This is a genomic window from Bacteroides sp. AM23-12 (assembly GCF_003434395.1).
GTDB classification, from domain to species: domain Bacteria; phylum Bacteroidota; class Bacteroidia; order Bacteroidales; family Bacteroidaceae; genus Bacteroides; species Bacteroides thetaiotaomicron.
In genome coordinates this window covers 1-115,343 of sequence record NZ_QTLF01000013.1, presented here as the reverse complement: position 1 = coordinate 115,343, position 115,343 = coordinate 1, and the positions used below count along the sequence as shown (strand labels likewise).

The window sequence follows — 115,343 nt, the reverse complement described above, 5'->3', positions numbered from 1 at the left end:
AAGCCATCGGCATACCCGATAGGAATTGCCGCAATGCGGGAAGGACGCGTCAGATGTCCCATCCGGCTATAGCCTACCGTATCTTCTCCGGGCACGTCCCGAATCTGAAGAATCGTAGTCTTAAGCGTGCTTACATTATTGATAATCGAATTGTCGATCGGGCTTACCCCATAGAGTCCTATCCCCAGACGCACCATATCAAACTGCGCACCGGGAAAACGTTCGATACCGGCTGTATTGCAGATATGACGCAGAATCTTGTGTGAGAAGGCTTCCTGCAATTCCTGCGAACCTTTCTCGAACAATTCAATCTGCTGACGGGTGAAGAAGTCGAATTGCGCCGAATCACTTCCCACAAAATGAGAGAATACCGACCGGGGAATAACCGCATTCTGACTTTTCAGACGACGGATCAACAACGGAATTTCATCGACGGAAAAACCAAGACGGTGCATACCCGTATCCAGTTTGACATGAATCGGGAAGTTGGTGATTCCTTCTTTCTCGGCCGCCTTAATCAGTGCATCGAGCAAATGGAAGTTGTACACTTCCGGTTCGAGTTTATAATCGAACATCGTTTTGAACGATGTCAGTTCGGGGTCCATGATGATAATGGAGGAGGTGATGCCTGCTTTACGCAGTTCGGAGCCTTCGTCGGCAACGGCTACAGCAAGGTAATCTACATGATGCTCCTGCAATGTTTTGGCAATCTCGTATGATCCGGCTCCGTAGGCAGCAGCCTTCACCATACAGATCATTTTCGTCTCCGGATGGCGGAGCATGGAGCGATAGTGATTCAGATTGGCAACCATCGCACCCAAGTTCACTTCCAGAATCGTTTCATGCACTTTCAGTTCCAGTTCTTCCGATACCAGATCAAAGTTGAATACGCGGGAACCTTTTATCAGAATGACTTCCGAATGAAGGGTTTTGAAAATGCCCGATCTTAGCAAGGCGTCTGTATCGGGGAAGAAGTATCGTTCCGGCGTACCTTCGAAGCGAGCGGCACACGAAGAAATCTCCGCTCCTACACCGATCAGCTTGTTGATGCCCCGGCTCTTTATCAGTTGTGCTACCCGACGGTAAAGCGTAGCCGTACTCTGCCCTGTCTCCAAAATATCCGATAAGATAAGTGTCCGTTTCAGTCCTTTCTTTTCCGAACGGCGTACCAGGAAATCCAGTGCTATATCCAGAGAAGCCAAGTCCGAATTGTAGCTATCGTTGATGAGTATACAATTATTCTTGCCTTCTTTTACTTCCAGGCGCATGGCGATCGGTTCGAGCCGTGCCATCCGTTCGGTAATCTGATCGGCAGGAGTCATCAGATAAAGACAGGCTGCCAGGCAGTTCAACGCATTTTCGATGGAAGCATCGTCTATAAAAGGAATACAGAAGATATTATCCATATCCAGATAGCGGTAAGCAATCACAGTATGGTCTTCTTTCTTTGTCACCTTGCTGATATAAAGAGGGCGCTCGATATCCTTGCAGCTCCATGCAATCTCACGGGCTGTCAGCATCGACTTTGCCACACAATTACTGATCAGCTCGTTATCTCCATTATAGATCACCACATCGCAATCTTTAAAGAGTGTCAGCTTCTCCATACATTTCTCCTGCAATGAGAAGAAATTCTCCTGATGGGCACCGCCTATATTAGTCAGAATACCGATAGTCGGTTTAATCATGCGCTTCAAGGCCCCCATCTCCCCCATTTCGGAGATACCGGCTTCGAAAATACCCAATTCGGCTTCTTCATTCAGTTGCCAGACGGACAAGGGAACGCCGATCTGAGAATTATAACTGCGGGGCGAACGGACAATGCAGCGGTCCGGACTCAATAATTGATGCAACCACTCTTTCACAATGGTCTTTCCATTACTGCCCGTGATACCGATTACCGGAATCTTGAAATTCTCCCGATGAGCCTCGGCCAGCTTCTGCAAAGCCTTCAAAGGATTCGCCACGATCAAGAAATTGGAGAAATCGAGAATGGAGAGTCGAGAGTTGGGAGTAGGCTGCGCACCATCCTGCTGCATAGCATTCTCCATTTTCCATTCTCCATTCTCCATTCTCTTAAAGTCTTCTTCCGTAACCACGAAGTTGCGCACTCCCCGATCATATAGTTCGGAGATATAGCGTGCACCATTATTACGTTTGGTGGGCAAAGCAAAGAAAAGGGTTTCTTCCGGAAAGCTCAAAGAGCGGCTATCTGTAAGTAGCCAATCAATCGTCGCTTCATGCTCTCCGACACGGCGTGCACCGATATATTCGGCTATGGATTCAATCGTATATGACATAGTTCTGTTTCTTTTTGAAAGTCTAAGTACGGATATTTTCCGTTAAGTCGTTCGATTTTTAACACTATTTGTCCTAAAAAGCGTTGATACGCTTCCGACTCCGGATGAAAAGGCTTGTGTGACAAGTCTTTAGTAATATCTTCGATGGCAGTGATCACCTGCTTCGTTTCGGCAGAAAAGAAGGCCTCCGAAAAGCGTTCCCACAAATAACGGACAGCCAACGGAGACGGATGAAGCATGTCATCGGCATAATAGCGATAATCACGCAGTTCATCCAAAACGATCTCATAAGAAGGAAAGTAGAACACATGATCCGGAAAGAGCTGTTGCAGGCGGTCGATGGCAAGCAATAAGGTCGATTTACTCAACTGGTTGGCATGCATCCCGTCACGTATATGCCGGATAGGGCTGACCGTGAACAAGACCTTCAAGTGAGAATTGCGCGCCACCATACTGGTTATCAACGAAGTATATTCGTTCACAATCTCATCTACCGAAAGAATCCGGCGGTTGAAGCAGCTCTCCGGCAGTTTATGACAATTGGAGACTACCTGCCTTGTTTCTTTCTGTTCATATACATAGGCAGTGCCGAAAGTCAGCATCAGCCAGTCAAGTTCGTGGACCGAACGGTGAGCCTGCGACAAGCGAGTGTTTATCTTTTCAAGTACTTCCTCCGGCGATGACGCAGAGAACAAACCATGATGCATCGGACTATGCCAGCACTCCTTATATAGGAATAAGTCTTTCTCCTGATACACCTTCCCCTTCAATATCTCCACCAAAGCCGTAGAGACCGACAGCGGATTATAGAGAATCCCGAAAGGATTCATGTCAACGCGAAATTTATTTTCTGCCAGCAACCTGCCCATGTTCTCTGCAAAACAAGACCCCATCAAAAGAATCCGTTCCGCATGACTGACAGGCGGCAAGCCCGCCGGTAGTTCTACCTTTGTTTGAAAATCCATATATTCTCCTTCTTTCGATTGTTTCTCTCTTGCAAAAGTACGACAAAGATACGATATTCCGCTTTATTTTAATCACAAATCTATTCAAGGCTTGACAAATGGCTTTTTATGTTGTATATTTGTAGACCGAAAACAGAAAATCAATGAATAACGGATATAAAAGAATAGAAAACATGGATAAAATACAGTATCATATTACAACAAATACAGCTTATTCCTTCTCATTTTACTAAGGAATAAGACGATTGATATAGCCCAAAGGCTGCAAGCTCTATGAAGTTTGCAGCCTTTTTTGTTGCATTAATTCAATCTATTTCCTACAAAATCTCATTTTAGAGTTTCTAATAAACGGAAGACACGTCTATAATAAACGATCATCAAATTTATTAATAACGATACGAACGTTTCTGCAAGTTCATGTTCTCTTTTTTCATGCAACTTTTATTTCCCTAATAGAGATTTCATTTGATTAGTAATATTAATCCACATTTCACATAATAAAAAGAAAGTTACAGTTCTTCCGGGAACCCGACGGCACATACTTCAATATACCAACGACCGAATGCCATTCCACCCTCGTACTTCGCTTTAACAATAAGAATTTAGGTAAAAAGAAAGGGCTTCCGCTTTCTTTTTCGTATTTTTGCACCAAATTTTCTCGAATCATGAAGAATGAACCGATATATAACTTGCTAAACTCAATCAACAGCCCCGATGATCTGCGCCGTCTGGAAGTAGACCAACTGCCGGAAGTATGCGATGAATTAAGGCAAGACATTATTAAAGAACTCTCCTGCAATCCGGGGCACTTCGCTGCCAGCCTCGGAACAGTGGAACTGACCGTAGCCCTGCACTACGTCTACAATACACCTTATGACCGTATTGTATGGGACGTGGGACATCAGGCGTACGGCCACAAAATCCTCACAGGACGGCGTGAAGCATTCTCCACCAACCGGAAACTGGGAGGTATTCGCCCCTTCCCTTCTCCCGAAGAGAGCGAATACGATACATTTACCTGCGGACACGCTTCCAATTCGATCTCCGCAGCCCTCGGCATGGCTGTCGCCGCCGCCAAGAAGGGAGACGACCAACGTCATGTGATAGCCATCATCGGAGACGGTTCGATGAGCGGAGGACTGGCTTTTGAAGGATTGAACAATTCTTCTACCACCCCGAACAACCTGCTTATTATCCTGAATGATAACGACATGGCTATCGACCGCAGTGTCGGCGGTATGAAACAATACCTGTTCAACCTGACAACCTCGAACCGCTACAACCAACTGCGTTTCAAGGCTTCCCGCCTGTTGTTCAAGCTCGGCATCCTGAACGATGAACGTCGCAAGGCACTGATCCGCTTCGGCAACAGTCTGAAGTCAATGGCCGCCCAGCAACAGAATATATTCGAAGGAATGAACATCCGCTACTTCGGTCCTATCGATGGCCATGACATAAAGAACCTTTCAAGGGTATTGCGTGACATTAAAGACCTCAAAGGTCCCAAAATACTGCATCTCCACACGATCAAAGGAAAAGGCTTCGCCCCTGCCGAGAAACACGCCACCGAATGGCACGCTCCCGGCAAGTTCGATCCCGTCACCGGAGAGCGTTTCGTAGCCAATACGGAAGGAATGCCTCCCCTGTTCCAAGACGTTTTCGGAAATACACTGGTGGAACTGGCGGAAGCCAATCCAAGGATCGTAGGTGTGACTCCCGCCATGCCTTCCGGCTGTTCGATGAACATCCTCATGTCCAAAATGCCCAAGCGGGCTTTCGATGTGGGTATTGCCGAAGGCCACGCCGTCACCTTCTCCGGAGGAATGGCAAAAGATGGCTTGCAGCCTTTCTGCAACATCTATTCATCGTTCATGCAACGGGCTTATGACAATATTATCCATGATGTGGCTATTCAGAATCTTCCCGTAGTTCTCTGTCTCGACCGTGCCGGACTGGTAGGCGAAGACGGTCCGACACATCACGGTGCGTTCGACATGGCTTATCTGCGTCCGATACCTAATCTGACCATCGCCTCCCCTATGAATGAGCATGAGCTGCGACGACTGATGTACACGGCACAACTGCCGGATAAAGGTCCGTTCGTACTCCGCTATCCGCGTGGCCGTGGCGTATTGGTGGACTGGAAATGCCCGCTTGAAGAAATTCCTGTAGGCAAAGGACGGAAATTGAAGGACGGAAAAGATATAGCTGTCATCAGCATAGGACCTATCGGAAATAAAGCAAGGAGTGCCATCGCCCGTGCCGAGTCCGAATCGGGAAGAAGCATCGCCCACTATGATCTGAGATTCCTCAAACCGCTGGACGAAGAACTGCTGCACGAAGTGGGCCGCACATTCCGCCACATCGTCACCATAGAAGACGGAACGATTCAGGGAGGAATGGGAAGTGCCGTACTTGAATTCATGGCCGACCATGAATATACCCCGACAGTCAAACGCATCGGAATTCCGGATAAATTCGTGCAACACGGCACGGTAGCCGAGTTATATCAGCTCTGCGGAATGGATGAAGACAGCCTGACAAAAGAATTGCTGAAGCAATGTGAACTTCTGCCCGACATGAGCAAAATAAAAGAATTAACTAACTGAAGATGAAGATAATTATCGCAGGTGCCGGAAACGTAGGCACCCACCTGGCTAAATTATTGTCCCGGGAAAAACAGGACATTATCCTGATGGACGATGACGAAGAAAAACTAAGTGCCCTCAGCGCCAACTTCGATTTGTTGACTGTCACGGCTTCTCCTTCTTCCATCTCGGGACTGAAAGAGGTAGGCGTGAAAGAAGCGGACTTGTTCATCGCAGTCACCCCCGACGAAAGCCGGAATATGACTGCCTGTATGCTAGCCACCAATCTGGGTGCCAAAAAGACTGTCGCCCGCATCGACAACTACGAATATCTTCTGCCCAAAAACAAGGAATTCTTCCGGAAACTGGGTGTAGACTCATTGATCTATCCGGAAATGCTTGCTGCCAAAGAAATCGTATCTTCCATGCGTATGAGCTGGGTACGTCAATGGTGGGAATTCTGCGGAGGCGCCTTGATACTGATCGGTACCAAGATGCGCGAAAAAGCGGAAATACTGAATATTCCCCTCCATCAACTGGGTGCACCGGACATCCCTTACCACGTGGTAGCCATCAAACGCGGAACGGAAACCATCATTCCGCGCGGAGACGATGTTATCAAACTGCACGATATTGTTTATTTCACCACTACACGCAAATATATTCCTTATATCCGGAAAATAGCCGGCAAGGAGGATTATGCCGATGTACGCAACGTCATGATCATGGGCGGAAGCCGTATCGCCGTCCGTACCGCTCAGTACGTGCCGGATTATATGCAGGTAAAAATTGTAGATAACGACATCAACCGTTGCAACCGGCTGACTGAATTATTGGACGACAAAACCATGATCATCAACGGCGATGGTCGTGATATGGACCTGCTCATCGAAGAAGGTTTAAAGAATACCGAAGCATTTGTCGCCTTGACGGACAATTCGGAAACGAACATCCTCGCCTGTCTCGCCGCCAAACGTATGGGAGTGGAAAAGACGGTGGCGGAAGTAGAGAATATCGACTATATCGGCATGGCGGAAAGTCTTGATATCGGCACGGTCATCAATAAGAAAATGATTGCCGCCAGCCACATTTATCAGATGATGCTGGATGCCGATGTATCCAATGTCAAATGCCTGACGTTTGCCAACGCCGATGTGGCTGAATTTACCGTACCCGCCGGAGCAAAGATTACTAAAAATTTAATCAAGGATCTGGGATTGCCCAAAGGAACAACCATCGGAGGTATGATTCGCAATGGCGAAGGAGTGCTCGTAACCGGAGATACGCTGATTCGTCCCGGAGACCATGTCGTTGTATTCTGCCTGAGTATGATGATCAAGAAGATTGAGAAGTTCTTTAATTAAGTAATAGGTATTAGGTAATAAGTAATAAGTATTAGGTAATAGGTAATAACCGTAGCTGCTTGTACTTGACATTATATCTGATACTTGGCGCATAATACTTAATACCTATTACTTATTACTTAATACCTATTACTTAATACCTATTACTTAAAAAATGATTAATTCGAGGATGATATATCGCATCATGGGGTTTCTGTTACTGATAGAAACGGCTATGTTAATGTGTTGCGGTGGTGTTTCACTATTTTACAAGGAAGATGATTTAAACAGTTTTCTGCTTTCATCAGCTATCACGGCCTTTGTAGGTGTGATTATGCTTGCTATTGGAAGAGGGGCCGAAAAGTCACTCAACCGCCGCGATGGATATGTGATTGTCAGTGTAGCCTGGATTGCTTTCTCCTTTTTTGGAATGTTGCCCTATTATATAGGCGGGTATATTCCAAGTGTCACCGATGCCTTCTTCGAGACAATGTCCGGCTTCAGCAGTACCGGTGCCACCATCATGAATAATATAGAATCGATGCCTCACGGAATCCTTTTCTGGCGGGCAATGACTCAGTGGATCGGCGGTCTGGGAATTGTATTCTTTACGATTGCCGTTCTTCCGATTTTCGGTATGGGAGGTATTCAGGTATTTGCCGCCGAAGCCAGCGGGCCGACTCATGACAAAGTACATCCCCGTATTGGTGTTACCGCCAAATGGATCTGGGGCATCTATGCCGGTATGACGGGGACATTGATTATATTACTGGTATTCGGGGGCATGGGACTTTTCGACAGTATCTGCCATGCTTTCACCACGACCAGTACAGGTGGGTTCTCCACCAAGCAGACAAGTATCGAATATTACCACTCGCCTTACATAGACTATGTAATATCTGTTTTCATGTTCCTCTCGGGAGTCAACTTCACGCTATTATTGCTGATGTTCAATGGGAAAATAAAGAAGTTTATCCATGATGCCGAGCTGAAGTTTTATTTTATGTCTGTTGCCTTTTTCACGGTTTTCATAGCAGTCTGGCTTTATCAGACCAGTTCGATGGGAGCAGAAGAAGCATTCCGGAAATCTCTGTTCCAAGTAATCTCCTTACAGACTTCAACCGGTTTTGCCACTGCCGACTATATGCTCTGGCCTTCCATTCTCTGGGGCTGTCTTCTTATCGTAATGATAATGGGTGCTTGCGCAGGCAGTACGACAGGTGGTATCAAATGTATCCGCATGGTTATCCTCTTCAAAGTTGCCAAAAATGAATTTAAACATATTCTGCATCCCAATGCAGTATTGCCCGTACGGGTGAATAAACAGGTGATCTCCCCCTCTATCCAGTCTACCGTACTGGCATTTACATTTTTGTATGCAATCATCGCCATTATCAGCATTCTTGTCATGATGGGCTTCGGAGTGGGATTTCTCGAATCTATCGGAACGGTCATATCAAGTATAGGAAACATGGGACCGGGACTCGGCACGTGTGGCCCTGCCTTCTCGTGGAGTGAATTGCCTGATACAGCCAAATGGTTGCTCTCCTTTTTGATGCTTCTCGGACGTCTGGAGTTGTTTACGGTATTGCTGCTGTTCAGTTCCGATTTCTGGAAAAGAAATTAAATCAAATATCATACATAAAAAAGGTGCCGACTATTAGCCGGCACCACCATACACCAATTCAAACCTTTCTTATCTAAAGAAATATTATATTTTTCTCAGAACAATCTTTCTTACTACTGGCTTGTTGATTTCGTAGATCTTGGAAATCAGAACATCCATCTCTTGTTCACGTGCGTCGCGAATTTCTTTAAACATCATCTTTGAATAAAGATCCCGACGTCCTTTCAACCACATGTTCTTCTCTACATTTTCATCCATCACTTCAATAGCCTTTCTGTCATTAGCAAACAATAAGCCTTTTTGTTGAAAGAAACCAAACTGGCACCACGCATATTCTCTAAATGTTCTTTCAAGTTCCCAACGATACTCATTGAGGTGCATGATAGTTAATGCCTGCTGGTATTGTGGAGTTTTAGATTCTGCAGCTAAATTTATACCCTTTGCCAAATCAGCAGCATCCCAGGTTCCTATTTCCTGATCGTCAATCAACAGTTTATATTGCCCCTTCAAACCGGTAACTTTCAGCAATTCAGTATTCATCTCTTCCATAAAAGGAACTTCTTTTATAACTTCTGCCTGACTCTTCTTAGAACCCCAGCCTCGTGCAATAGTATCCAAAGGATATGGTAACGCCTCTGCCAGATAATCAAAACTAATATCTTTACCTATTTTCTTAATATTTGAGATGGTACAACCTTCTGCCTTCACTGCTTGCTTCTTATTTGCATTGATTTCCATGTTGGCCACATCTTTACCAGCAAAACCTTGTGCTTTCAAGAAAAGATAAGCCATCACCATATGACCGTCATTGTCCGGATGGATACGATCGTTACCACAAAGAGTAAAACTAGGATCTTTTTGTTGAAGTTCCTGATTTATAGCTACCATAGGCGCATTCCAATCTGTAAATTCCCAACCATTTCTTGCAGCAGATTCTCTTTGATATTCTATAATTCTCTTAATAGTCTCATTTTTTTTCTTAAAGACCGTATTATCCTTTATTTGCGCAGTTTCATCATAAGGAGAGGTTCCCGTCATTACGATACGAGTATGTGGCAATTCCTTGAAACGTTTTTCCATCTGCTGGAAGTTCTTGATGCTTTCCTGATACTTCTGTTCACCAAATTCTTTCGCATTATCACCATTATATTCATAATAACCGGAATCATTCATACCGAAAGTCACCATCAATACAGTAGGATTTTTGCTAAAAATGTCACCATCCAAACGTTTATTCATATCATACGCTGTATCACCACCAATACCTCCATTGAATACACGAATAGGCATATTCGGGAAGCGGGTCATGTAATACAACCAGATAAATGAATGGTAACGACCACCATCCGTAATACTATTTCCTAAAAACACAGCTCTATCACCTTCCTTAAAAGGTTTCACGGTCTGAGCAAACGCAGTAGTATATGCCATGCAAACTGCTGCAACTAATACTAAAAACTTTTTCATGTTATCAATCTATATTTTACAAATACTGTTAATCTACTATGAGGGATAATTTAATAGTATAAACTAAAAATTTTATCACCATCTACTTTCTTTTTATTTTAAATTCTTCATTTTAAAATAAGAAAACTCTGCCGGTACATCCTTATCTCCATAATGTAGTAATCCCGGACGCTGCACTCTATCCCAACGAATCAAGGATTTACCCTTGAAAGGGGTATTCTGCACAGATTGCCATGTTTTTCCATCCAGACTTTTATAAAAGTGGAATATACACCCCTGTTCAACTTCCAATTTCAAATATATCTCTTTACTTGCAAAAGCTGAATCATAAAGTACTGACTCAATATCGTCTTTCACCACTTTCAAAATAAGTTTATCTCCTTCAATTCCCCAAGCAATCAGGTTTTTATCATCGCCATACAAGGTCAATCCTTTCAGTCCTTTGCCTGTGTTTATTACTTTCGTCTCACAGCTATACTGTGGAGATTGAGGACGTAAACATAATGCTGTACCATATTTATTGTTATTCTTTGGAGTACCGGATAAAAATAACTTTCCTTTCTTTAGCACAGCGTGTATATCTGAATAAGGATAATTCCACGTCCAATCAACTTTCAATTGATTCCCCTTAAAATTATCTTCAAAATCCGAAAGAGGCTCTTGCTTTGTACCGACAAAAGGTATAGGCTGTTCAGCTATAGCCAAATTCCCAGTCTTGAAACGCACCCAATGATCATCCGTCATTTCCATTTCTTGCAAAATCGGTTGACGCCCGATAAAGAAACCATCTCCCTTCAAATAAGCGTGACACATATAAAACATACGACCATCAGATGTTCTCACCACAGTACCATGACCACATGATTTATAATCTCCTTCTCCGCCATGAAGAATGGGGTTTCCAGAATATTTTTCATAAGGTCCACCATAATTCCTTGCACGTGCTACATACACATCATAGTCACTAGAAGGACCACAACATCCATGGGCAGCGTATACTATATAATAGTAGTCGCCTTCTTTAAAATGGTACTGTCCTTCCATACCAATTCCCTTTTCATCTACTAAAAGAGTAAAAGGTTCACCATCCAAATGCAAACCATCAGCGGACAGTTTACATCCTAACAATTCTATCGGACGCGTATCCAAACCATAAGCTTTCCAACTGATATACAACTGCCCGTTATCATCATAAATAAATGCATCGATAGCTTCCTTTCCATACTCTACAATCGGACCATGATCGGTAAATTCATGTAAAGGAGAATCAGACGTAGCTACTCCGATATATGATATCCCGGTACTTTTTTGGCGGGCAGTATAATAACAGTAAACTTTATTATTATGATAAAACAATTCTGGTGCCCAAAATGAATTAGAAGTCCAGGACGGTTGCTTGGTAAAAACATGCCCTACCTGTTTCCAGTTTACCAGATCCTTCGAGGTAAACATTGGATAAAAAGGCGCCCATTCCGAAGAGGTACCCGTAGCATAATATGTATCTTCAATCCGAATGACAGAAGGATCGGGTACATCTCCCCGAATAACAGGATTTGTGAAGTAGTTTTGTTCTTGTGCCACCATTTGCAATGCAAAACAAATACCAAACAAAAAGAGTCCTATCTTTTTCATTGCATTTTATTTCTTAAAAGGATCATACACAGCAACTGCTACACGTGAATCTGCACAACCATAATATAAGTACCATTTCTGATTATGGAATACTAAACCTTCTATAAATACTGTTCCCGCGGGATATTGTCCGCTCTTCTCAAAATCTGATTCCGGAATATAGAATGGTTTATCCAATCGGTCAATCAATTTAGTCGGATCTTTAGCATCGAATAATGCTTGCCCGGCACAATAAGAATTAGCAGTATACAATGTATCACCCTCTGCACCTGACTTATTCTTACCATTATAAAGTAATAAAATACCTTTATCAGTCATAATTGCAGGTGGACCACACTCGGTCAGGTCACTATCAAATTTACCTTCACGAGGAGTAATTACTTTTAGAAAGTCTCCTTTTTCATCAAGCATCGGTTCCCAATTAATCAAATCCGTGGAAGTAGCTACGTTCACAAACTTTTCTCCCCAATACATCCAATATTTTCCATCAATTTTAGCAATCACTTGTTTGCCATCTACCAATTTTGTGACAATAGAAGCAGATTTGGAAAATTCATCAAAAAAACGTCCGCCATATGCTTTTGCAAAAGCCGGACCATATTTTTCCCATATCTGAAGATCACGAGAAGTAGCTACGGCAAGACGGGCCTGCTTACGATTCCATTGTGTATAAAGCATTACATAAAGGCCATCATCTGTCACAGCAACTCGCGGATCTTCACATCCCCCTGGCCATTCCAATTCTTTCTGGTTATCATCTGCCGGATAAAATACAGGAACAGTCATCCGGTTAAAATGCAAACCATCATCAGAATAAGCATACCCTAAGCGAGAAGTGCGTGAACCAATTCCTACCGCCGAATTATCTTCTGCCCGGTAAAGCACAACCACTTTACCATCATAAATTGTAGCAGCCGGATTAAAAGTATCACTAGATTCCCATGCTACCGAATCCTGCCTCATTGGGCAATAAAAAACAGTAGTGGTATCAGGAGAGACAATTGGGTTAATACCTTCCGGACGTTGAAAATCCGCCCATGCCCAATCGGGGAATTCGGATGTTTGCTTCTTCTCTCCACAGGAAGTAAGCACTGCTGCAACCATCAGTAAATAAGCTATATGTTGAAATTTTCTTTTCATGATTGTTCTTTATAATAATTCATTAATTAAGGAAAAGATGGTGGAACGACCTTTGCTCCCCACTTCATGTCCGGTTTACCCGAAGTACTGTATTCGATAGTAGCTCCGCTATTGAGCTGGTCCCAGTCTATCCATGTACTTTCATATGATTTTCCGTTTAGTTTCATGGATTTGATATAGATGTCCTTTTCTGAACCTCCCTTTATCACAATATCACCTTTTTTCAAATGCACCTTGACAGATGAAAAGATTGGAGTATTTACCGTAAATCCCCCCACACCCGGAATTTCCGGATAAAGCCCGATACAGGCAAACACATACCAAGCACCCATTGTACCCAGATCGTCATTTCCTGGGAGACCATCTATCTTACTTGAATATTGCTCATTCAACACACGATTAATGATTTCTTGTGTTTTGTATGGACGACCAATCCAATTATATATCCAAGGTATGTGGAAACTCGGCTCATTACCGGAAGCAAACCATGCATCGTTATATCCGGCATCCAGGCGTGTAAAGAATTCATCCAACCGTTTCTCGGCTTTTTCCTTACCACCTATTATTTCTACCAGACCGGCAATATCATAAGGCACCATCCAAAAATAATTCTTATAAGTAGATTCACGGAAGTCTTCACCAAGAGATTTCCACGATCCGTCCGGATTACGTGATTGTAGCCAACCTGTGTCCGGATTATACAAGTTCTTCCATGAACGGGCAAAATGGAAATAACGCCAACTGGCAAATTCATCTCCCACCGCATGCAATGCAAACTGTCCGATAGCAAAATCTGCTGAGGTATACTCCAATTGGATAGATGCATTATAATAGCCCTTATCCAAATATTGCTTCAATCCCGGGCGAGTTTCCACACCTTGCGACTTAGAACCCGGTTCCTCCGCTCCTTTTCTCATAATCTTAAAGATAGGTTTCGGATCATAATTACGAGCTCCGAAAGCATAGGCATTAGCAATCAAAATAGGAGTCGGATCTCCCTGCATTACCCCTGTTTCAATATTAGCCATCACCCAACGAGGAAAAGAGCCACCGGACTGTTCTGCAAACAATTGATGGGAAATAACAATATCGGAAGCTACCTCCGGATCAAGCATGGATAATAATTGAATTTGTGTACGATACGTATCCCAATTACTAAAAGAAGTATAGTGTTTAGAACGTGACTTATGCACTCTGAAATCCGCTCCCATATATTCCCCATTCACATCGCTACAAACATTCGGGTGAATGAAAGAACGATATAAATGTGTATAGAATTGGATCGTACGATCGGGATTGGTACCCTCCACTTCAATCATACCCAAATAATGATTCCATTTTGCCTCCGCTTGATTCTGTATCTTTTGGAAATCCCATCCTGCATTTTCGGCTTTCAAATTTTCACGTGCATTCTCTACTGAAACATAAGAAACTCCAATCTTATATTGAATATTCTTCTTTTTGTTTACATCAAAAGTAAAATATACACCAGAATATTCGCCTTCTGCAAAAGTTGTATTTGGCATCAATTCTTCTCTCTTCCATGTGCCGGTTTCTAAAGCATCGGTATCAAACTCTGCTACAAAATAGACTTTATACGGAGTGCGGAGTCCACAGAAATTTCCTCCTTCTGCATAACCTTCACACTTATTCGGAGCAGTAATAACAATTGCAGCTTGTTCAATAGGAGTTGCAGAAATACCTCCACCAATGATTATTGTACCATACTGTTGATCTGCCGGATATTCATAACTAGCCATACCCGTTCGCTCGGTCACTGTCAGTTTTGCCTTGATATCCTCTTGCACCATAGCCTCATAATAACCGGCATGTCCTTTTTCTTCAGATACACTTATACGATAGTTGAGGATGTTATCAGGTGACATTTTCAGTTTTCCTTTCACAGGGAAAGTGGGGAAATTTCCCATATGTTCACAACCACCACCGCTCAACTGATTGATAACGAATCCCGACCTTTTGGAAAAATAAGATGGAGTAAATTGTACCATCCCATAAGGATAAGTTGCTCCCGGATAAAGATATCCGGAAGTCAGTCCGGTACCTTTTGTTCCAATCAACGTATTGACTTGATGGACATAGTCACCAGCCACAGCTTGTGTTGCAACCATTCCTTCTAAAACAAGAGAGAATAATAAAATAAATAAGAATTTATGTTTCATTCCGGATGTTCTTTTAGTAGAGTCTGTTTCGAATAAGAAACAGGAATACCACTAATAGTACCCTGTTTCGTTATTCGGATAAAATCGATCGTATTATTGAACTTTATTCTTTGATTCTTTATTCTTTAGACAAAGAGAAAGGTGCAGCATACTTCGAAGTACATCTTTCTTTATTAGGCTGGCTTCCCATTTCAAATTTCAAGACTCCTCCTTCTGCTATATCATCATAATGGATATAGTTTTTATCTAAAAGTCTGCCATTCAAAGTAGCTGATTGTATATACAAATTTTCTTTGCTATTTTCCGGTGCTTCAATCACAAACTTATTGCCATTTTCCATAGTTATGGTAGCCTTCTTAAATAATGGGCTGCCAATCACATATTCATCTGTACCCGGGCAAACAGCATATATACCCAATGAGCTCAGAATATACCATGAAGACATACCGCCTTGGTCTTCATCACCCGGATAACCTTTTTCTGTTGAATTATATAATCTCTCAACAATCTGACGTACCCAATATTGAGTTTTCCACGGCTGACCTGCATAGCAATACAAATAAGGCATGTGTTGAATCGGTTGATTTCCGTGTGCATATTGTCCCATATTAGCCAACTCCATTTCTTTCATTTCATGAATAACTCCACCATAAGTGCCCGGTTTAATTATGTTAGGAATAGTAAATACAGAATCTATTTTAGTAGTAAACTTTTCATCACTTCCAAACAAGTCAATCAAGCCTTGTACATCATGGAACACTGACCATGTATAATGCCATGCATTTCCTTCACAGAAAGGCCCCCCCCATTCCAGTGGATCGAATGGTTCCTGCCATTTACCATCAACACCCTTTCCACGCATAAATCCGATAGACTTATCAAAGACATTTTTATAGTTGTACATCTGACGGGCAAATACTTCTTGGTAATGTTTATTTCCAACCATTTTAGCAAGTTGATATCCGCAGAAATCATCATATGCATATTCCATAGTTTGTGCACTAGAACCCATTGATTCAGGATAAGGAACATATCCTAACTGGAAATATTCTTTCCAGAATCCACGTCCGTTAGCACCCCCCCAAGGACCTTTATTCATTGCTTCATGCGCATAAGCCTTCAGTGCTTTTTCAGGATCAAAATCACGAATTCCTTTTGCCCATGCATCTGCCAGCAATGAAATAGAATGATTACCTAACATTCCTCCTGTTTCACCCGGGGAAGACCATGAAGGCAACCAGCCGCATTGCTCCTGGGCTGCCAGAAGAGCATTCATATAACGTCCCTGCATTGTTGGATGCAAAATGTTTGTTAAAGGGAATTGTGAACGGAATGTATCCCAAAATCCATTATCAGTATACATGTAACCATCATAAATCTTACCATTATATGGGCTATAATAATACGGTTCACCATTTTCTTTGCGTTCGTAGAATTTGCGAGAGAATAAGTTAGCACGGAAAAGACAAGAGTAGAAAGTCTTCATCTGTTCGTCCGTACATCCTTCAACTACAATTCTATTCAGCACTTCATTCCAAGTCTTCTGACCGCGTGCTTTCGTTACTTCCAGATTCTTATCCTTACCAAGTTCTTTATTTAAAGTTATCAGAGCCTGCTCTGCACTTATATATGAGGAAGCTGCTTTAGCCTGAACTTTCGAGCCTTTTTTAAATTTAATAAATGCACCATATCCTTTACCTGCTCCATCTAATTTCTGTGGAAACACTTCATCCTTTTGATTTTCCCATACACCGTAATCTTCGAAAGGTTTATCAAATTGAACAACAAAATAGTTACGGAATGATTTTGAATCGTTCACAAAACGTTGGTTATTGACCCAACCGGAGATTTGTCTTTTAGCCGGATCAATTTTGATTTCACTCATATCCGTATATCCATCTAGTACCAGATAGGCATCTCCTGTAGTAGGATAGGAAAAACGTAAATGTACACCACGAGTAGTTGGAGCCATTTCAGTAGTGATGTCATTATCGAATGTTACTTTATAATAATGAGGTTTAGCTATCTCATTATCGTGGCTAAACTTGGTAGCACGGGCATCTTGATTTACAACCAACTCACCTACCATTGGCATGAAAGAATATACAGCATAATCACTCACCCAAGGACTACATTGATGTGATTGGCTAAAAGAACGAATCTTATCAACAGCATACATATACTTAAATCCATCCCCATTTTTACCTGTTTGCGCAGACCACATATGCATACCATAAGGCATACCTGTAGTAGGATAAGTATTACCGTAGCTCAAGCCAAAATTAGAATCGGTACCTTGTAGCGTATTCACATACTGTACCAGATCTTTTAGCTGAGCATTCATCACAGTCGGATACAAAAAGAAGATAATTAAATAAACTAGTTTCTTCATGGTTTATTATTGAATATATTAATTAAATAAAGACTTACTATTTATTGACATAAGTAATACCTTTCCAATCATCAGTACGGAAAGGAGACATTGGCAGATCCGCACCGTTATACATATTGCATATCGGATAATCAGCCCATGCATAACGTACTGCAACTGGGAGGGTAACTTCAGGTGAGGAAACAACAACCGTATTTCCTTCGATCACAGCATCTGCCCAATGAAATTTATGGTCTACACCAGCAATGGTAAATCCTTTCGGCATCTCGCCATTCGCCGTCTTCAGACCACCATCAATATGATCAAAGAAGATACGAATTTTATTTCCTTCAATCTTATAAGATTTATATATTGGACCGGAATAAGGAATCTTCTCGCCATAAGTCTGCGCCCGGGCCGCTAATGCCAAGCGTCTACCCACTTCTTGCTTGTTCTTCGGATGAATATCAAACTCCTCACCTATATCAATAGCCACAGCCATACCTGTATTTTGCAAATGTAAAGTCCGAGTTTGAGCTTCTCTCAATTCCGCCCAAGTAGATTCAACAGGAGCTGTTTGTTTCGCTGTAAAACTAGCTAACTGCACCATATAGAAAGGGAAATCATATCCCCAGCGATTTCTCCAATCAGTAATCATCAACGGCATTAAATCACGATACTGAAAAGCCTCTCCCGCATTTGATTCTCCCTGATACCAGATGGCTCCTTTGATAGCATAGGGAATCAGTGGATAAAGCATAGCATTAAATAAGAAAGTAGGAGAATTCGGATTCCATGACATATCAATAGGCATTGGCGCAACCTCTCTCATATCTAAAGAAACCTGATATTTCCAATTACCAGCCAACTGGATAGCTTCTGTATTGGAAAGATGAAGTGAAATACTTTCAGGACTTCCATTGATACCACCCGTACCACCAGTATCCATTACACGTACAGCAATCACCGCTTTTCCCTTCTTCACAAGTTCTTTCGGAATCTTATAGCTTCTAGGTGCCATCCATCCTTCTGTATGTCCTATCTGTATACCATTGAAATAAGTAAAATCATTATCATCAATAACACCTAAATTCAAGATCAAATCTTTTCCTGCCCAACCAGCCGGAATATCAATTGTTTTCCTAAACCAAACAAGTCCACTAAATCCTGGTAAATCTTGTTCTTGCATCAAACCTGGAACTTTCATAGATTTCCATGCCGCATCGTTAAAATCAGGAGCTGCCCATATAGCCTCCCCATTAACACACCCCTTGTCAATTCTTTCAACTTCAGCTTTCCAAGTCTCACCATCTTCTTCAAACTTTTTCTTGCGTCCTTCCTGAGATGCAGGCAAACCGACCAATGCTTCGAGTCTTTTCTTCATACTCGGTATAGTGGATAGTGCCTCGTTACTGGTCCATGTTTCTATAATTGTTCCTCCCCAAGATGTATCAATCAATCCTATTGGCACATTACGGTATTTATTCAAATCACGTCCAAAGAAGTAACCTGCTGCAGAAAAGTCCGCTACACTCTTTGATGTGCACACTTGCCAACCATTCTCTTTTGCTGTAATATTCTCAACAGGTGTAGGACTCATCGCATTTTCTACCAGTAAGAAACGAATATTAGGATAATTATTTGCCTCTTCTTTCTCCTGTTCATAGTTCTTCACCTTGCCCCAACCTTCTACCTGCATTTCCATGTTGGATTGTCCGGAACATATCCAGACTTCACCAATCATTACATTAGAAAGCTTCACCTTTTTACCATCAGAAATTGTAATATTATAAGGGCCACCCGCTACTGGGGTAGCAACTTTCGTACTCCACTTCCCTTGTGCATCAGCCTGAATAGTATATTTTTTCTGATCCCATGAGGTCGTAATTTCTACTTTCTTATTAGGCTTAGACTCGCCCCATATAGGGGCTTGCGTTTGTTGCTGTAACACCATATTATCCGAAAATATCGGAAGCAATTTCACTTGTGCAGAGAGTGTAGCACTCCCTAATAGAAAGAATAGAGAGATTACAAAATTCTTATTCATATTAACTACTTTTTTATAGTATACAATTTTTCAATTTACTTTATGACGAACAAATATACAATAACCACTAAACTAACTTCTTAAAAAAGTAAAAGAGAATAATGTTTTTATAGCAAACATTATTCTCTTTTTATCTAAACCCTACTTATTTACTAGAAGCCCAACTGAACTCCAAAGTTTATAACACGCTGATTCATATAAGCATCACCAGCTGTATTGGTCTTAATTTCAGGGTCTTGCTGATATTTATCATAACCGGTAAAAGTCAGTAAGTTATAAGCATTTACATAAAAACGGACATTGTCTAAGAACTTAGGTAATGCTGTCTTGGGAAGTTGATAGCCCAAGTCAACAGTCTTCAAACGAATATACCATGCATTAATCAGCCAAAAATCCGAATTATAAGCAGAAGCACTATTTATTGTACCATCTTGCATTGTCAAACGTGGGAACTCAATACTTTCTCCATTCTCATAACGTTCCTGTGTCCAACGCTTTTGGTGAAGTGGCTGGAACTGACTCTTACCAGACTCAATCCCTGTTCCATTGATAGCAAAACTATAATCAAACGATCCTTGGAATAAAACACTGATACTAAATCCTTTCCAACTTCCTCCAATCGTCCATCCTAATGTTGTAGTAGGCAAGTTCGGTTTGCCAATAGCACGTTTATCAAAATCATTGATAGTACCATCACCATTCAAATCTGCATACTTTAAGTCGCCTGCCTGCACAGCAATATCAGGTTTAGCCGGAGCGTCCGCAGCACCAGAATTAATCTTTTCAATATCTTCCGGTGTATAATAGCCAATCCAATGATAACCAAAAGGCTGCCCAATCTGTCTACCCGTTTCTCTCAACCATTCATATTTCTGTTGAGCCTCAGCTTTATAATCGACTCGATTTTTAGCATAACCAAATACAAAATTGGTATTAAAGTTGAAGTTACCAAAACGGTCTTGATAACCAATCTGTCCATCAAAACCTTTATTGGTAGTTTCTGCTACATTTTCAGGAGACAAGCCAATACCTAATATATCCGGAATATCATTTCTGGTAACTAGCTGATCATAACGTTTATCTATAAACCAGTCGAAAGTCAAGGAGAATTTATCAAACAAATTCATATCTACACCAACATTAAACTTTCTCGCTTTCTCCCACGTTACATTTAAATTTCCTAAATCACCTTCTTTGATACCACTGACACCAAAGTTGTTACCTTCACCAAAAGTATAAGAATCACCTGTTTTATATACTTGCCGATACAGATAACGATCGCCGCTTGCTACATCTGACCCTACAAGACCATAAGAAGTTCTAAACTTCAATAACTGCACATTCCTTCCCAACCAGTCTACATTCTTGAAAAAGTCTTCTTGAGAGATAGCATAACCTATAGCCAATGCTGGAAAGAATCCGAAATTGTTATCTTTACCAAAACGATCGGTCCCATTATATGCCATGTTCAAATCTACCAAATATTTATTTTTATATTTATAACCTAGCTGCATCGTATAACCTTCGAAATTATTGGGAACAGCTGCATCCTTTTCATTTGTTGTACTCTGACGATTGTACAAAAACATAACATTTACATCATGTGCATTATTGAAAACATGAGCATATTTCAAAGATGCTTTGATATTCAAATCTTTGATAGCTTTATCTGTACTGTTATATACAAAATACTGCTCATAATCATAGACTCCATTCGGATTGATATTATACAAACCTGTTGTAGAATCGTAATGATAAGTCGGATATCGTGTACGCATCACTGCACGATAATTTTCATCACTACTGGAATATGCCAATTGAAAATCAGCTGCAAGCCCTGGCGTTAAGAAGTCCATCTTCCATGTTGCACCATACAAAATATTATTATCATTACGTCTAGTACGTTTATATCCTTCATTTGCCAACCGTGCGTTCAATGTCGGTTTTCTATCTTGCGTATCATATAAATAAGCAAATGAACCATCCGGATTCAAAAGTGGAGCCGAATAAGGGTGCATCTTAGAGAAATCATAAAGCTCACCTGTTACATTCATATTGTACGGTTCATTGATATCCATGAAGCGTGAAGAAACGTCCAAACGCATATTGAAGTTATCAGTCACATCAAAATCAAGATTAGTGCGATAATTGAAACGACGATAAGAATAATTAGGATTCACACCATCACCAGAACTACCCCCAAAGTCTTTTACCAAGCCATTCTGAGTAAAATATCCCGCAGAAACAAAATATCTCAATTTCTTAGAACCACCTGAGACATCAACATTTATGTTCTCCTGAAATGCCATTTTCTTAAAAATCTCATCATACCAATTGACATCAGGATGCCCATAAGGATCAGTATGATCTCTGAAAGCGATCATATCGTCTTCAGTATACGGGAAATCAGACAAAGTACCATCATTCGTATGTGCTTCCTTTACTAATTGTAAAGATTCGTAAGCGTTCAGAAATTTAGGCGTACGAACTGGGGTTTGCATACCAGTTTCCAAACGTACATTAATTTTCGGTTTACCTTGCTCCCCACGACGAGTCTTTACTACTAATACACCATTAGCACCTTTGATACCATAGATGGCCGTAGTAGAAGCATCCTTCAATATTGATATACTTTCAATTTCGTTGACATTAATTTGAGACAACTGTTCATAAGTATACTGCATGTCATCCACCATAATCAACGGTTTATTACCATCATTATTCAAAGAACTGACACCGCGGATAAAGAAGTCGGAAGCATCTTTACCAGGTTGCCCAGACTGTTGCTGACTAAAAAAACCCGGCAGCTTTCCTGTCAAAGCATTCTGTACACTACTAGTTGGAACATTACGAATCTCACGTGCCTGTATTCCACTAACTGCACCTGTCAACGTTATACGCTTAGCCTTACCATAACCAACGACAACGACTTCATCCAAATTTGTTTGATCAAGAGCCAATTCTACATTCAGCATTTGCTGACTATTTACTTTAATGCTTTGTTTCTTAAAACCGATATAAGAAAACTCCAATACAGCACCTTTGTTTACATTTAATTGGAAATTACCATCAATATCGGTAATTGTACCCACTGTTGTACCTTGTATTTTTACATTTACCCCCGGCAACAACTCACCGTCGGCTGAAGAGACAATCCCCTTCAAAACGAACGACTGACCGAACACCGAGATAAAAAGGCTTATACATACTAATATTAATAATAGTCTTTTCATAATATTACCACTTCGGATTTTGAATCATGTTATCATTCTTAACTACCTCATTATATGGGATCGGATATAAATAGCGTTTCACATCAAACGTCGTACTTAGGACATCCACTTCATTGAAACTCGTAGTATTTCCTTTTACCCTAATCTCCAAACCTTCCAAAGGATTCTTAAATATCTCTTCAGCAATTCTCCATCTGCGAATATCCCAATATCGTTGTTCTTCAAATGCCATTTCAATACGCCGTTCGTTTTGAATCACTTCACGCATCTCTGCCTGTGTCATATTTTTCTTAAGCCCATAAGGAGATTCATCATTACCAGCTTCAATACCAGCACGTGCCCGTAATGCAATGATAGCATCGTACACATCCTGAGAAGGAGAAGAAAGATACTCATTCATTGCCTCTGCATAATTCAACAACATCTCTGCATAACGAAACATAACCCAAAGATGTATTTTATTCCCATATTGAGACTCTTCACCGAATTTACCCATAAATTTACACATATAATAACCCGTCTTAGAATATTCAGCAGAGTTAGATGGATTATTAACTCCTCCGATTGAAATATCAAGCGTATTATTCAACCAAGATGACCCATGATGCAGTATTGTATAATCCAAACGCGGATCACGGTTTTCATATGGATTACTCTGATTAAGAGTATATTTACTACCTTGTCCAGCAAACATGCCGTCCTTCATAGGGAAAGCGTCTACCAAATTTTGAGTTGGAAGCGTACGTCCTTTACCTAAATTGTCACCAGAAAATCCTAAAGGCCCATTATTGCTTTCTATAGACTTATCTTCCCCCCCCGGACGATAAAAAATGACTTCAGGATTATTAGTTTTATTATAAAAACCTAAAAAGACGTCACGAAAATCCCGATTATCGCCATCAGATATAGACTGTGTTAAACCATATGCCCCATTACCATTCGGACCGTACTCATCAATAAATGTCTTGGCAGCTTTAGCCGCATCATTCCAACGCTCTCTATCATAAGAAGCATAGCCTATCAATTCATTACCAATCTCAATAGGACGTTCATTAAATAAAGGACTCGCTGCATATAATAGTACTCGAGACTTTAAAGCTAGACAAGCCTCACGAGTAGGAGTATGTGCATATTGTTCAAAATCAGGCATTGGATTGGTACGCAAATCATCTTTAATATCATCTAATTCATCACAAATATACTGTACACATTGCTCAAAAGTATTTCTTGGGATCTCCATATCATCACCCAATATATGTACATCATCCCCCATCAAAGGAACACCACCATAGCGTTTCACTAATTCGAAATAGAAATAAGCTCTCAAGAAACGCGCTTCTGCTTTCATTGTAACATTCAATGGTTTTGTTTCTCCCTTTGCGTTCTTATAAGTCAGCATAAAAGGGACAACATCAATATGATTAATCAGAATGTTTGCCTTACGGATTCCTGAATAATACTCTTTCCATCGCATATCCGATTCAACACGTGTACTCGCAGTATACCGTCCCATTGCCAACTTATAAACATCCGGGTCAGAAACATTTATAGATATAGCATCATCAGATGCAGCATCTAAATAATCACTTCCTACACGATTGTGCCCGTTTTGCAACGTGGCATAAATATTATTCATAAACTTTACCGCATTCGTACCAAGAGAATCGGTTTTTGAAAATACAAAATCAATTGATACCAGTTCAACTGGCTCTGGTTCATACCCATCGGTACAGGATACAGCTGTAAACAACAATCCAACTCCGATTAGCGTCAAATATTTATTTCGTATCATAGATATCATAGTATATTAGAATTTAACATTAATACCTGTGCTGATGCAACGTTGTAGCGGATAGTTACCGAAGCTAACTTCGGGATCAACGAGTTCATTAGCAGCTTTTGTGAATAAGTTTTGTCCACTTACGAAAACTTTCACACGTGCTCCACCTAAATAATTACGACAGAATGAATCAGGTAAGTTATATCCTAAACTAACATTTTTCAACCGAATATAATTACCGGAACGTAACCAAAAAGAAGAGCCCCAGCCATTGCCTTGATTATACTTATTACCACCAGCACTCAACCTCGGGAAAGTTGCAGTAGCAGCAGTTTCTGGAGTCCATCGATCCAGCATATTCTCATATGCCTGTCCATAAACTTGTCCTTGAGTTTGAAAACCTTCCAATAAATTCCAATCACTCATTAAAACATCTTTATTGTACACTCCTTGCCAAAACATTGAGAATTCTAATCCACGCCATTCGAAACCTAAATCAATACCAAAATAAGAGAGTGGTTTATCGCCACCAATCATTACCTTATCAAAGTCATTGATAACTCCATCGTTATTCTGATCTTTGTACTTGATATCACCAGGCTGAATATTGTTAAATCCTTCAATTACAGGACTCTTTGTAATTTCGTCTTGAGAAGTGAAAAAACCTTCTGCTACCAAACCGAAGATTGCCCCTTTGGGTTTACCTGTAGTACGCAGATATTCATAAGGCACTTTTTGTTCATCTTTATATAACACTTTACTTTGCTCACAACTCCAGTTAGCAGATGCATAATAATTAAAATCGCCAACGTGATCTTGATAGGTAATTGAGAATTCGCCTCCATACCAACGTTCTTTAGCAATATTTTCATCTGGATAATTCTGGCCAATTAGTTCGATACTTTTTCCACGAGCCTGCAACAAGTCATAATATTTATCATTAAAATAATCAGCAGTTACCTGTAATTTGTTGTTAAACAAAGCTATATCTACACCAATATTCAGTTTATTGCCTTTTTCCCACGTTTGATATAAATTTGCCAGTTTATCTTTTTCTGTAAAACTTCCTGAACTTTGTCCTAAATTAGTCCCCAACCGATAATCATCACCTCCTGAGGAATAAGTCTGATAATACGTATAATACCCAGCATTATTCATACCATTACCTGTCTTACCATACACACCGCGTATCTTTAGTTGATTCAGCCACTCACAGTTTTCCATAAAATTCTCTTTGCTGATATCCCATCCTAAACCGAAAGCGTAAAAGGTTCCCCACCTTCTGCCTGGAGCATAACGATTGTAATAACTTTCACTTAATGCTACCTGTGCAAAATATCGCTCCGCATAATCATAAGAGACATCACCTATAATATTTGATGGATATTCAGGAAGATCCCAGTTAGTAAGAGTATTTCGCGTATCTCCTAGAACACTGGCCTTAAATTTGTGCTTACCAAATTGACGTTCATAATCAACAGCAAGCTGACCATACATCTGCCGATAGGTAGACACAGAACTAAATGAATTTGATTGCGTTTTCTTTTCTCCATACCGAGTATAAACGTCATTGCCATCCTTATCAATAGTATAATCAAAAACTTCGGAAGTTTTTGTTCGTTTCGTAGTCGAACGATTCTGAGAAGTTACACTACCTACCATACGAACAGACAAGCCTTTAACTAACTTACCAAAATCATAGCGCAAATTAATAGCTCCCAATACATCCCGAGCCCCATCTGTTATATAACCAGAGTTAATAGTCTGCGATAACAAATTATTATTGAACGACTGACTACCTCCCCATGATCCATCTGGATTTGTCACAGGATATGCATTACTTGGAGTAGAATAAATTGAACTGAGAATATCATCATACCCATTTCCAGTCCCTCCTGGTTGGGTACCTTCTTCTATACGTCCCATCAAAGTAACTTTTGCAGTCAAATCATCAGTAATATTGATGTTCACTTTAGAAGAAATCATATAACGATCAAATGTCATATTTGTATCGTGAGCATCTCCACCTGGATTTTTAAATAATCCATTTTCACCTACATAGCCTACACTAATAAAATATTGTGCGTACTTGTTACCGCCTGTAGCATTCAAATTATAAGACTGAGTAGTCGAATTTTTGTTCATCAGTTCATCACACCAGTTCACACTTGGATGTGTATACGGACTGGAATGATCACGAAACTTAATAAAGTCATCATAAGAATAAAAGGGATTTTTACCATCATTCAGCAACGCCTCATTCAATAAATAAGCATATTGAGAAGTAGACAGCGGATTTAGTTTTTTCACTGAACTCTGCACACCAAACCGTCCAATAAATGATAACTGAAATCCCTGTTTGATAGGATCTTTAGTAGTAATTACTAATGCACCACGGGAACTGCGCATCCCCAAAAACATAGATGACAAAGCATCCTTCTGAATTGATACCGATTCAATAGCATCAGGATCGATAGAATATAATTCTCTTTGCACACCATCCACTACCACCACCGGTGCATTGTGGCGTGATAGAACATTAAATTCCGTATTATCACTATATGCCTCTTTACCCAATGTAGGGCTATTAAAGTTAAAGATGGTTCCAGAAGAACTGGATTCAATTTGACTCTTACGTGCACCACGAGTACGTACAATATCTAGTCCTGGTAAACGCCCTTGTAATGAAGGAAGAATAGTAGTTCCCATCAATGAACTAACCTGATCTGTATAAACCGTAGCAGCTGAACCTAAATAGCTTGCTTTATCTTTCGTATCATAAGGTCCATTTATTACATCTGGAAATTTCACGAACTCTTCTGTCAACGTTACTTTAAAAATACGTTCCTGATTTCTTAGCTTGTTCACCTTAATTTCCTTATGTAAAAAACCTGGATGAGAAAAACGAAGCATATCGCCCTTCTTATACTGAAATTCAAAAGTACCATCATCACCTGTCACAGTCTTAAAATCAGTATTCTTCATCGTGATTACAACACCCGAGACAGGATTGCCATATTGATCGATTACCTTACCTGTAATATTAGCCGTTCCTCCTGCTTCTTGAGCCACCGCATTCAAATGTCCCAAGCCAAGTAGTAGCCACATTACAAAACATGTGAAACAGTACCGACTATTTCTTTTATTCAAAATATTACGCATATAATCTTTTTTTAAGGTTAAACTCTATTCACATTGAAATTCGAATACGAAAGGCTCTTTTATTCCTTCTTCTACCTCTTCTCCTTCATTATCTCTACTGTCATCTGACTGGGAAATAGATACTGTTCCATCTTCATTTGTGAAAATATACTCTATACGAGAAATTGTTTCACCGTCCGGAATGTTAAAAAATCCACCAGGCCAAAGAGTTACATTATATCTTGGCAATTTCGTTTCTCTTTTCATTAGTGTTTTCGCACTCTTTTCATTGACTGTATATATCTTTCCTTCTATCGTATAAGCAGTAGCTTCTATATACACATTCTCAGCTTTTATCAATTCATTGGTATTAATATCCCCTTGAAAAGTGAATGTTACATAATCATCTTGTAAAGCAGACAAAGGTTCAATTTGATAATAGTGCGTAGAACAAAAATCAATCACAGTACCTGATCCTTCTACCACTTCAAAGCAATCATCAGCATCCTTAACAGAATAATGAGCCTCGTCTCCTCCAATCCCATCACTAGAGTGATTGATAAAAAAACTTGGTCGGAATTTTAAGTTGCTTTTTCCTGAATTACACTTAATTGTTACTGTATAATGTATTGTTCCATTTACACTAGGATAGTTATCCGATTTAAATGCAATCCATTCCATATCGTTCAAGACATTGCCTCGTACACCATATTTTTTTTTCAATGCCGCTGACCAACTCATACCTTTATAATTTGCAGGCTGTTCAGTATCTGGAATTACTGTCATTTTGTGATCCACTTCCGTTTCATACCTATCTTCTCTGTATGTCACAGTTGCATTCTGACGTACATTCCAACTTCTTGGAGCCAAGAATCCAACAATAAACGTTTCATTGCTTGCATCACCATCGATGTTTATTTCTCCACTAAACGTAAAAGTTGCAATTTCACCAGCCTTAATATAGGCAACCATCTCTCCGGCCTCGTTCTCTTGTTTAACATTTACCTCCTTAATCAAAAAGGAACATCCAAAGACTATTAAGGAAAGTACCAACAAAAAAAAGATTTTTATTCTATGTTTTTTAAAATAATATTTCATAAGCTTTTCTTTTTAAATCATTCTTCTATTTTTTCAAAAGAATAAACATAAGAGTTGCTCGAGCATCCCGGACTAATTGTAAGGGTTATATGGCGTTTCCCTTGTACAATCGGGTAAGTGATTTCAGTTATAGCTTCTCTTTCAGCACCTTCCTCCTGAAAAGTTAAGAAAAAAGGATATGTCAAATTATCAATTCTCCATGTACCATTTTTCTTTACTAAAAAAGGGAGATAGTTTTCAATATTATATGTATTATCTTTATTCATAATCAGACGAAACTGACTAAAGTCCATCACTTCAGATATATCCGTTCCATTGCGTACAACAGTTTTTAATTGCCACTTCCCATCTAACTGCTTTGGTACTTCCATATAAGAATCAGGAGCTATTTCATCTTTAAATGTATTGCAAGCACTCACAGTACCTAATAAGACGAAAAGTAAAACCGTAGTTTGTATTTTAAATCTCATATTTCTTATTTTTAATATAACAATCATTCCTATTCATAATAAGGATTCTGCAACAAATCCGGTGATTTCACAGTCTCTTTATAAGGTATTGGATAAAAATACATCGCTTTACGGAAGGTATGCTGACGAGTATCAATGATTCTTCCTGTCTTCCGCTCACCATTTCTTGTGATTTCAAAACCATGCATCATCCTATTATCTGTATCTTCAGCAATCATCCAACGACGTACATCAAAGAAACGATGTCCTTCAAACGCTAAATCCAACCGACGTTCCAACCGAATAGCTTCTGTCATATCAGCCTGGCTCATATTATTTTTAATTCCATATGTTCCATCCTCGCCAGGCTCTATGCCAGCACACTCACGTATCTTTCTCAATACAATATATGGGCTAATTTCTTGATCTCCTAGTACATCTTTATGATCAGGTCCATAATATTCATTAGCAGCTTCTGCATAATTCAGCAAAATTTCAGTATAACGCATCAATGGTCGTGCTTGCGAACCTCCATAAAGCATTTGATTTGCCATTGAACCGAATTTCAAGAATTTATGTGTATAATACCCTGTCGGAGTCCCTCGATAGATAGCGTCCTGTTGTGTTCCCACAGATATATTAATTTCAGTATCCTGCATATTACTCTTCATTATGCATCCATCATAAGTAACAGTGAACATGAAACGAGGGTCACGTTTGTTAGCAGGATTCGTAGGGTCATAATCTGGACTATCCTTAGTCGGTGTGCCATCTGCCATTGGGAAAAGTTCAGCCAAATCATGATAAACATACCCTCCAATACCATTTCCTCCTGTACTAGGAGGAGCAAACCATCGGTTTGTATCTATACTAGCTCCTGCTTTCTTTTCAAAGATTGTACCGCAATAAACCTCCGTTCCCACTTTTCCATAATAATCAGCAGGTAACAACTGTGCATAATATCCCCATCCCGGATAAGCCTCATTATTCTCATCTTCATTACGAATGTACAAATCATACTGTTTCATCTTTATCACATCAAGGGCAGCATCTACAGCAATTTTCCAACGCTCCTTATCATAAGTAGGATACCCTAACAATTCTTTTGGAAAATCAGCAGGCGCAAAATCACTACCGTTGAATAATTTGCTAGCAGCATACAAACGTACACGTGAAATTAAGGCTTTACAAGCTCCTCGGGTTACACGTCCAAATTTGTTTCCACTTCTTTCAACTGGCAATGTTTCTGCAGCTTTATTAGCTTCATCCACGATATACTCAACGCAATCCGCATAAGAGTTACGCTCCTTGATTGCTTCTTCTACAGTTTCATAAACATCATCACCAATTAAAGCCACACCACCATAATGTCTTAATAGCATTGCATAATACCAAGCACGCAAAAAGCGTGCTTCTGCTTTATACTCTTCCTTTGCCGCTTCAGCCATTCGGGATCCATCTGCATATTTAAAGAACACATTTACTCGACGAATATTTCGATATGCAATTCTCCAAACATCGTCTTCAGAAATAGTAACAGGATTGACTGTTCCAGTAGCGAACATTACATCTGTCGTAAGCCCGGTACTAGCTTTATACGCAGCTTCATCACAACTAGTCTGCAATCCTCCATGATCATTATACTGATCTTTATACCGATTATGTTGGATATCAAAACCAATATCCACATAAATCTGGTTTAAGAAATCTGCCGTATAAGTACTATCAGCGAATACGGTTGCCTGATCTAAGTCCGTGGTTTCTGTCTCACCCAGAAAATCATCTGAGCAAGACGAAAAAAGCCACGCACCTACAATAGATAGGAATAAATAAAATAAGCTTTTCATATACATAGAAATAGCGGTTAATAAATTTAGTTGATAAACTCTAAAAACGGTAATATTCATTATTATTAGTTCTTTTTAATATGTGTACTACTTTATTATTTATCTAATGACGATTTAAAAATGATATACCACTAAAACAATTACATGTTTTTTATTAATAAATTTACTTGTATGCAGGAAAGCTCAGAACATATTAAAAAAGAAAGTCATTTCTCCCTTTTATGAAGAAATGACTTTCTAAATCAATTTACCAAGATGAATTCGTCAGTAGCTATCACTCATCTTCATCATATATACTTTCCCAATTGAAAACACGATAAAAATAAGGACGGCAAAAGTCAGCACTACCCGGAAAATCAAAATTATCTCCAGCAGTATCAGCATCAGTATTAGTAGAAAATACTAATTCACCTTCTCGTGCAAGTTCTAGATGCAAATTTACTCTAAGCAAATTTTTATAATACTGATTACCTATCTTATCCACAGCATAAGGGACATTAAACAAAATTTTTTGATCTGTAAAAGGTCCATAAGGCGTCTCACCACGATATAAATAAACAGAATGAACATAAGATACGGCTTGTCCTATCATATAGTAGTAATCTCCTTTTTTAAAGATCTGTGGCATACTACATACATAATTATTTTCCATTATAGTAGAGCGAGTTCTCTCCTCTTTCGTCGGATACATCTTTTGCCACATAAAGTTACCACTTAAATCACGTATGTAATACTCCCACTCAGAAGTTAAATCATGAGTAGTGGTGCGAGCAACTAATGGTCTGTTATTCTCTGTTACATAAAGATAAATATGTCCATCTTCATCTTTCCATATAGTAGAACCATAGCCAACATCATCTGTATTGAATTCTTCGTTTTTACTAATTCTTTTAAGATAAGTACTATTACCCGGCTGTCCTTCCAAACTGTAAACAGCTAAACAGGTACCAGTTCGAGTCATTTTACCTTCATGATTATCCATTTCCCCCCACAACATTTGAAGTTCTTTAACTCCATTATTATCAAATATCGTAGCACCACCTATCTGATAGAAATGCTCTTCATATGTTTCTTCCATAATAGTCTCATCTGGAGCTATGTGTGTATACGCCTGATAATAACCTTCTCCATCAGGATCATTAGTTTGTATATAATCAACTAACCATCTTAGATCATCATCCGTTTCTCCAAGACTACCACCAACAGTCGTTTGGACCATAATACTATTATGTGGGAAATTACAATTACCTCTTGCTCTTGTTTCAGCATCTACAACTCCAAAATAGCTATCATTAAAAGCCCATAGAACATTTCCATCAGACAATGATGTAGATTGCACACCAATTCCACCATTCCATCCCAATGTGCGAGTAAATAGCTTATCATACTTTTTGTCTTTATAAACAAAAACCTCACCACTATGCTGACCTACATTAGGAATTAGCTGTAATTCCCATGCCGAATCTATATTTGGAGGAGTAGTCGTTACATCACTATCCACTATTTCTTCATATGCAGTTTGCGCTGCGTCATAATCGTTGCATGCAACTAACACCACTGCAACGAAAGTTACATATAGAAGACTATATATATTTCTTGTTTTCATAAGATTTATCATTTATTATCAGCCACTCAATTATTTTCGTTAGCAATAGCCACTGGAGACATCACCTCTTTCATTTCATACCAATCATTTGAGTTATAATTATAACGATAATTCAACGTAAACTCTTTCTTCTCTGGATTATAATATGATGGGGTATCCTCAATATTTAACACTGTAATTCCACCATTTACATTATACCATTTATCTAATGTCACTTTTTGACATTGGATATATTCTCCAGTTGGCAATCCATTACTCCCGATAACAGGAACATCAATCATCTCCTCAGGATGGACCGTAACAACAATCCCTTGTTTACGGAGTTCTTTTCTATCCGATGTAAGTGTAGATCCCGTTAAAATACGAATACCATATTCCGTAACTGGAGCAACTAACTTTGTGGCATTTATTGGTTTATAATCTGGAGCATTATTCTTTTTGTCCAAAGGTTCCCAAGTATCTTTAGCTACTCTCAATCTTGTTCCATTCATAGTATAGTAGCTCTTCTCCTTAGTCGTTGCATAATCATTTTTCATAAGTATCTGCATCAATACATTCCTCCTTGCAGAAGAAATCATATAGTCAGAAACAGAAGCTATTCTTAAAGGAAGAAAGTAATTATCTTCAGGTTCCAACCCATCAATATTTACTTTAATTGGAAATAAAGAATAAGATGAATTTGCATTTGGATATAATTTTATACTCCAATCATCTACTTTATAATGAGTATCTGGTAACTCCAGGACATAGTTTTTGTAATTATCCCCATATCTCTTTTGATTATAGTCCGATAATACAGTTTCATTCCTTTCCAGTTCTACCATCACTTCTTTTTCAATTGGAGTTGTACCACTTGCATAAACAGAAAGGTATCCTATTTCCTCCCCGCCGAAAGAAAATTCTCGTTGGAAAATATTATCTTCTCCACTAACAATATAAATTTCCTTACGATACTGTTCATCCTGATAAAACTCTTGCTCGCAGGATGTGAGAACAGCAGTAGCTGTCACACCTACCATAAGCATCAATTTATTTGTAAAATTTCTATATTTCATAGTTTATACATTTAAAATTTTATTTATCCCAACCAGGATTCTGATCAAGAACAGAAACCTTTCTAATCTCATCCAAATGTAAAGGTAACCATACCATCTTAGGTTTGAAATCACGTTCAATTATTGATTTATACTGAATGACAGTGGGCTGATAGAATCCTTCCCATTCAGCCTGTTCTACATTTAACCCCATTAAAGGTTCCCTTTCTAAATCTTCAACAATTCCCCAGCGTCTAATATCATAATAACGTTGTCCTTCCCAAAATAACTCAATCAAACGTTCACGTTGAACAACTTTATTAAAAGCTTCCACTGTAATCAAATCATCCGCTGTTAATCCCGGAATACCAGCACGATAACGTATCTGATTAAAATAATATTTGATAGCTTCTGTATCACGAGTATAAGTCTGACCATCAATTTCATATGCTTGAGTTAAATTATTCAAGGCTTCTGCATAAGCAAGCAATATTTCTGCATATCGAATAATCGGAAATGACTTATCTTTTTGACGCGCCCCACTACCACTCATAGCATCTTGTGGATTGATATATTTTCGAGAAGTATATCCAGTTATATTATAAACATTATTATTAGAATGATTTTTACCAGAATTAGCTCCATTCCAATAATCAATATTAACATTTTTCTTAGCACTTTCAGTAGTAGATCCCATCGCCCACCAAGCATGTGAGTAACCAATATTCACATAGAAACGTGGTTCACGATTAGTATATGCCAAATATGTTCCTTGGCTGATTTTATAACCTTCAGATAAAACTTTGTCTTCTGTCGTCACACAAGTCTTATCATAAGGACGGGATATATACGGATATGCACTACTAGAATTTTTAATATCACGCCCATCTGCCATATAAAATTGGTCTACTATATGCTGAGGTACACATAAACAAGAAGATCCTCCAAAATTCAATGGGAATACGTAACCCATATGGCTACCAACCTGCGCTGTAGAACTACACCATATGAACTCCGGATTTTGATTAATAGCAAGCTCTCCATTAAACATTTCGGCATAAGAGCGATACGGATCTACGACTTTTTTATCTCCCATCCCTACACCATTTGGAAATTCTGCAGTAGGAACCTCTTGCGGTAGAGTGACTACATATGTACCATAATTCCCTGATTCAGGATGTTCAGCATCAGTAGAAGCAGCAACAGTATATAATTGATATCGTCCTAAATCAATAACCTTCTTCGCAGCCGCAGCAGCAAGTGCCCACTTACGTTCATCATATGATTGAGAAACATAATGATCTCCATCTGTACAACGGGTAAAATCACCAAAAAATCTACGGGCTGCCTCTCCACCGTTATATAATGGGCTAGCAGCTTGTAATCTCACACGAGCAGCTAAAGCTAAGGCAGCTCCTTCTGTAGGAATATATTGATCCATCGAAGTGGTAGCATCAGGTAAGTTTTTAGCAGCTTCATCAAATTCTGAACAAATATAATCCACACATTCGTCATACGTATTACGCGTTCTTGCATAATACTCCGCTTCCTCATTATTACTAACAATTTCATCACCTAACAAAATCATTGGACCATTCTGTTGCAAAATTAAATAATATGCATAAGCTCTTAAGAAACGGCATTTTGCACGAAATTCCATTCTTTCAAAACTATTCATATCACGAACACCATCAATATGTGGCAATATAGTATTCACCTTACGAATCACCTTATAACATTTAGGCCAAATATTGAAATCCCATGTCCAACCGCCCATTGAACTAGAAGTAATCTCATTATTCATTAACTTCGTTCCAGAGAATTGTATAACAACCATACCATTCCAATCACCACAGCTCACAGCCTCGTCTGAACCTGTAACTCCAGGAGTGTTCCCATATTCCCAAATTTTATCGACAACAGGAAGCAGAGCGGCAGCCCCATTAAAATAACGTTCAATATTACGCTTATTTGCATAAATAGAATCTTCTTGAAAGGTATCCTCAAAATAATCATCTATATTCAAATAATTACAAGAAGCAAAAAAGCCGGATACCAATAACAGAACCGATAATATAAAATATTTTTTCATGAACTAATTTCTATTAAGTTTATACATCGTATTAGAAATTCAAATATAGCTGCAATGAATAACGTGCAGGTAAAGGATAAGCCTGTCCACAAGATGTCGCTTGTTCTGGATCGAATATATTTACAGAATCCCATACTGCCAAATTTTCACACATCAACTGAATATTCATGGAATTAATGCCCAAAATACGTTGTAATGCAGGAACTTTTAGATTATATGCCAAGCTCAATTCCTGTAAACGCAAGTAACGGGCATCACCCATCCAAAATGTAGAAGGTTTCGTATTATTCTCATTTTTTCCATAATACAAACGTGGAAAACGAGCATTTGGATTCTCTGTAGCCTGATTTCCTGAATATTCAGCAGAAATCCAACGATTCTCCGGATTATAAGCAATTGTCATTATATTTCCTTTATCCTTCTGATTAAATGGCATGTATCCATCGAAGTTTCTACCATCCGAACCGCCATATAAGAACTTATTACGTCCTGTCCCTTTGAACAAGACATTTAGTGTCCAACTTTTATAACGAAACTCAGCACCAATACCATACATCAACTGTGGTACCCCTGAATAAGCAAATAAAGGAACTTTATCATCATCAGTAATTTTACCATCACCATTTATATCTCGATATTTAATATCACCAGGACGTACCGTACCAAATTGTGTAGGACTCATTTCTACATCTTGTTGATCTTTAAACAATCCCATAGCAACAAATCCACGTTGTACATTATTAGCATAACCATTATTTTCCAAATATGTATAAGGCTTCTTTGTATCTTCCCAATTTAATATCTTATTCTTACTCAAAGTAAAATTACTACGTAATATCACATGTGCATCCTTTCCTATCTGTTGATAGAATTCCATATTTCCATCAGCACCCCAGCTTTTCATACGACCTATATTACCATAAGGCATTTGAATCAAACCTACATAATCAGGAATTTGTTTACGTTCCTGAAAAATACCATCTCGTGTATCCTTAAAATAATCTAAAGTCAAAGTAAATTTATCTTTAAACAAATGCAGATCCATACCAACATCAAATTTCTTTGCTTTTTCCCACATCAAATTATTGGCACCAACTTGTTCTTCTGTTAAGCTACCAGTCCCTCCCCAAGGATTTGAAGCATTTTCTTCTTTTATTAGGGTCAGATAAGGAAAACGTCTAGAACTGATGCGGTCATTACCAACAACACCATAAGAAACGCGAAGCTTGAGAAAATTCAACCAACTTACATTTTCACGTATAAATTCATATGAAGATGGTACCCATGCGAAAGCTCCTGCCGGAAAGAATCCATATTGTTTACCTGGTTCAAAGTTTTCAGATCCATTCAAACCAAAGTTCAAATCCCAAAAATATGTATCTTTAAAACCATATGTAAAACGGCCCGAAAGACTTTGATAACGCTTTGGTATAGCATTCATACTTTTATCTGCACCAGTTTCAGATGTATCTTCTATATAATAAAACAGTAAACCACCTAAACGATGATCGCCAAAGGTACGGTCATAATTAACATTTGCCTCTAAATATAGCTTCCTCCAAACCCAAGCAGCACTGCTATATGTAACGGTTTTCTCATCAGCTATTTTCTCAAAACTCAAGGTTCCATTAGGGTTACGCTCCTTCAAAGCTTCATTTAGTTCTGGCATTTTATAGCGTGCTTCTCCAAATAAACTTTGTGTATCCCATGATCCCTGTACTTTAGCTGATAGCCCTTTAGTAATCATCGACAAATCCTGTGTAATACCTAAAGTAACTAAATTCCTGGTATTCTGTTCTCTAGCATTACCTGTATAATTCAATAGAACATACGGAGATATTTCATCCTTAGTTCCTGCAGCAGGATAATATCCGTTTGAATAGCGTAATGGATAGCTTATTGGAGTAGTCTTTGCCTGTGAACTCCATAGCCAATCTGTCAAACTGACTCCTCTAGAATATTCCCCCATGCTCGGGCGAGTATTCACCGACATATAGCCAGTTGTTCCAATATAGACTTTAGTTGTTTTAGTCAAATCTATATCCAAATTCAAACGATAATTATAAGTATCATAGCCTACACCTTTATTGTATTTACTATCTTTGGATGGATTATAAGCCGCAGATTCTTTCGACATTCCTAAACTTGCAAAATAACGGGCAACACTGCTACCACCTTGAGCACTTACATAATAAGTTTGCTGGAAAGAATTGGGATTTAAAATAACATCTTGCCAGTCAATGTTTGGGTACAGATCCGGATCTAAGCCATATTTTATAATATCCATTTCTGTCTTGTTATAAATAGGAGATAATCCGGTTGCAACAGAAGCTTCATTTGCCATTTCAGCATATTGAGTGGCATTAACATATTCAGGTAAACGTTTTAAATGTGAGATTGTCATATTAGCACGACCACTGATCTTCAATTTGGACTCCAAACCACGCTTCGTCGTTACCAATACTACACCATTTGCACCTCGACTACCATACACCGCTGTAGCCGCAGCATCTTTCAAAACAGAAAAACTTTCAACATCGGCAGCATCTATCTGACTCAAACTACCTTCCAAACCATCAATCAACACTAATGCACCACTATTAGCACCAAACGTACCAATTCCGCGCACCCAAAACTCGGAAATATTTTTGCCCGGTTCACCACTAGATTGAACTCCAATCACACCTGCAACACGACCTGCTAGTGTATTAACTATATTTGTAGCAGGAACCTCTAGTTGCGCTGGATCCATCGTTGTAATTGCACCAGCAACACTGACCTTTCGCTGCGTACCCATACCTACTACAACTACTTCATCAATATTCTCCGTAGCCGGTTTTAAGGTAACTTTAACATTGTCAATTTTATTCGTCAAACGTTGCTCATAGTTTTCATATCCCAAAAAAGACACAACCACTATATCATATATATTTACCTTTAACCGAAATTTACCATCAATATTAGTTGTTATTCCCACACCTGGTTTATCTTTAACATATACATTTGCTCCCGGAACTGGTTCATTAAATTCATCGAAGACTGTACCAGTCAACATAAAGCTTTGCTCTTTCTGTGCATGTACTTGTGCTACAAACGCAAGAAGCAAAGCAAAAATTACAAATATTCGATTCATATTATATTAAATATAAAGTTTCACTAATTATTTATTCGACAGCTAATCGACGAATAGCACGATTCTCTGAGTCGCCGATATACATTACATCGTCGTTATCAATACAAATTCCCAATGGCTTTTTGAATTGAGCATCTTCTGCACTACCATTTACATAACCTGAATTTTGGGGTTTTCCTGCTAATGTAGATACATAACCTGTACTCATTGTTATCTTACGAATACAGTGATTTTCGGTATCAGTCAAAATTATATTACCTTCTGAATCGACACACATCTGTCCAGGTTTATTAAACATAGCTTGTCCTATTGGTCCATCCAAATATCCACTTTTACCTTCTTGACCAGCCCAACATGCACATTCTTTAGTACGTAAATCATATTTATAAATACAATGCTTATCATTATTTGAGAAATAAAAAACATTCTCATCTTGAGGATCGAAAACAAGTCCATAAGCACTACCATCCTTGGTTCCAACCAAATCCCCATTCGTTAGATTCTCTCCTCTAGCATTCTCTACATCAATCCGTACCAGATTTCCACCTAACATTCTTGAATACATTTTTCCATCTGGTCCCATTGTAAAATTACACTTGGCTGCCCATACTCCAAATCCTTCAATATTTGGAAAATTTGGATCATCCCATGAAATAGAACTTATAGCTGTAGTTGGTGCATAATCCGTCTTAGGGTCAAAATAATAAACTTCATGACTATCTCTATTAGCCCAGAATTGATAGACAATATCATCCTTACTGTTATACCCCAAAACAGGAGAGTTAAACAACGCATTAATATCTGACTTTAGAGATATTAATTTATCAGCCTCCTCATTTAACATAAATGCAGCAAACTTTCCATCATTATCTACTAAAAAGAAAACATTTTTATCCTGATCTACACAAATACACCTATCAATATTTGCTCTAAATTGTGCTTCAGATAGTGGTATAGTTCCTGTTGGATTCACCTGTGCCGATGTACTTCCTCCCACTAACGTAGTCACAGTAGTCTGGATATAATAATCAAATGTCTGCTTGTACTCCTCTATTTGTTCATGTACTTGTACTTTAACCACACATTCTGGGTCCTCTATTGTAGATGCACGTTTAGGAGCCAATACCAACATTCTATCATCCTTCACAGAAATGACAGAAGCCTCTTTATCATTGAAAAAGACCTTCACATTTTCCTTACTATCCCCAAAATTCGATCCATTAAGAATAACTTGAGTTGCAAGTTTTCCTTCGGGCGGATAAAAATCAGTCAACACAATCGGCTTATTCGGATCATAGCCCGAAGTTGACTCTTCATCATCTTTACAAGACGAAAAGCAGCAGCCTACAGCCAAGCAGACAAGCCACTGCCATTTAAAACATTTTTGTAATAAGTTTCTCATAGAAAATACCGTTTTTAAGAATTTATATAATAATAATGATCATAATTTTACTTTCGTTATTTTATGTTTCTTTCTCATACTTTTTGCTACTATTAATAGTAAGACGACTAGACTAATACTAACCACTAAGTAATATTCATTTATTTTTTTATATTCTATAACATATAAGAAGAAAAAACGAAAACTATTTCCTGTATTTATCAATGGTCTCTTGTATACCTACAGGAAAACCAAAAAAGTTAGAAGAAATCTTATACATTGAAGGGCAATTATCGTTTTCTAGAGATAAGTCGTTCCATTCTTTCCACAAATCATCAAATGCAGTAATATATTTATCCATCTCTATCCGGTTAAAAGACTTTTTTGTTGTATCTGCCACATAACCGCATAGCATAATCTGCCACGAAACAGCAAAAAGCTCATATTTAATGCGTCCATACGAACAGGAAATACGAATAAAATGATTCAATTCTTCTGAGGGAAAATGTAGTTTTTGAGATATCAGTTCTATTTCCTTCCAAATACGAACAGCTTCTTCCTTTTCTTTCAGATAAGCATTTACTTGATTTCTTTCAATCATACGATCAAAATAACTCTTTTGATATACATCTCCCGTTATGGTGTCATCACGTGTCCAATTAACATAAGTATCTCCCATAGTACTATATTGCCCTTTTATCACTCCATCTTCTGATAATAGGCAAAGTCGACGGAACATCTCCCATTCTGACTCGGGAAGCCCTTTTGCTTTTACAAAATCATATAGTATTTCTTTTTCTGTTTTCAAAGGATTACTAGCCCAATGTGAGATGACATAAGCATTTAATTCGATCCAAAACTCATTCTTGATATAAGGACCTCCCCAGCCACCGCCACGTGACCAAGTCCAAACACCCTTAAATAAGGGATTATCTTTCACTTGGTTTAAACAATACGGCTTCTTTATACCAGGTTTCTTAAATTCTTCAAAACCATCAATTACTCCTTTAGCGATATAATTGGGATGTGCTCCCTTTCCTTCATACTCACGTTGACATTGCACTTCAACTACTTGTTGATGTTTACCAATACCTATACAAGGATTAAAAGGAACACCATATTGTCCTGATTCTTCCAACCAATATTTATCCATTATATTATAATTCATATCAGGATCAGTAATTGTTGATCTCCAAAAATCCGTCATGGTATGCTTGATAGAGAAATAAAGATTTGGATGTGGTTCTATACTGTCTGTAACGGACAAATAATATTTAGGGATCGAATGCAATTGCCCCATATCCCATGTACGATAAAACAACTTCTTATTACGTCTTTCACAAACCTCTTCCCGTAACAAATTAATTAACGTAATATGATCATACATACCATTTTGTACTGGATGATTGCCTACATAATAAGGAGCATCGTGCAGGTAAGTTTCTCCAGTACGAATCACTAATCCATCCAATTGTGGAAACGTTTCAAACATTTCCTTCATCAATTCACGAATACAAAGCTGAGTGTAAGGTTTCGATATATCAAGTTTTCCTTGTTCGTTAGTAAGTTCTGTTCTATGTTTTTCTACCAGCAAAGAAGGAAGTACTAACATATCAAGCATACAGTATACTTGAAGGTCTTCCTTTTTTGCTGCATCATATTTTTTATGTATTATTTCTGCTTTTTCTGCCACCCAACGTCCGGCTTCAGTCGTATCCGGGAATAAAGAAGGATCAAAACTCTTCCAATCAATTCCAAACTGTGCAGCCTCAAACAAGAAAAAAACTTTTGCTCCATATTCATTTTTTTTCAAAAAAGAAGGATCGAGAAACTTCGATTCCGTCATAGCCTCACCCGGATTATGGTGTACCATATCCATTACAACATATTTCTGTCGTACACAACTAGTTAACAATAGATTAACAGCACAACATAATAAAAAAACAAAATAAATATATCGCCTCATGTGTCGTTTTATAGTATGATTTTTCTTCTAGTTAGCAAATGCATTTTCCAATTTAGGAGCTTTTTTACCTGTAATAGCTTTATATATATGCTCCGCCAATATAAGCGAACCGCTCTTATTCAAATGTACATTATCCCATACATAGCAAGTTGAATCAACTTTATGTTCTAATGGGCTATACAGATCTACCAATTTCAGATGAAACTTCCTAGCTACTTTCTTTTGTATCGGATAAATTTCATCTTTTATTATTTCATTACGGATCCCATATAAATTATTACTTGCCGGAATACAACGACATATAATAATTTTTGGTTTAGATCCACACTTCTGAAAAGTGCTGATCATATACTCTAAATCAGTTTCAAATTCATCCTTATATTTCCAGTTCTCCGGCTTGGAATCATTTGTACCAAGTTTAATAATTACAACGTTCGGTTGAAATTTCTGTGCATTGATAAATGCATCGGTACTCATATAAGGATGATCACCTTTTCGCAATAAAGTATGGCCCCACTTTCCAAAATTGCCAACTTCATATTGATTTCCAAGCATACGAGCCAAAGGAGTCGGATAATTGTCAGCCCCTTCAGTTATACTATTGCCAATGCATGCTATTTTAATTTTATCCTGCGCTACACCGCAAACAGGTATAAGCATCAGAAATGCGAAAACTAATATTCGAACTATTTTCGTCATATGATTTTGTATTCTAGTCATTATTTTTCTGTTTTTAACTGAAAACAAAACCTTTTTACCTTTAAAAAACAGTCTACCTATCTTGACCTACGGTATTTTACAAGCTCCCTCCGGCTGTAGTAAGAGCAATGAGGAGCAAATTTTAACCGGAGGATAAACTTGAAAACCAATCAAACACCAATCCTAACCTTTTACCTAAATTAAACCCATAAAAAACAATGTTTATATTAAGAACGAGTAAGCAAGCAAATACCACTAAAAAGAAATAAAAAAATATCTATAAATTTTAATTCATACGATAAAAGGACTTGATCTTCAAAGCCTATTTTGTTAAGAATCACTTTACTTACGCTCAATATTGAGTAAATATTCTAGAAACAAATCGCATAACCTCTGGTAATTCCATCCGCCAATAAGTCCACGAATGACTGCCGTCTTTCATACGAAATTCATGACCAACCTGATGCTGTAACAACGTGTTATGTAAAAGACAGTTCGTTACCGATAAGAAATCATCATCACCACAACTGATATACCAACGAATCCATTTGATACGGTCTAGCTTTTCTTTCGGAGATTTCTCCAAGATAGTTTGTATATCCATTTGCCCGAGAACTTCCGCTTTTTTTTCTTCTGACACCTTCGATAAATCTGATTGACTCTTCATCTGATCGAATGTCCATGCCCCTCCAACAGCACTTAACGGAGCAGCAGCAACAAACATCTCCGGATAATGAAGAGCATAAAACAACGCTCCACCACCTCCCATAGACAAACCGGAGATAGCACGATAACGACTTTCAGCACGCACTCTATACGTTTTCTCGATATGCGGAATCAATTCTTGAAAAAAGAAGTCCTCATAATTATATGTTCCATCCAACAAGTTAAAATAACCTTTATGAACCGTGTCAGCATCTGGCATAACAATAATCATCGGAGCTGATTTACCCTCAGCAATCGCTTTATCTGCAATATACTGAACCTGCCCAAATTGCACCCATCCCGTATGATTATCTCCTAGTCCATGAAGCAAATACAATACCGGATAACTACCATCTCCTTCGTCATAGCCTGCTGGCAAATAAATGGAGTAACTACGTTCCATTCCCAGAATCTTACTTTTTACGGTACGTGTCTCATACACTTTCCCTTGCTGGGCAAAAGCCGTAGTAACCAGACACATCGCTAAAAGCGCTGATAATAAATGTTTTTTCATACGTATCTATTATTTCATGTAAATATAATATTTAAAATTACCTGCTTTTAATTGAATCATTTTCTTTTCTATGCGAATATTCTTCCCATCCATCATACAGGACACAGCCTCATTGGGAATACAGAGTGTAGCAGTAACCCCAACTGGAATATCCACTTGAAGATCCATAATATTATCTGTCAATTCCCAGTCAACAACAATCACACCATATGGAGTATCTTTTGCCATCTTAGCCCAAGTCAAACCTTTCGGTATTTGAGGATCAATAAATACATGTTGATAACCGGGTACCGATTCATCTATTCTAAGTCCCCCTATTGCTTGATAAAACCAGGTTCCGATTCCATTATAGCAGTTATGCACCCTACTCCGTTCACCACTCCAATACTCCCAAGTCGCTGTAGCACCATTATCTATCATATACAGATAACCTGGATAATCACGTTTCTTCAACATTTGATATAAAAAGTCAACTTCCCTGTTACGAATAGCCCACTCTGTCAAAATTGGGACACCTACCAACCCTACAGCAATATGACCTTTGTGCTGCTTTTCAGTATCAGTCATCATCTTTCTTTTCACATCATCGTACAAAGAATCCGGTACAGCTCCTACAAGCATTGGATAACACATATCCAACTGTGAACCTGTAGAATAGATACCTTTACCCGGATGATAAAACTTTTGATGAATCAACTCATTTAGATTCTTCCTGCGCATAGCAAACTTCTCTGCCTCCTCTTTTTCCCCAAGCATCAGAGCTATTTTTTCCATTGTCCCCAAACATTCACTGATAAAACAATTATTTACCAGATCAACAGAAGATTGTGCTCCTGCATCTACTCCTATCGGTGCAAGCCAGTCACCAAGAAACCAATCCCGATATTGAGTATCAGGCCAGCGTTTCAGCAATCCATCCACCGTATATTTATCCACATACGAAAACCATTCTTTCATTTTCGGATAATAGTTCTTTATTAATCTCGGATCATTGTAATTCACATACGTTCGCCATGGCGCCTGTACAATAAATCCACACCAATACGGACCACCGCCACCTGCACCGGGATTAGGACCTACATGGGCCAGACTTCCCCCTTCGCGCATTGAATCTCCCCATGTTTGTATCCAGTTTGTGAAAGTCGGTGCTACGTCATACATTGTTTGCAAACTCATTGTAGACGAATTTCCATCGCCACCATAGCCTGCCCGCTCCAAATGCGGACAGTCGACCATATATCCGCTAAATGTCAGACACTTCATAGTATATTGAATCATATTATGAATGGCGTTCAAGTCAGCATCCGAACATTCGAAAGTCGCAGTCTGCCGATAATCGCCATAAATCTGGAGAGATTTTATCCATTCAGTTTTCGGTCTTGCCGGAAGGTTGGAGATACGGACATAACGATAAGCATGATGATTGAATTTATTCCTAAAATATTCTCCCCTCCGTCCACCTGCAATATAGACATCACTTTCACCTTGTTTGTCAAATTCTCCTTCTTTAGTCAGGTTATCGCTATATTCCATCGTGACCTCATGTCCCGCAGATAACATCGGCATCTTCATTTCAAACCATCCGGTCTGTATTCTTCCCATATCTACCAACCAGGTATCTTCACTAAGTTTCCTAATAGAAACAGGTTGCAACGTTTGATGTATCTTGTTAGCTTCACACATTTGAGGTGAAACAATGTGTCTTGGTACATTTACTTCCACCACAGGATACCATTTCATTTTATCTAGAGAATAAGTTGAAAAATCTGTCGGCACTATTCTCCCATCCACCCTTTCACCACCAAATTGTAAAGCACACCAATTACCTGTATCCGAATAGCCACTTTCGCGTCCCCTCCAAGAAGTGTCAGTTGCAGTCAATACTTCCCATTTTCCATTTCTCAGCATATTCAGTTCCGCTTTTACCAACGGACCGTCATAAGCAGCACCAAAAGTAGTTTTCTTATACCACCCTTGTCCAAGCCATATCAGCAGGTCATTCTCTCCTTTTCTCAAATAAGAAGATACGTCATAAGTGACCATCAACGAACGTTTATTCAGTTGAGAGACTGCAGGGGTAAGAACATTCTCCGTAACCTTCTTTCCATTGACATATACTTCATGATATCCCAGCGAATTCACATACAGAAAAGTCGTTGCCAGTTCATCTATTTGCACTTTTTTACGAAGTAAAGGAGCACAAACTTTGCCTCCTTCCGGTGATGAACCGATATAGACACCGTGTATCTGTTCCTTATTCAAAAGACCAACAGAAAAACGCGCCACCGGACTCCATTGGGAAACATGCCTTTTCCGATCCCAGGCACGTACCCTCCAGTAGCATAAAGAACGCGAAGCCAAAGGTAAGCCTTGATAAGGCACCATCACAGAAACATCAGACTTCAACTTCCCCGATTTCCATAAGTCAGCCTTCCCCCCAATTAATAGAAGACTATCTGACGCTACCTGAATTTCGTAAAATGCTTGTCCATCCACCACCCCATCTCCTTTCAACTTCCAACTCAAATGGGGAGTAACGTTGTCAATCCCTAAAGGATCAACCATATTCTCACATTTTAACTCCACTAAAGAAAAAGAGACCTTGTTTTCTTTCCCATGTACAATCTTTGGCAAACACCAAAGACAACACATTATTCCTATACCTAGTAACAGTTTTTTATTCCTCATAAATAAGTTTCTGCGAATATTACAGCTATGGATCATCCCCCCAACACTCTTACAATGGATAATGCATTACTCAACCTATCTTTGTCAACTTGACTTTATGAGTTGTCGGCTTATTCATTTTATAAATTGTATCGACGATGATCTTCATATATCTACTCCATACTTCGCGTATCTCAGGATACATCGCTTTGGTATACCACTCATAACTCATCCTCAGAAAACCATCTTTAGGTAAATACTCCCTAAGTTTATTTATAGCCTTCTCATTATCAGCAAACAGCAGACCTTCCTTTTTCAAGAACGAATATTCTGTCCACAAATATTCTCTGAAACGTTTTTCTACTTCAAAACGTTCTTCATTCAGATACATGATTTTCATGGCTTGCTGGTATTGGGGTGTATTGGGATAATCGGCCAGATTGATACCATCTTCCAACTGTCCAGATGAAACATTATCGATAAACAATCCATCTATTGTCAGCCGATAATGTCCTTTTTCTAAATTAGTCACCTGCAAACGTTCTTGATTAAATTCCTTCATAAATGGTATCAAATCCATAGCATCACGTTGTGACCTTTTATTTCCCCAACCATGTCTTGGAATAGAATCCAAAGGATAAGGAAGTGAATTTGCCAAATAATCAAAACTTAAACCACCAGCTTCTTTCTTTAGTTTGGAGACCTTACAATTCCTATGACTTAATAGATTCTTGTTATTTGCATCAATTGAAATATCCGAAACTTCGACTCCAGCCAGTCCCTGCGCCTTTAAAAATAAATAAGCCATCACCATCTGTCCATCATTATCAGGATGGATTCTATCTACTCTACAAAAAGTGAATGTCGAATCTTTCTTTTGCTCTTCCAGACTTATTTGTACCATCGGCTGATTAAAATCCACAAATCCCCATCCATTTTTCTTCGCCGCCTTACGCTGGGCATCAATTATCTTTAAAATAGCATCATTTTTATGAAGAAAAAGTAAACTGTTCAATTTCGTAGTTTCATCATAAGGTGATCCACCTATCAGCACTTTGGTCATTTTATTCTCTGCCAGCAAGCGCTTCTCTATTTCCCGAAAGCTTTCCAAAGATTTTTCAATCCGTTGCTCCGACAACTCCTTAGCATTCTCCTTCCAGAAAATATCATACCCTGTGTCATTCATACCAAAAGTCAGAGTTACATAAGTCGGTTTTCTGTCAAAAACATCGTAGTCCAACCGATCTTTAATATCCCACGCACTCTCACCGCCAATTCCGGCATTCATTATTGTAATCGGTTTGTTTGGAAAACGAGTCATATAATATAACCACACAAACGAATGATAATGTCCACCATGAGTTATACTATTTCCAACAAAGACTACCCGTTCTCCTTTTTTAAAGGGTGGAATTGATTGTGCGTACAGGCTATTAGAACAAACACAGATTAGAAATAGCAGGAAAAAGACCTTTACGTTTATTTTACTATTCATTTGATTATACACTTTATTACAAATTTAATTATTTATCTTTCAAAACATTCTCTTTTCCAACTTTGAATAAAAAAGAATCTTATTAAAAAAGACGATTCAAGTTTGCTTAACCACTAAAATAAATGTTTTATTTTTCAAGTAACTCCCACTAAGAAAAAAACAGTTTTTTATTGTCACTTGTCACTTTTTAAAGATAAACGACTATCAATCAAGCAAGTAATGGTGATAATAGCAGGTGATAATAAGGGTGATAATAGAATTTTATAAGTTTCTATTGTCACCCCTATCCCACTACAAATCAAGTATGCTCACTTATTTATTCAACCCTAAAGCCTTATTTTCTTCATTCTGTTCATACACAGGACTATTTATCATGGTACAAATAAAACAAATGTCGGTAACATTAATATATGAAGAAGGCAAGACTAATAAACTTTGTCAGTAACATTTCCTTGTTTCACGTACGTGGAGCGTTCGGTCTACGTACGTGAGCTAATGGGCTCACGTATGTGAAGCGATAGGACCACGTATGTGAAACGAACTGTTGTTAGTTCCAAAAGATATTAAGCAAGTACACATAATAGATTAATAAACTGTTCATTGTCTATTAAATCAAGCAAGTTATTCAAGAAAGAAAGTTCACTTTCTACTCCTCCTGAATATATCAGGCACAATATAGAGGGAAATTAAAAAAAACACCAGAAGACAGGACAGGCAATGTCTTCTGGTGTTCTAATTAAAAAGGTGACCCTTAGTTTTCTACGTATATCATATATCCAACTTCTTTTGTTCAGCCTTACCATATTGTTTTAGCAAAACACTGACTCCTCCTTTCAACATTTCCGGTTCCGCCTCAACAGAAATAGTCCGTTCTTCACCCGGCATCAAAGTTATATAATTATCAGACATGATAACAGGAAGGATTCTTTCTTGTGTAGCCGTATTCACCAATCTTATCCGGTTAGCGCAAGCAACAGTTTTCGAATGATTCTTTACCGACAATTTCATCTTCCCTTCGGATAACATTGACTTATCAACTAATTTGCACGACAATTCTGCTTCCGGCAATGTATTCAAAGCTGTATAGTCAAGATCTGTCACGCCGTTTCTCCAATAGAAATTATCTGAAATCAAATTACCATTTGCGTCAGTCAGTTCTAACCGGATGAAATGAAGCGGAGTCAGTTCCTCAACATTCTTTTGTTTCTTACCATATATTTCAAATTCATACAGTGAATATCCAAAGTCTGTGGCACGGCTAACTCCTGCCATTTTCACATAGCGCGCAGTAACCGGAGAAAGTTTTATCTCATCTGTACTGCCTTGCCCATCTTTGTTTGTATAGACTGTTTTCCATTTCTTCGCATCATTCGACACTTGGATCTCGTACTCTTTGGCACGTGCCGTTTCCCATTTCAACACAACATGCTCTATTTTTTCTTTCTTACCCAAGTCAACATAGATCCATTGAGAGTCACTCGCATCACTTTCCCAACGACTGCCTGCCCCTCCGTCAGCTACTAAAGAAGCCGATCTGGATGGTGATGATGAAGAAGCTACCACATTCTTGCCAAAAGCCAGATTGTATGGATTGAAGTTTAACGTGAACGCTTCTGCAATGTTACTTGCCGGTACGTCCATCTGTTTTGTACGTCCATATGCCGCAACCTCTTTTCCGTTCAGGTTGTAGATGGTCGCTTTAGCATAAGCGCCTTTCAAGTCTTTGGTAGTAGTATTTACAGCTTTTATACTGTTATTAGATGAGTTCCACTGAAGATGAAGATGTTCGCAAGCCTTCTTTGCTCCCCAATAAGCTCCGGTAGGATCATAATAATAATCGTACGTCTGCCATACGAATGATGGATATGCCGGATGACTCATCCAGATCAAAAGCCCGGCCGCATCATTCCACATCTTATCATTCCATGCTTCATACATCCCTTTCATTACTTCAATATTCAGCAACTGGGCTTTCTCACAGAACTCTTCCAGACTGGAAGATTCTCCGAATTGCGTATTCACTGATTTCTTATAATTGATAGGATTGGCATTGGATGCTTCTTTGCCGAAGAAGTGCTTATTCCAAACGTTATCATCATCATCTTTCAATTGTTCATCAGTAGGCAGAGGCCACCATGACTCCTGAGGAATAAACAATTTCACACTTTCAAATGTCGGGAAAGTAGCCGTTCCTATTTCAGTACGCATACCATAACCATGATCTATACCATACGGATAAGCAGGTTTATTGAATGCCAGATTACTGCCCGAAGTCTCAAAATGATGCTTAGGGGGCTGATTTCCCCACCATCCGCTTCCGGATAAACCATCTTGATTGGAACAAGACTTATACATTCGATCGTTTTTATCTTCCTGAGCTATCATTTCACGCAAATAATTATCCAAATCGGGTGCCGGATGTGTTTCATTAGCACCACACCAGATAGCTATAGAAGGATGATTCCTTAAACGTCTCACTTTATCAAGAGCATTTGCTTTGAATGCTTCCGGCTCAGCTACATCATTATAAGCGACATACAGCCAAAAATCATTCCACACCATGATTCCATACTTATCGCAATAATCATAGAATTCATCATCAGTCACACAACCTGTCCACAAACGGATCATGTTGTAGTTCATATCCTTATGCAACTTGATTTTCGTTTCGTACTCTTTGCCATGACAACGAAGCAAATACTCGCTCATACCCCAGTTTCCACCTTTCAGATAAATCTTCTGCCCATTGATAAAGAATGTAAGGACCGGGTAATTCACTACGTTGTTGATCATCTTATACTCATACTTCTTGATACCAAAAGTAATATCCTTTTCATCCGATATTTTTCCATCTACCGAACAAGTCAGTTTACAGGTATAAAGATTCGGTTCTCCATAGCCGTTAGGCCACCAAAGTTTCGGGTTACGAATGACTAATGCAGCAAAATCGCTCTTATCCACCGACAACTGTACTGTTTCTTTTCCTTCCACCCGAATGTTCTTGGAGAAAGTAATATTTCCCGGCTGAATAACACCGGAAACTTCCACTTCTTTCGGAGCAGAAGAAACGTTCTTGATTCCTGTAGAGAAAGATAGTTCTGCTTGTTGCAAAGTCGGCAATTCCGAGCGAATCCACGGATCTTCCATCACAGCATCACCTGTAATAGCCAGATAAGCATTTCCTGTAATTCCGGCAAGACGTCCCGGCACATACGGCATCCAATCCCAACCGGCACCTGCCAGATAGCTGGGACTACAAGCAACACCATACGGATCTTTTCCTTTACGAGTCTTTTTCTGATCAGGATCAGTAATCAGAACCGCAACCGCATTCTTTCCTGATCTCTTAATCAGATGTGTCACATCAAATTTAGAACGCAACATATGTCCGCTCACATCTTTAGTGGATGTCTTCGTTCCCGATATTTTTTCTCCATTAAAATAGAAATCTGCGAAACGGTTGGTATTATCAAAATGAAGCCAGACACGCTTACCTGCTGAATAAGATGCCGGAAGTTCAAACTCCGTACGATACCAGAAAGGACGGTTATAAAACGTCTCATCTACTTTATATATATTATCAGCGTAATTAGGATCGGGAACGATTCCGGCTTCAACATATGCTGTAAAAACAGCTCCGGGAACTACGCCCCTTACATAGTCCGGCATTTTAAAACCCGGGGTAGAGATTTGTTCTCCCCCTATATTATTCAAATCTGCCTGCGGTTTGACTTCCCATACTATCTTAGGATTGGAACTGTTCAGTGACATGGTAGAAGTCTGAGCATGCCCTATTCCATTCAGTACAAACAAACTTGATGCTAGTAAAAGAAGTCTAAACTTATTCATCATAATATTCAGTTATTTAAATGTTAGATAAAACACCCCATTCTGTATTGGGCTTATCGCCCATAAATAATTCCAATGTTCCTCCTGCTGCGATTTCAGCAAAGTCAAGGTAACATTTATTGTACTCCTTGCCATTCAGCAAAGCTTTTTGTATATATAGATTATTTGTGTTGTTGTTGTGAGCAATAATTGTAAATACTTTCCCTTGATGATATTTTGAGTCCAGATTAAATTCTACCTTGTCAAAAACAGGACTGGTTATTTCCATGCGGGTGTTACCGGGACAGGAAGGATGAATTCCGGAAGCAGCCAATATATACCAGGCCGACATCTGTCCTACATCTTCATTGCCAACAATCCCTTCTACTTTGTTCGCATAAGCATTTTTACAAATATATCGTGTCCACTTCTGCGTATACCAAGGTACATCCAACTGATTAAAAAGGAAAGGAACAAAATGTACCGGTTCATTAGCATGATTATAATAATCATTCCATAACATATCAGAGGGAGTGTGGTCAAATAAATTAGTCAGATTAGCTATAACCTCTTCCTTGCCTCCCATCAGTTCAACCATTCCCGGAACATCGTGCGGCACAAACCAGCCTTGCTGATAAGCATTTGACTCAATGCAACCATACCATTCTTCGGTCAGTGCATTCTCCGGCCATGCTTTCCATGATCCATCTGCATTCCGGGGACGGAACCAGCCTTTTTCCGCATCGAACATATTACGATAGGCTTGCCCTTTTTCATAAAAGCGCTTTGCATCTTCTTCTTTCCCCAACGCCTTTGCCAATTGAGCCACGCACCAGTCTGCATAGGCATATTCCAGAGTATATGAAATACTCAACGGTTCAGGAGTATATCCCAACGAATCATTCCCAAACTTAGCTGACGTGTTGACTGCATATTGATATGCTTTTTCTACATCATACGTGCGAATTCCTTTCATATAAGCATCTGCCAGCACCGACAGTGCAGGATTACCTATCATACAGCCAGAATAAGAATTCAGAAGTTCCCAACGTTCATAATATTCCCGTCTGCTCTGATCTGCCATCGTTATCAGCGAATTCAACGCATCACTCACCAAACGCGGATTAATCATCGCCTGTAAAGGGAACTGGCTACGGAAAACATCCCAACCACTAAATATAGTACGCTTGGTAAATGTACCATCCTGTTCATGTACCTTTTTATCTCCGCCAATATATCGCCCATCAACATCTGTATAGATTCGAGGGTCAATCATCGTATGATATAATGATGTATAAAAAACAGTTTTTTCGTCATCAGTTCCACCGGATATCCGTATACGGCTAAGTTCTTTATTCCACAAATCACTCGCTTCCTGTTTTACTTGAGCAAAGTTTTTAGAAGCAATCTCCTGTTTAAAGTTATTAGCTGCTCCTTCCATATCGACAAAGGAAATGCCTACTTTCATCTCAACCTGTTCTCCCTCTTTTGTGGGAAATTCTGTGAAGAAGCCAAGGTGCTTTCCTTCCAGTTCTTTCTTATCTTTAATGACCGGAGCTTGTGATATACGTGTCAGATAGGGAATACTTACCACTTCATCACGCTTCCGAACCCATTCATCGGGAATATCCGCACTCCAAAAGCCATAATTACTCAATGGTTTACTAAATTGTGCATAATAATAAACTGTGTAATCGGAATTTCCCTCACCATTTCCCCATCCACCACCATCAGGTGTACACTTCATCCAGCCTTGAATGGTATAATCATCCAATACTTTCACATATTGCGAAGTAGAAGTCCCCCCCACTCTACGTGCCAGGTCTATCTGAACACGAGATTGTTCATTCGAAGGAAAAGTAAATTGCAATATTCCACAATGAGGTGTCGCACTGCTCTCTACTTTAATCTTATAATCAGTCAGTTCTACCGAATAATATCCCGCTTTAGCTGTTTCGGTAGCTTTATCATAAGAAGAACGATACCCTTTTATACTACCATCTTCTTTACCCGCTATTTTTTGCAGTTCGCCCGTTGTAGGCATCACCAGGAAATTTCCTAAATCCCCAAACCAGCCCACCCCACTCATCTGAGTAAAGGCAAAGCCTTCAATGGTTTTGTGTTCATCACTATAACCGGAACTATTATCACCTCCGGTTATAGTATTGGGACTTACTTGTACCATACCGTAAGGAGTAGTAGCGCCAGGAAATGTCTTACCTAATCCATGATAAACACCGGCAGCTCCTACACTGGTACTAGCTCCTATAAAAGGATTTACATAATCAGTCGGAATTAAATCTTCTGTTACTACTCCTGCTGAAGAACAAGCAGTCAGCCACAAAAAAGAGCAAGCTATTAAAATATTAGCGCTAGCTTTATACATAAAAATATTACAGTTTACTATTATTAGAATATGTTCAATTCAAGTTCAAAGCAAATGTCTTTAGACCGAAACGAGGCATAGAAATACTAATTTCAGATTTTCCGGTACGTGTTTTTATTGTCTTTCTATCTATAACTCTACCATTCAGATCTACTTCTTCTATACTAGACAGCGGCATATCAAAAGTAATATTATGCTGCTTCCTGTCACCTTCCGCATTAAACAATCGCAAGATTATTTTTCCATCTTTTATATTGGCTGCACTCACCTGATAACCGGTATTTTTTAAGTCTACCAGTGACCTTGACTCCAATTTTGCAAATGAATGATAGGAACATAACAATGGTTCATTCCAACAATCGCTCTTCGTGGCTATAGCAGCCTTGTCCCATTTGCCACGATGAGGAACAATAGCATATTTCATTTTCAACGGTCCCGTGATCTTATAGTCAGGTCCCCAAAGCCCATTACCAGAATATTGGGCAGTCAGTCCTAACGGATAATCTTTTCCGTGTGAATAGGAAGTAGTATGGTCTGCGAATAAAGCCAATGCATAATCTCCTTCCTGTTCTGCCAAATCAACCCAATGAAGAATAATGTTATGCTTAATCTGATCCCAACTATTGAAAAAAGTATCATCTAACTTACTTTCACAAACATCAAACGGCGCATTTTTATAAATACGAGGAGAATGAAGATTTACAGGGAAAAGTACACTTAACTTAAATCTGTCATCACAATAAGCTCTGCGATTATCCCGCCAACTATTTTCTTTATATTCTCCAATACCTACATTTTTCTTCCAATTAATAGTAAGGTCAAAATCGATACGCTTCTCCCCTTGAGCAATGCTTATAATCTGTACAAAAGGATGTGAAGCTATTTTCCCTTCCAGTTTTACCTTTGTCTCTTGTATATTACTTCGCAAAACCGTCAGCTTAGCCGGAGCTTCTGTAGAAGAGCGAAACTTGCCTTCGTCATAAAAATAGCCTCTCAATTCACCTATAGAATATTCACCCGATTGTTTGGCAAATTCTTTGTTTTCTTCTTTTTTTGCTACAAGGCTTTTAATAATTCCTCCCTTCGACAAGTCAAAAACAATTTTATACATATCATTTTCAACCACATATTCTCCTTCATTTATAATCTTTTCGCTTCCTGAAACCGTTCTTTTACCTGTCTTTACTTGTTTAATACGATATGTGGAGTAACCAAAGGGAGGAACATCTGCTTCAAACAACAATCTTATTTTTCCACCTTCTTTTCCTATTGAATAATCAACTTTTTTATTTCTATAATCATTGACTTCCAAATCAAAGTCTGCATATTCCTGAGGGAGTTCAACAGTTACCAGTTCTTTTCTTTTTGTTCCCAATGTATTATAAACACGTACAAATCCCTGGGCTTTTTCAGTATTAATAGTATCGTTATCAAAACTGAATATAGAAGCAGCTGTAATTTTATCAGCCACAGTATTTGTCTCATCTGTCCATCGCTTTATTTGATCCGCCCAGGTTCCAAATTTATTTAGGCCATTGTAAGGTACGATCCAAGAATCATGATGTTGCGCAAGCATCAAAGTACGCCATGCTTCATCCAAATCTTCCTGAACACAAGTGTACCCATTGGCAAGATGAGCAATAACAGACATCTTCTCTGCTATTATTATTTTATTCTCAGAAGTACGTACTTCTTGAGCAATTCTCTGCAACACTTGGCTTCCCCACATTAAGTTTACACGCATATCTTCCTGCGAGAAATGCCAGTCATCATTCGTTTTACCAATGGAAATATTTTCAAAATAATCTTTCCACGTCACATAAACTGAATTACTTTTTGTATTCTTTCCACTTCCTAACCATGGACCATTTTTCCATCCGGCATCTTGGAAACACATTCCCACAGGATGTTCAATCCCTGCATCACGACAAGCATTCAGATAAGATTCTTCATTACACCAAGCAGTTGTCTGCCAAGTAGAATTCTCTTCCAATTTCTCGCAAGCATAGCGAGGAACAGTAAGAATGGGAGTTCCATCCGGGCCTACCCAATTGACCAATTCGCCGCCATAAGCGTTAGTGTATCCTCCCCAACAAGTATTCGGGCATTTGAGTACGGCATACTTAAAACCAAATAACTTCAATATCTGAGGCAAACAACTTGTGAAACAGGGTTCTTCCACAGAATAAGTGGTAAAAGTCACTCCCGGAAAATGTTTATTTATCTTAGCAATACCATATTGAAACTGACGTATAATGCTTTCGCCCGATATATTATAACAATAAGGCTGAGCATAAGTAGGATTTGTAAACTCTACCTGCTTAGTTACTACTACGTTTTTTAATTGTCGATAGGCTCCGGGAGTCTGTATTTGCACCGTATCCCATGTTTCAGGCTCTATTTCCAGACAAATTCGCCAATCCGGATGCTTGGATAACTGGTCGACAATAAACTGAGTTTTCCACTTCACCGGATAATGCCCGTATATCCCTCCATGATATCCATCAACAAAATAAGCTTGTTGCGAATGAGCATGCGTACATATAAAGACGACTAGTAATATGATGTTATTAAGTCTATTCATGGTATTTTTAAGCCTTTTTATTTTCGCTATTCTCTATCCGACTCATAAATTCAGATAGTTTTTGCTTAGCAAGTTCTTTATCATCTTTAGGGAACGACCAATCCACAAGAGCAACAACACTCTGATACTCAATAAATTCTTCGCGCATTTCCCCATTATTCTTCACATTCAGAAGGAAGACTTCCTTTTCTTCTGAAGTCAATTCACCTGCAAAATATTTATTTAAATTAGTTCCCATTATTCGTTCCTTTTTACAAAAGAACGATTATCCCAGTAAATACCCCTAAAAAAATATCAATAAAATTATTAAAACTCATGCTGCAAGGCAAATATTTAGTTTTACCCTTAACTTTTTGAGTGCTATCCCCATCTGACATTCTACAGTATTTACTGAAATACCCAAACGTTCTGAGATTTCTCTATATTTTAACCCTTCGACACGACTTAATAAAAATATGTCACGACATTTTCGAGGCAGACTATTGATTGCGTTACGAACGAGCATTTCCGTTTCATTTCCTTCCGAGATATCAGACACATCAAACCTATTTAAAGATTGTAATTTCAAGGACATTTCTATTTCGAAAGAGGTTTGAACTGATTCAATATATTTCTGTTCAAACATTTTATGTTTCAAATGATCCAAGCATCTATTCTTTATTAATCTGAAAAGATACGCGTTCATATTTTCAATGCGATCCATAGAATCACGTTTCGCCCATAAGTCGGTAAACACATCTTGTGTTATGTTTTCTGCATCCTCTTCCAGTATTACAAATTCTTTTGCAAACCGAACCAGTTTTGAATAATAAGTAAGATACAATTCTGAAAAATCCATAGCTGTGTTTCTTTAGATTAGTATTCAGTTATCAAAAATCTTGTGATGCAAATATAGAGATGAAAAAAGCCTACTCCTTATTGGAAGTAGGCTATAAAGTAGACGTTTTTGAACATCTTTTCTAGATAATACATTAGTATTCAACGCATTAACAAACAACCATTTTAAGGTTTTGGTAAACCAAATAGAATCATTTTTGGGACAAAGAACCAAGCTTTTTCACCTCTTCTTCGAAGATATTTCCATCCAATAAAGACATTCTCTTCACTTTACTCTTATAATTATAGATCGTTTGTACTGAGTAATGCAAAAAAACAGCAATTTGCGAAACATCTGTAATCCCCATTCGCATCAAAGCAAAAATACGCAATTCTGTATTCAACTGGTCTTTATCCAGTTTATAATAATCTTCCGGTTTCAACAATGAATTAAACTCTTCGACAAAATTAGGATACAATTTTAAGAACGCCTTATCAAAATTGGTATATAATCCTTCCAATTCTTTTTCGAAAGGACGAGAAGAAGATTTGTATAAATCATCAACTTGTCCGGTTTTTATTTTTCGATTTACATTTTTCCTATATTCATCCAGTTTATTAATGTAAACGGCACACTGGTTCATGAAATAACCTACATATCTTTCTTTTATTAAATTAGCCTCATCCAAATTCTTGTTCAATGCAACTAACTCTTCATTCATAACATTGAGATTCTTCTTTGCACGGGAAACAATCTTAGTCTGTTTATAAGTAAAATACAAAGTGATAGCAAGAGCCACAACAAACAAACTAGTGAGCAAAATATAAAAACGAAGATTCTGCTTTTGCTTTTCCAGCCTATATAAATAAGTATTTTCTATAATAGGATGAATACGAGCTATTACCGTATTCTTAAAACGGGAATTATAGAAGATAGCATCACTCAGTGCTACTTTAATATAATTATAAGATCTATCGATATCTCCTTTATGGTATAAATTCACGGCTAAAGTCAACAAAGCCTCATTTTCTTTCACTGCCAGTTTTATATCGGTCATAGCAGCTAATATAAGATACTTTTCTTCCAATTCATGCTCTCCGACCAGCCGATATGCTCTTGATAGCCCCATAGACATCATTGCAAACCCATGAGTTCCTGGTTTTTCCTTTTGATAAATTTTAGTCAGTATCTTAAGTGCTTCTTTTGTATTTCCCTGATCCTGAAGCTTTATAGCTCTTTCTTTCGAATATTCTTCCGATGCATCATACAAGATACTCATAACTGTATCTCGATACGCTTCTTTTTCAACCAAATATTCACTGGCAAATCGAGCATCATCTGTATATTTAATCAAATTTTCATAATACCGAATACGATTCCAACAATACAAAGCCTGTAAATGACTAGGTAAATCCGAACAATTGATTGATTTGAAAATATCATTAGCTTGAATAAACAACCCCGATAAGGAATAAACAAAAGCCAGTTGCAGCCTTCCTTCCAGCAAATAGGTTTTATTATCCAGTTTCTTAGCGATCTCAATATTCTCATTAATGTACTGTTCCGCAGAATCGCAGACAAACGTTTCGTATTGATGGAGAATCTCGGAATTCAGACGATACATATCGTCCAAGGTCTTTTGTTCCTTCTTTTTTGCTTTCAGCTCTTTGATAGTAGCTTCCTTCTTTTCTGTATACACAAGACGCTCAGAAATCACTTTATCTAAAACTTTCAATAGAGAATCATTCTCGTTATTTGCATAAAGATCCAACAAAGAACCCAATAGGATTGTTATAAAGCAAAGTGTGTGTTTCATATCAATGTGTTATATACAATTTGCAAAAAAATGAATTTTCTTTGGGTAATTCGTCAAAAAGAACGTAAATCGTTCTTTTTATTACATCTTTTAACCAAATAAGAACGGATATATACCATAAAAGAAGAAGATTCTCCAGAGTAGCACTGAAATAAAAACGGACTTGAAATAAAGCAAGTTAAAAAATACTTTTTTGTAACCCCGACTTTGCAAAAAACATGAATATTAATCCTATATTTGCAGCCGTTAAAAGAGAAAGATGAAACAAAGCTTAAAATACGGACTATTTCTGGTACTTGCTTTGCTGATCCATGTTGTTTCCAATGAAGCAATGGAAGATAACTGCAGAGTATCCCCCCCGACATATCGCCAGGAGAAGTGCTACGTATCTCAGGATCATCCTGTTCATAATGCTCTTGAACGTCTTCATTATTTCTATTCTACCCAGTCTTGTGATATGAGTCATGCGGATGTTGCACACATCCCTACAGATAAAAGCGTGCAATTGCTGATTACTTATTTCCGTGAATACAAAAGCCAGCAAAACACGTCTCAGACTCATTCACTCCATATTCCCAAGTACTTTTACGATCCTATTACATATTATATATATGGTTTAAGGAAGATCGTCATTTAGACGGTACAATCCATTATCTTATTCGTCAATTCATTACAGTTGGTTTCATCCGGGTGTGGAGAAACTAATTGTTTATTTCTATATAATATTCAATCTAAACAGCTATTGAAATTATGAATTTTACATTTTTAGTTGTTGTTTTACTGACAGCGCTCGCTTTTGTCGGTGTAGTAATAGCCCTTTCACGAGCTATTTCACCACGTTCGTACAATGTACAAAAGTTTGAAGCTTATGAATGTGGTATACCAACGCGTGGTAAATCATGGATGCAGTTCCGTGTAGGTTACTACCTGTTTGCCATCCTGTTCCTGATGTTCGACGTGGAAACAGCTTTTCTGTTCCCTTGGGCAGTAGTTATGCATGACATGGGACCTCAGGGGCTCGTTAGTATTCTCTTCTTCTTTATTATTTTGGTTCTGGGCCTTGCTTATGCCTGGAGGAAAGGAGCTTTGGAATGGAAATAACCAAAAAACCGAAAATAAAATCAATTCCGTATGATGAGTTCATCGACAATGAGTCATTGGAAAAGTTGGTCAAGGAACTTAATACCGGAGGAGCGAACGTTTTTCTTGGGGTTCTGGACGACCTTGTCAACTGGGGACGCAGCAATTCACTGTGGCCGCTTACTTTCGCAACCAGCTGTTGCGGCATCGAATTCATGGCACTGGGTGCCGCGCGTTATGATATGGCCCGCTTCGGGTTCGAAGTAGCACGTGCCAGTCCGCGCCAAGCTGATATGATCATGGTCTGCGGAACAATCACCAACAAGATGGCACCGGTACTGAAACGTTTGTACGATCAGATGCCCGATCCGAAATATGTAGTTGCCGTAGGCGGATGTGCTGTCAGCGGAGGGCCTTTCAAGAAGTCTTATCATGTGCTGAATGGAGTAGATAAGATTCTTCCGGTCGATGTATATATCCCCGGATGTCCGCCCCGCCCGGAAGCTTTCTATTACGGCATGATGCAACTACAACGCAAAGTGAAAATAGAGAAATTCTTTGGTGGAACGAACAGAAAAGAGAAGAAACCGGAATTTATGAAATGAAGAATGAGGAACGAAGAATTATGCAAGAAATACAATTTATAGTCCCTGCAGCGTTACACGACGAAATGCTGCGCTTGCGAAATGAAAAACAGATGGACTTCCTTGAAAGCCTCACTGGTATGGACTGGGGAGTAGCAGACGAAAAAGACGCACCGGAGAAACTCCGTGGTTTAGGCGTTGTCTACCATCTGGAATCGACTGTTACGGGAGAACGGATAGCACTGAAAACAGCCGTTACCGACCGTGAACGACCGGAAATTCCGTCAGTCAGCGATATATGGAAAATAGCCGACTTCTACGAACGTGAAGTGTTCGACTACTATGGCATTGTTTTCGTAGGGCATCCCGATATGCGCCGCCTTTACTTACGTAATGACTGGGTAGGATACCCCATGCGTAAAGATAATGATCCGGAGAAAGATAATCCGCTTTGTATGACTAACGAAGAGACGTTCGATACAACACAGGAAATAGAACTTAATCCGGACGGAACGATTAAAAACAGAGAAATGAAACTCTTTGGAGAAGAAGAGTATGTAGTCAACATTGGCCCGCAACACCCTGCAACTCACGGTGTAATGCGCTTCCGCGTTTCTCTTGAAGGTGAAATTATTCGTAAGATCGATGCTAACTGCGGTTATATCCATCGGGGTATCGAGAAAATGAACGAGAGTCTTACATATCCGCAGACATTGGCATTGACTGACCGCCTCGACTATCTGGGCGCACATCAGAACCGTCACGCTTTGTGTATGTGCATCGAGAAAGCGATGGGCATCGAAGTGAGTGACCGTGTCAAATACATTCGTACAATTATGGATGAGCTGCAACGTATCGACTCTCACTTACTGTTCTACTCCGCCCTCGCCATGGACCTTGGAGCACTGACTGCTTTCTTCTACGGATTCCGTGACCGTGAAAAAATTCTCGATATTTTTGAAGAGACTTGCGGCGGACGTCTGATCATGAACTACAATACCATCGGCGGTGTACAGGCCGACCTTCATCCTAACTTCGTCAAGCGGGTAAAAGAATTTATCCCTTATATGAGAGGTATCATTCACGAATACCACGACATATTTACCGGCAACATTATCGCTCAGAGCCGTATGAAGGGCGTCGGAGTGTTAAGCCGTGAAGATGCAATCTCATTCGGTTGCACCGGGGGTACAGGCCGTGCTTCGGGTTGGGCTTGCGATGTACGTAAGCGGATACCGTACGGTGTATATGACAAGGTGGACTTCCAGGAAATTGTTTATACGGAAGGAGACTGTTTCGCCCGTTATCTGGTGCGTATGGACGAAATCATGGAGAGTCTGAAGATTATAGAGCAGTTGATAGACAACATTCCCGAAGGCCCGTATCAGGAAAAGATGAAACCGATCATCCGCGTTCCCGAAGGCAGTTATTATGCCGCCGTAGAAGGAAGCCGCGGAGAATTCGGAGTCTTTCTCGAAAGTCAGGGTGACAAGATGCCTTATCGCCTGCACTATCGTGCTACGGGATTACCACTTGTTGCTGCAATCGACACGATTTGCCGCGGAGCGAAAATTGCCGACTTGATTGCCATCGGAGGAACACTGGACTATGTAGTTCCGGACATCGACCGATAAACAAAAGATAAAAAACAAGTATTAAGTATAAAGTAGTAAGTATTAACCGACTATGCAATATGATATACGCTATATTCCGCATGGAATTAATACTTAATACTTAAAACCTAATAATTAAAATATATATGTTCGACTTTAGTATAGTAACAAACTGGATACATGAGCTGCTGCTCTCCGTTATGCCGGAGGGATGGGCCATCTTTATAGAGTGCATAGCTGTCGGCGTGTGCATCGTTGCACTATATGCAATTCTGGCTATCGTACTGATTTACATGGAACGCAAAGTCTGTGGTTTCTTCCAGTGCCGCCTCGGTCCGAACCGTGTCGGTAAATGGGGTTCTATTCAAGTGATATGCGACGTACTCAAGATGCTGACCAAGGAGATTTTCACTCCGAAGGATGCCGACCGCTTCCTCTACAATCTGGCTCCATTCATGGTGATTATCGCCTCGTTCCTCACTTTCGCTTGTATTCCTTTTAATAAAGGAGCGGAAATTCTGAATTTTAATGTGGGCGTATTCTTCCTGCTGGCTGCTTCCAGCATCGGTGTGGTAGGTATTCTGCTTGCCGGTTGGGGTAGTAACAACAAGTTTTCGCTGATCGGTGCCATGCGAAGCGGCGCACAGATCATCAGTTATGAGTTGTCAGTGGGTATGAGCATCATGACGATGGTCGTACTGATGGGCACCATGCAGTTCTCCGAAATCGTAGAAGGACAGGCTGACGGATGGTTTATCTTCAAAGGACATATTCCTGCCGTTATCGCTTTCATCATCTATCTCATTGCCGGAAATGCAGAATGTAACCGTGGCCCGTTCGACCTTCCCGAAGCGGAAAGTGAATTGACGGCCGGATATCATACGGAATATTCCGGTATGCACTTCGGTTTCTTTTATCTGGCGGAATATCTGAATCTGTTTATCGTAGCCAGCGTGGCCGCTACCATCTTTTTGGGAGGCTGGATGCCATTGCATATCATCGGTTTGGACGGATTCAACGCTGTTATGGACTATATTCCCGGCTTCATCTGGTTCTTTGCCAAAGCATTCTTCGTTGTGTTCCTCTTAATGTGGATCAAATGGACTTTCCCACGCCTGCGTATCGACCAGATTCTGAATCTGGAATGGAAATATCTGGTTCCAATTTCTATGGTAAACCTATTATTAATGGCATGTTGTGTTGCCTTTGGCTTCCACTTCTAAAATAAGAATTATGGAATATAAAGATCAAAAATATACGTATTTGGGAGGACTGATACATGGTATCAGCACTCTGGCAACGGGTATGAAAACCAGTATCAAGGTATACTTCCGCAAAAAAGTAACCGAACAGTATCCTGAAAACCGGAAAGAGCTGAAAATGTTCGACCGGTTCCGTGGTACACTGGCAATGCCCCACAATGAGAATAACGAACACCGCTGTGTAGCCTGCGGATTGTGTCAGATAGCTTGTCCGAACGATACAATCACCGTAACCAGCGAAACGATCGAGACTGAAGACGGCAAGAAGAAGAAAATCCTGGCAAAATATGAATATGACCTCGGAGCTTGTATGTTCTGCCAACTGTGTGTCAACGCTTGTCCGCATGATGCCATCACGTTCGACCAGAACTTCGAACATGCCGTCTTTGACCGGACGAAGCTTGTCCTGCAACTGAATCATACCGGTAGTAAAGTAATTGAAAAGAAAAAAGAAGTTTAGATATGGGATCAACACTTGAAACAGTAGTATTCTACTTTTTGGCAGCATTTATTATTGCAATGTCCATCATGACGGTGACTACCCAACGTATTGTCCGCTCAGCCACCTATCTGCTCTTCGTGCTCTTCGGCACGGCTGGCATCTATTTCCTGCTGGGTTACACCTTTCTGGGGTCTGTCCAGATTATGGTTTATGCCGGTGGTATCGTCGTCCTTTATGTATTCTCCATCCTGCTGACCAGTGGAGAAGGTGACCGCGCCGAGAAACTGAAACGAAGCAGGTTTCTGGCAGGACTCTTTACGATGATTGCCGGTTTAGCGATTATCTTGTTTATCACCCTGAAGCATAACTTCCTGCAAACGACCAACCTGGTTCCGCTGGAAATAAACATCCACACCATTGGTAATGCTTTATTAAGCAGTGACAAATATGGTTATATATTGCCTTTCGAAGCAATCAGTATTTTATTGCTGGCTTGTATCATCGGTGGTATCATGATCGCCCGAAAGAGATAAATAAGTAAGTATTAACTATTAAGTATCAGGTATTAGGCTGCGCAATGAACCGCAAGGAATTAATACTTATTACTTAAAACCTAATAATTTCAGATATGATACACATGGAATATTATCTGGTAGTTTCTACCATCATGATGTTTGCAGGAATCTATGGGTTCTTTACCCGCCGTAATACGCTGGCTATCCTGATTTCTGTAGAGTTAATGCTGAACGCCACGGACATCAACTTCGCCGTGTTCAACCGTTTTCTCTTTCCGGGAGGCATGGAAGGCTATTTCTTTGCACTCTTTTCCATCGCTATTTCGGCTGCGGAAACGGCTATAGCTATCGCCATCATGATTAACATTTACCGCAACCTCCGAAGCATTCAAGTCCGCAATCTGGACGATCTGAAGTGGTAGTGCCAAAGCGGCACGACCCAATTTCCATTCGGATGGATATCGTGATAAATATGAACAATAATAAAACAAGTAATTAAAATAAACTGTATGGAACTAACAATTCTAATACTCCTTCTTCCCTTCCTCTCCTTCCTCATTCTGGGAATCGGAGGAAAATGGATGTCTCATCGGACAGCGGGTGCTATCGGTACGCTGATACTGGGAGCAGTAGCAGTACTATCGTACGTTACGGCTTTCCAATATTTCTCCGCCCCTCGTTTGGAAGACGGAACATTTGCCACATTGATACCTTATAATTTTACGTGGCTTCCTTTCACCGAGACTTTACGATTTGATCTGGGCATTCTGCTAGATCCTATATCCGTGATGATGCTGATTGTCATTTCTACCGTGTCACTGATGGTGCATATCTACTCCTTCGGCTACATGAAAGGTGAGACGGGCTTTCAACGTTATTACGCTTTCCTGTCCCTGTTTACGATGTCTATGCTGGGACTGGTTGTTGCCACAAACATTTTCCAGATGTATCTTTTCTGGGAACTGGTGGGTGTCAGTTCTTATCTGCTGATCGGTTTTTACTATACAAAGCCTGCTGCCATTGCCGCTTCCAAGAAAGCGTTCATTGTCACCCGCTTTGCAGACTTAGGCTTCCTTATCGGTATTCTGATTTACGGATACTACGGTGGCACATTCGGCTTCACACCGGATACGGTATCATTGATCAGTGGCGGCGCTTCCATGCTTCCATTGGCTTTGGGACTGATGTTTATCGGTGGCGCCGGAAAGAGTGCCATGTTCCCGTTGCATATCTGGCTGCCCGATGCCATGGAAGGTCCTACTCCTGTCAGTGCCTTGATCCATGCGGCTACGATGGTAGTTGCCGGCGTTTATCTGGTAGCGCGTATGTTCCCGCTTTTCATTGCTTATGCACCGGACACCTTACATATGATTGCCTGGGTAGGTGCTTTCACCGCCTTTTATGCAGCAAGCGTGGCTTGCGTACAATCGGATATCAAACGTGTGCTGGCCTTCTCGACCATTTCACAGATTGGTTTTATGATGGTAGCACTGGGCGTTTGTACTTCTATGAACCCGCACCACGGAGGACTGGGATATATGGCTTCCATGTTCCACCTCTTCACACACGCCATGTTTAAGGCATTACTCTTCTTGGGTGCCGGCAGCATTATCCATGCAGTACATTCCAACGAAATGTCAGCCATGGGAGGACTACGCAAATACATGCCTATTACTCACTGGACATTCCTGATTGCCTGTCTCGCCATTGCCGGTATTCCTCCGTTCTCCGGTTTCTTCTCAAAAGATGAGATTTTGGCTGCCTGCTTCCAATATAGCCCTGCAATGGGTTGGGTGATGACAGTAATCGCCGCAATGACCGCCTTCTATATGTTCCGCCTCTACTACGGCATCTTCTGGGGCAAAGAAAATAAAGAGCTTCATGCTCATCACACCCCGCATGAGAGTCCGTTGGCTATGACTTTTCCGTTGATGTTTCTGGCGGTTGTTACTTGTGGTGCAGGGTTCATTCCTTTCGGACATTTTATCAGTTCGAATGGGGAGTCTTACTCTATTCACCTCGATCTGTCGGTAGCTGTCACAAGCGTTGTAATTGCGATTATTTCTATCGGGATTGCCACATGGATGTATAAGAATGCCAAACAACCTGTTGCCAATGCACTTGCCAAACGGTTCAATGGATTGTGGACAGCTGCTTATCATCGTTTTTATATTGATGATATATACCAGTTTATTACGCATAAGATCATCTTCCGTTGCATTTCGACTCCCATCGCATGGTTCGACCGTCATGTAGTGGATGGATTCTTTAATTTCCTGGCATGGGCTACGAATACGACAAGCGACGAGATACGTGGTCTTCAAAGCGGTCAGGTACAGCAATACGCATACGTGTTCCTTTGCGGAGCGCTGGCGCTTATCCTGCTGTTAGTTCTATAGCAAGTATTAACTATCAGGTATTAGATATTAAGCTGCGCAACAAGTCGCTGCGAATTAATACTTAAAACTTAATAATTCAATTATGAATTTTTTATCAATCTTCGTACTCATCCCCTTACTGATGCTTGCCGGACTTTGGGCAGCACGGGGAATCAAAGCGATTCGGGGGGTTATGGTTACCGGCGCATCGGCACTTCTGATTGCCTCCGTCGTACTTACCTTTATGTATTTGGGAGAACGCAGTGCCGGCAACACGGCAGAAATGCTATTCCGTGCGGATACACTCTGGTATGCACCGCTTCACATCTCCTACTCGGTAGGCGTTGACGGTATTTCGGTAGCCATGTTGTTATTGTCTGCCGTTATTGTATTCACAGGTACTTTCGCCTCCTGGCGTCTGCAGCCTCTGACAAAAGAATATTTCCTTTGGTTCACACTGTTGTCTATGGGAGTCTTCGGATTCTTTATATCCATCGACTTATTCACCATGTTCATGTTCTACGAAATCGCGCTGATTCCTATGTACCTGCTGATCGGTGTATGGGGTTCGGGACGTAAAGAATATGCAGCCATGAAGCTGACCCTTATGCTGATGGGCGGTTCCGCTTTCCTGCTGATCGGTATTCTCGGAATCTATTTCGGTTCGGGAGCTACCACCATGAACCTGCTGGAAATAGCACAGCTACATAATATTCCTTTTGCACAGCAATGTATCTGGTTCCCGCTTACCTTCCTCGGGTTCGGTGTGCTGGGTGCTCTTTTCCCGTTCCACACATGGAGTCCCGATGGTCACGCTTCCGCCCCGACAGCTGTATCCATGCTTCACGCCGGAGTACTGATGAAACTGGGAGGTTACGGATGTTTCCGTATCGCCATGTATCTGATGCCGGAAGCCGCTAACGAACTTTCATGGATATTCCTGATACTGACAGGTATCTCCGTTGTTTACGGAGCATTCTCCGCTTGCGTACAGACAGACTTGAAATACATCAACGCTTACTCTTCCGTTTCTCACTGCGGACTGGTACTTTTCGCCATTCTGATGCTGAATCAGACTGCTGCGACAGGAGCCATTCTTCAGATGCTTTCCCACGGATTGATGACAGCCTTGTTCTTTGCCCTGATCGGTATGATTTATGGACGTACACACACACGTGATGTCCGCGAGCTTACCGGATTAATGAAAGTAATGCCGTTCCTCAGCGTATGTTATGTGATTGCCGGTCTTGCCAATCTCGGTTTGCCGGGATTAAGCGGGTTCATTGCCGAAATGACTATCTTCGTAGGTTCTTTCCAGAACAACGACGTATTCCACCGTACACTGACCATTATCGCTTGTTCATCCATCGTGATCACGGCAGTCTATATCCTGCGTCTGGTAGGCAAGATTCTGTACGGTACCTGCACCAACAAACATCATCTTGCGCTGACAGACGCAACCTGGGATGAACGGGTAGCTGTTATCTGCCTCATCGTTTGTGTAGCCGGACTGGGTATGGCTCCTTTCTGGGTAAGCCACATGATTGGTGAAAGTGTACTCCCTGTAGTCTCACAACTCATCCCATAACCTTTATTTTTTAATCTTTAATTCTTAATTTATAAAGATGGATTATTCACAATTTCTACATATGCGGGAAGAGCTGTCGCTCGTAGCAGTTTTACTATTGCTGTTCCTTGCCGATCTCTTCATGAGTCCGGACGCACACAAGCAAAAAGGGACGAGACCCGTTTTGAACACCATGCTGCCAGTTATCCTGATGGCCATCCATACAGCGATCAATCTGGTTCCAGGCACAGCTGCCGACATTTTTGGCGGTATGTATCACTATGTACCCATGCACACGGTTGTCAAATCAATCCTGAACATAGGCACGCTGATTGTTTTCCTGATGGCACACGAATGGATGAAACGCGACGATACTTCATTCAAGCAAGGTGAGTTCTATGTACTTACACTCTCCACCCTGTTCGGTATGTATCTCATGATTTCCGCCGGACACTTCCTGATGTTCTTCATCGGACTGGAGACAGCTTCCATCCCGATGGCAGCCTTGATCGCTTTCGACAAATACCGCCATAACTCCGCTGAAGCCGGTGCCAAGTATATCCTTACCGCACTTTTCTCCAGCGCACTGTTACTGTTTGGTCTGTCAATGATTTACGGTTCCGCAGGAACACTGTATTTCGATGATCTTCCTGCTCATATCGATGGAAATCCGTTGCAAATCATGGCTTTTGTATTCTTCTTTACCGGTATGGCGTTCAAACTCTCTCTGGTTCCGTTCCATTTATGGACGGCAGATGTTTACGAAGGTGCACCGAGTACGGTTACCGCCTATCTGAGTGTTATCTCCAAAGGTTCGGCAGCATTTGTGCTGATGGCAATTCTGATCAAAGTATTCGCACCGATGATACATGACTGGCAAGAAGTACTTTACTGGGTGACTATCGCTTCTATCACCATCGCCAATATATTCGCTATCCGCCAGCAGAATCTGAAACGTCTGATGGCGTTCTCCAGTATTTCGCAGGCAGGATATATCATGCTGGGTGTAATCGGAGGAACGGCACAGGGAATGACCGCCATGGTATATTACATACTTGTATATGCCGCTGCCAATCTCGGAGTATTTGCCGTCATCACTATCGTAGCATTACGCAGTCAGAAGTTTACCCTCGAAGATTATGCAGGACTCTACAAGACGAACCCGAAAATGGCTTTTCTGATGACTATTTCGCTGTTCTCACTAGCAGGTATTCCTCCGTTTGCCGGATTCTTCTCGAAGTTCTTTATTTTCATGGCAGCTTTCGAAGCGGGCTTCCACTTGCTGGTATTCATTGCACTGGTTAATACCGTGATTTCATTGTACTACTATCTGCTGATTGTAAAAGCAATGTATATCACGCCTTCCGATAACCCGATTCCGACTTTCCGCAGCGACCGCTGTACGAAGTGGGGACTGGCGCTCTGCACACTGGGCATCATCGGACTGGGTATTGCAAGTATCGTATATCAGTCTATCGATAAACTATCATTCGGAATATAAGAAACCGACTCTTTGGGGCTGACTTTTTAGTCAGCCCCATCATTCTTGTCTATTCTTCCGACATCACCACAAAACAGGGAAGGCTAAACCAAAAACGCGAACCCTTTCCCGGTTCGGATTCCACCCCTATCTTTCCGCCCATTTGTTCCACAATACTTTGGCAGATGGAGAGTCCCAGGCCCGTGCCGTGTACAAAGGAGTTCAGCTTCACAAAACGTTCAAAAATATGTGCCTGACTCTCTACGTCAATACCAACTCCCGTGTCTTGTACATAGAACTCCAGTTCTTCTCCTTTCTGCTTATATCCCACACGGATACTTCCCTCCGAGGTAAACTTAATCGCATTGTTCACAAAATTGGAGATTACCTGGTGCAGTCGGTTACGGTCACTAATAATGCGGCATTCCGCAAGATGCGGATCGAACATCAGTTCGACATTCTCCTTCACCTTCATTTGCATGGAGCGGACAATATCTTCACAGAGCATATTCACGTCTACATCTCCGTTGGTAAACTCAAATGTACCCGCTTCAATCTTAGACAGGTCGAGTATATCCGAAATCAGTTGTAAAAGCAGGTCATTGTTCTCCTTCACAATCTGAATATACTCCCGCCGTTCCTCTATATTTTCCGTATCGACGAGCAAGTCGGAAAAGCCAACGATGGCATTCAGAGGAGTACGTATTTCGTGGCTCATGTTAGCAAGGAAAGCACTTTTGAGACGGTCCATCATTTCAGCTTTGTCACGTGCCAGGATCAATTCTTTCTCCGTCTCCTTCAGTTCGGTAATATCATAGTTGATACCGATGATTTCCACTTCGTTTTCTTCCGGATTGTATGTCGTAACGACTACATTCATACGTATCCAGTTCCATTCATTCTTCTTGCCGGGACGGCAGATTCGCATTTCTCCCTGAAAGTGCTTCCGGTTTCCTTTTCTGACCTCCCGATAGAAATCAAAAATACGTTCACGGTCTTCGGGATGCATATTACGATAGACTCCCACCACGTCCGCCAATGGAGTATCCTCTTCTTCACCTAAATTTTTATACCATTGTTTAATGGCATATCCCTTCCGGTTCAGCAGATTCAACTTGGCATATCCCACCTTTGCATAATCCGATATGAGCAGGAAGAAATTCTCAAAATCACGAATACGGTTCATCGCATCAATCTGCTCCGTATTATCAATGCTAATCAGGATATAGCCGTTAAAGTTTCCTTCGTTATCATAGAGCTTGCTGACTTTCGTATATATATCTATCGTATCCCGACGATCGGGGTGATAATAACCTTCTGCCCGTTCAAAAGAGTAATTCAAACGGAAGTCTACCAAATCTTCATCCCGCACACGGTCACGGATATGCTGCGGTACGTTCGGATTCTCAAAGAAGTTGACTCCTATCACGTCCTGTTTATTTTCTACGCCGAATATTTCCAGATCCTTATTATTCAGGTCAATCAGGAATCCATCCTTATCATAGATTTCCACTCCTGCCGGGATATTGGCAAAGATACTCTTAAAAAGCTTCTCACTACGGTCCAGTGCCCTATTGGTCTTCACGGCCTCCGTGGAATCTGTAAACAGACCTACCACTTCATCTTTTTCCGGAGAATAAACTATCCAATGGGTATAAAGCTCTGTCTGCGGGAAAAAGATATCCTTTTCCCTGTATGAATTGTTATCCAGCACTTCTTTCAGAAAGAGGAGCTGTGAAGAAAAATCCGGATATATTTCAGAGGCCAAGACTCCTATATACGTTTCGGCAGGTCGGGCAAAGAAGCGGGAACAGGCCTTGTTGACATCCGTTATCTTATAATCAAGAAGCTGACCGTTTTCATCACGGACGACAGACATCCGTATATAACCTAACGGCATAAAATGGAACAGATTGCTTAAAAAAGACTGTTCGCGGACAACACGATCTTTGGCCTTGCGCAATTCGATGCAAATACTGATGATATTCGCCAATGAAGAGAACCATTGAAAATCCTCATTGCTCCATTCACGATACGATTCGACCAGATCTATACCCATAAATCCCCATACACGGTCACCTGCCATCAAAGGAGCGACCATCAACGAACAAATGCCTTGAGCGTCAAGGAATTTATATTCATCCTCCGCTTCTTCGGGCAACTGTTTCAAGGAAGTCAGTATGATGGGTTTGCCAGATAGAATCTGCTCACACCACCATCGGGTTTCATTAACCGGAATGGACTGCTGCTTGTTTTTCTCTTTGGAAACACCTTCCGAAACGACTTCATACGTGCAACTATGATGCGTATAGTCTTCGTTATACTCAAAGATATACACACGACCGCCTTGATAGAGGCTCAGCACGTCATTCAATATCTCCATAATACAAGAATCTACATCGTCATCATGGAGGAAGCGAAGCAAAGACTGTGATATATAGTTTTGCCGGCGTAACAGGTCGTTTACACGCCGGAGGGTATTTTTCTGTTCCACTTCTTTAGGCGCCTCAACACGCTGGATGACGCCAAAAGATTTGTCACCTCCATTGGTTCCGGTACCTTTCTCACGAAGAGCCAGACGGGTATGCAGCCAAACTTCACCATTTTTTAAACAAATGGGAAAAGTTTGCTCATAAAAGTCTTTATGAATATTTGCGTTAGCACGAAATTCCTGTACTATCTGTTCGCGGTAATCCTCACGTATCAAATTCTGGAAATCCATGAAAGAGATGGTATCACCTTCTAGTCCCAGAAGATCACAAAGAAAATCAGAGCAGACATAATGCCCAGCCAAAAAGTCCGCTTCCCACCATCCTATCTGAGCCAAAGAAGACATTTTACAGTATCGCTCGTAGTTTGTTTGCATAAGTGATTGATCGTATAATAATGAATAGCAAATATACGAAAAAGAAAATCAGCGAAACATATAATATCTGAAATAATTCATAATAGAAGAGAGAGGATAGTAGCAGGGATAGCCAGGGAGGTAAAAGCGTAATAAACGCATCTCATTATTATATGATTTGGCACGGATTACGCGGATTACACGGTTTTAGTAAATCATAACCGTGCAATTCGTGCAATCCGTGCCCGAAAAGTAATACCTACTGTGAAAAAGAACCGTTGGCTACTTCATCAGAATGCTGATAAATTATAGCCTGTCCAGCCGAACAGAGAAGCGTCTGCACCTGTATTGTCTGCCGATTCGACAAATGTATTCAGTTCGCCGTTCTGCTTCAACCCTGTGAAACTCAATGTATTGGTGATATGAATGCTGGATTCGATGTTTCCTGCACCTTTACTGTCTTTCATATCAACCAGGTCGATAGCTCCACCTGTACCTTTAACCAGTGCATTGGTGATGGTAGCTTTTGCTCCGCGACGAATCTTGATTACATCTTGCATACGGTCTACGTTATCGGCAGTGTTGGCAGCATTATTCACGATAGTCATGTTTTCTACCTTAAAGTCAGACTGACGCAGGTGATCCGGATACAGACCGTCCATGTTACCGTCGGCTTCGATGCCGCGGGGATCGGCTTCCGTACTTGTGTAGTCGCTTTCCCAAACTCCATAGCAGTTCTTCAGCGTACCGCAATAGCCTTGTGTGAAGTCGAACATATCGTCATCCGGATTAACAGCCAGCAGATTGGTCACATTTACTGTTCCACCAAAGAACTCGATTGCATCGTCGGCACTTTCCAGTACGTAGATATTTTCAATCTTTGTTCCGTTGCCGACACCGTTCAAGGTCAGTCCGTTGTGTTCGATGTCTGCTGTGGAGCGTGCACCTGCATAGCAGATTTTCACGTAAGTCAACGAACCGGAGTTGTCATCAGCTGCGCTGCCGCCGTATTTATAGTCATTGTTGATTTCCGTCAGTGCCGTATCGCTCTTGTCGGTCTTTGAACCGGAAATAGGTGCTTTACCATTGATGATCACGCCACCCCAATATCCGGATACCGGGCTGGTGGTATTTGCCGTAAAGACGATTGGTTTATCGGCCGTACCATCGGCATAGAGTTTACCTCCCTGCGCTACCAGCAGGTAACTGCTGAAACCTTCACGCGCCTTGATGGTAGTTCCGGCAGGGATATTCAGGCGACCGCCGTCGGCGATGATAACCGTTCCGTTCAGAATGTATTCTTTGGCATCCAGTGTCTGTTCACCGGTCAGTGTTCCGGACAGGATGTTTTCGCCTACCACGATAGAGCTACCTGTTCCTCCGCCATTTCCACCGTTACCGTTTCCATTGTCATCTCCGTCACTATCACTACTACATGCAGTGAATGTCAGTGCAGTTGCCATAGCGGCAAACGTCATAAAGTTTACAAACAATCTTTTCATTTTGCTTTAATAATTAGTTAATAATCTTATTTCATTATCCGGTTTAAAATGTGCACGACACTCCCAGACTGATATTTATTCCTTTTTTATAATCGCTGAGTACTACCTTCTCTCCGCTTTCGTTGGCTTTGCGGCTCAACTTATAAGAGGGATTCAGCAGATTGCGGGCTTTCAGCGTAAGTGAGACATACTTGTTGAGTTTGGCTTGCGAAACGAAGTCAAGCGTCATCATTCCCTGCTCTATGATGTCTTGGTAGCCTTGCGTACCGATGGTATAAATCTTATCGCTGACATAGTTGAATACCAATGTATTAATGAAGCTATGATTTCCTTTCGTGAAGTTGTGGGACAAGTCGAAATTGGCGATCCAGGGAGCGGCCCCTTCCAGTTGCGATCCGGTGGTAACCGTTGCCAGAGGCATTTTCGCATTTGTATAAATGTACGATCCGTTCAAGCCGAAAGAGAGCTTATTCATTCCGTTTGCCGCACTGCTTAGCGGACGGACAAACAGATTCTTACGTACTTCTACTTCCACTCCGGCCACTGTTGCCTTATCGGCTATATTTTCATACGAAAGGTATCCTCCGGCACTTGCCACTTCAATGCGTGAGATCGGATTCTTGATGAGCTTATAAAAAGCTGTCAGAGAGATCAGTTCAGTGGGGGTAGGATTAAAGTCCCATTTCAAATCGACGTTATAGTTGTCCGAAGGCTTCAGGTTCGCATTCCCCTGACTGTTGAAATTCACACCTACGTAGCGATAAGGAGAAATTTCCTTTGCTTGCGGCAGCGTATATGTTTTGCTCGCTCCGAGACGCAAGGAATGTTTTTCACTCAGATTGTATTTCAGATTCAGACTCGGGAGAAAGAAATCCTTTTGAATCGTGTTGCTTCCTTCCGATCCGCCTTTATTCACATTGTAGTCTACCTGAATATCCACATTGTCATACTTCATTCCTACATTTACAATCCAACGGGGAGTAAACTGGTAGGTGGCTTCCGCATAAGCGGAATGGATATTCTTGGCGACCGAATACTTATCGATGTTCTTCTGAACGGTAAACCATCCGGAAGAGAGATTCTGCTGATTATAATAATCGTCGAGTGAGAAATTATCCAATGAGGGGATGGAAGAAGCGTGTCCTACTGTGAGGTTGTATTCAGTCGCCTTGAAATTGTCGTCTACAAATCGGCCTGTATAGCCCAAGCGTATATTAGAGATTTCTTCTACGTTATCTTTCAGACGGTAGATGAGTCCTGCCTTTACGTTGATGTCATCTTCGTCCAAAGTGGAGAAATACCGTTGCTGGGAGTTGCCTCTGAGTAAGGTATATCCTTCTTCCGCTTTGGTTATGTTGTTGATTCGGCGGTCGGGTTCATTGCCTTTCACGATATTATAAGAAGCACCGGCATCCAGACTCAATGTTTTGGTCAGTCCCCAGTTAGTCATCAGCTGGTTAACGATTAGTAAGTTGTCATTCGCTTGCTGGCGACGGGTAAATCCCTGATTCTCATAATCGTCACTGAAGATGGAGTTTTTACCGGTATAGTCTCCTACGGATTGCACATTGGCATGAATCATCATGAAGTTATAACTCATGTGGTGACGGTTCTGCATATCATAATCCACATTGGCCAGTGCCAGTTGGCTGATATTCTCGGTGTACTTCTTGCCTGTCATATCTTTGTAGATCGTACCGCTCGTCGTTGTGTTGCGGATGGTTTCATCCGTAAATTGATAATCAGTGGTATGTCCGGCAGTGAGAAAGAAAGAGAGCGGATTCCTGTCTTTTCCTATATGAAACCGCTTTCCACCGGAAATGCTATAACTCCGGTTTATCTGCAAGCTCTGCTTGGAGGGGTCCAGCTTATTCTTGAATCCCCAGTTGTTTTCATCGGCGGGTTCTGTTGTAGTGGTGAAGCCCAGAAGGTTTACTCCGTCCTGTTTCAGAAAGTCGGCTGTCACAGTCTGCGTGTTCAGTCCTCCGGAAAGGCCGATATTCAGGTTTCCGCTGCCAATCAGTTCTTTGGAAACAATGTCGATTGTCGCACCGCCGACATCACTGATACCTCCTGCATTAAATGCCTTATTGACGCCAACAGACTGGATAATATCCGTACCGAAGAAGTCGAGAGAGATATTCTTATATTCCGGATCTTCCGAAGGAACGGCAAATCCGTTAAAGGTAGTCGCATTATAGCGGTCGCCCAGTCCACGGACGAAAACATTCTTCACTCCATCCTGTTTGGAGACTCCCGCCACTTTGGTTACAGCCCCTTCCGCATCGGAAACACCTTTGCGTGAAAGCTCTTTGACGCTGACAGCCTGCACGGCAATGACCGCCTTCTGCTGTTCGAGCAATAACATATTCTCATTTTCACGATTCTTCTTTGCTACCACCACAACATCCGAAAGTTCGTGCGCATCTGTCTCCAATTCCAGATTCAGAATCGCCAGTTTTCCGTTTTCTACACGGACCTTACGACGTACTTCCGTTTTATATCCTACATATTTAATCTCTATATCATACAAACCTTCCAAAACACCGGTACTGTTCAATTCAAAATTACCGTCCATATCGGTCACGGCTCCGGCAGGAGTTCCTACCAACCGTATCGTTGCTCCAATCAAAGGCTCTTTGGAAAGTTTATCTTTCACAGCACCTTTAATCTTAATATTGGCAGCCAATGCGGGAAGAACACACAACAAACAAAAGAAGGCTGCAACTGAAAATCTTAAAAGAAATAGTTTTTTCATCGAACTTCGCTCTACGTTTTTATTACGTCGGCAAAGGTAGACCCAAGAGATTACAATATGAATACGAATCAGATACAATGGTTTGAAATAGCCGTTTCAGGTTTGTTACATCGTGTTACAAACTTGTTATCAATGACTTACCACACTGTTTCAATCCGCTTACCAATGAGATTTAGTCCTCTTCTACGTAAGATTTAATCCGCATATCAAAAGAATTTATCTCCCGTCATGCACAGAATTAATCGTCTGACTATAGTTAAACTTGCGTCTGACAGTTGTTGTTTTTTCGTCTGACAGTTGTCAGACGAAAAAACAACAACTGTCAGACGATTAGTTTTGTACCTAACGGAGAATAGATGTCAGCCCCCGAAGAATAAATCTTAGGAAACAAGACTCTAAATTCAACACGATTCTAAGCTAATTATTAGTCGATAGTATCTCCATTCTCCTCCTTCGGAAAGGAGGAGAATGGAGATACTATCGACTTTTTAGTCAGCCCTAATAGAGAAACAGACTAGTAAAGTATGCGAGGAGACAGAGAAATTAGATCAGTTTCTTTTTCTTCCGGTAGTTCTCGCGAAACTCCTTCGGAGAACAATCCTTTTTCTTCTTAAAGATACGATTAAAATTAGACAGGTTATTGAATCCGCACTCATAACAGATTTCTGCGATAGACATCGTAGAATCTACCAGCAACCGCGAAGCGAATCCCAGTCGGATATCAATAATATAATCGGAAAGGTTCTTCCCCGTACGCAACTTAAAGAAACGGCTGAATGACACATCAGTCATCCCGACCATGCTTGCCAACTGTCCCAATCGGATTTCTTCCTGATAATGGAGATTGATATATTCCTGCACCTTCTGTACCCGGCGGCTATCGGAATGAACATCAATCTTGGCAAAAGAAGAACTGGACAGTGTCCGGGCCTCTTCCTCAAAGAGAGAAAGTTCATACAGGATCGTCATAAACTTGATCACCGCATAGAACCCTTGTTTCTCGGAAGCAAGCGTATCCAGCAACGGATATATCTTAAGTATGGCGGACATCGGGAAACAAAGTCCTTTCTGAGCTTTATCCAGCATCCGGCGGATAGAGTCGAACTGGTTCTTATTGATAAAGCTCTTGAAGAACAGGTCGGAAGAGAATTGGATGGTGATCTCCCGTATCTCTTTGGAGCGGCATTCATTCTGTTCCCATACGTGTTCCAAGTCTTTGCCCGTAATCAGAACCAGATCATAATCTCCTATCACTTCGGAGGAATCTCCCACTACACGCCTGACTCCGGCGGCCTTTTCCGTAAAGTTCAGTTCAAATTCAGAATGGTTATGAATCGGATAGGTAAACTCCGTCTTATAACGTTCTGCAATATAGAAACAGTCTTTGTCGGACAAAGGTGTAATTTCACGGATAATCTGATTGGGTATAGGTGTGTTCATAATCAATAATGGTTAACAGTATGTATCGTTCTTAAAATATATAGTATTCTATCTTTTAAATCAGTGTTCTATCTTCACTCCTATCCGTCGCAGGTCTTCACCCGACGGATTCTGAAAGACGCGCAGGCCGAACTCCGGAATGATGGCAAGTACATGGTCGAACACGTCTGCCTGTATGCCTTCGTAAGCAACCCATACTTTGTTGGCAGAAAAGAAATAAAGTTCCAGCGGAATGCCGGTTTCTGTAGGCTGAAGCTGGCGTACCATACAGGTCATATCCTGATTAACAGTGGGCAGGCTCCGCAAATAATTGGTCAGATAGGCACGAAAAACTCCCAGATTGGTCTGCCTCCGCCCGTTCACCAACACGGAATTATCAATATCATGCTCCTTATTATATTCTTCTACCACTTTCTCCGTTTCATCTACGTAATTTGCCAGCAACTGTATCTTGCGATATTTTTCCAGCATTTCGGGAGTACAAAAGCGCACGCTTGTCATATCGATATTAATGGAACGCTTCACCCGGCGTCCGCCGGACTCCTGCATTCCCTGCCAGTTCTGAAAAGAATCGCTGATCAGCAGGTAAGGAGGAATGGTCGTAATCGTATTATCGAAATTACGCACCTTCACGGTATTCAGCGTTACTTCTATCACTGTGCCGTCCGCACCATATTTCGGCATGGTGATCCAGTCGCCCACCTTCAGCATATTGTTGGCAGAAAGCTGAATACCGGATACAAATCCCATGATACTATCTTTGAAAACCAACATCAGAATAGCGGCAGACGCTCCCAATCCGGTCAGCAAGACCATCGGGCTCTGATTGATCAGAATGCTTATAATAATGATGGCTCCTATAAAGAAAAGAATCACTTGCGCCGTCTGCAAAAGTCCTTTCAACGGTTTGTCCCGATACTGCTCCCGCTCACTGTAGACTTGATAGACAGCCGTAAACAAAGCGCTGATGAAACGAAGAAAAACGGCAATGATATATATCAGACAGAGACGCCTCAGAAAATCGAGCAAATCAGAATCCGCATGCTCGGGGAATGCGATAGGAATGGCGATATAAATCAGGATAGGCGCTACCATCCGGCTGACATTCACCATCACTTTATGGTTGAATACAATGTCGTCCCAGGTAGCTTTGGTCTGCTTCACCAACTTGGCTACCACCCGTAAAATGATTTTACGGCAGATTATGTTAGCCAACAAGGCTATTCCGATAATAAACAGCAATACGATCAGATTATCTATTTTGTCCGCCCATACTTCATCCACACCTGCCGAGAGCAACGTACGGTTGACCTCCTGCATCACGACATTGCCAACATTCTCCGTATCTCCATTTGCCAATGCCACACTCACTGTATCAATCACTTCTTTCATAAAATAGTATCTCTTTTAGTTTATTCCCTTATTAGTTAGTTCCCTTTTATTCATTCTCCTTTGGCCAGATATTCCTGAATGTCCTGCCTCAGCCAGTCGTAGTGGAAGAGTCGCTTATAGGCGACGTTCTTCTTCAACATGATTTCGACATTCACCTGGCTGTTCTGATAACAAGTCAATTCATTCCTGAATTGTTCATTATGTTCCGCCAGTCGTTTGATTTCCTGTTCCCGTTCCCGGCGCAGGGCGGTACAGACGGGAATCAGAAGTTTCATCACGACATTATCCATCACGTGATGTCCCTGCATATATAAATAGGTGGTTTCGGGGACGAGTCCCAGTTCCTTTAATTCCGACCGCAATCCGTTCACTTGGTTGACAGAACCGGGGAAGCGTTTTTTCAGTTCAGCAAGTTTCTGATTAACTCGGTGTTGCAGTGCTTCCAGACTGTGTTCCGGATGTTTCAGACTGATCTCCCTCAAGGCAGTATAAGTATGGAAGTCGTACATCGGGAAAGTATACGTATCCCGTTGACGATAAAACCACACGTTCCACAGGAAAAGTGGGTATACGATTTCTGAATACCGTTTCAGATAAGCGTTGAAATCCAGTATAAAACGGTCGTTCAATGTGGCCTGCACACATACTTCGTGAAGACTTTCGGCAAAGCAGTGATAGTTTTCGATAGCGTATGTGTAGGTTTGGAATATGTACTTGTTCCGGTTGATCTTTCGGGAAGTGTTCGTGGCTCCCTGCAACAGGAAATCATAGTCACTGTCGACACAGGCAATCAGACTTTTGCCCAGTTCGGCGGTATTCAGCGTGTTCATGAGTACCATCTTCTTCCCCTTTGCCAATGAGGTGGCCGAAGGGAGCATCACTTGAAAATAATGCTCGTCATCTTCAAACTCTTCGAGTAATGTGCGCCAGAAAGCAACATCATCATAGCTCTCTACGTAAGCAATGATGCGCCGGCGAGCCTTTTTGGAATACAGCTTGTGGGCAGCATTGAAGTAAGAAGAAGTCAGATTATCGCGTAGTGAAGTTGCCATGTAGAAGTTGTCATTAACAATTAATAGTCGGGGTGAGTCTGAATCCGTCCGCTTCGGTGGAAATATCGCTCACCTCTGTCACTGCATCCAGCCAGCCCTCCATGATGACGGCAGGCGAATGGGTGGTCAGAATGATTTGCACATTGGGATTCAGTTCTCGGATCATTGAAATCAGTTTCTGTTGCCATTCGATGTGCAGGGAGGCTTCCGGTTCGTCCATGAAAAGGACACAGTGGCTGTTGTCCTGCACGAGCACTGTCAGCAGAATCACGAGCATTTGCTTTTCACCGGACGAGAGTTTGTATGGAAACAGCAATTCTCCGTCCTGATAGAAGGCTATGTCATTCCGACGGCGGTCTATCTTTTTGCGGGTGTAGCTGAAAAGTTCGTCAATCATATCCTGAAAACGACGTTTGGCAAGGGAGAGGGTGGCGGCTTTGCTGCGCTGTTCCTCGTCATTGCTGGAAAGCATTTCGATCATCTTATTGCCTATATTGACCTGATAATCGAGATAGCGGCGCTGCAACAGATACAGTTGCCAGTCCAGTTCGGACTTCACGTTCTTGTCTGCCATGCGTGCCGTGAAGTCACCCATAATCAAGGGGCGGTCGTAGCTGCGGATCACATCGTATGGGATATAAGTCGCTGCGGGATTATCAAAGAAGAGGTGTACTCCGTTCTTTGCGTCGCTTTTCATTTCACCGGAGAGCTGTATGTCGCCGGAAAGCTGTTCGAGGTATCCCACCGAACGGTTCAGAATAGTGGTCTTTCCCACTCCGTTGATGCCGGAAAGGATATTCACATCCGGACGCAAATCCCATTGTATATTAAAGCGGCCCCAGAGTCCTTTGATCTCGATCCGCCGGATATAGTCTGCCTGTTGTTCCATAATATTCAATTTTAATCAAGGCAAATATAAACAAATCATGCGACAAATTGGTTACCTTTGCAGCAGTTTTCAATAAAGGTAACAATTAAAAGGTATACACAGACTTATGGGCAATAACAAGAATCTGCACGGACATCTGTTTGCACTCACGGCAAACGTTATGTGGGGACTGATGTCTCCTATCGGCAAATCGGCACTTCAAGAGTTTTCAGCTATCTCCGTCACCACGTTTCGTATGGTAGGTGCGGCAGCGGCATTCTGGATACTTTCCATCTTCTGCAAACAGGAGCATGTGGACCACCGCGATATGCTGAAGATTTTCTTTGCTTCCCTCTTTGCTCTGGTTTTCAATCAGGGGATATTTATCTTCGGGCTTTCGATGACTTCGCCTATTGATGCTTCTATCGTAACGACTACTCTGCCGATAGTTACCATGATTGTGGCAGCCATCTATCTGAAAGAGCCGATTACGAACAAGAAAGTACTGGGTATTTTCGTGGGAGCTATGGGAGCGCTTATCCTTATTATGAGCAGTCAGGCAGCGAGTAGTGGTAACGGAAGTCTGATCGGCGACTTGCTTTGTCTGGTTGCGCAAATCAGTTTCTCCATCTATCTGACGGTGTTCAAGGGGCTGTCTCAGCGATATTCGGCAGTAACCATCAATAAATGGATGTTTATCTATGCTTCGATGTGTTATATTCCTTTCTCTTATCAAGATATTTCGGTCATTCAATGGACCAGCATTCCAATGGTTGCCATTTTGCAGGTCTTGTATGTCGTACTGGGAGGAAGTTTCCTTGCTTATCTCTGCATCATGACAGCTCAGAAGTTACTCCGCCCTACAGTGGTAAGTATGTATAACTATATGCAGCCGATTGTGGCTACGATTGCAGCAATCCTCATGGGAATCGGGAGCTTCGGCTGGGAAAAAGGAATCGCCATTACACTTGTGTTTCTGGGTGTGTATATTGTGACGCAGAGTAAGTCTAAGGCGGATTTTGAGAAGGCGGGAAAGGAGTTGTAGAAGTTTCCTCATACCGATAAAATAGAGAAAAGCATCAATGGGGATGTGTCGAAACCCTCATAAATTTAGAAGGGGGGACACATTCCCATTGATACTTTTCTTCTATATATTCAGCTATCTTTAGTTAGCCAGAATCGTTATCTCCGCACCGGACGCAAAATCCTGTCCGTTCTGTTCGCTTAAAGCCGTGAAACGGATATAACGTGCCTTCACCGGTTTGTCAAACAAGACTCTCTTTTCTTTGGAGTCCCTTGCGAACGTTCCTTTATTAACAGGCTCTCCCCATTCTTTTCCATCCATGCTGACCTGAATAGAGTAATCCTTGATATTACCGTTTCCTCCATTCTGTCGTGGCAGGTAAGTAAAGCCTTTGATTTCCTTGACTTCACCGGCATCCAAATCTACCCAATGCGGGTATTTGGCAACTGTCACCGAATACATGGTATGCCAGATGGTATTCGGATCACCATCAGTCAGATGAGAAGCATCGCCTTCACCCGATTCCTGACTACTGGCGTATACGACTTGCGTCTGAATGCTTTCTATTTTCTCAAACTTCATCGTGCTGCTGATATCCTTACTATCCTTATACCATGCCTTGATCGTACCCCCGTTACGCATAGGGACAGGCTCTGTGTATTCCTGCACTTTCTTACTTCCGTCAATGCTATAACAAATGACAGCATCTTTCTTTGCTGAAGTCAATTCGACCATTCCGACAGGGGTGCGTGTGATAGACAGAGGAAGATCTCCCGCAGGAGCAACATTGGCAACGACACTCAGTTCCTTACCGGCAGGACGAATGATGAAGCCCATGCTGTGCTGATTGGCAAACACACGGTCGTGTACGAGAGGACCTCCCTGACCACAACTGTTACCACCCAGACCGGTCACTGCACAATCCAAATGCAGATAGGTATCGCCTGCCTTCGGCAACTGATAAGGATGGGAAGCCAAAATCAAGTCGAGAGCCGAGTACTGAAGTGCCGAAGCCGAAAGACGGTCGGTAGCTACGAAGACAGCTCCATTCCCTGCCTGATTGGTCAATGCACACCAGCGAACATCTTCGTGATTGCCCATATCCTGAGGTTTCGGGAAGTTTACGAACTCACCTGCTACGCTATTCGTATACTGTTCGATAAACTGTCCGCTTTTACGGTCGGCATAGTTATCTATCGGTCCGCGTCCATAGTAAGTGAAGTTACTGTATTGTTGGGGAACTTTCATCACATAACCCAAACGTGGCAGAACCAAACTCGAACGATTGGAAGTAATGCTGGACTGCAATTCGATAGAACCGTCCGGATACACTGTCCATATCTGGTTAGTGACAAATTTAAAGTCATTGCTACCGAATTTTCTGTCGGTCAGTTCTTCGATGCTATTCTTACCGGAGCTTGTACCACCCTTAATGCGTGCGGCATTCGGTGCCTGAGATTCTACCGTAAAACTTAATACCAAAGTGCCATTGTCTTTATTCAGTACTTTATATTCAGTTGCTTTATGAATCAGATTGTGCAAACCATGTTCGAACCAGGGAGCATAGAACCAGTTATCATTGTTTGTAAAAGCACGGAGAGCATCGAGCTTCGGACCGTTGCCATCGGCGATAACTGTCTCGTTGCCATACTTCAGACTGTAGATACTTCCGGTTTGCGGGTCAAATATGGCTTCAAAATCAGTTCCCTTTATAAGGATGCGCTTCGTATCCTTGTCCAGCACAAATCCATCCAGTTTTGCTGCACCGACAGTTACTTCACTGATGGACGGGCGATCCGTAGCCTCCTTTATCAAAATCTGTTCCTCTGCCATCGGAAAGCCTTTGGCAGCCCAAGGTCTTTGATCTTTCAGTATAAACTGTAGTTTCATAAAGTATTCCGCATCTTTCTTAAGAGAGGCATGATCATACGGCAGAGTGATCTGTGCACGTTGGCGTGGAGCTATATTGATATCCATCGGTTTACCGGTCATTATCGGTTTGCCGTCTTCATAAAGCGAATATACCAACTGGTAATCTTCCGCCAAGTTCTTAAAGTAGTACTTATTGAAGATCTCAAATACCCCCTTTTCTGTATCTATTGCCTTTACGCCGATGTGCTGATATACCTTTTTCACTTCATAGTACTGAGGCTTCGGTTCAAGGTCACCAAACACGATGCCGTTCATTACAAACTGACCATCATTGGGAGTATCGCCAAAGTCTCCGCCGTAAGCCAGATAACGGACACCTGTCTTCGGGTCATAATTGTACATAGACTGGTCTACCCAATCCCAAATGGCACCTCCACAGAAGAAATTGGTCGACTCCATAGCTTCCCAGTAATCTATCAGATTACCGCAGGCATTCCCCATTGAATGGGCATATTCGGATATATGGAACGGATACTTGATATCATATTTCCCCTGCACGGCCCCACGTACCCAGCCGATAGACGGATATTGGTTGGAACCCATATCTACAATGTCATTATTACGCTCATATTGCACAGGACGGGAAGTATCAAACTTCTTCAAAGCATCATAAGCCGCCACAAAGTTCTTGCCCGGTCCGGCTTCATTGCCCAACGACCAGATAACGATAGAAGGATTGTTGACATTGGCACGCACCATTTCCATCACACGTGCCACGTGCGCATTTTTCCATTCCACCGGATGAGAGAGGGAGGCAGCACCATAATAATATTCGTGCGATTCTATATTCGCCTCATCTTCGAGATAAATACCGTATTTGTTGCACAGGAAATACCAATACGGATCATCCGGATAATGTGAATTACGTACATGATTGATGTTGGCACGCTTCATCAGCATAATCTCTTTTTCCATCATCTCACGGGTAATGGCGTGCCCTACTCCCGGATTGGATTCGTGGCGGTTCACTCCTTTCAGTTTGACCGTCTTTCCGTTCACATAATAATAACGTCCGGCAAGTCCGAATTCATCTTCGGAGGCAGGAGTATCCTTAATCTCCACTTTGCGGAAACCGACAATGGTGGAAACCATTTCAACGGTTCTGTTCTTCTTATCCTTCAATTCGGCTACCAACGTGTAGCGATACGGAAATTCAGCCGACCACTTATTAGGAGCCTTTACCTTAAGAACAGTCTGAACACTACCGGTTTCATTCGGAGCGATTTTGTCGATCACAGGAGATAAGAATCCGTCTACCAAGGTATTCTCATCAGAATACAGTTTGTTGGCATATAAAGAGTAATATACCTTGTAGTCTTTGATGGCTTTCTTATCCAGATTACGGATTTCGGCATTGACAGTCAGCGAACCGTCCGTATAAGTCGCATCCAAATCGGGTGTGGCAACCAAGTCACGGAAATGAACTTTGGGAACCGAGTACAAGGCAACCGTACGGAAGATGCCCGGCAGACGGAACATATCCTGCGCTTCGAGGAAGGAACCGTCCGAACTACGATACACTTCGGCGGCTACGGTGTTCTTGCCTTTCTGTAAATAGGGAGTGATATTGAAATTAGCGGTATTACGCGAATTCTTGGAGAAACCTACGTACTGACCGTTGATCCACAGATAGAAGAATGAATCGACACCATCGAAGCTGATAAAGACTTCGCGTCCGTCCCAGTCCTGCGGGATTTCGAAATCACGGCGGAAGGAACCTACTTCGTTCCGATCCTTGTAAGTAGTCCAGTTGGCAGGAGGAGTACGCATCACGCCTCCGCGCCAGTCATCCACCTTCACGCTGTGCTGGAAGATTACCGGTTGGTTGACGTAGATAGGCGTTCCGTACTTCTGGCTTCCGTCCTTTTGAATGCCATAAATATTCCAGCTTGAAGGTACGGGAATCGCATCCCATGAGCTGACATCATACTCAGTCTGATAGAAATCTTTGGGGCGGGAGTCGGGGTCGGGTGCCCAATGGAACTTCCAGTCACCGTCAAGTGACTGCCAGAACTTACTGTTTTCCGGCAATACCTTGCGGGCATTATCCAAATGCTGGAACGGAAAGAAATAAGCATGCGGCTGCTCTTTGTTGAGCGCCAGGTTTTCGGGAGATTCCCACTCTTTTCCTGTAGGAGCATTCACCGAACCATAGGTGAATCCTTCTAACGGTTGGTCTGCAAAGCTCTGTATTGACAAACTACAACACAAAAGCCCAGTTAATAAGGTTTTGTTCATCAGGTGTTAAAGTTAACAATTGGTTATTAATTAGGGTATAGTTATCGGGGGTAAATGTTCGGTCGTTTTTCTAATCCATCACTGTTTCTGCTTTATCATCGTTTTAATTCGTCAAAATAGGTATCCAGCAGGCTCTTAGCAGCGATAAACGAAGTAAGATTTCCCTGCAGCACTTGTTGTTCCTTCTCCTGAAGCATCGCTTCAATCCGAGGATTGTGATAGAAGCTATCACGGAGCTGTTCATTGATCGTTTCGTACATCCAGTACTTACTCTGTTCATTACGGCGATAGTCAAAATAACCGTTCTTCTTCACGAAATCGATATATTCATACACCATGTCCCAGATTTCCTTCACGCCGATATTATAAAAACCGGAGTAAGTCAGCACCTTCGGAATCCATCCCGATTCGGGAGCCGGAAACAGATGCAGCGCATTACGGAACTGACTGGCAGCCAACTTGGCAGGTTCCAGATTATCTCCGTCGGCTTTGTTGATGACAATACCGTCCGCCATCTCCATGATTCCTCGTTTGATGCCTTGCAATTCATCTCCCGTACCTGCCAACTGAATCAGCAGGAAGAAATCTACCATAGAATGAACAGCCGTTTCGCTCTGTCCCACTCCAACGGTTTCTACAAAGATTTTATCAAATCCGGCAGCCTCACAAAGCACAATCGTTTCACGGGTCTTCCGGGCAACTCCTCCCAACGAACCTGCTGAAGGGCTGGGGCGGATAAACGATTTGGGATGTACGGAAAGTTGTTCCATACGTGTCTTGTCTCCCAGGATACTGCCTTTACTGCGCTCACTGCTAGGGTCGATAGCCAGCACCGCCAACTTACCGCCTTTTTCGAGCACATGCAGACCGAATACGTCAATCGAGGTACTCTTTCCCGCACCGGGCACTCCACTGATACCTACACGGATAGAATTGCCGGAATAAGGCAGACACTTCTCGATCACTTCCTGGGCGACAGCCTGATGTTCGGGCTTCACGCTCTCTACCAGTGTCACAGCCTGACTGAGAATAGTGACATCGCCTTTCACAATACCTTCTACAAATTCCGCTACCGAAAGCTGACGCTTTTTGGGCTTACGTTTCAAATAAGGATTCACGGATGAGGGCTGTTCGATGCCTTTATTGACAACGAGTCCTTTATATTCTTCGTTATTTTCAGGATGTTCCATGATAATAAGAGTTAGCGTTTGATATTTATTTCAACTTTCGGACGCAACGGGTCGTTTGTAATCATCAAGATACGTAAATGATGTTTCTTATTACCTACATCCCGCTTGTGGATCGTCACTTTCAACTTGGTCATTCCGTCCGGCGGAATGACCGTCTTTTTCAGTCTTACTCCTACAGAAGAGTTGAATACCTGTAGCTTGCTGATGACCAACGGGGTTTTGCCCGCATTAGCGATCAATATATCATGGCTGACTTTATTCTTCTTGATCAACGGAATACTCAGGTCAATATTCGTCTCCGAGATGTGGATGGAAGGAGCATTCAAAGAATCTTTCTCCGTCATACGCGAGAAATCAGGAAGAAGAATGGCCGAAACGGGTATCTCATTGTCTTCACTCACTTTATCACCGGAGAAACGGGACAGGTAGACAGAGGTCTGTGTCAGTCCGAAGTCCTGCAGCTGGCTGGCATCCAGTGTCAGCTTGATCGTTCCTTTTTTACCTTTCAGCAGTACTTTAGGTTCCGCTTCCATCTTCAGATAAGGAGGCAGGTGCATCAATACCGGTTCGTACGGACGGTCGGAAAGATTGGCAATGCTGAACGTCATGGACGGTTGCTGTCCGCGATAGACATCGGGGAAGGAGAACTCGTCACGGTCAATGCGGATATTGCCGATGGCATACGGAAGAAGTTTTGAATAATCTTTGATTTCCTGCACTACCTCACCGGTGAATTTCAGATAAACCAGATTCGGAGTGGCATTGCTGTATATGCCTATCGACTTGTCAAAACGTCCCAGCGCTTTCGCGTCAAAAGAGGCTTTCACAGTTCCTTTGGCACCCGGAGCAATGGGTTCCTTTGTCCAGTCGGCTACGGCACAGGCACAGGATGTCGTGACATTGGTCAGCACCAACGGCTCGTTTCCGGTATTGGTGATGGTATATTCTACTGTTACCGGCTTTTTCCATTCTATTTGTCCAAAGTTGTGCGTCTCCTTGTTAGAGGAAATACGGGGTTGGGCAACAGCCGCCAAAGTGACAGTAAGCAGAGTAAATATCAATAGTAAAGTACGTTTCATGTGATATATTTTATTTTGGTCCACAAATGTAGGAGTTTTAGATGAGTTTTTCATCACAGATTACATAGATTAACACCGTTTGAGAAAATACTTTACCCTGTGACAACTCCTGCAGCGCAGTATTCATCAACAAAAAGTTCCCCACCGATGAAGGCAGCCTTCATCGGTGGGGAACACCTTCCTCATCGGTGGCGAGTGCCCTGCTCACCGGTGGAGAAGAAATCTTCTCTGTGCGTTATTTAATAATAATTGTCATCGAAGCCGAGTGCGAAGCGTATTCCGGCGCATAGGCGCATTGCATGGTTGCCAAACCTGTCTCATAGGTTCCTACTCTGCTGATACGATAGCTATGCTCCAACACATACACTCCTTTTCCTAAATGATCAAAGAAGAAATTGGTGGAAGCATCCTTGATGTCTACGTAATAGCCGATTCCATTACTCCAGTTGTAACCGGATACGCTGCCGATCGGTTCGAAGCAGGCGCCCCGCTGGTCTTTCAACTGTACGAAGTCCATCGCACGGTCTGCACGAATGCTCAAACGGGAAACTACTTTATCGCCTACCTGAAGAACGGTCTTTTCTGTAATAGGCTGTAGTTGAGGAGCATTGTTCACCATACGTTCCACATACAGTTGCTTTTGCACATTCAGTTCTCCTCCCTGTTGTCTCACATCCTTGATGGGTGATTCATATTCCGCATAAACGGCTCCCCACGCAATGCCCGGATTTCTCTTTTCGACTTCTATCTTACGGGCGTCCACTACATTCTTCTGTGTAAACGAGCGTTTGATATAGCCCAGTCCCGGTACGGTAGTCTTGCTTGGAGAGACAGTTTCCAGCACTTCATTGGCAATGACAATACGCACGTCTCCCTGATTGTCGAGCAGGTTTACGCCTTTCATCAGTAAGGCATAGACAGCATCGGCAGTAGCTACCGGAGAATTCCACTGTTGGGTCTGTTTCTGTTTGAGCAGCCAGAGTTTCATTTCTTCTACGGTATCGTTATTTCCGCCTGTCAGTTCCAGTGCTTCCATTACGTCTACATGAGCCTGCATTTTCATTCCACCCCAGGAATAGGGATTTTCATTGAAGGCGAAGAACATTCCCTGTTCGTCCGTTTTCGTCAGATGTTCTTTCAGTGAAGCGATGAACTCCTGAGCTTCTTTCTTCCGTCCGGCCTTATCCAGAATGATAGCGGCAATCGCTTTCGTATCCATCGAAGCGGTCGGAAGCATTTCGCCTATCTTGGACAGATAATAAGTATAGGCGGCTTTATTGGAAGCCGGAACTTGTTCGCCGGACAGAGCGATCAGATATAGATATTGCAAGATACTTCCGGAAACACCTGTAAACTTCACACCGTCTTTCTGTGCTTTGAGAATTTCTCTATATTCCTTCAGAGCTTCCTGATGGAGATAGGTAAAGGCATTCTTCTGCAAGGCAAGCGCCGTGCCGCTTGGTTGTTCACCCGTCATCATAGCCAGACGGGCATTCAATTCGGCAATGTAGGTAGTGACGTAACGGCTACCGGTCATACCTTTATACCACGACCATGCTCCGCTTGAATTCTGCAACTCCTGTAATCTTGTCAATGCGGCAATGTTGTTGCTACGGATATTGTTCAGATCGAACAGAGTGGCGATACGTTCTTTCTGCTGTTCTTCCGTTTGCGCTTCGAGTACCCACGGAGATTCGGATAACAGGATATTCTTCACTTCCTGGTTCTTTTGCAGGTTGCTCAGGAAGGTTTCTTTGGTTCCCCCCTGTAGCTTCCAGCTATCGAATACGGCTTTAATACGTGGCTGGCTGTTCATGATGTAGGAAGCCAGTGTATTTGCGTAGTAAGCGGTAGCCCACGAAATGGCATTATTATTTTCCGGAAGGCTCAATGAAGGCAATGCCTGAATAGCATACCAGGCAGGATTTCCGGTAAATTCAACGGTTAGTTTACGGTCGGTTGCCGTCTTACTATGATGATTGAACAGGCTGTCAAGAGAGAAAGTACGTGTTTCTTCTCCACGGACAGGCATCGGAAGCGTTTCTACCAGATGCTCTTTATTACTAAGCACGGGAAGTAGCTGCTGTTCACCATCACTGAAGGTACCGCTGTCGGCTATCATCCGGCATCCCAGTATCTCGTATTTATCACTCACGGTAAACATGAAACTGACGCCGATTGTCTTTCCGGCCTCTACGGTAAACTTCTGTTTTTGTGTGCTGATTACCTTTTCCGTCATCGGATCAAAGAGAATCATGCTCACCGTACCGGCCTGCGGCTTTCCGGTCATGTTGGAAATGGAGGCGGCAACAGATGTCTTATCTCCGACACGTACGAAACGAGGCAGATTAGGAGTCAGCATAAATTCTTTGCTTGTAGTGGCTTCACCGTCCAGTGTACCCATCAGCATACCTTTGGTATGAGAGTAACCGCGGAAGTTCCAGCGGGTCAGGCTTTCGGGCATAGTGAAGGAGAAGGAAACTTCGCCTTGTTCATTGGTACGAAGTTGCGGGTAGAAGAAGGCTGTTTCCGCAAGGTTCGTACGCAAATCGGCGGGAGCTTCGGGAAGGGTTTCTTCTTCGGATGCGCTGTCCTGCTTGCCTGCCTCTACTGACACTAACTCTGATTCAAATACCGCATCCTCAGCAACACTTCCAGCCAAAGCAGGTACATATTTTGCTTCCGCCTTACTTCTCGAAACGCCCCGTATCATCATACTGCCCGTCATTGAGGCCTGCTTTTGCACGCCATATCCTCTGACCATCACTCCCGGCACCATTCCATTCAACGCCTGGTCCATCGACATCGTTCCCTGCGTCACAAAATAGTCATATTCCATTGTCGGTACTTTGAAGTATTTATTATTCCACCAGTAATTGAACGAATTATTACCGAAATATCCGCCCATCCAACTAGAATAAGGGATGATCTGATTATAGAATACACTGAAATTCTGTTTTCTATTCCATATCTTATCCAGCGAAGCATCGTACATAGTTGCTAGCATTTCTGCCTCGGCAGCCTGTCCCTGCGGTGTCTTAATAGTCAGTTTCCATTCTTCTTTCTGTCCGGGACGCAGTTTATCACGGAATACTTCCCATTTCATGGTCAATGTCTTGTCCGGCAGACGCTTTTTCAGCCTTGCCTGTTCCTGATAGACTTGTCCGTCTCTTACCATACAGAAACTTACCAGTACTCCGTCACCATAGCTTTCCTGATATGGATATTTAAAATGTACAATTGTGTCGGACAGATTCATAGTCTTGCTTTCCAGCAACTTATTACCGGAAAATACATTCATCATCACATAAGCATCTTTTTTCGAAGTTCCGAAGCAGAACACGGCCGGATGCGTTGCATCAAATTCCGTATTTGCCTCATAGAACCAAACGGTCGTTTCTACCGGCGGACGGTTATCTTCGCGGGAGAAAAGAATGGTGTTGGCCTCAGCCGTCACTTCTTTGCCCTGTCCATCTTTTACGACAGCTTTCAACACATACGGTCCGGAAGGAAGGTTTCCCCACTCAATCGTCATTTCTTCGTTGGAAGTAAATGTACCTGTTGCAGCCGGATTCTCGTCCAGTTGCTTGAAGTCCGCATCTTTCGCCTGATAGAGGGAGAATGTACCTTTTACTTCAACAGGCTGCCCATTCAGATTCTGTACCTTAAATACAGTGTTAAACGGTTGATTCTTACAGGTCTTCTCTTTTAATTCTGTTTGTAGAGTCAGTGAACGGTTACCTGCTGCTATCACATCTGTAGACGACTGTGTTTCACCTGCTACATTGGTTGCAGTAGCCTCTATCGAGTAGCGGTAATAGATTCTGGTATTATTCTTATAGGCGTTATTTTCTTCCAAAAAAACCGGAATCGTAAATTCCCCGTCCTCATTGGCAATTACCTCACCGGAAGCAATCTGCGTACTTTCCGCCAGTCTCCAAAGATCGACAACAGAACGCTTCACTGTATATTTTACCGGAAGGTCTTGCAGCAACACACCGCTATAAGACTGTATCTTACCTTTCACCTCTACCTTATCGCCCAATTGATAACTGCCCTGTTGCTTGTCGAAAGTAATATCAAACGTCGGACGTTTATAGTCCTCCACGCGAATATTCGTTCTTCCCTCGCCGGCTTTCAACGAAAACATCCCATTCAGACAAGCGGATGGCAATGCAAAATCGACAGTAAACGAGCCGAATTCATTGGTACGAACCGCTTTCTGTCCAACTTCCTGATTATTTGCATCCATCAAAACAACAGTATAGTCCTTGTTCGGAAGTACATCTGCCGTATCAGATTTCTGTACATAGGCAATTCCTTTCACATATACGGTCTGACCGGGACGGTACAAAGAACGGTCCGTCAACAAAGTCATTCCTTCGGAGACCTTGTTTTCATCTCCGTAATATCCATAACTTCCACCGTAAATGCTTTGAAACGGCATACCGGTATCGATACCTTTAGCAGCTTTCAAATATCTGTATTCGGATTTCCAGGGGAAGACAACTTTGCCATCTGCCCCGGTTGTATATTCCTGCAATACTTTTTCGTCATTCGTATAAAGAGTTATTTTCGCATTCGGTATAGGGTGTCCCGTTTGTCCGTCCAGCGTCACTACCTCATATTGATTTCCCGGTAAACGGCAGGTCAATACTTTGAAACGTGTCACATTGAATTTGCTTTCACTGTCTCTCTTGGCACGAATATCCGGAACGATACGCATTACATATTGTCCGACTTCCGGCGCTTTAAAGGTAAATACCGTATCCTGCGTCCGGTAGTCTTCGGGACGAAGAACTGCAAAGTGCTGTTCCTTTATCAACTTCTTTGCCTGATAAAGACGAAGTGTAAATCCATCCAGATTCTTGTGCGAAGCTCTTATTTCGATTTCCTCACCAGGGAAAGCTGTTGCAGCCGCAGTTACATTCAGAAACGGTGACAGGATATCTTCGCGCAAATTCTTCAGAGCGTTAATTCTACGATAACCGGGGTATAAACGGATGGCCTCATCACAAAGCTGCAAAGCTGACGTTTGCTGTTCTTTTTCAATCGCATAGCGAGCCTGGGCCAAATAAACTTCAGCACAAATACTCTCTGATTTAAATCTGCTTTTCAGTTCATTCAGTGCAGTAACGTAGGTATCTTCTGTTAATCCCGACAATCCTTTCTTCAGTCCGAAAGGCCGGATGTTTCTATCTGAATCACGTCTCCACTCTAAATAGCTGAGCGCTGTCAACACATAGCCTTCTTTCAAACCGGATGCTTTATAAGCAGCAATCATATTTCCATAAATTGCTATAATATCCTGTTTCACCGAAGATTCTTTTTCAGCAGACGAATCTTCCGAAATATCTTCCACCGGAGTGGCACGATCCAATCCCGCTACCTGCTGTAAAGCTATAATACCGCGGGGAGCCAGCAGATGATACATATCATGATGATAGTATTCACTTGTTTCGCCCAACTCAACAAAAGGAATATAAGTACGTGAAGATGTGTTAAGCAATAGTACGGAATCCGCCATTGCTTCCCTTACGTTTGTTCTCACTTTCTCTACAAACATGTTTGCTGTCCACTCCCTCATATCTGCCGAAGGAGCTTCACCTACAATCTCTGTCCGTTGCCGGAGTTGCCATTGATTGTTAAAAGCATACATTGAATAAATCTCGGCTATCAGCGAATGTAATACAGCTCGGTCCATGGGTTGGTCAGTTTGCTTTGCCCACAGTTCCAAACCATTCAGGTTCGTATACAGGCTATCTGGGGTCAGCATATCCCGGTATCTCATCCGCCACATATACGCTTTCAGCATTTGTGGAGAGTTCTTTTCTTTCTCCCCTTTCTGATAAATCTCGCCAGTCAGTTTTATCACAGTCTCAGGCAGGCTCTTCTTTTCTGCCTGCTCCACTTGTTTCCATAATTTGTCGTAAGTTTGTGCCTGCACTGCCGGAATCACTCCCAGACATAATAGCACCAGCATACAAATCTGCCTTATTTTCATAATCTTTCCAGTTTAAGTTTGATATATATCTGTATAAATAACAAAGTAAGGAATAAAAGTTTAAAGATTTATTCTTTTTCAATTAATTTTCAATAATTGTCTTATTTCATCTGATACCAAATTTGAAAAAGAGACAGCAATGTTCGATTTTTAAGATTATATTAGAAATTCAGTTGATCAAAAAATAGTGAACCAGCAAATAATTCGCATAAATAAGTGTAATAATATGCAGAAACATAGACTAATATTACATAAAGGTACGTGAAATATGCATCTTTTCTTACCAACAAAACCTTCGTTGGTTTAAAACCAACGGGATGTTCCTTTTAAACCAACGACTCTTTCCTCACCGAGGAACTTATTTATCACCGGCAAAAAAGTAATAAAAGAGGCATAGGGAGGCTATTTTTCTCTAGTTTATCGACAATAACAAACATGATAACAATAGCATAATGAATCATCAAATTTCAATAAAGTTACCAAATAACCAGTTTAAGATCAAGACAGCTTCAATTTAATCACAAAACCATCCAATTCATAAAAAGAGTAAATATCATAGTTACAAATGCCGAAGCTTTTTCATTCTATATTTATATGATGTTGGCATTAGCGCCTTCCTGACTGTTTAAATATTCCCTTTTTAAGAAGGTCATTTTTTCACCATGAGACCGATATATACACAAATAGAAATAAAACAGGTGAGGAGCTAAAAGAATGTATCGTAATATGGGAAGAAAACAAGAGTATATTATGTGAAAAGAAATACGAAAATAAAAATGGAAGAAAACAACAATATACTTTTTGATCTTTGATTTTCCCCTATTTAGTTCTATCTTTGTCTATGTTTCATATAAAAATGTAATTTAGATGGACGAGAGATTCAGACGATACCCGATAGGAATACAGAATTTCGAAGATTTGCGAAATAATGGTTATGTGTACGTTGATAAAACGGAGTTAATTTACCGTTTGACAAACACAAATAAGGTTTATTTTTTAAGCCGTCCCCGACGATTCGGGAAAAGTCTGCTAGTATCTACACTCGAAGCTTATTTTTCCGGAAAGAAAGACTTGTTCAACGGATTGGCAATGGAAACTCTGGAAAAAGAATGGGCTGTTTATCCGGTGCTACATATTGATTTCAGTGTGAGTAAATATATGACTGCCGAAGCGTTATCAGCCGTCATTAATTACCAGTTACTGCAATGGGAAAAATTATATGGACGCGAAGAAGGAGAAACGACTTTCAGCCTTCGTTTAAAGGGAATCATACAACGCGCATATACACAGACCGGCAAACCGGTTGTGATACTTGTAGATGAATATGATGCTCCCATGCTGGACAGTAATAACAATACGGAATTGCAAATAGAAATTCGTGATATTATGCGCGATTTCTTCAGCCCTTTGAAAGCGCAAGGCCAATATATCCGTTTCCTTTTTATCACAGGTATCAGCAAATTCAGTCAAATGAGTATCTTTAGCGAACTGAACAACTTGCAAAATATCAGTATGTGGGATGAATATAGCGCTATATGCGGCATTACCGAACAAGAGGTACACACACTGCAAATCGATATCGAACAGATGGCTCAAGCCAATAACGAAACATATGAAGAAGCTTGTACTCATCTGAAACAACAATATGACGGATATCATTTTAGTAAGAATAGCAAAGACATTTATAATCCGTTTAGTTTATTCAACGCATTTGCCCAAAAAAGTTATGAGAATTTTTGGTTTTCTACCGGTACTCCCACTTTTTTGATAGATCTCCTGCAAGAAAGTAACTTTGATATCCGTGAGTTGGATGACACTACTGCTACAGCAGAACAATTTGATGCTCCCACTAATAGAATTACCGACCCTCTTCCAGTACTTTATCAAAGCGGCTATCTCACTATTAAAGGATATGACCCGAGTTTTCAGCTCTATACCCTAGCTTACCCCAACAAGGAAGTCAGGAAAGGATTTCTCGAATCTCTCATGCCTGCTTATGTACATTTGCCCGCACGAGAGAATACATTTTATATAGTATCATTTATTAAAGACTTACGTGCCGGAAATTTGGATGGATGCCTGGAAAGACTAAAGTCCTTCTTCGCTTCTATCCCTAATAAGTTAAATAATAAAGAAGAGAAACATTACCAAACCATCTTCTATCTATTTTTCAGGCTGATGGGGCAATATATAGATGTGGAAGTAGATACAGCTATCGGAAGGGCTGACGCCATTGTAAAATTACAAGATACCCTTTATGTCTTTGAATTTAAAGTGGACGGTACACCGGAAGAAGCATTGGCGCAGATTAATAGTAAGGAGTATGCCATTCCCTATCAGGTGGGAGACTGGAAAATAATAAAAGTGGGGGTAAACTTTGATAGTGCGACAAGAACTATCGGAACATGGAAAACAGAAAGATAAAGAACGCGGATTAACCACTATACAGCCTAAATGACAGAATAAAAAGTGGGGATAACGTTTTCAATAACGCATCCCCACTCAAGCTTAGTTAATGTACTGAATCTCATTTTTCAATTCTGTACCCCCATGAAAGCATTTCGTTGCGACCTACTTCACTGAGGATTTTTCTAATTAATGAACTCATTTTCTTTGCCATAATCTTTAAACCTTTAAAATTACTAATACCTGAAAACTAAAAAACTTAAATCTTCTCTTTGGGGAGTATGCCAAGTGTTGAGTATCCCCAAACATGTACATCGGCATTGCCGATCTTTCTAAACAATCTTTCTAACTTTTTCATTTTGTTATCCTCCTAATTACATGTTTTATAACACAAAAATACGACCATTGTTTATAGATTGAGCCGAAAAAGGAAAGAAATTTATGTTTTATAGCATATTAATTGATTTGCATCAATTAATTTATTTGTTATAAGGCAGAATTATAATTTCAATGGCAGCAAATATGACAAAAAGGCACGGAAGATAATCTTCCATGCCTTTTTACTATATGATACCTATATATAAATAGGAAAAGAATCCTTATTTCGTCGGAGTCTGTGCTAATGTAGCCACCAGGAAGTCATAGAACTTCTGTACGGTAGGAATCAAAGCTCTTTCATCCGGTGAGTGCGGCGAACGCAATGTCGGACCAAATGAAATCATATCCAACCCCGGAATGATAGCACCGATAATACCACATTCCAAACCTGCATGAATTACTTTCACTGCGGGTTCTACTCCAAACTGCTGTTTATAAGATTCCTTCATCGCATGCAAAATAGGCGATTCAACGTTTGGCTGCCATCCAGAATAGCCGCCAGTCATTTCTACCTTCATGCCTGCCATAGAGAAGCAAGACTCAAGACTGGTAGTCAGATACTCTTTCATACTATCGCTGGAGCTACGGGCCAGAATCTTAATCTCAGCCTTACCACCGCCAATCGTAATGATAGCCAGATTAGAAGATGTTTCCACGGTATCAGGAACGGTCGGAATCATACGAGTCACACCATTCTGACAAGCAAAGATGGCATCAATCAGATTATCCTGAATTTCTTCGGGCACTTCACCGGCAGGCAGTTCCACACGTTCTGCCGTAAAGCTGATCGGAGTTTCGATTGCAGAGAACTCTTCATTGAACAAGTCTTCGCAATATTTCACCAAGCCCAGCAGTTCCTCTTCGTTTTCAGCAGGAATGGCAAGTACCGCACATGCTTCACGAGGAATCGCATTGCGCATATTACCACCGTCCCAGCTTACCAGGCGGGCTTCATAGCTGGCAACCGCTTCACGTACGAAACGTACCAACAGCTTATTGGCATTGGCGCGCCCTTCATTGATTTCCAATCCAGAGTGTCCACCACGCAAACCTTTCAGACTTACTTTAACAGCGACGTCGCCTTCTTCGGGAGCTACTTCCTTATATTCCAGCGTAGCAGTCACATCCATACCGCCGGCACAACCGATATACAGTTCGCCTTCGTCCTCAGAGTCAAGATTCAGCAGGATTTCTCCGTTTACCGTACCCGGTTTCAAGCCGAATGCACCGTACATTCCGGTTTCTTCATCTTTAGTGATCAATGCTTCCAGCGGACCGTGTTTCAGATCATTCGCTTCCAGTACAGCCATGATAGCAGCTACACCCAGTCCGTTATCAGCACCCAGCGTAGTACCTTTGGCTTTTACCCAGTCACCGTCTATATAAGTTTCGATAGGATCTTTTTCAAAATCATGAACCGTATCATTATTCTTCTGAGGAACCATATCCATATGTGCCTGAAGAATTACACCTTTCCGGTTTTCCATGCCCGGAGTTGCCGGTTTACGGATAATCACATTACCCACTTCGTCTACGAAAGATTCCAGTCCCAAGCCTTTTCCGAAGTTAATCAGAAATTCAGTCACTTTCTCCATGTGTCCGGACGGACGGGGAATCTGAGTCAACGAATAAAAATGCTTCCACACATTCTGTGGAGCTAAAGAAAGAATAGTACTCATAACAAATCTATTTTTATTAAGTGATTACTTTCGCTGTCTATTGGTAAACGGCAAAGCCGCCAAACCATATACACCCAACAAAACTACCAAAAAAGTTTGAATACCATGCACAATTAGAGCAAATATTCCGGCATCCGTCACATTTACTCCGTAAAGCATCATCATCTCCATGATAGCAAAATGCCACGGTCCTGCCCCGTTGGGAGTCGGTACAATAACAGCAAACGTACCGCCGACAAACATTACCAGTGCCGCAAGAATGCCCAAATGAGCAGTGAATGCAAAACAATAGAACGTAAAATAGAAATGAAAAAAATAACAAGCCCAGATGGCCAATGTATAAAATATGAACAAAGGAATATTGCGTACTCCTTTCAAAGACATGATTCCTTCCCAAATATTCAACACAAAGCCTTTCACCCGTTCATAGAAAAATAGCGTTTTCCTTAAATAATAAAGAAGCACCACCACCCCGATAAAACAAAACAAGACGATATAAAACCATACCGAAGTCAAAAGATAAGCAAAAGAAGGTATCTTGGTCCCCGTATTTTCAAGGAAAGTGACAAACACCGGCATTTGCAGCAATACAGTAATGCCGGTAATCAGAAAAATGGTCAATGTATCTACCAGTCGCTCCGTCACCACTGTCCCCAGCGATTTGGCAAACGAGACATTATCATACTTCGCCAACACCCCGCAACGACTCACCTCCCCTATCCGGGGAACGACCAAGCTGGCGGCATAAGAAATAAAGATGGCATTCACACAGTCGCTTCTTCTGGGGAAAGCATCCAGCGGCTCCAGCGTCTGCCGCCACCGCCACCCGCGAAATACCTGAGCAAGCACCCCGAACAAGAGCGAAAAAAGCATCCACCACCAGTTCGTACCATGCCGTAATACCTCGCCGACCCTGCTGAAATCAAAGTCGCGATAAACCCAGTATAGAATAAAGCCGCCTAAAACGATCGGTAATATCAGCTTCAGCGTCTTTTTTAGTAGTTTCTTCATCCTTAATTCTTCATTCTTCATTTAAAAGAATTACCTTTGTCGGCTGCAAAAGTAATTATTTAGTTGGTAAATGAAATTAGTAAAGCCTAAAAAGTTTCTCGGACAGCACTTTCTGAAAGATCTGAAAGTAGCGCAGGATATTGCCGATACAGTCGACACCTTCCCCGAACTGCCTGTATTGGAGGTAGGACCGGGTATGGGAGTATTGACCCAGTTTCTGGTAAAAAAAGACCGGTTGGTAAAAGTCGTTGAAGTAGACTACGAATCGGTTGCCTATCTCCGTGAAGCCTATCCGTCACTGGAGGATCACATTATCGAAGACGATTTTCTGAAAATGAACCTTCACCGGTTGTTCGACGGAAAGCCTTTCGTACTGACCGGTAATTACCCGTACAACATCTCCAGCCAGATATTTTTCAAGATGCTGGAAAACAAGGACATCATCCCTTGCTGTACCGGAATGATACAGAAAGAAGTAGCCGAACGTATCGCTGCCGGACCGGGCAGCAAAACCTACGGCATCCTGAGCGTACTGATACAGGCATGGTATAAAGTAGAATATCTCTTTACCGTCAGCGAACATGTTTTCAACCCGCCCCCAAAAGTGAAAAGCGCCGTCATCCGCATGACCCGCAATGATACCAAGGAACTGGGATGCGACGAAAAACTGTTCAAACAAGTGGTGAAGACCACCTTCAACCAACGGCGCAAAACATTACGCAACTCTATCAAGCCGATTTTAGGCAAAGACTGTCCGCTGACGGAGGATGCATTATTTAACAAGCGCCCGGAACAACTGTCGGTGGAAGAATTCATCAGTCTGACCAACCAGGTGGAAGAAGCGCTGAAAACAGCCACCGCATCCGGTAACTGACCGATAGTGAGCGAAAACCGTAATTTGTAAAACGTTTAATCGTAAACAAAAAGATGAACGAGGAATACATTGACAACGTAAAACACCTTATCGAGCAAAAAGATGCCGATAAGGTTAAAGAACTTCTTGTCGACCTTCATCCCGCCGACATCGCTGAATTGTGTGATGACCTGAACCCGGAAGAAGCCCGGTTTGTCTACCGCCTGCTCAACAATGAAACCGCGGCCGACGTACTCGTCGAAATGGATGAGGACGTTCGTAAAGAGTTCCTCGAAATGATCCCTTCGGAAACAATCGCCAAGCGCTTTGTGGACTACATGGACACGGATGATGCCGTAGACCTGATGCGTGATCTCGACGAAGACAAGCAGGAAGAAATTCTTTCGCACATCGAAGACATCGAACAGGCAGGAGACATCGTGGACCTCTTGAAATATGACGAAAACACCGCCGGTGGTCTGATGGGCACCGAAATGGTAGTCGTGAACGAGAACTGGAGTATGCCCGAATGTCTGAAGGAAATGCGTCAGCAAGCCGAAGAACTGGACGAAATATATTATGTATATGTCATTGACGACGATGAACGCCTGAGGGGAATCTTCCCGCTCAAGAAGATGATCACCTCCCCTTCTGTCTCCAAAGTGAAACACGTGATGCAGAAAGACCCGATCTCCGTACACGTAGACACTTCCATCGACGAAGTGGCGCAAACCATCGAAAAGTATGACCTTGTTGCCATCCCCGTGGTGGATAGCATCGGCCGACTGATAGGACAGATCACCGTCGACGACGTCATGGACGAAGTTCGTGAACAGTCGGAACGTGATTACCAGTTGGCATCCGGTCTTTCGCAGGACGTAGAAACCGATGACAACGTACTAAGACAGACCACAGCCCGACTGCCGTGGCTACTGATCGGCATGATCGGTGGAATCGGCAACTCCATGATATTGGGAAATTTCGACGCAACCTTTGCCGCACACCCCGAAATGGCATTATACATTCCGCTGATTGGCGGTACGGGAGGAAACGTCGGTACACAGTCTTCCGCTATCATCGTACAAGGGCTTGCCAACAGTTCGCTGGACGCCAAAAACACTTTCAAGCAAGTGACCAAGGAAGCGGTAGTAGCCTTAATCAATGCTACCATCATCTCCCTGCTGGTATATACCTACAACTTTATCCGGTTCGGTGCGACGGCTACGGTTACTTATTCCGTATCCATCAGCCTGTTTGCCGTTGTGATGTTCGCCTCCATCTTCGGCACACTGGTCCCGATGACACTGGAGAAACTAAAAATAGATCCCGCCATCGCAACAGGTCCGTTTATAGCCATCACAAATGACATAATCGGTATGATGCTGTACATGGGAATTACTGTTTTATTATCATAAAAATGCGATAATCAAAAAAAAATAAGCAAAAGAGTATGAAGTAATCGTTTTATTTCATTATTTTGTGACCCAAAACTAATATACAATGATGGACGCTCATGACACTAATCTTCCCTTGAACCAAGGGGAGTTAGAAGAAGAAAAGAAAACAGTTGAGGTTTCTGAAGCCATTACAGAGACTCCGACTGAAGAAGGTACCGAAAAAGTTACTGAAGAAGTTACTGCCGAAGTTCAGACTGAAGCAGCACCTAAACCTGCCACAAAGGAAGACGTACTGAACCGATTGAAAGAGCTTGCGCAAGACTCGGAAAACGCAAACAAGCAGGAAATTGACAATCTAAAACAATCATTCTACAAGTTACACAACGCCGAGTTAGAAGCTGCTAAAAAGCAATTTATCGACAACGGAGGCGTTGCCGAAGACTTCACTCCGAAGGATGATCCGACAGAAGAGGAATTCAAACGCCTCATGGGATCGATCAAAGAGAAAAGAAGTCAACTTGTAGCCGAACAGGAACGTCAGAAAGAAGAAAATCTGCAAGTCAAGCTTTCCATTATCGAAGAACTTAAAGAACTGGTAGAATCGGGTGATGATGCCAATAAATCTTATACGGAGTTCAAAAAGCTGCAACAACAATGGAACGAAACCAAACTGGTTCCGCAGGGCAAGGTGAATGAACTTTGGAAGAATTACCAACTGTACGTAGAGAAATTCTATGATCTGCTGAAACTGAACAACGAATTTCGTGAATACGACTTCAAAAAGAATCTGGAGATCAAGACTCATCTTTGCGAAGCAGCCGAAAAGCTTGCTGACGAAGAAGATGTAGTTTCCGCTTTCCACCAACTTCAGAAGCTGCATCAGGAATTTCGTGATACGGGTCCGGTAGCTAAAGAACTGCGTGACGAAATCTGGAACCGTTTCAAGGCTGCTTCTACGGCTGTAAACCGCCGTCACCAGCAACATTTCGAAGCGCTGAAAGAATCGGAACAGCACAATCTGGATCAAAAAACTGTCATTTGCGAAATTGTAGAAGCAATTGAATATGATGAACTGAAAACATTCTCGGCTTGGGAGAACAAGACGCAGGAAGTGATTGCTCTGCAAAACAAATGGAAGACAATCGGATTCGCTCCCCAAAAGATGAATGTGAAGATCTTCGAACGCTTCCGTCATGCCTGCGATGACTTCTTCAAAAAGAAAGGAGAATTCTTCAAGGCTCTGAAAGAAGGAATGAACGAGAATCTGGAAAAGAAGAAAGCACTTTGCGAAAAGGCAGAAGCACTTAAGGACAGCACCGACTGGAAAGCAACTGCTGATGCGCTGACCAAATTGCAGAAAGAGTGGAAAACAATCGGTCCGGTAGCCAAGAAATACTCGGATGCCGTATGGAAACGTTTCATCACTGCCTGTGACTATTTCTTCGACCAGAAAAACAAGGCTACTTCTTCACAACGTTCTGTAGAAATAGAGAACATGGAGAAGAAGAAAGCGTTGATTGAAAAATTAGCTTCAATCGATGAAAACATGGATACTGACGAAGCCAGCACTTTGGTACGCGAACTGATGAAGGAGTGGAATACCATCGGTCATGTTCCGTTCAAGGAGAAAGACAAATTGTATAAGCAATATCATGGCTTGATCGATCAACTGTTCGACCGTTTCAACATCAGTGCATCCAACAAGAAATTAAGCAATTTCCGTTCAAACATCAGCAATATCCAAGGAGGAGGCTCTCAGTCTTTATATAGAGAACGGGAAAAACTGGTACGTATTTATGAGAATATGAAGAATGAACTTCAGACTTATGAAAATAACCTGGGATTCCTTACTTCTTCTTCCAAGAAAGGTAGCAGCCTGCTGACTGAACTGAATCGAAAAGTGGATAAACTGAAAGCTGACCTTGAACTGGTATTACAGAAAATCAAGGTTATCGATGAATCATTGAAAGCGGAAGAATAAATATTCCCGAAACAAAGGATAAATCCTCTAATATAAAAGCCAACTAACCCATTATGGATTTAGTTGGCTTTTTTATTGAAGCTTTCATTATATTCTCACTGCACTGAGAAAAAATACTCATGCCTTTGAGAAAATTTTCTCATTGCATTGAGAATTTTTTCTCAGTGTGGTGAGAATTTTTTCTCAAAGGCATGAGAACTCTTTGAGAATATAACAACCTCTATCACGCTGTGTACTATCCAAATAGCAATTAAATATTTTCTCCCTTACACCCGTAATTAAACGACTGCCAAAATGCTTTATATTTAAGAAGTGAGTTTTTCGCCCGGTCTGACCGAAACAATCAACCAATTAAAAAGGAATAGAGGAATAATTAAACTAAGTTCTTGTAGAACTTAGCACAAAAAACAGTCTGTTAATCCATTTGTATCTAAACTAACGCATCTAACTAAGCAATAGATTTACCATCTTTTTTGCTAAAAATCAACGATTCGTGCGCAAATATACTAATTAGTTTGAAAAAGTCATACTATTTTTCAAGAATATTTCATATTTAAATGACAAATAAGTTTTTCATTTATTCTCATTTAATCAATCAACGGGTAGAAACAGAGTGAGTATTTCACTATTACACGTTTACATCCCCCAATATTCCCCATTGATTATCAACAACATGCATTCTATTCCATCTTATCATCTACTATATTATAGTTCTACAAGAACTAAGATATAGAACTTATTATTTTTTTGACTTTAAATCAGCATAGTTCAGCACACAAATAAAAGTTTTAACTTCTAATTTTAATGCCTATGAGAAAGAAATAAGTATTCCAAATCCAAGAGTACCCACAAGTACTTCAACTTGTTTTTACCCTTTTTACCTTTAATAAAACTAATATTAATTTATGAAAAAATGCTTTGAACTAACACCATGCTTGCTGGCATTCTTATGCATTACCAGCTGCATAGAAGATGTTGATAACGAACGTTCTAAGGGAATGTTCTCAGCATCACAAAGTGGATTCTCCACCATTGAAGTTTACGATTTAGGCCCTCTCAACAAGATTGATCTATCCATTGCCAAGGCAGGATTAGAGGATACCGGAGGAACGGTGACTTTTTCAGTAGAACAATCCCTGTTGGATTCTCTGAATAATGCGGACGGCACTTCCTATCAATTACTACCTCCCGAATGCTATACGATTGAAAATGCAACCTATTCCGTCTCTCCTGGCGGAGACAGGCGCGTAACAGGAGGCAGTCTGGTGTATGATCCTCACAAAATCTACAACCTGTGCGGCTTTGATGAACTTAAATACGTTCTTCCATTACGGGTATCCTCTACAGGGACTCCTATGAACTCCGACCGAACGGCAACGCTTTACGGATTTATCGTTAAAGAAGCCATCGTCAGACTTGCATCTACCGGAGGAGACTTCGTAGTAGAAGGAGGAACGACTACTTCACCTATGAATCTCGACACAGAGATAAGCTTTGAGAACGAATGGGATCTGACGACCTCGTTTGCAACCAAAGGAGCGGACTATGTGGACAACTACAATTCGGCAAATTCGACCTATTACATACCTTTACCTTCCGACTTCTACACTCTTCCCGATGTCACTATCGCCAAGGGAAAGACAACGGGAGGCTCTGCTATTAGCCTGCTGGGTGAAACACTCCCCCCCGGAAATTATCTTCTTCCGGTTTCACTCGGCGGACTTAGCGGACAAGGAGACGCCAGCATCAACATAGACAAGGAAACGGTAGCCAACTATTTCGTAATCAAACAAGGCGGCCCTATTAACCGTGACCACTGGACAGTGACTGCCAACACGGAAGAAAAGACAGGCGAAGTTTCAGCCGCTTACCCCCACAACGGTCAGACAATATCTTTGATTGACGGAGAGATAAACACTTTCTGGCATAGTAAATGGCAGGGAGGAGAAGTAGCTCCACCATACGAAATAATACTCGACATGGGCAAAGAGAACAGTGTCAGCCAATTAGGACTCATCGCCAGACAAAATGCACTTACTTCTATGAACCTTGAGATTTATGCAGGAGATGACGGTGAAACATGGAACCTGATTGGAAAATACTTCTTTGACGGTAGCATAAAAACAGAGCAAATGGTCCCCGTAAAAGCATGTGATGCACGCTGGATACGTATTTACATCCCCACTCTGGGCAGTGGTTCATCTGTAGGACACCTGGCAGAAATATATGTATACGGCACGGACAAGTAACCTTAATTATTTTCTAATTCTTACTTAAAAGAAACATTTATGAATAAGATATTAAAAGTAATGTGTTTCATTCTGTTTGCCTTATTTGCAGGAATAAACACTATTTATGCACAAGGACAAAGTCCGACAGGACTCGTAGTCGATGAAAACGGGCAGCCGATGATCGGAGTGCAGATAAAAATCGAAGGAACCACAGTCGGTGCCATCACTGACGTAGATGGTAATTTCACCATCAAAGCCCAAAAAGGCAATATACTTCTTTTCTCTTATGTGGGTTACGAACAGCAAAAAATCACTTATAAAGGAGAAAAGGTATTAGCAATCAAAATGCTTCCGAGCACAGAGATGCTGGAGGACGTGGTTGTTATCGGCTATGGAAAACAAAAGAAGAACAGCGTAGTGAGTTCCATCAACGCCATCGGTCCCAAAGAGTTGTCCGTTTCTTCCAGCCGTAATATGACCAATAATCTGGCAGGGCAAGTACCGGGCTTGATCGCAGTGCAACGTTCCGGTGAACCGGGATATGACAATGCCGACTTCTGGATTCGGGGACAAAGTTCTTTCAAAGGCGGTACCAATCCGCTTGTATTAGTCGACGGTGTCCCCCGGCAAATGCAGGATATTGAAGCGGATGAAATTGAATCATTTACCTTACTGAAAGATGCTGCCGCCACAGCTGTTTACGGAGCCGAAGGCGCAAACGGAGTTATCTTGATTACTTCCAAACGAGGAAATTCACAGAAACCTAAAATCTCTTTCCGAGCCGAAGGAACTATTCTCGAACCAACACGTCTGCCGACTTTCATGAACTCAGTAGAAACGTTGAATCTATACAACGAAGCATTGAACAACGAAGGGACCGCCAGCATACGCACAGACGAAGAGATAGCCAAATACGGTCCCGGAGCCGACCGTGATTTATATCCGGACACTGACTGGTTGGGTACAATGCTAAGAAACCACACCTATAATATGCGGTATACCCTGAACGTAAGAGGAGGAACTGAACGTGCCCGTTACTTCGTATCCGGCGCCTTCTATCAGGAAAATGGTATATTCAAGGATTTCGGCAATGACTATGATAACAATATCGGATTGAAGCGCTACAATCTGCGCAGCAACATTGACTTTGACGCAACTAAAACCACAACAGTAAAAGTAGACCTCAGCGGACAATACCTGCAAACCAATTATCCGGGAACAGGAACCAGCACTATTTTTACTACCATGTGCCGTACTCCGTCTTATATCATGCCGGCAGTTTATTCCGACGGAACTGTGGCCGGACATCCCCGTCCGTCAGGCAATCGTTCCAACCCGTACAACCTGCTTGTTAACTCAGGATACGCCAAAGAATGGAGAACTTCCATCCAATCAAAAGTGGAAGTAGACCAAAAACTGGACTTCCTGACTAAGGGCTTGACATGGAAAGGCCTCATCAGCTTTGACGCAGACATGTCATATATCGCCAAACGCACCAAAACACCGACACAATATCTGGCCACAGGACGCGACGAAAATGGCAAACTGTTATATAAGACTGTAGTAGAAGGCAGCGATGTGTTATCAGAAAACCTGAGTAACAGTTCAAACAAAAAGATTTACTTTGAAACAGCCTTTAATTACAACCGTACATTTGCAGAGAAACACGATGTAGGTGCTATGTTCCTATACATGCAAAAAGAAACACAGTATCACAATAACGCTTTACCTTATAGAAAGCAAGGTTTGGTAGGCCGTGTAACTTATGGATATGACGGACGCTATTTCTTAGAAGGTAACTTCGGCTACACCGGTTCGGAAACCTTTGCAAAAGGCTATCGCTTCGGTTTCTTCCCCGCCATGGGTTTGGCATGGTATATCAGCAATGAACATTATTATCCGGAAGCCTTGAAAAAGGTAGTAAGTAAATTGAAACTAAGATTCTCCATCGGGCGTACCGGTAACGACGATACCGGAGGCAACCGCTTCTTATATCGTGGAACCATGAAACAAGATAATAGTGGCTATAATATCGGATTCAGCAACAGCGGCGCATTGGGCGGAGTAGGCAATGGAATTACCGAAGCCCAGTTTGAATCACCGTTTCTTTCCTGGGAAATCGAAGACAAACGCAACTTCGGTATCGACTTGGGGTTATTCGACAACCGCATTGACCTGCAAGTGGACTACTTCAACAACAAACGTAAGGACATCCTATTGCAACGTAATACTGTTTCCAATGTGACAGGCTTCCAGCAAATGCCATGGCAAAACTTCGGTATCGTGAAAAACCAGGGTGTGGATGCAAGTCTGAATCTCAATTATAAAGTCGGTGAAGTAAACCTGAGCGCACGCGGCAACTTTACATTTGCACGCAACGAAATCCTCGAATATGATCAGGTGCCACAAGTCTATCCGTGGCTCGAAAAGAAAGGAACTCGCCTCAACTCATGGAAACTATACATTGCTGACGGACTTTATACCGCCGACGACTTCAACATAACAGGTGAAGGTCTGAACCGCCAGTATGAACTGAAACCGGGAGTTGTATCCGGCTTGTCAAGCGGAGTACGTCCGGGAGATATCAAATACAAAGACCTGAACGGAGACGGTAAGATCGACAGCAACGACCAAATGGAAGATGTAGGAAATCCTTCCGTTCCGGAAATAGTTTATGGCTTCGGCCTCAATGCCGAATGGAAAGGAGCCTATGTCGGTATCTTCTTCCAAGGATCAGGAAATACATCGACCGTATTAGGAGCCAGCTCGAACGGAGCATTTTTCCCGTTCCAATGGGGAGTCGAAGAATCCGCTGTACGATCAGAAGTAGCCAACAGATGGACCGAACAGAACCCAAGCCAAAATGTAATGTTCCCGCGCATGCACTCTACCAATTATGATAACAATACAGCTGCCAGCACCTGGTGGCTGCGCAATGCCAGCTTCCTGCGACTGAAAAATATTGAAGTCGGTTACAACTTCAAGGAGAAAACACTGAAAAAAATCGGTATACAAGCTTTGCGTGTTTATCTGCAAGGAAACAATCTTTGTGTATGGGATGATATCAAAATGTGGGACCCGGAACTTGGAAACACCAACGGCGGCTTCTCATATCCACTGAGCCGGACTTTCACATTCGGTCTTGACTTTACTTTCTAATAATACATATAATACATTATATATATGAAGACATTGAAAAAACTATCAATCATAGTGGCCGTAGGACTAAGCACGATATTCTTTTCGGGTTGCAGCGATTATCTGGATGTATCGGACGACCTGGCGGCAGAATTAAGCATGGAAGAAGTATTCAATAATACCGGTTATGCCCGTCGCTTCCACCGATATATATATTCCGGAATTCCGGATGTATCAAACATTATTATAACCAGTTCTTATGCAGCCTTGACGGGATTGGATAATCCCTGGCCGGCAGTTTCCGACGAGTTAAAAAGTGCACAAAATAATGTCAAGACAATTCCGACAGTAGGTTACCATGCCGGATCGGCGGATTTATCGCGCTGGAGTCTTTACAAACAAATCCGTCAGGCAAACGAATTTCTGGCATACTCGCATACGATCCCACAGCAAGGCGACGTTACGGATTACATTGACGAAGACGAATTGGCAAGATTGAAAAACGAAGCTCGTTTCCTACGTGCTTACTATCACTACTTGTTATTTGAATTGTATGGTCCTATCCCCATTATGACAGAAATATCGGAACCGTCCGCAAGTGATCTGGACTATTACCGGAACTCTGTCGACGAAGTAGTGCAATTCATCGATTCCGAACTCAATGAATGCTACAATGAGCTGCCTGAAAAGGAAGTGAACGATGACGGGACTCCAAACGAGAACCGAAGCGCAGCACCTACCAAAGGGGCAGCATTGGCTATTCTGGCAAAACTCCACGTGTATGCCGCAAGCCCCTTACTTAACGGAGGATATTCGGAAGCAATCGCATTGAGGGATAATCAGGACAAACAACTGTTTCCTGCGAAAGATGACAAAAAATGGCAAACTGCCTTAAACGCGTTGCAGCGCTTCATTGATTATGCAAAAACTCACTATCACCTTTATAAAGAAAAAGATAAAGACGGAGAGTTGAATGCAGAAGAATCTCTATACCAACTCTTTCAGGTAAGTTTGAACAACCCGGAAGCTATCTGGCAAACCAGCAAGAATTCATGGGGCGATGTAGGTGGAGAAGGAAGAGAACGCAGATGCACTCCACGTGCGATATATAGCGGATTCGGTTGTGTAGGTGTATTGCAGGAAGCCATTGACGATTTCTACATGAATGACGGCAAGAGTATTCACGAGTCAGGACTTTATTCAGAAGAAGGCATTGGCGAAGACGGCATTCCTAATATGTATAAGAATCGCGAACCACGTTTTTATCAGGCCATAACTTACTCCGGCAAGACATGGCAAAAAACAACGAAACAGATTTATTTCTATAAAGGCAGCGGAGACGATAACTCCAAAGCGGATATGAGCTACTCCGGCTATCTGCTTTACAAGGGAATGAACCGTGATCTTTTAAACCAAGGAAGCAATGCCAAATCAAAATACAGAGCAGGAATGTTATTCCGTCTCGCCGACTTCTATTTATTATATGCCGAAGCGTTGAACCATGTAAATCCTTCGGATGAACGTATCATTGCACATATCGACAGTGTCCGCTACCGGGCAGGTATCCCTTTACTAAAGGACATCAAGCCTGAAATAAAAGGCAACCAAGCCTTACAGGAAGAAGCCATCCGCAAAGAACGCCGGATCGAACTATTCGCCGAAGGACAACGCTATTTCGACGTCCGTCGCTGGATGTGTGCCGATGAAGAAGGATATAAGCAAGGCGGACCGGTACATGGTATGAATATGAATGCCGATAACCTGGAGGACTTTATGGAGCGTACCGCATTTGAAACCCGTATTTTTGAAAGACGCATGTACCTCTATCCTATCCCGTTAAACGAGATTCAGAAGTCGAGCAAACTTGTTCAGAATCCGGGTTGGTAGCAGCCAAATGTCATAACACAGACACAATAGGTATCCCATCATAGATGCAGAAAAACATCACCTAAACGGTGCTGATGTAAAAAGAGTTTTCCATTCATTTTGGAAGACTCTTTTTTTTGAGCCTTACCAACTTGAAAGTATACCACAAAAAGCAAAAACCCCGCTAAAATTGCAGTTTTAGCGGGTTTTTGTCATTAAAAAGCTGGTGGTTTGTTGGGCTACCTGCCCTCAAACTTTAGTTTCTTTATAATCTCATTTTCAATGAAATAACAGCTTTCATTTTTAGTAGTGTCACCGAATTAGACACCTACTTTGGCAAAAACCCTCTTTTAATATCCAATTGAGGATTCAAGTTTTCTCCTACAAAGGTATTGTTTTTAATCGGATAAACCTAATTAAAGTGACAAAAAGAGACAAATCTCGCATTTAATTTATTAACTTTGTCGGACTAAAAAATTAAAAAATGCAAAAGAATTATAGTCGGGGCGAAGCGTATGTGAGAGGATATTTCCATCATATAAAGGGGCATTTGACAGCGGGAGCTATTATTGCTATAGTTATGTTTGTACTCCATCTGTTGAGTGGTTGTGAGCCGATGCTTCCTGATGAAAGCAATCGCGAAACGGTGGCCTCACCATTAGATAGTACAAAGAATGATTTAGATATTAATGAATGGGAAACTGATACGACCACTTATCAGTCACACGCAAAGCCTGTATAAAACAATCTTAATTAACTAAAACTGTCAACTTATAAGTTGACAGTTTCGATTCTTTTTCGTATCTTTGTGGAAACAAAACAGGAAAAATATGACATTTGACGATATTACAGGAAGCAAAAAACTGTGGTCTGTACGCCTGGATGGGGAGGAAGATAATGAGTTTCTCAAATTGTTCTACGATTGGAGTGATGTGATGTGGCTGCGGTCGTTTTTCAAAGAAAATATAAACGATTTGAGTGCCTATTTTAAAATTACTGATATCAATCAGGCGATTAAGGATACGATTGAAGACAGCAAGAGATTGAGATGCGTCATTATGGACATATCTCCGGAGGCAGATTTGAGCAGATTGTTTCGACCGCTGGATAATAACCAGGCATCGGATTTTATGCTTCAGAAAGAAAAGGCCCGATTGAAACGTACCATCGGGCATTCGTCCTGGCTGCGTCTTTATGCTATCAAATTGACTTCTGGCGTATACATCATTACGGGGGGAGCTATCAAACTGACCGCCACCATGCAGGAAAGAGAGCATACAAGAAAGGAACTTGTGAAAATGGATAAGGTCAGACGATATTTGCTGGAAGAGAACATTATTGATGATGACGGGTTTATTGATTATATGAGTGAATTGTAATTATAGGAGGTAGATATATGAATGAGAACATGAGAAAGATTGTGGAGAGGCTTGAAAAGCATGCATCTCCAACACCGTCGAAATGGCGTGAAGTGTTTGAGTACATGGATGCTAATGAAACTTGGTTGCGGTATTCCCAACATATAGCGATGCTGATGCTCGATAGAATGGAGGAACTGGAAATGAATCAGAAGCAACTGGCTGAGAAGATGAATTGTAGCCGGCAGTATATTTCGAAGGTATTGAAAGGACGGGAAAACCTTTCGCTTGAAACGTTGGCCAAGATTGAAAATGCACTCGGAATCTCGATCATTAAAGAAGAACCTCTTGCTGTTTAAATTGCACAGGTGGTTTAGTATCTGCTATCGGATTTCTCCGGATCCAGTTCCTGAGCTGAATCAAAGTGATAGCAAAAGTTGTGTCCAGGAAAAAGCCGGCCGCCGTGATCTGCTATCAGCTAACAGGTGATATCGGGATGATCAGGTGCAGATCCTGCCAGGTGTGTGATAGCAATCCCGGCAGATCGGACACAGGAGTACGGAAGTGATCAGGCGAACATCAGTTCGTCTGAATACCCACCGCAGCGCAACCGCATCAGGGCGCAGCCTTACAGGACTGCACCCCATGCGCTCGCCCTGCTCCTCCAGTGTTACTACCGGGATTCTCCTTCACTGCCAGCGTTTATCGGTCGGACAGTATTTCCGTGCACCGTGCCGCTTCCCTTGCTTTCCCCGTAGTCATCCGATTGGCGCAAAGAAAGCCGCCCTTTGGCGGTGATACAAAGGAAGTACAGCTGGGGACGTTTCCCGGAAGTTACTTCCGTCTGGTGCATTCGGCTCCGGCTCCCG

General features: G+C 41.4%; 69 protein-coding genes (1 of these 69 running past the window's edge). 25 read left to right on the top strand and 44 right to left on the bottom strand.

What is annotated here, in order from left to right; all coding sequences use genetic code 11:
• A protein-coding gene (locus tag DW640_RS12890; RefSeq protein WP_008760984.1) for a bifunctional UDP-N-acetylmuramoyl-tripeptide:D-alanyl-D-alanine ligase/alanine racemase crosses the window boundary here: on the bottom strand, window positions 1-2,300 show its 5' portion. It extends 250 nt beyond the left edge of the window; only the first 2,300 of its 2,550 coding nucleotides appear in the window; the start codon lies at window positions 2,298-2,300; its stop codon lies beyond the left edge, outside the window.
• Entirely contained in the window at window positions 2,276-3,265 is a 990-nt protein-coding gene (locus DW640_RS12885) for a GSCFA domain-containing protein (RefSeq protein ID WP_008764326.1), read from the bottom strand. Before DW640_RS12885 ends, DW640_RS12890 begins: the two co-directional genes overlap by 25 nt.
• Before the next feature lie 665 nt (window positions 3,266-3,930).
• On the opposite strand from DW640_RS12885, the gene dxs reads away from it, so the two are divergent.
• The 3 genes from dxs to DW640_RS12870 all read left to right on the top strand — a co-directional run bounded on the left by dxs (window position 3,931) and on the right by DW640_RS12870 (window position 8,823).
• Window positions 3,931-5,874 (top strand): 1-deoxy-D-xylulose-5-phosphate synthase, encoded by a 1,944-nt coding sequence (dxs, locus tag DW640_RS12880; RefSeq protein ID WP_008764325.1) that lies wholly within the window; start codon window positions 3,931-3,933, stop codon window positions 5,872-5,874.
• Window positions 5,875-5,876: 2 nt separating this feature from the next.
• On the top strand, window positions 5,877-7,217 hold the full coding sequence (gene trkA / locus DW640_RS12875; RefSeq protein WP_008764324.1) for a Trk system potassium transporter TrkA: 1,341 nt from the start codon (window positions 5,877-5,879) through the stop codon (window positions 7,215-7,217).
• Window positions 7,218-7,371: 154 nt separating this feature from the next.
• On the top strand, window positions 7,372-8,823 hold the full coding sequence (locus tag DW640_RS12870; protein WP_081030118.1) for a TrkH family potassium uptake protein: 1,452 nt from the start codon (window positions 7,372-7,374) through the stop codon (window positions 8,821-8,823).
• An 84-nt stretch (window positions 8,824-8,907) separates the two neighbouring features.
• Here DW640_RS12870 and DW640_RS12865 read toward each other — a convergent pair whose 3' ends face one another.
• The 28 genes from DW640_RS12865 to DW640_RS12730 form a co-directional block, all read right to left on the bottom strand.
• Window positions 8,908-10,290: an SGNH/GDSL hydrolase family protein gene (locus DW640_RS12865; protein ID WP_008760980.1), complete on the bottom strand. Its 1,383-nt coding sequence runs from the start codon at window positions 10,288-10,290 to the stop codon at window positions 8,908-8,910.
• A 93-nt stretch (window positions 10,291-10,383) separates the two neighbouring features.
• Entirely contained in the window at window positions 10,384-11,922 is a 1,539-nt protein-coding gene (locus DW640_RS12860) for a family 43 glycosylhydrolase (RefSeq protein ID WP_016269520.1), read from the bottom strand.
• 6 nt (window positions 11,923-11,928) lie between these two features.
• Entirely contained in the window at window positions 11,929-13,062 is a 1,134-nt protein-coding gene (locus tag DW640_RS12855; protein ID WP_048695105.1) for a glycoside hydrolase family 130 protein, read from the bottom strand.
• 26 nt (window positions 13,063-13,088) lie between these two features.
• The gene (locus DW640_RS12850) at window positions 13,089-15,242 is read right to left on the bottom strand and encodes a GH92 family glycosyl hydrolase (protein ID WP_117578332.1); all 2,154 of its coding nucleotides are present in this window, start codon (window positions 15,240-15,242) and stop codon (window positions 13,089-13,091) included.
• Window positions 15,243-15,360: 118 nt separating this feature from the next.
• Window positions 15,361-17,634: a GH92 family glycosyl hydrolase gene (locus DW640_RS12845; protein ID WP_117578330.1), complete on the bottom strand. Its 2,274-nt coding sequence runs from the start codon at window positions 17,632-17,634 to the stop codon at window positions 15,361-15,363.
• A 37-nt stretch (window positions 17,635-17,671) separates the two neighbouring features.
• The gene (locus DW640_RS12840; RefSeq protein ID WP_117578328.1) at window positions 17,672-19,660 is read right to left on the bottom strand and encodes a sialate O-acetylesterase; all 1,989 of its coding nucleotides are present in this window, start codon (window positions 19,658-19,660) and stop codon (window positions 17,672-17,674) included.
• 152 nt (window positions 19,661-19,812) lie between these two features.
• A complete protein-coding gene (locus DW640_RS12835; RefSeq protein ID WP_117578326.1) occupies window positions 19,813-22,893 on the bottom strand; it encodes a TonB-dependent receptor in 3,081 nt (1,026 codons plus the stop codon).
• Between the two features lie 4 nt (window positions 22,894-22,897).
• Entirely contained in the window at window positions 22,898-24,694 is a 1,797-nt protein-coding gene (locus DW640_RS12830; protein WP_117578324.1) for a RagB/SusD family nutrient uptake outer membrane protein, read from the bottom strand.
• A gap of 6 nt (window positions 24,695-24,700) precedes the next feature.
• On the bottom strand, window positions 24,701-27,835 hold the full coding sequence (locus DW640_RS12825; protein WP_117578322.1) for a SusC/RagA family TonB-linked outer membrane protein: 3,135 nt from the start codon (window positions 27,833-27,835) through the stop codon (window positions 24,701-24,703).
• Window positions 27,836-27,859: 24 nt separating this feature from the next.
• Complete coding sequence (locus tag DW640_RS12820) at window positions 27,860-28,912, bottom strand: DUF4961 domain-containing protein (RefSeq protein WP_008760969.1); 1,053 nt, start codon at window positions 28,910-28,912, stop codon at window positions 27,860-27,862.
• Window positions 28,913-28,929: 17 nt separating this feature from the next.
• A complete protein-coding gene (locus DW640_RS12815; protein ID WP_008760968.1) occupies window positions 28,930-29,382 on the bottom strand; it encodes a DUF5004 domain-containing protein in 453 nt (150 codons plus the stop codon).
• Between the two features lie 29 nt (window positions 29,383-29,411).
• Window positions 29,412-31,268 carry a RagB/SusD family nutrient uptake outer membrane protein gene (locus tag DW640_RS12810; RefSeq protein WP_016269515.1) on the bottom strand — a complete coding sequence of 619 codons (1,857 nt, stop codon included), beginning with the start codon at window positions 31,266-31,268 and terminating at the stop codon, window positions 29,412-29,414.
• A gap of 214 nt (window positions 31,269-31,482) precedes the next feature.
• Entirely contained in the window at window positions 31,483-32,814 is a 1,332-nt protein-coding gene (locus DW640_RS12805; RefSeq protein WP_048695116.1) for a DUF5005 domain-containing protein, read from the bottom strand.
• 26 nt (window positions 32,815-32,840) lie between these two features.
• The gene (locus DW640_RS12800) at window positions 32,841-33,869 is read right to left on the bottom strand and encodes a BT_3044 domain-containing protein (protein WP_008760965.1); all 1,029 of its coding nucleotides are present in this window, start codon (window positions 33,867-33,869) and stop codon (window positions 32,841-32,843) included.
• Window positions 33,870-33,888: 19 nt separating this feature from the next.
• Window positions 33,889-35,940: a RagB/SusD family nutrient uptake outer membrane protein gene (locus DW640_RS12795; protein WP_008760964.1), complete on the bottom strand. Its 2,052-nt coding sequence runs from the start codon at window positions 35,938-35,940 to the stop codon at window positions 33,889-33,891.
• Window positions 35,941-35,971: 31 nt separating this feature from the next.
• Window positions 35,972-39,073, bottom strand: a complete 3,102-nt coding sequence (locus tag DW640_RS12790; protein ID WP_008760963.1) for a TonB-dependent receptor — start codon at window positions 39,071-39,073, stop codon at window positions 35,972-35,974.
• A 31-nt stretch (window positions 39,074-39,104) separates the two neighbouring features.
• Complete coding sequence (locus DW640_RS12785; protein WP_008760962.1) at window positions 39,105-40,475, bottom strand: IPT/TIG domain-containing protein; 1,371 nt, start codon at window positions 40,473-40,475, stop codon at window positions 39,105-39,107.
• Window positions 40,476-40,659: 184 nt separating this feature from the next.
• Window positions 40,660-42,420 carry a hypothetical protein gene (locus DW640_RS12780; RefSeq protein WP_048695098.1) on the bottom strand — a complete coding sequence of 587 codons (1,761 nt, stop codon included), beginning with the start codon at window positions 42,418-42,420 and terminating at the stop codon, window positions 40,660-40,662.
• Between the two features lie 27 nt (window positions 42,421-42,447).
• Entirely contained in the window at window positions 42,448-43,140 is a 693-nt protein-coding gene (locus DW640_RS12775) for a GDSL-type esterase/lipase family protein (RefSeq protein ID WP_011109094.1), read from the bottom strand.
• A 331-nt stretch (window positions 43,141-43,471) separates the two neighbouring features.
• Window positions 43,472-44,338, bottom strand: a complete 867-nt coding sequence (locus DW640_RS12770; protein ID WP_016269512.1) for an esterase family protein — start codon at window positions 44,336-44,338, stop codon at window positions 43,472-43,474.
• A 9-nt stretch (window positions 44,339-44,347) separates the two neighbouring features.
• Window positions 44,348-47,026 (bottom strand): glycoside hydrolase family 78 protein, encoded by a 2,679-nt coding sequence (locus DW640_RS12765; protein ID WP_117578320.1) that lies wholly within the window; start codon window positions 47,024-47,026, stop codon window positions 44,348-44,350.
• A 70-nt stretch (window positions 47,027-47,096) separates the two neighbouring features.
• The gene (locus DW640_RS12760) at window positions 47,097-48,500 is read right to left on the bottom strand and encodes an SGNH/GDSL hydrolase family protein (protein ID WP_008764309.1); all 1,404 of its coding nucleotides are present in this window, start codon (window positions 48,498-48,500) and stop codon (window positions 47,097-47,099) included.
• A gap of 768 nt (window positions 48,501-49,268) precedes the next feature.
• A complete protein-coding gene (locus tag DW640_RS12755; RefSeq protein ID WP_117578318.1) occupies window positions 49,269-52,352 on the bottom strand; it encodes a discoidin domain-containing protein in 3,084 nt (1,027 codons plus the stop codon).
• A gap of 13 nt (window positions 52,353-52,365) precedes the next feature.
• Complete coding sequence (locus DW640_RS12750; protein WP_117578316.1) at window positions 52,366-54,714, bottom strand: GH92 family glycosyl hydrolase; 2,349 nt, start codon at window positions 54,712-54,714, stop codon at window positions 52,366-52,368.
• 34 nt (window positions 54,715-54,748) lie between these two features.
• On the bottom strand, window positions 54,749-57,298 hold the full coding sequence (locus DW640_RS12745) for a glycoside hydrolase family 38 C-terminal domain-containing protein (protein WP_008760956.1): 2,550 nt from the start codon (window positions 57,296-57,298) through the stop codon (window positions 54,749-54,751).
• A gap of 7 nt (window positions 57,299-57,305) precedes the next feature.
• On the bottom strand, window positions 57,306-57,536 hold the full coding sequence (locus tag DW640_RS12740; protein WP_008760955.1) for a hypothetical protein: 231 nt from the start codon (window positions 57,534-57,536) through the stop codon (window positions 57,306-57,308).
• A 75-nt stretch (window positions 57,537-57,611) separates the two neighbouring features.
• The gene (locus DW640_RS12735; RefSeq protein WP_008760954.1) at window positions 57,612-58,136 is read right to left on the bottom strand and encodes an RNA polymerase sigma-70 factor; all 525 of its coding nucleotides are present in this window, start codon (window positions 58,134-58,136) and stop codon (window positions 57,612-57,614) included.
• A gap of 190 nt (window positions 58,137-58,326) precedes the next feature.
• Entirely contained in the window at window positions 58,327-59,931 is a 1,605-nt protein-coding gene (locus DW640_RS12730) for a DUF6377 domain-containing protein (RefSeq protein ID WP_117578314.1), read from the bottom strand.
• A gap of 259 nt (window positions 59,932-60,190) precedes the next feature.
• Between DW640_RS12730 and DW640_RS12725 the strand changes: the two genes are divergently transcribed.
• The 11 genes from DW640_RS12725 to DW640_RS12675 all read left to right on the top strand — a co-directional run bounded on the left by DW640_RS12725 (window position 60,191) and on the right by DW640_RS12675 (window position 70,873).
• A complete protein-coding gene (locus DW640_RS12725) occupies window positions 60,191-60,568 on the top strand; it encodes a hypothetical protein (RefSeq protein ID WP_008760953.1) in 378 nt (125 codons plus the stop codon).
• Between the two features lie 113 nt (window positions 60,569-60,681).
• Window positions 60,682-61,032, top strand: a complete 351-nt coding sequence (locus DW640_RS12720; RefSeq protein WP_008760952.1) for an NADH-quinone oxidoreductase subunit A — start codon at window positions 60,682-60,684, stop codon at window positions 61,030-61,032.
• Entirely contained in the window at window positions 61,023-61,616 is a 594-nt protein-coding gene (locus DW640_RS12715) for an NADH-quinone oxidoreductase subunit B (protein ID WP_011109092.1), read from the top strand. The genes DW640_RS12720 and DW640_RS12715 overlap by 10 nt, the downstream gene beginning before the upstream one ends.
• Window positions 61,617-61,636: 20 nt before the next feature.
• The gene (locus DW640_RS12710; protein ID WP_048695113.1) at window positions 61,637-63,229 is read left to right on the top strand and encodes an NADH-quinone oxidoreductase subunit D; all 1,593 of its coding nucleotides are present in this window, start codon (window positions 61,637-61,639) and stop codon (window positions 63,227-63,229) included.
• 125 nt (window positions 63,230-63,354) lie between these two features.
• Window positions 63,355-64,431: an NADH-quinone oxidoreductase subunit NuoH gene (gene nuoH, locus DW640_RS12705; protein ID WP_008760949.1), complete on the top strand. Its 1,077-nt coding sequence runs from the start codon at window positions 63,355-63,357 to the stop codon at window positions 64,429-64,431.
• 10 nt (window positions 64,432-64,441) lie between these two features.
• The gene (locus DW640_RS12700) at window positions 64,442-64,930 is read left to right on the top strand and encodes a 4Fe-4S binding protein (protein ID WP_008760948.1); all 489 of its coding nucleotides are present in this window, start codon (window positions 64,442-64,444) and stop codon (window positions 64,928-64,930) included.
• Between the two features lie 2 nt (window positions 64,931-64,932).
• A complete protein-coding gene (locus tag DW640_RS12695) occupies window positions 64,933-65,445 on the top strand; it encodes an NADH-quinone oxidoreductase subunit J (RefSeq protein WP_008760947.1) in 513 nt (170 codons plus the stop codon).
• 95 nt (window positions 65,446-65,540) lie between these two features.
• On the top strand, window positions 65,541-65,849 hold the full coding sequence (nuoK, locus tag DW640_RS12690) for an NADH-quinone oxidoreductase subunit NuoK (RefSeq protein ID WP_007764713.1): 309 nt from the start codon (window positions 65,541-65,543) through the stop codon (window positions 65,847-65,849).
• An 87-nt stretch (window positions 65,850-65,936) separates the two neighbouring features.
• Entirely contained in the window at window positions 65,937-67,826 is a 1,890-nt protein-coding gene (gene nuoL / locus DW640_RS12685; RefSeq protein ID WP_117578312.1) for an NADH-quinone oxidoreductase subunit L, read from the top strand.
• A gap of 82 nt (window positions 67,827-67,908) precedes the next feature.
• The gene (locus DW640_RS12680; RefSeq protein WP_008764298.1) at window positions 67,909-69,393 is read left to right on the top strand and encodes a NuoM family protein; all 1,485 of its coding nucleotides are present in this window, start codon (window positions 67,909-67,911) and stop codon (window positions 69,391-69,393) included.
• Window positions 69,394-69,430: 37 nt separating this feature from the next.
• Window positions 69,431-70,873: an NADH-quinone oxidoreductase subunit N gene (locus DW640_RS12675; protein ID WP_022470741.1), complete on the top strand. Its 1,443-nt coding sequence runs from the start codon at window positions 69,431-69,433 to the stop codon at window positions 70,871-70,873.
• Window positions 70,874-70,922: 49 nt separating this feature from the next.
• On the opposite strand, the gene DW640_RS12670 is transcribed toward DW640_RS12675, so the two are convergent.
• The 7 genes from DW640_RS12670 to DW640_RS12640 form a co-directional block, all read right to left on the bottom strand.
• The gene (locus DW640_RS12670) at window positions 70,923-73,718 is read right to left on the bottom strand and encodes an ATP-binding protein (protein ID WP_187323720.1); all 2,796 of its coding nucleotides are present in this window, start codon (window positions 73,716-73,718) and stop codon (window positions 70,923-70,925) included.
• A gap of 269 nt (window positions 73,719-73,987) precedes the next feature.
• A complete protein-coding gene (locus tag DW640_RS12665) occupies window positions 73,988-75,199 on the bottom strand; it encodes a hypothetical protein (RefSeq protein ID WP_117578308.1) in 1,212 nt (403 codons plus the stop codon).
• Between the two features lie 43 nt (window positions 75,200-75,242).
• Entirely contained in the window at window positions 75,243-77,957 is a 2,715-nt protein-coding gene (locus tag DW640_RS12660) for a TonB-dependent receptor (RefSeq protein ID WP_117578306.1), read from the bottom strand.
• Between the two features lie 543 nt (window positions 77,958-78,500).
• Window positions 78,501-79,397: an AraC family transcriptional regulator gene (locus tag DW640_RS12655; protein ID WP_008760939.1), complete on the bottom strand. Its 897-nt coding sequence runs from the start codon at window positions 79,395-79,397 to the stop codon at window positions 78,501-78,503.
• A gap of 60 nt (window positions 79,398-79,457) precedes the next feature.
• On the bottom strand, window positions 79,458-80,789 hold the full coding sequence (locus tag DW640_RS12650; protein ID WP_008760938.1) for a mechanosensitive ion channel family protein: 1,332 nt from the start codon (window positions 80,787-80,789) through the stop codon (window positions 79,458-79,460).
• A gap of 50 nt (window positions 80,790-80,839) precedes the next feature.
• Window positions 80,840-81,841 (bottom strand): DUF4435 domain-containing protein, encoded by a 1,002-nt coding sequence (locus DW640_RS12645; protein ID WP_061474335.1) that lies wholly within the window; start codon window positions 81,839-81,841, stop codon window positions 80,840-80,842.
• A gap of 13 nt (window positions 81,842-81,854) precedes the next feature.
• Entirely contained in the window at window positions 81,855-82,730 is an 876-nt protein-coding gene (locus tag DW640_RS12640; protein ID WP_008760936.1) for an AAA family ATPase, read from the bottom strand.
• Between the two features lie 106 nt (window positions 82,731-82,836).
• Between DW640_RS12640 and DW640_RS12635 the strand changes: the two genes are divergently transcribed.
• Window positions 82,837-83,754 (top strand): DMT family transporter, encoded by a 918-nt coding sequence (locus tag DW640_RS12635; RefSeq protein WP_008764292.1) that lies wholly within the window; start codon window positions 82,837-82,839, stop codon window positions 83,752-83,754.
• Between the two features lie 120 nt (window positions 83,755-83,874).
• Here the strand turns inward: DW640_RS12635 and DW640_RS12630 are convergent, their stop codons facing one another.
• From DW640_RS12630 to DW640_RS12615, 4 genes are all read right to left on the bottom strand, one after another.
• Window positions 83,875-87,903 carry a glycoside hydrolase family 2 TIM barrel-domain containing protein gene (locus DW640_RS12630; RefSeq protein WP_117578304.1) on the bottom strand — a complete coding sequence of 1,343 codons (4,029 nt, stop codon included), beginning with the start codon at window positions 87,901-87,903 and terminating at the stop codon, window positions 83,875-83,877.
• A gap of 95 nt (window positions 87,904-87,998) precedes the next feature.
• Window positions 87,999-89,093: a methylmalonyl Co-A mutase-associated GTPase MeaB gene (gene meaB / locus DW640_RS12625; protein WP_008764290.1), complete on the bottom strand. Its 1,095-nt coding sequence runs from the start codon at window positions 89,091-89,093 to the stop codon at window positions 87,999-88,001.
• Window positions 89,094-89,104: 11 nt separating this feature from the next.
• Window positions 89,105-90,172 (bottom strand): DUF1573 domain-containing protein, encoded by a 1,068-nt coding sequence (locus DW640_RS12620; RefSeq protein WP_008760932.1) that lies wholly within the window; start codon window positions 90,170-90,172, stop codon window positions 89,105-89,107.
• A 235-nt stretch (window positions 90,173-90,407) separates the two neighbouring features.
• A complete protein-coding gene (locus tag DW640_RS12615) occupies window positions 90,408-96,176 on the bottom strand; it encodes an alpha-2-macroglobulin family protein (RefSeq protein ID WP_187323719.1) in 5,769 nt (1,922 codons plus the stop codon).
• A gap of 867 nt (window positions 96,177-97,043) precedes the next feature.
• Between DW640_RS12615 and DW640_RS12610 the strand changes: the two genes are divergently transcribed.
• On the top strand, window positions 97,044-98,600 hold the full coding sequence (locus tag DW640_RS12610) for an ATP-binding protein (protein ID WP_016269500.1): 1,557 nt from the start codon (window positions 97,044-97,046) through the stop codon (window positions 98,598-98,600).
• A 581-nt stretch (window positions 98,601-99,181) separates the two neighbouring features.
• Here the strand turns inward: DW640_RS12610 and DW640_RS12605 are convergent.
• Both DW640_RS12605 and DW640_RS12600 read right to left on the bottom strand, forming a co-directional pair.
• A complete protein-coding gene (locus DW640_RS12605; RefSeq protein WP_016269498.1) occupies window positions 99,182-100,639 on the bottom strand; it encodes an aminoacyl-histidine dipeptidase in 1,458 nt (485 codons plus the stop codon).
• Between the two features lie 24 nt (window positions 100,640-100,663).
• Window positions 100,664-101,650: a lysylphosphatidylglycerol synthase transmembrane domain-containing protein gene (locus tag DW640_RS12600; protein WP_008760929.1), complete on the bottom strand. Its 987-nt coding sequence runs from the start codon at window positions 101,648-101,650 to the stop codon at window positions 100,664-100,666.
• 70 nt (window positions 101,651-101,720) lie between these two features.
• On the opposite strand from DW640_RS12600, the gene rsmA reads away from it, so the two are divergent.
• From rsmA to DW640_RS12555, 9 genes are all read left to right on the top strand, one after another.
• Complete coding sequence (gene rsmA / locus DW640_RS12595; RefSeq protein ID WP_008760928.1) at window positions 101,721-102,524, top strand: 16S rRNA (adenine(1518)-N(6)/adenine(1519)-N(6))-dimethyltransferase RsmA; 804 nt, start codon at window positions 101,721-101,723, stop codon at window positions 102,522-102,524.
• Window positions 102,525-102,577: 53 nt separating this feature from the next.
• Window positions 102,578-103,918: a magnesium transporter gene (gene mgtE, locus DW640_RS12590; protein ID WP_008760927.1), complete on the top strand. Its 1,341-nt coding sequence runs from the start codon at window positions 102,578-102,580 to the stop codon at window positions 103,916-103,918.
• Between the two features lie 85 nt (window positions 103,919-104,003).
• Window positions 104,004-105,881, top strand: a complete 1,878-nt coding sequence (locus DW640_RS12585) for a DUF349 domain-containing protein (protein WP_072066369.1) — start codon at window positions 104,004-104,006, stop codon at window positions 105,879-105,881.
• Window positions 105,882-106,786: 905 nt separating this feature from the next.
• Window positions 106,787-108,130, top strand: coding sequence for a BT_3987 domain-containing protein (locus DW640_RS12580; protein WP_016269495.1), 1,344 nt, complete (start codon window positions 106,787-106,789; stop codon window positions 108,128-108,130).
• A gap of 39 nt (window positions 108,131-108,169) precedes the next feature.
• Window positions 108,170-111,271 carry a TonB-dependent receptor gene (locus DW640_RS12575; protein ID WP_008764281.1) on the top strand — a complete coding sequence of 1,034 codons (3,102 nt, stop codon included), beginning with the start codon at window positions 108,170-108,172 and terminating at the stop codon, window positions 111,269-111,271.
• 24 nt (window positions 111,272-111,295) lie between these two features.
• Window positions 111,296-113,137 carry a RagB/SusD family nutrient uptake outer membrane protein gene (locus tag DW640_RS12570; protein ID WP_008764280.1) on the top strand — a complete coding sequence of 614 codons (1,842 nt, stop codon included), beginning with the start codon at window positions 111,296-111,298 and terminating at the stop codon, window positions 113,135-113,137.
• A gap of 463 nt (window positions 113,138-113,600) precedes the next feature.
• On the top strand, window positions 113,601-113,858 hold the full coding sequence (locus DW640_RS12565; RefSeq protein ID WP_117578300.1) for a hypothetical protein: 258 nt from the start codon (window positions 113,601-113,603) through the stop codon (window positions 113,856-113,858).
• Between the two features lie 88 nt (window positions 113,859-113,946).
• Entirely contained in the window at window positions 113,947-114,495 is a 549-nt protein-coding gene (locus tag DW640_RS12560; protein WP_011109081.1) for a hypothetical protein, read from the top strand.
• Window positions 114,496-114,524: 29 nt separating this feature from the next.
• Complete coding sequence (locus DW640_RS12555) at window positions 114,525-114,833, top strand: helix-turn-helix domain-containing protein (protein ID WP_032840585.1); 309 nt, start codon at window positions 114,525-114,527, stop codon at window positions 114,831-114,833.
• 314 nt (window positions 114,834-115,147) lie between these two features.
• Here DW640_RS12555 and DW640_RS23750 read toward each other — a convergent pair.
• A partial coding sequence (locus DW640_RS23750) for a hypothetical protein (RefSeq protein ID WP_199610365.1) occupies window positions 115,148-115,343 on the bottom strand: 196 nt, incomplete at its 5' end.

Excerpts from the sequence above, each read along its gene's own strand:
- DW640_RS12885 (WP_008764326.1), bottom strand. The coding sequence starts at position 3,265 with ATGGATTTTCAAACAAAGGTAGAACTACCGGCGGGCTTGCCGCCTGTC.
- DW640_RS12665 (WP_117578308.1), bottom strand. The coding sequence starts at position 75,199 with ATGAAAAGATTGTTTGTAAACTTTATGACGTTTGCCGCTATGGCAACT.
- DW640_RS12600 (WP_008760929.1), bottom strand. The coding sequence starts at position 101,650 with ATGAAGAAACTACTAAAAAAGACGCTGAAGCTGATATTACCGATCGTT.
- DW640_RS12730 (WP_117578314.1), bottom strand. The coding sequence starts at position 59,931 with ATGAAACACACACTTTGCTTTATAACAATCCTATTGGGTTCTTTGTTG.
- DW640_RS12565 (WP_117578300.1), top strand. The coding sequence starts at position 113,601 with ATGCAAAAGAATTATAGTCGGGGCGAAGCGTATGTGAGAGGATATTTC.
- DW640_RS12645 (WP_061474335.1), bottom strand. The coding sequence starts at position 81,841 with ATGGCAACTTCACTACGCGATAATCTGACTTCTTCTTACTTCAATGCT.
- DW640_RS12605 (WP_016269498.1), bottom strand. The coding sequence starts at position 100,639 with ATGAGTACTATTCTTTCTTTAGCTCCACAGAATGTGTGGAAGCATTTT.
- DW640_RS12575 (WP_008764281.1), top strand. The coding sequence starts at position 108,170 with ATGAATAAGATATTAAAAGTAATGTGTTTCATTCTGTTTGCCTTATTT.
- DW640_RS12555 (WP_032840585.1), top strand. The coding sequence starts at position 114,525 with ATGAGAAAGATTGTGGAGAGGCTTGAAAAGCATGCATCTCCAACACCG.
- DW640_RS12610 (WP_016269500.1), top strand. The coding sequence starts at position 97,044 with ATGGACGAGAGATTCAGACGATACCCGATAGGAATACAGAATTTCGAA.
- trkA (WP_008764324.1), top strand. The coding sequence starts at position 5,877 with ATGAAGATAATTATCGCAGGTGCCGGAAACGTAGGCACCCACCTGGCT.
- DW640_RS12715 (WP_011109092.1), top strand. The coding sequence starts at position 61,023 with ATGGAAATAACCAAAAAACCGAAAATAAAATCAATTCCGTATGATGAG.
- DW640_RS12865 (WP_008760980.1), bottom strand. The coding sequence starts at position 10,290 with ATGAAAAAGTTTTTAGTATTAGTTGCAGCAGTTTGCATGGCATATACT.
- DW640_RS12855 (WP_048695105.1), bottom strand. The coding sequence starts at position 13,062 with ATGAAAAGAAAATTTCAACATATAGCTTATTTACTGATGGTTGCAGCA.
- DW640_RS12820 (WP_008760969.1), bottom strand. The coding sequence starts at position 28,912 with ATGAAATATTATTTTAAAAAACATAGAATAAAAATCTTTTTTTTGTTG.
- DW640_RS12740 (WP_008760955.1), bottom strand. The coding sequence starts at position 57,536 with ATGGGAACTAATTTAAATAAATATTTTGCAGGTGAATTGACTTCAGAA.
- DW640_RS12770 (WP_016269512.1), bottom strand. The coding sequence starts at position 44,338 with ATGAAAAAACATTTATTATCAGCGCTTTTAGCGATGTGTCTGGTTACT.
- DW640_RS12560 (WP_011109081.1), top strand. The coding sequence starts at position 113,947 with ATGACATTTGACGATATTACAGGAAGCAAAAAACTGTGGTCTGTACGC.
- rsmA (WP_008760928.1), top strand. The coding sequence starts at position 101,721 with ATGAAATTAGTAAAGCCTAAAAAGTTTCTCGGACAGCACTTTCTGAAA.
- nuoH (WP_008760949.1), top strand. The coding sequence starts at position 63,355 with ATGTTCGACTTTAGTATAGTAACAAACTGGATACATGAGCTGCTGCTC.
- DW640_RS12635 (WP_008764292.1), top strand. The coding sequence starts at position 82,837 with ATGGGCAATAACAAGAATCTGCACGGACATCTGTTTGCACTCACGGCA.
- DW640_RS12720 (WP_008760952.1), top strand. The coding sequence starts at position 60,682 with ATGAATTTTACATTTTTAGTTGTTGTTTTACTGACAGCGCTCGCTTTT.
- DW640_RS12780 (WP_048695098.1), bottom strand. The coding sequence starts at position 42,420 with ATGAGGCGATATATTTATTTTGTTTTTTTATTATGTTGTGCTGTTAAT.
- DW640_RS12745 (WP_008760956.1), bottom strand. The coding sequence starts at position 57,298 with ATGAATAGACTTAATAACATCATATTACTAGTCGTCTTTATATGTACG.
- DW640_RS12660 (WP_117578306.1), bottom strand. The coding sequence starts at position 77,957 with ATGAAAAAACTATTTCTTTTAAGATTTTCAGTTGCAGCCTTCTTTTGT.
- DW640_RS12760 (WP_008764309.1), bottom strand. The coding sequence starts at position 48,500 with ATGAATAGTAAAATAAACGTAAAGGTCTTTTTCCTGCTATTTCTAATC.
- DW640_RS12750 (WP_117578316.1), bottom strand. The coding sequence starts at position 54,714 with ATGTATAAAGCTAGCGCTAATATTTTAATAGCTTGCTCTTTTTTGTGG.
- DW640_RS12755 (WP_117578318.1), bottom strand. The coding sequence starts at position 52,352 with ATGATGAATAAGTTTAGACTTCTTTTACTAGCATCAAGTTTGTTTGTA.
- DW640_RS12810 (WP_016269515.1), bottom strand. The coding sequence starts at position 31,268 with ATGAATATTACCGTTTTTAGAGTTTATCAACTAAATTTATTAACCGCT.
- DW640_RS12735 (WP_008760954.1), bottom strand. The coding sequence starts at position 58,136 with ATGGATTTTTCAGAATTGTATCTTACTTATTATTCAAAACTGGTTCGG.
- DW640_RS12675 (WP_022470741.1), top strand. The coding sequence starts at position 69,431 with ATGGATTATTCACAATTTCTACATATGCGGGAAGAGCTGTCGCTCGTA.
- DW640_RS12840 (WP_117578328.1), bottom strand. The coding sequence starts at position 19,660 with ATGAATAAGAATTTTGTAATCTCTCTATTCTTTCTATTAGGGAGTGCT.
- DW640_RS12640 (WP_008760936.1), bottom strand. The coding sequence starts at position 82,730 with ATGGAACAACAGGCAGACTATATCCGGCGGATCGAGATCAAAGGACTC.
- DW640_RS12830 (WP_117578324.1), bottom strand. The coding sequence starts at position 24,694 with ATGATATCTATGATACGAAATAAATATTTGACGCTAATCGGAGTTGGA.
- DW640_RS12630 (WP_117578304.1), bottom strand. The coding sequence starts at position 87,903 with ATGAACAAAACCTTATTAACTGGGCTTTTGTGTTGTAGTTTGTCAATA.
- DW640_RS12650 (WP_008760938.1), bottom strand. The coding sequence starts at position 80,789 with ATGAAAGAAGTGATTGATACAGTGAGTGTGGCATTGGCAAATGGAGAT.
- DW640_RS12570 (WP_008764280.1), top strand. The coding sequence starts at position 111,296 with ATGAAGACATTGAAAAAACTATCAATCATAGTGGCCGTAGGACTAAGC.
- DW640_RS12805 (WP_048695116.1), bottom strand. The coding sequence starts at position 32,814 with ATGAAAACAAGAAATATATATAGTCTTCTATATGTAACTTTCGTTGCA.
- DW640_RS12710 (WP_048695113.1), top strand. The coding sequence starts at position 61,637 with ATGCAAGAAATACAATTTATAGTCCCTGCAGCGTTACACGACGAAATG.
- DW640_RS12700 (WP_008760948.1), top strand. The coding sequence starts at position 64,442 with ATGGAATATAAAGATCAAAAATATACGTATTTGGGAGGACTGATACAT.
- DW640_RS12795 (WP_008760964.1), bottom strand. The coding sequence starts at position 35,940 with ATGAAAAAATATTTTATATTATCGGTTCTGTTATTGGTATCCGGCTTT.
- DW640_RS12835 (WP_117578326.1), bottom strand. The coding sequence starts at position 22,893 with ATGAAAAGACTATTATTAATATTAGTATGTATAAGCCTTTTTATCTCG.
- mgtE (WP_008760927.1), top strand. The coding sequence starts at position 102,578 with ATGAACGAGGAATACATTGACAACGTAAAACACCTTATCGAGCAAAAA.
- DW640_RS12800 (WP_008760965.1), bottom strand. The coding sequence starts at position 33,869 with ATGAAATATAGAAATTTTACAAATAAATTGATGCTTATGGTAGGTGTG.
- DW640_RS12620 (WP_008760932.1), bottom strand. The coding sequence starts at position 90,172 with ATGAAACGTACTTTACTATTGATATTTACTCTGCTTACTGTCACTTTG.
- DW640_RS12790 (WP_008760963.1), bottom strand. The coding sequence starts at position 39,073 with ATGAATCGAATATTTGTAATTTTTGCTTTGCTTCTTGCGTTTGTAGCA.
- DW640_RS12585 (WP_072066369.1), top strand. The coding sequence starts at position 104,004 with ATGATGGACGCTCATGACACTAATCTTCCCTTGAACCAAGGGGAGTTA.
- DW640_RS12815 (WP_008760968.1), bottom strand. The coding sequence starts at position 29,382 with ATGAGATTTAAAATACAAACTACGGTTTTACTTTTCGTCTTATTAGGT.
- DW640_RS12695 (WP_008760947.1), top strand. The coding sequence starts at position 64,933 with ATGGGATCAACACTTGAAACAGTAGTATTCTACTTTTTGGCAGCATTT.
- DW640_RS12870 (WP_081030118.1), top strand. The coding sequence starts at position 7,372 with ATGATTAATTCGAGGATGATATATCGCATCATGGGGTTTCTGTTACTG.
- DW640_RS12725 (WP_008760953.1), top strand. The coding sequence starts at position 60,191 with ATGAAACAAAGCTTAAAATACGGACTATTTCTGGTACTTGCTTTGCTG.
- nuoL (WP_117578312.1), top strand. The coding sequence starts at position 65,937 with ATGGAACTAACAATTCTAATACTCCTTCTTCCCTTCCTCTCCTTCCTC.
- DW640_RS12670 (WP_187323720.1), bottom strand. The coding sequence starts at position 73,718 with ATGCAAACAAACTACGAGCGATACTGTAAAATGTCTTCTTTGGCTCAG.
- DW640_RS12655 (WP_008760939.1), bottom strand. The coding sequence starts at position 79,397 with ATGAACACACCTATACCCAATCAGATTATCCGTGAAATTACACCTTTG.
- DW640_RS12860 (WP_016269520.1), bottom strand. The coding sequence starts at position 11,922 with ATGAAAAAGATAGGACTCTTTTTGTTTGGTATTTGTTTTGCATTGCAA.
- DW640_RS12845 (WP_117578330.1), bottom strand. The coding sequence starts at position 17,634 with ATGAAGAAACTAGTTTATTTAATTATCTTCTTTTTGTATCCGACTGTG.
- DW640_RS12680 (WP_008764298.1), top strand. The coding sequence starts at position 67,909 with ATGAATTTTTTATCAATCTTCGTACTCATCCCCTTACTGATGCTTGCC.
- DW640_RS12825 (WP_117578322.1), bottom strand. The coding sequence starts at position 27,835 with ATGCGTAATATTTTGAATAAAAGAAATAGTCGGTACTGTTTCACATGT.
- DW640_RS12850 (WP_117578332.1), bottom strand. The coding sequence starts at position 15,242 with ATGAAACATAAATTCTTATTTATTTTATTATTCTCTCTTGTTTTAGAA.
- dxs (WP_008764325.1), top strand. The coding sequence starts at position 3,931 with ATGAAGAATGAACCGATATATAACTTGCTAAACTCAATCAACAGCCCC.
- nuoK (WP_007764713.1), top strand. The coding sequence starts at position 65,541 with ATGATACACATGGAATATTATCTGGTAGTTTCTACCATCATGATGTTT.
- DW640_RS12765 (WP_117578320.1), bottom strand. The coding sequence starts at position 47,026 with ATGAGGAATAAAAAACTGTTACTAGGTATAGGAATAATGTGTTGTCTT.
- DW640_RS12785 (WP_008760962.1), bottom strand. The coding sequence starts at position 40,475 with ATGAGAAACTTATTACAAAAATGTTTTAAATGGCAGTGGCTTGTCTGC.
- DW640_RS12615 (WP_187323719.1), bottom strand. The coding sequence starts at position 96,176 with ATGAAAATAAGGCAGATTTGTATGCTGGTGCTATTATGTCTGGGAGTG.
- meaB (WP_008764290.1), bottom strand. The coding sequence starts at position 89,093 with ATGGAACATCCTGAAAATAACGAAGAATATAAAGGACTCGTTGTCAAT.
- DW640_RS12580 (WP_016269495.1), top strand. The coding sequence starts at position 106,787 with ATGAAAAAATGCTTTGAACTAACACCATGCTTGCTGGCATTCTTATGC.
- DW640_RS12775 (WP_011109094.1), bottom strand. The coding sequence starts at position 43,140 with ATGACTAGAATACAAAATCATATGACGAAAATAGTTCGAATATTAGTT.